The following is a 114,877-nucleotide window of genomic DNA, read 5'->3' as shown; positions in this document are numbered from 1 at the left end:
CCTTGTCGCGGATCAGCGCATCGAGGTCGGCCCGATTGTGTCGCGCTTCGACTTCGGCGTCAAGGCTTTTCGGTAAGCGGTTTCCCGAATGCTGTCTGAACCGGTTGTCGCCGCTGTCTGGCAGGATGGTTAGGTGACAATTACTGCAGCGGCCGACGGTTCGGCTTTAGGAAATCCCGGCCCGGCCGGTTGGGCCTGGTATGTGAACGACGACTGCTGGCGCGCCGGGGGATGGCCGCACGGCACCAACAACCAGGGCGAGCTGATGGCCGTCCTGGATCTGTTCCGCGCCACGGCCCACGTCCCGGAGGAGGACCTGAGGGTCCTGTGCGACAGCCAGTACGTGATCAACTCCATCACAAAGTGGATGCCGGGCTGGAAACGCAAGGGCTGGCGAAAGGCCGACGGCAAACCCGTCCTGAACGTGGAGCTGCTCAAGGAACTTGACCGGGAAATCGCCGGGCGGAAATACACCTTCGAATGGGTCAAGGGCCACGCAGGCCACGACCTCAATGAGGCAGCCGATGTCCGCGCGCGTGCTGCCGCCACCGCGTACCAGCAGGGTGTGGCAGCGCGTTCAGGCCCAGGGTTCGCGGGAGCCCCGGAAGCGGTTGGCTCAGCGGTTGATAGCCGGGTCGCCGTCAGCTCCGGGGCAGGCACTGTAGTGACCGGCTCCGACGGTCAGGGCTCGTACGGCCAGGACCTCTTCAATCAAGGCCCCTACGACGAGCCGGACCTCTTCAGCGAACTGGAGAGCGACTCATTCATCCCGTCGGAGTCCGCCGGGGCTGAGATGAGCCCCGAAGCGATCGTCGAGGCCCTCGAACGCGAGTTGTCGGGCGCCGACATCCGTGGCGACATCGGCCGTACCGGCGTCCTCCTCCACCCCGATTTTATGGAAATCGGAACGTCGGGCAGAGTCTGGACCCGTGACGCCACGATGATGGCGCTGGAAGAGGAACCGGCCCAGCACACTGACCTGGAGATCCTGGGTGCGGACCGCATCGGCACCAGCGCGATCCTGCTGACGTGCCGAAGCTACTCGCGCTTAGGCACGGTTCTCCATAGCTCATTGTGGGTCTTGGACGGCACCAGGTGGCGGCTCCGGTTCCGCCAGGGAACGCCGGAGGCCTAGAGGGCATTTCGGCCACGGACTCAGCTGAAACGCTGGGTGTTGCCCTGTTCGGCCTGGGCATAGGTGGACGCTGCCGATGCCAGCGCCATGTTGATGGATGCCAGCGACGCCTCCACCTTGCCCTGCGTGAGTGTCCACTCGGTCACCAGGGCCTGGAAGTTGTTGGCAGCCGAGCCTCGCCAGGTGGACTGCAGTTCGTCCAGGCCGCGCTTCATGGTCTGGACGTCCGAGCTGATCCGGTCCACGGTTGCTTTGACGTTGGCCGACTTGAGCTGAAGGAGTTCGGTGTCGACGGAAATGATGCTCATGGCTTGCTGCCTCTCGAAGTAGTGGGACAGCATCTGCTGCCCGCCCGGCTGCTCCGGGCCACTACAGCGAGCCTACGGACGGGCACTGCCCCCTTGCCACGCTCCATGGCTATATGTGGATAACCTTGCCATCTCCGTGGCCTCCGTCCAGAGGATCGCCATCCTGCCCGGCCGATCGGCCCGAAGGCGCTTCCGCTAGGTGCTCATCGCCGGAGGGAGCCTCGTTGGTGGCGTCGTCCCTGAGAGGCAGGCTGACCACCAAGGTAGCCCCGCCGCCGTCGGTCGTTTCCACCCTGACGGACCCGCCGTGTGATCCCACGATGGCAGCCACAATCGCGAGCCCCAGGCCGCTGCCGCCGGTCTCACGCGTCCGGGACGTGTCCGCCCGGTAGAAACGCTCGAACACCTTGGACGCATCCTCTTCCGAGATGCCAGGGCCATGGTCCCGGACCTCGATCACGGCGAGCGGCTGCCCGCCGTCGGAGGTCCGGACCCCGACGCCGAGTTCGATCGGGCTGCCCTCCGGGGTGTAGCGCAGGGCGTTCCCCACGAGGTTCCCCACCACCTGTCGCAGTTTGGCCTCGTCACCGAGCACCGGGGCGGGTGCGGCCCGGTCGTCACCAAGGCCGGTCAGGGATACGGGACGGGAGCGGTCGCTTGCCTGCGTGTCCACCACTGCATCGTGGGCGATCAGCTGCAGGTCAACGGGCTTTTGCTGGAGCGGGCGCTGTTCGTCCAGGCGCGCCAGCAGGAGGAGGTCCTCCACCATTGAACCCATCCGTTTGGCTTCACTTTCGATCCGCCCCATGGCCGTGGCCACGTCCTCGTTGGTGGCCAGCGCGCCATGGCGGTAGAGCTCGGAGAAACCCCTGATGGTCACGAGGGGGGTACGCAGTTCGTGGGAGGCGTCGGCTGCGAACCGGCGCATTCTGCCTTCGGAGGCTGTCCTGGCGGCGAAGGCCGTCTCGATGTGCGCCAGCATGGCGTTCAGCGAGCTGCCGAGCCGCCCCACTTCGGTGCCGGGATTCTCGACGTCCACCCGCCGGGACAGGTCGCCGGCGGCGATCGCCGCCGCGGTCTTTTCCACCTTGGCCAGTGGCCGGAACGACCGCGACACGGTCCAACTGGCGATCAGGGAGGCCAGCAGCAGGGTGAGCAGGCCGACGCCGGTGACCACCAGGGTGGCGTGCTTGAGGACATCGTCCACGCTTTGCAGCGGCAATCCAATGACAACCACGGCGGGACGGCCGATATAGAGCACGGTCACCGCGACCACCCGCCAGTTCTGGCCGTCGGTGCCCCTGACCTGGTACGGGCGGGTGCCCCGGTCCTGGGCGTCCTCAACGGAGATGGTTGAGATGTCGGGGTGGTCGTCCGGATCGCCGCCCAACAGCTGGGGGTCCTCACCAGGGGTGTAAAGGATCAGCGAATAGTCAGTGGGGACCATCGGGTTGGGTGCCTGCAGCTGGGTGAACGAGCGCTGCTTGCTGGCGAGGTCGACGGCGGCGTACAGCTTGTCATCCACCTGCCCCTGGAGGTAGCTGTGCAGCAGCGTGAGGGTGCCGGCGCCGGTTGAGGTCAGCGCAACAATCAGCAGTGCCATGATCATGGCCACCAGCTGGGACCTCAACGAGGCCGATTTCCACCGCTGGAGCAAGGTCAGCGCTTCTCTGCCGTCCGGAGCACGTAGCCGACTCCGCGTTTGGTCTGGATCAGGGCCGGTGCGTCCGGATCAATGTCCACCTTGCGCCGGAGGTAGGAGATGTAGGACTCCACGATCGAGGCGTCGCCGTTGAAGTTGTACTCCCAGACGTGGTCCAGGATCTGGGATTTCGACAGCACCCGGTTGGGGTTCAGCATGAGGTACCGGAGGAGCTTGAATTCCGTGGGGGACAGTTCGATCACGGTGCCGCCGCGGCGCACTTCGTGGGCGTCGTCGTCGAGCTCCAGGTCGTCCACCCGGATCACGGCGTCGTCGTCGAGCAGGGGCTGGGTGCGGCGCAGGACGGCACGGATGCGGGCTACTACCTCGTCCAGGCTGAACGGCTTGGTGACGTAGTCATCCCCGCCTACTGTGAGGCCGGTGACCTTGTCCTCGGTGTCGTCCTTCGCCGTGAGGAACAGGACCGGGAAGTGCTTGCCCGACGCCCGCAGCTTGCGGGTGACGGTGAAGCCATCCATGTCCGGCAGCATCACGTCCAGCACCGCCAAATCGGGCGCGTGGAGCTCGGCGGCGGCCAGCGCGTCACGGCCGTTGGCGGCAGAGACCACCTCGAAGCCTGCGAAGCGGAGCGAGGTGGACAGCAGCTCGCGGATGTTGGGTTCGTCATCAACAACTAGCAGCTTGGCTTCTGGGCCGGTCTTCTTCATGTTCCCATCATGCTCCCAGAATCTGTGAGTTTTCTGGATGTTCACTGTGCTTTGCGGGGGAGGCTGGAGGCCTTATCACCAGCCGAGCGTACCCGGGCCGCCTTTGAATGGGCCCACCACCTTGCCGGTGATCCAGCCTCCGTAAAAGCCGCCTTCCTGCGGGCGCACCCTTTCGCCGTCAATCTCACACCGGTCCATCCGGCCGGGGTAAAGAGCGACGCGGCCAGCAAGAATCTCAAACCCCGAGGCCGGCGTGGGGTAGTACCAGCCCGCTTCTTCCGCCACTGTCCCGCCGGAGCGGACGGTGAGGTACTTAGCCGTGCCCTTGAACTCGCAGAAACTGTTTCCGGGCGCCGGCTCCAGCATGCCCGGGCTGAACGCGGAACGGAGCAGGTAGTAGACCGGCGGGTGGCTTGTCTCCAACACCCGGACCGAGTCCGTCGTGTCCAGGATCAGTAGACCGCCCAGGAAGATCCCGACCCTTTCCTGACTTCGTTCAACGCCGGGCGGGCGTGGGTAGTCCCATACCGATTCCTGGCCGGGGAGGGGAACAACCCGCTTGATGTTTTTCTTCACTCTTCCAGTGTGGCAGGCGCCGTCGGGAACGTATTTGCAGTCCGGAACGTTCACGGCCTTTGGGTTCCCAGGTGGGGGGGCGCGGGAATATAGTGGGGCTATTGGCCCCGCCAGGGCCTACTTCCCGCTTCAAATCAGTGCCTCACAGCTTCACTGCCGCTTAAGGGGAACAACCACCATGACTGACTTCGACACGTCCGACAGCACCGCAACCACCGACCGCAGCATTCGGGACTGGGCCGACCTGGCGGAGGAGATGTGGTCTTATCTCACGGGCAAGGGCGCTGCCATCAATTACCAGTTCGTCGATATGACCGTAGAAGTTCCCCGGGACATCGGCCCCGATGCTCCGCGCGCGACTTGGAAGCTCAACGGCAGTCTGCGCGTGACCACCAGCGACAAGGATGCCCCAGGTTCCGACCAGAACGGCGCATGACTCCCATGTCCGGTTATCTGTTGGACATGAATCTGGACTTCTCCTACCAGGACGAATCCGGTTCCGTCACCCGCGGCAGTGCGAAGGCCGCGGGCACGGCGGTCAGCATCACCGTCGATGGCCTGGATGCGTTCCGCACCGGAGCAGTGCCTTCCCTGGACGAGATCCGGCCCCTGGCCAAAATGCTTGCCGACAAGGGACTGAGCGTGACCGTCAACGGGCCGGACGGTAGCATCGTCAGCCTGGGCGCGGTCAGCAGCCCGGCAGCCCAGCGGCTGGTCACCCGGTCCCCGCATATCAAACTGGGAAGGCTCGGCGCCCTTGTCCCCCTGATGCGGCGGGGCAAACGCCCGTCCCAGGTGTTCTCGCTGCTGCCTCCCGAGACCCCGCTGCCTCTGATGCCTATGGTCAGACGGAAGATCACGCGCCGCATAACAACCACGCATCACACCCGTGGCAGTGGGCGGCCCAGACTGATCTTCGTGCAGGACGCAGCCCATTGGACGGGCCAGATCCCACGGGAGGTGACCCTGGACCAGGAGACCTTCAGCATCGGCACCGATCCTGCCTCGGACTTGCAGCTCACCGGCCTGGATCCGTTGCACGCAGAGATCCGGCATGACCAGAATGACGAGTACATTCTGGTACCGCGCGGTCCCGTAAGCGGCAGTGTCAGCACATCCGGTCCCTCCGTGCTCCGCACCGGCGCCAGGATTCAGCTGGGCCAGTGGTGCGTTGCCTTCTTCCGGGAGGAGTTTGCCGATCACGGCAGGCCGTTCGGGGGCCGCAGCGGCGGCGAGCTGGCCTACCAGCGGCCCCAGTTTGATCCGCGTACCGGCACGACCGAACGTGACGGCTCACAGGGCATCACCTGAGCGGTCCTAGCCGGGCTGATCTACATCCTTGGCGTCCATGATCCGGTAGGCGTACCCCTGCTCTGCCAGGAAGCGCTGCCGCTTCGCCGCGAAATCCTGGTCCAGGGTGTCCCGGGCCACCAGCGAGTAGAAGCGGGCCGCCCGGCCGTCCTTCTTGGGGCGGAGCAGCCGGCCCAGCCGCTGGGCTTCCTCCTGCCGTGACCCAAAGGATCCCGAGACCTGGATGGCCACCGAGGCCTCCGGCAGGTCGATGGAGAAGTTGGCCACCTTGGAAACCACCAGCGTGTTCACGTCGCCGGCCCGGAATGCGTCGAAGAGCTTCTGCCGTTCCTTGACGGACGTATCGCCCTTGATGACGGGAGCCTGCAGGCGCTCGCCGATCTCGTCCAGCTGGTCAATGTATTGCCCGATCACCAGCAGCTGCTCGCCCTGGTGCCGGGCCACCAGCTGTTCCACGATCAGGGTTTTGGACTCGGACGTGGCGCACAGCCGGTACTTGTCGGCGTCCTCGGCCATGGCATAGGCCACGCGTTCGTCCCGGGGCAGGTCAATGCGGACCTCCACACAGTCCGCGGGGGCGATGTAGCCCTGGGCTTCGATGTCCTTCCACGGCGCGTCGTACCGTTTGGGCCCGATGAGGCTGAAGACCTCGCCTTCGCGGCCGTCCTCGCGGACCAGGGTGGCGGTGAGGCCCAGCCGGCGGCGGGCCTGCAGGTCCGCGGTCATCCGGAAGATCGGCGCCGGCAGGAGATGCACTTCGTCATAGATGATCAGGCCCCAGTCGTGGCCGTCCACCAGCTCCAGGTGCGGGTACAGGCCGCCGCGTTTGGTGGTGAGGACCTGGTACGTGGCGATGGTGACCGGCCGGATCTCCTTGACCGCGCCCGAGTACTCGCCGATTTCGTCCTCCGTCAGGGACGTCCGCTTGAGCAGCTCGTCCTTCCACTGCCGGGCTGCCACTGTGTTGGTCACCAGGATGAGGGTTGTGGTGGAGCTCGTGGCCATGGCCGCGGCACCTACCAGCGTCTTCCCGGCCCCGCAGGGCAGCACCACCACGCCGCTGCCGCCGGCCCAGAAATTCTCGGTGGCGAGCTGCTGGTAAGGGCGGAGCTTCCAGCCGTTCTCGTTCAGGGCGATCAGGTGGGGTGTACCGTCCACGTAGCCGGCCAGATCCTCCGCCGGCCACCCGATTTTCAGGAGCAGCTGCTTGAGCTGGCCCCGCTGTGAGGAGTGGACCACAATGGTTTCGCCGTCGATCCGCGGCCCCAACAAGGGCTGGATTTTTTTGGCCCGGATGACCTCCTCCAGTACGGGGTAGTCGTCCGTGCGCATCACCAGGCCGTGCTGGGGGTCCTTCTCCAGCCGCAGCCGCCCGTACCGGGACATGGTCTCTTCGACGTCGATCAGCAGCGAATGCGGCACCGGGAACCGCGAGTATTTGAGCAGGGTGTCGAGGACTTTTTCCGCGTCCAGGCCGGCGGCGCGTGCGTTCCACAGGCCCAGCGGCGTCAGGCGGTAGCTGTGCATGTGCTCCGGGGCGCGTTCCAGTTCGGCGAAGGGTGCGATGGCATGGCGCGCCTCGGTGGCCAGTTCGTGGTCCACTTCGAGCAGGATGGTCTTGTCACTTTGGACGATCAGCGGGCCGTCGTTCACGCGGGGGAGTCCTTCACTGGCGCAGTTCTTCTGCGGCCTCAATATCGATAATGCGGTGGATGGAGAGCACCCGCTCGGTTTCCTTGGCAGGATCGAAGACCCTGACGCGTCCGCCGTTTACGGAAAGGGGAACAACTGTCTCCAGGCAGGAATTCCCCTGGCTGTCCACCACGTTCATGCTCACGCGCTGCTTGAGCCGGATAGCCCGCTGCAGGGTCTCCAGCCCAAGCTGGGTCGCAGCTTCGCCGGAGCCAGGCACGGCGCCTGCATGGTTTCCGGCGGCTTCGGCCCGCCTGTTCCGCAGGACGGCCAGCTGCGCGGCGACGTCGTCCTCGGCGGGTGCGGTCCGCGGCGCCGTGTAGACGGGGCGGGCGCTTCCCGGAACACTGTTAGTACGGCGGAGCCGGACCACTCCGGGCTCGGCCTGGTCCACCGACGGCGAGAGGCCCAGTCCGCGCAGGACCTGGGCTGTTTCCCGCGGCGGAGCGGTGGAGATCAGTACAGTCGGCGCAATCCGGGCCAGCCCCAGGCCAGCCGCTTTGGACTCCGCCGCCAGCTCCAGCACCGTTGCCTCATCATCGCTTTGGATAAAGCTGGCGGCCGTTCCCACCCGGAGCCGGCCGTGCCGGGACGCGGTGTCCTCCACCAGGTATTCCAAGGGCTGGGGCACGGCCGTGGCCGAATGCTCACGCAGGAACTCCAGCAGGCTCGACGCGTCATGCCCGGCGTCCAGCGCCCGCCGGACCGAACTGGCGGAGAACCGGTAGATAGTGGCGGGCCCCTGCCCCTCGGCGTCGGCCATCACCAGGAGCTTTTCGGCCAGCTCGGGAGCCAGGTAGCCCGGGGCAACTGCGGTCAGGTCCGCCTGGAGCAGGACGTGGTTCAGTGCCGCAGGCAGATGCTCGCCCAGGATGCCCAATGCTTCGTCCGGGTTGTCTTCGGCAATGGCGCTACCCAGCTGGCTCAACGCACCGGACCCAGTCAGTCCCAGCAGCTCCGCCTCCGCCAGCACACCCCTGATCAGGGAACTGAACCGGCGGGCCATCCGCGGCTGCGTCCATTCAGCCCGCTGGAGCACAGCCGCGGCATCCAGGACCGGTGCCGTGCCGTCCGCAGCGGCAGCCTCCTGGGTGAGCTCCTCCAGAATTTCCAGGATCCGCTTCCTGACCACCGGGGCGTCCGGCCGCTGCGCCTCGGCTGAAAGGGCATTGACGGTGTTCCCGGCCAGGGCGCGGTGCGCGGCGGGGACACCGCCGGGGCCGTTAACGGGCTGGCCCACCAGTGAAGGCACACGCTCGCTCGCGAGCCAGGCGTTGACCAGCCACAGCCACTGCTCCTGGCGGGGGAGGGCCAGCCACTCGAGCTGCGGGGGCTGCACCCACGAGGACGAGTCCACATCAAGGCGCAACAGGCCGGAGAGGGCGCTGAGCTCCAGCAGCAGGCCCGCCCGGTGCTGGTCGATGCGCAGCGTCTCGGCCAGACGCTTCATTTCCCGGACACCTACGCCGCCGCTGCGCAGCGTGGCCAGCGGCTGCTCGCGGACGGCATGGAGGAGATCACCCACCAGCCGGAGGGTTTCAGCGATGGCGCCCAGCGCCGCGTTCCGGCGAAGCGCAGCGGTGGTGCTGCCCAGCTCCGGAACCGGCGGGGACAGGGAGAAGTCATTGATGATGGCGCCGCCACGCAGCGACAGCCCCACGCTGTGTGGCAGTTCCACGTGCGCGGCGTCCAAGGGGACCAGCAGGCCCCGGGCGAGGAGCCAGTCCACGGGCCCGACGTCGGCGCCCTGGTTCGAGACCGACGCTTTCCGTTGCGCCTGGGGGACGGCACCCATGGCCCAGTTGCGGAATTTGGCGAGCAGCGCCGTCGTGCGTTCCGGGGCGTCGGCCAAAGCCTCGCTGAGTGCCTCAGGCGAGGATGTCCAATGCTGCAGCGCGAGGGCTGCCTCCATGGGGGTGGTGGCGTTCTGGATAGAGACGCCGCTGCGGTGCAGCTCGGCGACGAGCTGGACTACCCGCTGGGCAAACGCGGGCTGAAGCCTGACCAGCTCGGTGTAGCTGCGCCCCAGCCCCGCAGGATAGATTCCCACCACGTCCTTGAGGCTTCCCACCGGCAGGTAGTACCGCTGTCGCTGGCCCGAAACCGCCATTCCATGCGGCGGCTCTGCCCGGTGCACCAAAGCCAGTTCCTGGAGCGAGGCCAGGATGCGTTCCAGCGCCGCCACCGTGGACCCTGCAATGAGTTTCCGGACGCCTGCCGCCGAGGCGCTGTGTTCGGTGTCCGTGTTCGTGCACAGGTGCAGGGTTTCCAGGACTTGCATCTGCGGCCTGTTAAGCCGTTCGAGAGCGCGCTGGACGCTGACCCGCGCGCTTGCCCGGGCGGCCAGGGCGGAAAAGTCAGGAACCGCGGGGGACATAAGGTCCGGCCGCGCTGCAAAGAGCGCCCGCAACGAGTCATCGCTGCGTGCTTCCAGTTCTTTGCTGAGAGCGCGGATAAGGGACATCAGTCCAACGTTACCGCCCGCTGGACTTTCCTGCCCGGCGCCGGCCCGCCACGCTGTCCAGGACCAGGAAGAGCATCAGCAGGAACGCCACAGGCAACCCGTACAGGGCAGTGGCAGTGACCCAGGCCGGAGCAGCGGAGCCTGCGAAGGCCAGCGCCATGACGGCTCCCACCGCCACGAGGGAAAGCATGGCAACAACCGCTGCGCAGATCATCAGTGGGCGCCGGTATCGCGAGGGTGTCATGCAGGTAACGCTAACAGCCGGGCGGCCGGCGGCGGCGCCACGGGCGGGCCTGAGCGGCGGGCGCACAGCCGCGGCAGGCGGCAGGACGAAGGGTGCGTGAAAGCAGGATTCCGGGCCCCGGCAGGATAACCTTGAGGAACAGACCAACACGGTCCGTCGCTGTCATACCCTGAACCCGCACATCAGTGCGGATGCGGTGACTGCCGGCCGTGTCAGAAGACGTCAGAACGAAGAAGGTTGATTACGTGCCTACCGGCAAGGTCAAGTGGTATGACAAGGAAAAAGGTTTCGGATTCCTCGCAGGCGAGGACGGCCAGGAAGTCTTCCTGCCCAAATCATCGCTGCCCGAAGGCATCACGGAGCTGAAGGCCGGCACCCGGGTTGAGTTCGGCGTTGCCGACGGCCGCAAGGGTGCACAGGCCCTGGGCCTGCGCGTCCTGGACAAGACGCCGTCCATCGCCAAGGCCAAGCGGCCCAGCGCCCGGGACCTCGCGCCGCTGGTCCAGGACCTGGTCAGCGTGCTGGACAACCTCTCCGGAACCCTGTCCGCGGGCAAGTACCCGGAAGGCAACAAGGGCAAGGCCATCGCGGCTGCCCTGCGTAAGGTTGCCGACGAGCTGGACGTTTAGGTCTTGGCCATGAACGCGGAAGCTGAACAGCCGGACACCACAACAGCGGGGAAAGCGGGCGCCAAGGCCGAGGCCAAGCGCCGCGCCGGCGTGCCCGTGTGGCGTACCGGAAAGCCGGATGCCTTCCTCGCTGCTGCCGTTGGCGAGGCGCGAACCGCCATCGAAGGCATCGCGGCGGCGTCGGACATTGGTGCGCACCTGGCTGCCAAAAGTGAGGGCGACCGCCTGGTCACCCACCTCTTCGAATCAAGAATGGCCGGCTACCACGGCTGGCAGTGGTACGCGGTCCTGACCAGGAACTCCCGCTCCAAGGTGGTCACGGTCAGCGAGCTTGGCCTCCTGCCGTCGGAGGACTCCATCCTCTCCCCGGAGTGGGTGCCCTGGGCCGAGCGCGTCCGCCCCGAGGACGCACAGGCGGCAGAGGAAGAGGAGTCACCCGCTGCGGAGGCTTTCGCTTCGGGGCCGGACACTTCGCAGGCCGAGGCTGACACTCCCGGGTCCGAAGACCGGGACGAAGAATCCGAAGAGGACGACCCCGCCGGCGAGGCTGACTAGGCAGTTGCGAATACGCAGGGTTGAGAACCAAGAAGGCCGGCACTGATGTCCACCTTCAAATCCCTGCACATCCCCAACTACCGGATCTGGTTCCTCGGCGCGCTGGTTTCCAACATCGGAACCTGGATGCAGCGGACTGCCCAGGACTGGCTGGTCTTTGACCACCTCACTGATCACGACGCCGGAGCCATGGGCATCACCATGGCACTGCAGCTGGGGCCGCAGCTGTTCCTGGCGCCCGTCGCCGGCCTCGTGGCGGACCGCTTCAGCCGCCGGCAGCTGCTGGTCATCACGCAGTCGCTGATGGCACTACTGAGCACCGGCCTGGGCATCCTGGTGGTGCTCGGCGCCGGCCAGCTGTGGCACGTCTACGGCTTCGCCCTGCTGCTGGGCATGGTCTCCGCCCTCGATGCCCCGGTGCGGCAGACCTTCGTTTCTGAACTCGTGCGGGACGACTACCTGCCCAATGCCGTGGCCCTGAACAGCGCCTCCTTCAACGTCGCCCGGATGATCGGGCCTGCCGTGGCTGGCGTACTCACCGTGGCGGTAGGTCCCGGCTGGGTGTTCCTGATCAACACCTGCACCTTCCTGGCCATGCTCCTGAGCCTGTGGAAGATCCCCGCCGCGTCACTGCGCCAGCTTCCCCGGGCGGCTCCGGGCAAGGGCCGGATCCGGGAGGGGCTGCGCTATGTGCGGTTCCGGCCGGACATTGTGGTGGTCCTGGTGGCCGTGTTCATCGTGGGAACACTCGGCCTTAACTTCGTACTGTTCATCGCCGCGATGGTGGGCACGGAATTCGGGTTGGATGCCAGCGCCTTCGGGCTCATGAATTCCATCATGGCCATCGGTTCCGTGGCAGGCGCGCTGCTCTCCGCCGGCCGCGGCAAGCCCCGCTTGCGGATGATCTTCGGCGCTGCGGCTGCCTTTGGGGTGACGTCGGGACTGGCCGCGCTTGCCCCGGACTACTTCTGGTTCGGCGTCGCGCTGGTGCCGGTGGGCCTGTTCGCGATCACCATGATGACCAGCGCCAACGGCTACGTCCAGACCACCACCGATCCCGTCATGCGGGGCAGGGTCATGGCCCTGTACATGGCCATCTTTATGGGCGGCACCCCCATCGGCGCCCCACTCGTGGGATGGGTGGCCAACGTCGCCGGCCCCCGGTGGTCGCTTGCCGTGGCGGCCGCCTCCGGGATCATCGCCGCCGTGATCGGAATGATCTGGATCATCCGCGCCCAGCAGCTCCGGCTCACCTTCAACCGGCGGGCCCGCGGCCTGCGGTACTTCGGCGTCGTCTCCCATCTGGGCGTCCAACAACCGGGGGACAACGCAAACGGCGCCGCCCGGGACGAAAACCCGGACGACGCCGTCGGACACTGACAACTGGCGTCACCACAAAACAGTGCGAACGGACACTTGGGGTCCCGGTATCTGGGCCCCAAGTGTCCGTTCGCGCGGGTGCGCTACTTGCGCAGCTCGCCCACCACGTAGTCGATGCTTGCCAGCAGCGCGGAGACGTCGGCCGGCTCGATGGCCACAAATGTGGCGATCCGGAGCTGGTTGCGGCCCAGCTTGCGGTACGGCTCGGTGTCCACGATGCCGTTGGCGCGCAGGACCTTGGCGATCGCGGCGGCGTCGATCGAGTCGTCGAAGTCGATGGTGGCGATGACGTTGGAACGGTCCTCCGCTTTGGCCACAAACGGGGTCGCGTACTCGGAGGCCTCGGCCCAGGAGTAGATCCGGCCGGCGGAGTCAGCCGTGCGGGCGGACGCGAAGTCCAGGCCGCCGTTGGCGTTCAGCCACTGCACCTGCGCGTCGAGGGTCACCAGCGTGGAGAGCGACGGCGTGTTGTAGGTCTGGTTCAGCCTGGAGTTGTCGATGGCGGTCTGGAGGTCCAGGAAGTCCGGGATCCAGCGGCCGCTGGCCTTGATTTGGGCGGCGCGTTCCAGCGCGGCGGGGGAGAAGAGGCCCAGCCACAGGCCGCCGTCGGACGCGAAGTTCTTCTGCGGGGCGAAGTAATAGACGTCGGCCTCGGAGACGTCCACGTCCAGGCCGCCGGCTGCGGAGGTGGCGTCCACCAGGACCAGGGAACCGGCGTCGGCGCCCGCCACGCGCTTGACCGGAGCCGCGACACCGGTGGAGGTTTCGTTCTGCGGCCAGGCGTAGACATCCACGCCTGCCTCGGCGGCCGATACCGGGCGGGCGCCGGGCTCGGACTTGATGATGGAGGAGGCGTCCAGGAACGGGGCCTTGTTGGTGGCTGAGGCGAACTTGGAGCCGAACTCGCCGAAGGACAGGTGCTGGGCCTTCTTTTCCACCAGGCCGAAGCTGGCGACGTCCCAGAAAGCGGTGGAGCCGCCGACGCCGAGGACCACTTCGTAGCCTTCGGGGGCGCGGAAGAACTGGCTGAGGCCTTCACGGACGGAGCCCACGAGGTTCTTGACCGGAGCCTGGCGGTGGGAGGTGCCCAGGATGGTCTTGGACGCCGCTGAGAGCGCTTCGAGCTGCTCCGGCCTGACCTTGGAGGGTCCTGCGCCGAACCGTCCATCTTTTGGCAGGAGGTCGGCAGGAATAGTGATGCTGGTTTCGCTCACGGGGGCTCCAATTTCGGCATGGACGTGCCTCACGTCCGGGCGGTGGGTTGGCCGGTAGTCGGCGGTGACTGCATAAGGACCTCCTATATTCTGCCTGAACCCCTTGATTGGGCGGGAACCGGCGCCGTCATAGTCCGGCCAATGAGACCGTTCGTCCCCGCCCGGGGATTATCCAGACAAATTCAAAATAGGCTAAGCTTTTTACCGGACCTCGCCGCTGCTGGACGCGATACGGTGGGACAACGCAAGGTACTGCGCTCGAGGAGCTGAGCTGGATGACGGATCTGATCGATACTACGGAGATGTATCTTCGGACCATTTTGGAGCTTGAAGAAGAGAACATCGTTGCTCTTCGTGCACGCATCGCCGAACGGCTGCGGCATTCCGGACCCACGGTGTCCCAAACCATCGGCCGGATGGAACGCGACGGACTGGTCGTGGTCTCCGGAGACCGTCACCTGGAGCTCACGGAAGCCGGGCGGAAACGCGCTACGGAAGTGATGCGCAAGCACAGGCTCGCGGAACGGCTCCTGGCGGATGTGATTGGCCTGGACTGGGCCTATGTCCACGATGAAGCATGCCGCTGGGAGCACGTGATGAGCGAACGCGTAGAGCAGCGCATCTACGAATTGCTCAACCACCCGACCGAGTCTCCGTACGGCAACCCCATCCCAGGGCTGGCCGCCCTGGGCGGGCCGGCACCCGCGCTCCCTGACGCCGATGTGATTAATCTCCTTGATGCGATGCAAGGCTACGGGCCGGCGTCGAACGTGACAGTCAGCCGGCTGGCTGAGCCCATCCAGGTGGAACCTGAGCTGTTGGTCCAGCTGGATGAAGGCGGGATCAGGCCCGGTGCCTCGGTGTCCCTAGAGCGCGTGGGGGAGTACATTTCCGTGCGGGTTCCGGGAATCGAAGGGGCGCTCGAGCTGCCCCCGGAAGTGGCATCCCACGTCTTCGTTTCCGTCCGTTGACGGGAAGGCGGTCCGCCTGTGGGGCCGCCCCATAGCGCAGTGACCCCCGGTTCCGCAAAGATAACGGAATTGTTACTGTCCAGGTTAATCACTTATAGTTGGAACTCAGCGTCGATACAAAAGCGTTACCTGATCCGGAGCCGAGCTCTGCCAGCGGATCAGGTGCATCAGTCACCAACTGGCAGAGGCGGGGGAACCACAACCGGCAGTCGTAAGACTGCCTTGGGGTGAAGTCCGTCAGCAGCAAGCCTCTTCCAGCGAAGGATCCTCACGGGATATCTCTGCGCCAAGTGCTTGTCACGGCGGACCGGGTCTTTGAACTCTCTGACCCGAATCCGACAGCTAACTTCGCAGGCTATCCAGAGAGGAACATTCTTGACCACGCAATACTCCAGGGGCCGCCGCCGTGCGGTGGGTCCCGCCTCGGCGCCCAGAGTGGCCGAGGATTTCACCGCGGAGAGGCCCCGCGACCCACAGCGGGAAGCGCGCCGCCGCCGGGGTCCCTTCCGGCAGATGACGGATTTCGCCGCTGCCAGTGGCCTCGGCCAGAAGGCCGGCATCGCCTTGGCAGCAACAGGCCTGGCTCTCACCGTGACGGTTCCCGTAACCGGCCCCGTGATGGCCACTCCGGCACCCGGCCAGGCCGCGTCGGCCGTTTCCGCTGCTCCGCAGCCCGAAGTTACCGCCGAAGCCGCCGCCCAAATTGATTTCAGCCGCTCGTCCGTGGTGACCCAGGGTGATCCCGACGGCAAGCTGAAGCAGCTGCTGAGCGCACAGTCCGCGGGATCCATTACCCGCGCGGCCTCTGCCGGAAGCCTCGGCTCGCCGCTGGCCCAGCTGGCTACAGTCTCTCCGTTCGGATTCCGGGTCAGCCCCATTACCGGCGGCGCCGGAGACTTCCACCGTGGCCAGGACTTCGTGGCACAGTGCGGAACCTCCGTCCTGGCTGCTGCCAGCGGCACCGTGACGTTCGTCGGCTGGCACCAGTACGGCGGCGGCAACCGCGTGGTGGTGGATCACGGCAACGGCCTTGAAACCACGTACAACCACCTCTCCTCCGCCAGCGTCAAGGTAGGCCAGACGGTCAGCCGCGGCGACGTGGTTGCCCTCAGTGGCACCACGGGCGCGTCCACGGGCTGCCACCTCCACTTCGAGGTCCAGGTCAACGGCGAAGTCGTTGACCCCACCGGCTGGCTCTGACCCAAGTGATGGCGAACTCTCGAATCGCGGCGACGTGCCGTGACCTGAATGTGACATTGGCTCGGAACTCCTGTAACGTCTAAAGCGCGTCAACTTTTCCGAAGTTGACGTTCTTGAGTGGATTGCCTAGCTCTGCCACCGCTCAAGGTCCGTTCGCATGACATCGTCTGGCAGGGGCGGGGGAACCAATTTTGGTCTTCGATTCTGAAGGCCTTGGGGTTAAGTCGCAAAGCTTCCACTGTGAAGCAGCGCGGCCGGGTGACTCCCATCCGAATCCGACAGCTCACCTCGCAGGCATTGGGAGAGGCTACCTTCGTGTCTTCACGCCATACTTCTGCGCGTCACCGCGCACAACCGGTTCGCACCAACCCCTTGGGCTCCGTGTCCAAGGCCGTCAGTGCCAATGCCGGGACCGTAGGTCGCCAGGCTGCTGTTATCGCAGCTGCATCAGGTCTGATCCTGAGCATGGGGCTTCCGGCCAACGCCGCGGACACCACCGCCGGCGTTTCCGCCTCTACCGAGTCCGGTTCCGCGCAGACGGCACTTGCCGTAACTGCCGCGCCCACGGCTACCGTTTCCTTCGAACGCCCCGTCATCAAGACGACGCCGGCGCCGAAGGTTGAGACGGTCCGTGCGCAGTCCACGGCCTCCGAAACCGGGACTCAGGGTGGTGCCGCAACCGAGGCTGCGGCCTCCAAGCTCGCTGACACTGTCTCCTCCGCCGCCGCTTCGGGTCTGGCAGCACTTGCCTACACCGGTATCGGCAACCCCTACCTCTGGGGCGGCACCACTCCCAATGGCTGGGACTGCTCAGGCTTCACGCAGTGGGTCTACGCCCAGGCAGGCATCAGCATTCCCCGCACCAATGCCTGGACAGCCATGCGGCCCACGGCCACACCGGCCTCCGGTGACCTGGTCATGCAGAATGGCGGCGCCCACGTTGGCATTTACGTCGGCAACGGCATGATGATCAGCGCACTGAATCCGTCACAGGGCACGCTGCTCCACTCGGTGGCATCCACGGGCTCCTCCGCGTTCTTCACGATGGCCCCGTAGTTCCTGCAGTCCAGTAGTTCCTGCAGCCCTGTGCTGCCGGAACCGTTTCTTCACGAGAAACTCTTCGCTAAATCCCCGTTCGGGGCGTGCCGGCGTACCCCCAAGATGCCGGCGCGTCCAAAGCCCTTGGGCTGCCCACGCGGTCCTGAGGAAAACGAAAGAGAGAAAATTAATGACTACACGTGCAACTGTTGCACGGCACCGCGCCGAGGTCGCCAAGACCAACTCGCTGGCTGTCATTGCCAAGGCTGTCGGCGACAACGCCGGCGGCATGGGCCGTCAGGCTGCGGTTATCGCTGCTGCTTCCGGCCTTGTCCTGACCAGTGGTATCGCTGCGAACGCGGCTGACACCGGCATCCAGCGTGAAGCTGCATCCGCTTCGAACCTTGAAGCTGAGGTTTCCGCCCCGGCCATCATTTCGGCTGCTTCCACCATTGCCATCTCCTACGAGAAGCCCGCAGTGACCACCACGCCGGCTCCGGTTGAGGCTCCCGCACCTGTTGTTGAAGCTCCGGCTCCGGCCAAGGCCGCGGCCACCATCAAGGTAGCGTCGGCAACACCGGCCGCTCCGAAGGCGCCGGTCTCCGCAAGCGGCAAGGGTGCTGCCATCCTCTCCGCTGCCTACGCACAACTCGGTGTCAGCCAGGACTGCACCATGCTGGTCACCAACTCGCTGGCTGCCGTGGGGATCAACTTCCGCGACTGGCCCGCAGGCTACCTGTCCCTCGGTCAAACCGTGAGCGCCGCCGAGGCCCAGCCCGGCGATCTGTTGTACTACGCCGACGGCGGCGCGGGCGTTGCCCACATTGCCGTCTACGCTGGCAACGGCCAGGCCGTGCACGGGGGCTACAACGGCAACCAGACCGTTGTGTTCAGCGCCAATGTCGGCTCCGGCCCCGTTTACATCCGCGTGTCCTAGCACCAAAGTCAGCCTTCAAGGGACCCCTGCCTCACGGCTGGGGTCCTTTGCTGTTTCAGGGCTGCTGGCCTGATCCGGTGAGGTGCACGAATTCGACACGTGACGGCGGCCGCTTCTGCGATTAGCTGATCCCGGGATTCTTTGTTTACTCTTGTGGTGTCGATCCATAGCCCGGATATGCCGGGGGCAGCCGGCCCTCGTGCCCCTGACGGGTGCGGCCACAAAGAGGTACGTGCATGCGCACTCTCGTTCTGAATGCTGGATATGAACCGCTGGCGGTAGTCACCTTCCGCCGGGCGCTGGTGCTTGTGCTCACGGGCAAGGCCAGTGTTATTGCCGAGGGCGATGACCCTGTAGTGGGACCGCAGGAGATCCTGGGCCGCCCGTCCGTGATTCTTCTGAACCGCTACATCCGCCCCAGATACAACCAGGGCACCGCGGTCAGCCGCCGCGGAGTCCTGCGGCGGGACGGTCACCGGTGCGCGTATTGCGGCAAAGGTGCCCACACCATCGACCATGTGCAGCCCAAATCACGTGGCGGCGCCGACTCCTGGGAGAACCTGGTGGCCGCGTGCCTCCGGTGCAACAACACCAAGGGCGACCATACGCCGGCTGAAATGGGTTGGAAGCTCAGGTTTGTTCCGGAACCGCCGCATGGCACCATCTGGCAGATCAAAGAACTTGAGAAGCCCACTCCGGCCTGGGATCCGTTCCTGCTGCCTGAACGGGCCGCCTGAACGGGCCGCCTTGTTCCAGCCCCGCGGGGTATTCCAGCCCGCACGGTTAAGCTGGGAGGGTGGACGCTGACCCCCTCGACTTCGATGCCGTCATCCTCGCCGGCGGCCGTTCGTCGCGGCTCGGTGGTGTGCCCAAGCAGAGTCTGACGTACGACGGCGACTCCCTGTTGCGCCGCTCCGCCGCCGCTGCCGGGGGAGCCCGGGCCGCCGTTGTGGTTGGTCCGGACGCTGGCGAAGTGCCGGCCGGGGAAATCCCTGCCGGATTTCTCCGCTGCCGCGAAGAACCGCCGTTTAGCGGACCCGCGGCCGCTATTGCGGCCGGGCTCGCGGCCCTGGCTGCTGCGGGCGGCAGCCGCCCCGGGCTGACGCTGGTGCTGGCCTGCGACATGCCCAACGTGGAGCAGGCGGTGGTGGCGCTGAAGGCTGCGCTGCGTGCCCGGGCACGGGGCGCCGGAGGACCCGCCGCCGGAGGACCTGCCGCCGGAGAACCCGCCGCCGGGGGACACTCCGCAGGGCAGCCGGCAGGCTTGGGACCGGACGGCGTGGTGGCGGTCTCGGAGGATGGCCGCCGCCAGCCTTTGGTCGGTTTTTATAGCACAGTCGCGCTACAACGTTCCGTGGCGGAACTGGAAAGAACGGGACGCTTAATCAACGGGTCGGTGAGGGCACTCCTTGCTAGTCTGGACGTGCAGCTTGTCGCCGTTCCGGCCGGCTCCACGGCAGACGTGGACACCTGGGACGATGCCGCCGCACTTGGAGTGGCCGGTCCGGATCCCATAACCGGGCTCCGGGGCAACACTGCCGCAGACGATTTGGGAGGCAGAGCGTGAAAAGCCAGGAAGAGACGCTGGAAGAGTGGTGCAGGTCCTTGCTCCAGGCGTATGAACTGGAGGACGTCCAGATCGACGTCAACACCATCCTGTCGCTGGCCGGCGTTGCAGCCCACTCAGTGGTCCGCCCGGCCGCCCCGCTCACCACCTTTATTGCCGGTTTCGCCGCCGGCCTGGCTGCGGGAGCAGGGCAGGCCACGAACGCCGCCGCCATGACCGCTGCCATGGACCGTGCCCGCACCCTGGCTGCTGACTATGACGCCGAATCCGCCGGGACCCCCGTCGAATGACTCCCGTTCAGTGACCACCGCCCCCGGCGACGAATCCGATATCCCCGAGCAGCAGACAGCCCCGGCAAAGCACCTTGCCCACACCTGGGATGAGGCGCGCAAAGCCGCTTTTGATATCGCCACGCCGATTCCGCCGGGCCGGGTTCCCCTGGGCCAGGCCCTGGGCAGGGTCCTGGCCGGCGACATCACCGCGCTGCACGACATGCCCCACTACGCCTCGTCTGCGATGGATGGATGGGCCGTCAACGGCGGTGGCCCGTGGATCGTGGCGGAGGCCGGCCAGCGGCTGGCACCCCACCAGGCCAGCCCCATTGTCACCGGCGGACTGATCCCGCCCGGCGCCAAAGCGGTGCTACGCAGCGAAAGTGCCATGCTTGGAACGGACGACGACGGCCTGCCGCTGCTGATGACCGGCGGCACCGCCCGCCCCGGCGAACCCGGGAACGGCCAGCATATCCGCAGGGCCGGCGAGGAAGCAGCGGCGGGAGAGGTGCTGGTCAAGGCCGGTGTCACACTGAACCCGGCCCATCTGGCGGTCGCGGCGCTTGCTGGGCACGATGACCTGCTCGTCCAGGGCAAGCCCGTGGTCAAACTCCTGCTGACCGGCTCCGAAGTTGTGGCGCACGGGTTGCCGGTCCCCGGACAGGTCCGGGACACCTTCGGCCCGCAGCTCGCGGCCGTCGTGGAAATGCTTGGCGGTATCAACGGCGGCCAGGAACGGATCGGCGACTCCTATGCCGAGTGGCTGGACGGCCTGGCGGACCTCCCGCTCGAGGTGCCGGACCCCTCCGCGCTGCCGGCCGACGTCGTCATCACCACCGGCGGTACGGGCCGCTCGGACACCGACCACCTCCGCCGGGCCGTGGCGGAACTGGGCGGGCGGCTGGTCATCGACGGCATCGCCATGCGCCCCGGCCATCCGGCTGTCCTGGCAGAGCTCCCCGACGGGCGCTTTGTCCTGGGGCTCCCCGGGAACCCGCTGGCCGCCATGATGGCCCTGTCCACGGTGGGCGAACCGCTGCTGGCGGCGCTGGGCCACGGCACCCTGCCGCCGGTGCAGGAGGTCCCGTGCGGCACCACCATCGAGCCGGAGCCGGGCCGGACCAGGCTGATGCCCTTCCGCCTGCTGTACGGGATGGCCTCACCGGCCAAGCACACGGGGCCGGGGATGATGCGCGGGCTGGCGTCGGCACATGGGGTGATGGTTGTTCCGCCGCATGGCGTGCAGCTTGGCGAACCCGTGCCGGCGTTCGCCTTGCCGTGGGGGCCGCCCGTGCCCGCACCCGAGCAGCCGGGTACCAAGCCCAAGGGCCGGCCCGCCGCCAAGGCAGCCACCCGGGCGGTAGGTAAGGACACGGCGAAGCCCGCCGGCCCGGTGGACTGGAGTGCCCTGCTTGGGTAGGCGCCGGGCTGCTGGACCCAGTACGCCACAGGCTCGCCCGTGGTGCGATGATGGACCTATGAACAGTCCCAGCCGGCAGGTCCGGAACGTCCGCGGGGCCCTTCGAGACAGTCTGGCGGTTCGCTGATGGGGCGGGTGACGCAGCGCCGCAAGGTGCACAAGTACGTTCTGGATGGCTCGCCGAATGCCCTTGAATTCCCGGTCCGCCACCGCGAGGACGTCCTTGCGGTCGAAGAGCCGCTGGAAATACGGATCGGGGCGCTGTCGTTTTCGGTGACCATGCGGACGCCCGGGGACGACTTCGACCTGGTGGCCGGCTTCCTGGTGTCCGAGGGGATCGTCTGGGCTCCCGAGCAGCTGGTGTCGTTGCGGTTCTGCGCCGGCGAGGACGAAAACGGCGTCCAGACGTTCAACGTGGTGGAAGCCCAGCTGCGGCCCGACGTCGAACTCCCGGCGAAGGGACGAAACGTCTTCACCTCGAGTTCCTGCGGTATCTGCGGCACGGACTCGATCAAGGCAGTGCGCAAGTCCTCCCATTTCAGCCCGGCGGCGGATCCGTTGACCGTACCGGCCGACGTTTTGGCTTCCCTGCCCGGCCGGCTCCGAGAAGCCCAGGACGTTTTTGACGTCACCGGCGGAGTGCACGCCGCTGGCCTCTTCCGCATAACGGACGACGGCGGCGTACAGCTCTTGTGCCTCCGCGAGGATGTGGGACGCCACAACGCCGTGGACAAAGTGGTTGGCTGGGCCCTGCGGGAGCGGTTGCTTCCGCTGGCCGGGCTGGTCCTGCAGGTCTCGGGCCGCGCGTCGTTTGAACTCGTCCAGAAAGCCGCGTTGGCCGGCATTCCCGTGCTGGCGGCGGTGAGTGCGCCGTCGAGCCTGGCCGTGGAGCTGGCCGAGGCCAGCGGCATGACCCTGGCAGGATTCAGCCGGGGCACCAGCCTGAATATTTACGCCGGACAGGGCAGGATTACGCTGCCCGCCGCGCAGGTTCCCTCGCCGGTTCCCGCGACGGTTCCGGGCGAGGACCCGGCGGAGGAAAAAGCGAACGTACCGGGATAAAAACGGCGCCAGTACCTTCGGCGAAGATTTCCGGTGACGCTTGGCTATTGAGCTACTAGCCGGTAGATTTTATCCATCGATTGGACGCGTTTGGTCCGGATTCGAGTACTCCAGTTCAAGCACCTAAGAGGGTTTACATTGCATGACGACCGCCGGATCACCGAAGTCCGCCTGGACCGGTTTGTCCGCGAGCGGATCATTCCCGCCGTATACGCCCGCACCGTTCCGCTAAACCTGAGCAGCTGGGATGCGCCCGGCGAACCTGTGTCAGTGATGGAAGCCCTGCGGAATCACTTCGCGCCGCAGGAACAAGGTGCCGCCTGGGGCCAGCCGTGGGGCACCAAGTGGCTGCGCCTGCAGGGCGACGTCCCGGAGGCCTGGGGCACCGGCCCGGACACCGCGGTGGAAATCGTGGTGGACCTTGGCTTCATCAACGAAGCCCCCGGATTCCAGTGCGAGGGAATCGCCTGGCGCCCGGACGGCACCATCATCAAGGCCATTTCGCCCCGCAACCAGTACATTCCCCTGAAGCTCCTGGGCAGCGGTATGTCCGTTGACTTCTATGTTGAAGCGGCCGCCAACCCGGACATGGCGCAGGGCTGGACCTTCGCCGCCACACCCTACGGGGACAAGGCAACGGCAGGCACGGCGCCGCAGTACAGGCTGGGCAGGATCGCCATCGCCGAACTCAACCAGACGGTCTGGGAACTCCAGCAGGACATCTGGACCCTCGCCGGGCTCATGCACGAACTCCCCCCGGAGCAGCCGCGGCGCCATGAAATCCTCCGTGCGCTGGAGCGCATGATGGACCAGATGGATCCCGACGACGTCCCCGGCACCGCCGCAGCCGGGCGGGCAACCCTGGCCGAGGTCCTGGCCAGGCCCGCCTACGCTTCCGCCCACCAATTGGTGGCTACGGGCCACGCGCACATCGATTCGGCCTGGCTCTGGCCGGTGCGCGAAACCATCCGCAAATGTGCCCGGACGTTCTCCAACGTGGTGGCCCTGATGGATGAGGATCCGGGCTTTGTGTTCTCCTGCTCCTCAGCCCAGCAGCTGTCCTGGATGAAGGAGTTCTACCCCGAGCTTTTCGGCCGGATCCGGGAGAAGGCCAAGGCCGGGCAGTTCGTTCCGGTGGGCGGCATGTGGGTGGAGTCGGACACCAACATGCCCGGCGGCGAGGCAATGGCCCGGCAGTTCATTGAGGGCAAGAACTTCTTCCTCGACGAGTTCGGCGTCGAATGCCGCGAAGCCTGGCTCCCGGATTCCTTCGGCTACTCCGCGGCCCTGCCGCAGATCGTCAAGGCGGCGGGCAGCCGCTGGTTCCTCACGCAGAAGATCTCGTGGAACCAGGTCAACCGCATGCCGCACCATACCTTCAACTGGGAGGGCATCGACGGCACCCGGCTGTTCACGCACTTTCCGCCCGTTGACACCTACAACGCCGAGCTCAGCGGACGCGAACTGGCGCACGCCGAACGGAACTTCCGTGACCACGGCCGCGGCAACACCTCGCTCGTCCCGTTCGGCTACGGCGACGGCGGCGGCGGGCCCACGCGGGAAATGCTGGCTGCCGCCAGCCGCACCGCAGACCTTGAAGGTTCGCCCAGAGTCCGTGTGGGTTCTGCCGAGAGTTTCTTCACCCAGGCGGAGGAGGAATATTCCTCCCTGCCCGTCTGGGTGGGGGAGATGTACTTGGAACTCCACCGCGGCACGTACACCAGCCAGGCCCAGACCAAACGCGGCAACCGGCGCAGCGAACACCTGCTCCGCGAGGCCGAACTCTGGTGCGCCACCGCTGCCGTCCGCAGCGCCGGTTCCTTCGAGTACCCGGCGGCCGAGCTGAAGCGGCTCTGGCGGCTGGTGCTCCTGCAGCAGTTCCACGACATCCTGCCCGGCAGCGCCATCGCCTGGGTCCACCAGGACGCGGAACGTAACTACGCCGCCATCAGCGCCAGCCTCGAAACCCTCATTGGGCGGGCGGCGGCCGTGCTCCTCGGCGAGGGATCGCGGACCTTCCTGCTCAACGCCGCACCCCACGCGCGCAACGGCGTTCCGGCCCTGGCTGCCGCAGAACTTTCGCCGGCCGGCCAGCCCGTTCAGGCAATCGCCGTGAATGGCGGATATGTGCTGGACAACGGCATCATCCGGGCCGTCCTGGATGCCGATGGCCTGATTGCCTCCCTCACCGACTACGCCACGGGACGCGAAGCCATCGCTCCCGGCGCCCGCGGCAACCTGCTGGAACTGCACCGGGACACGCCCAACGAGTGGGACGCCTGGGACATCGACGAGTTCTACCGCCGCAACGTCATGGCCATCACGGTGGCGCAGGCCATCCGGGTGGAGCACACCGGAACAAGTGCCGTTGTGGTGGTGGACCGGGTTGCCGGCTCGTCACCGCTCACCCAGCGGATCACGCTGGATGCCGGCAGCGGCTCCCTCACCATCACCACCACCGTTGAATGGCAAGAGAGCGAGAAGCTGCTCAAGCTGGGCTTCCCGCTGGACGTCAGGGCGGACCGCTCCGCCTCGGAGACCCAGTTCGGCCATGTCTTCCGTCCCACCCACGTCAACACCTCGTGGGAGGCTGCGAAGTTCGAGATCTGCGCGCACCGCTGGATCCACGTGGCCGAGCCCGGCTATGGCGTCGCGATTTCCAACGCGGCCACCTACGGACACGATGTCACCAGGAGCGTGCGGGACTCCGACGGCGGGACCACCACCTCGGTGCGTCTCTCCCTGTTGCGCGCACCGAAGTTCCCGGACCCGACGGCGGACCGGGGCCGCCAGGAACTGACCGTGACCATCCGCCCCGGAGCCGGAATCGCCGAAGCTGTGGAGGAGGGGTACCGCACTAACCTTGAACCCCGGCTGGTGAAGGGCGCCCGCGGCGTGGAGTCGCTGTTCTCCGTGGACAACCCGGCCCTGGTCATCGAGGCGGTCAAGCTTGCCGAAGACGGCTCGGGCGATGTTGTGGTCCGTCTTTATGAGTCCCTGGGGCAGCGGTCCGCCGGCGTGCTCACGGCCAGCTTCCCGGTCACGGCCGTCCAGGCCACGGACCTGCTGGAGCGCGCCACCGACGCGCCGGGCGTCAACACTGCCGCAGCAGAGCAGTCGGTGGAGCTTTCGCTGCGCCCGTTCCAGCTGGTCACCCTGAGGTTCGCTCGGTAGCTTCCATAGTTCCACCCGGATCCGCTTACCACTCATCGACTGCTCCGTAGAGGCCGTTTTGAGGGCTCAAAAGGGCCGTTACGGAGCAATCGATGATGGTTGGCGTGACCTGGCCGTTAAATGGCTGAGTGGGGGCGGTCCCCAACGGCCCGCCACCACTCATCCCCCCAAAGAATGCAAAGACCCAACGGGCCCGGCGTCCAGGAATCTATCCCCGTTCGCGAACGCCGGCACCCAACTTCACACATTCATGATTGTGCCATGTCTAATGATTTTGTGAAAGTTTAAAGGCTACTTTGCAGTAGAAGTCTTTTGTCTCGGCTCATTCTGCCCGGACCGCAGCTTGGCTACCCAGATCAGCGCCAGCCCGATGACAAAACATAGGACGGCTGTGTAGTTGATGACAAATTCCACTGAACCCAACGCCGATGGGAGCACAGGGAACAACAGGCTCGCGCCAATGGCAACCGCTCCGAGGGCCAGCAGGAATGCCGCGACCCGGACCAAGAGCGGAAAAGTACTCCGGCAGGCCCGCGCCATGGCAGGCAGCAGGACCAGCGAAACGTACGCAGGGTAGGCGCGGCCTGCGGCACCGTAGTACTCAACCAGCAGTCCGTGCCGGGCGTCCTTGACTGACACCGAGCCCATGCCCGCGGAGGACCCCGCCGTGTCCATCATGAGGAACACAACCACCACCATCAGCGAGGTCAGGCCCAGCACAGCCAGTCCGATCCGTCCGGTCAGCAGCCGGTAGGCGTCGTCGGCCCCAAAGCCCCGGGTGACGCGGATGCCCACGAAGAAAATAGCGGCGAAGATGACAAAGCGGAGCAGGAGGTTGGCCACATTAACACCGCCGAGCGCCTGGTCGATGGCAAGGTACGGTGCCTGGATGCTGAGCAGAATGGCGAGCGTCATCAGCGCAAAGATGTAGAAGAGTATCCGATTCCTCCCCCTCACGGCACTGGGAACCCGCGCGACGGCCACCAGGCCGCAGACAGTCAGCGTGGACCACTGCAGGATTTCGATCATCCCAGGTTCTCCCAGATCTTTTCGGTTTTCTCGTGGTCATGTTCCTGCCGGCGGAGGGCCCTGCCGAGAGTCTGCAGCCGGTCACCGGCCAAGGTGGTCAGCTGTCCGTCGGACAGGCTGTCCAGGGCGGCCTGCCGGGCTCCGGGAGGCCAGCCGGCCTCAGCTTCCGTGACAAGCCCGGTGGCCACCAGGCCGCTGGCAGGGCCGACGCCGGCGGCAAGGGAGGTGGCAACCGCCAGCTCCGGAGCCAGCCGGTTTGCGGTCAGTTGTGCCGAATAGTTCTGAGGAGCGATTCCGGTGGCGGCGGAGACCCGGTGCCTCAGTTCGCCGTCGTCGATTGCCTCCACCCAGTTCTTGACCGAGGTGGCGTGCGGGGCCGGCTCCAACGCAGTCGAACCGGCCGGCGCGGCAGCCGCCGGCACGCCGCCCGGGTCCGCAGCGGAACGGGCCAAAACTGCCCGCAGGAGGTCCGGGGTGGAGATCTGGCTGACCAATTCGGACCTGGTGGGCGGGTGCGGGTCCGCGAGCTGGCTGTAGGCATCGAAGGCCGCCAGCGCCGAGACGGGGTTGACGTTGTACGCCCGGCTGATGCTCACCACTGTTGCCTCTGCCACCTTGCCCCGGACAAGCTGCTGGGCAAGGGTGGTCCGCTTGATGCCGGAGACGCGGCAGATGTCGGACGTGCTCGTGTTGGGGGCGATGCCGTGCAGCCAGCGCTGGAACGCTTTGGCAGGAATTGGCATATCGGCTCTCTGCTGAACGGATGATTGCCTTTTGATATTAGCCTGACCTCTCGGAGGCGGTTTGATGCGGCGTGCTGAGTCGACTATGCTTGATGGTCGAGCCCGTTGGTCCGTACACCCCCCAAGTCCGGACCGGCGGGCTCTTTAGTGCCCCGGCACTTCTCGGGGCGGCACATTGCGGATTCACCGCAGTTTCGGGCCGATTCAGGCGGGCTCCTCCGGCCGGGCGGCGGCGAGAGGATGGACCAACCTATGACTGCAACACTTGTTGCCAAAGATCTTTCCGGCGGCCACGACCACCGGACACTGTTCGACAAACTTTCCCTCACGGTGGCTCCCGGTGACGTGGTGGGTGTGGTGGGCTCCAACGGCGCCGGCAAGTCCACCCTGCTGCGCCTGCTTGCCGGCGTCGACCAGCCCCAGGGCGGCAGCGTCAGCCTCGCCCCCGCCGATGCCTTTGTGGGCTGGCTGCCCCAGGAACACGAGCGCGTCGAAGGCGAGACCGTGGCCGGCTACATCGGCCGCCGGACCGGCTGCGCCCAGGCGACCGTGGAGATGGAGTCCACCGCGGAGGCATTGGGATCCGGCGTACCGGGAGCTGATGACGCCTACTCGCTGGCCTTTGACCGCTGGATGGCTTCAGGTGCGGCAGACCTCGACGAACGCATCCCGCCCGTCCTTGCCGACCTCGGCCTGGACACCGGAGCGGACGCTCCCATGACCGGGCTCTCCGGCGGCCAGGCCGCCCGCGTGGCCCTCGCTGCGCTCCTGCTCAGCCGGTTCGATGTTGTGCTGCTGGACGAGCCAACCAACGACCTTGACCTGGCCGGGCTGGCCAAACTGGAAGCTTTCGTCCAGGGACTGCGCGGCGGTGTGGTGCTGGTGTCCCACGACCGCGAGTTCCTGGCCCGCTGCGTTACCACCATCGTGGAACTGGATCTGGCGCAGAATTCCGTGGCGGTATACGACGGCGGCTATGAGGCCTTCCTGGAGGAGCGCGCCGTGGCGCGGCGCCACGCGAGGGAAAAGTTCGAGGAGTTCGCGTCCACCAAGGCAGACCTGGTCTCCCGTGCCCGGACCCAGCGCGAGTGGAGCTCCCAGGGCGTGCGGAATGCCATGAAGAAGAGCCCCGACAATGACAAGATCCGCCGGGCCGCCAGCACCGAGTCATCGGAAAAGCAGGCCCAGAAGGTCCGGCAGATGGAATCCCGGATTGCCCGGCTGGACGTGGTGGAGGAGCCGCGGAAGGAATGGCAGCTGCAGTTCACCATTGGCCAGGCGCCCCGGTCCAGTGCGGTGGTGGCCACCTTGCGTGACGCCGTCGTGAAACAGGGAAGCTTCACGCTGGGCCCGGTGAACCTGCAGCTCAACGCGGGGGAGCGGATCGGCATCACCGGCCCCAACGGAGCCGGCAAGTCGACGCTGCTGCGCCTGCTCCTGGGCGTGCAGGCGCCCGACGCCGGCAACGCTGCCATGGGCGCCTCGGTGGCCATCGGCGAAATTGACCAGGCCCGCGGACTGCTGGCCGGCCATCTCACCCTTGCCGACGCCGTCGAAGCCGTGCTCACGGACCTGACAGCGGCGGAGGTCCGCACGCTGCTGGCCAAGTTCGGGCTGAAGGCGGACCACACCACCCGCCCCGTGGATTCCCTGTCACCGGGCGAACGCACCCGCGCCGCACTGGCGCTGCTGCAGGCCCGCGGGGTGAACCTGCTGGTCCTGGACGAACCCACCAACCACCTGGACCTGCCCGCCATCGAGCAGCTGGAAGAGGCGCTGGGAAGTTATGAGGGCGCTTTGCTGTTAGTAACCCATGACCGGAGGCTGCTCGAGAACGTGCGGCTGGATGTCCGGTGGAATGTGGACAACGGAACGGTAACTGAACTGATGGCAGACACAACGGAGCAACAGCGATGAGCATGGATGGCGTCGCCTGGCACTCCCTGTACAACATCTCCCGGGCCAAGAATGGCTCCCAGCCCTTCTCCAAGGCCACCCTGAAACGGGTCCTGGGCTTCGCCCGCCCGCACCGGACAAAACTGATCGCGTTTGTGGCGCTGTCCATTGTGATGGCGTTCCTTGCCGTGGCCACGCCTGTTTTGGCCGGCCAGGTGGTTGATGCCATCGTGGCCAAGGCGGGTACAGACGACGTGATCCGGCTGGCGCTGCTGATCGCCGTGGTGGCCGTTGCCGAAGCCGGACTGGGGCTCGTGAGCCGCTGGCTGTCCTCCACCATCGGCGAAGGCGTGATCGTGGACCTGCGCACCAGAGTCTTTGACCATGTGCAGAAGATGCCCATCGCATTCTTCACCCGTACCCGCACCGGCGCACTGGTCAGCCGCCTGAACAACGACGTCATCGGAGCGCAGTCCGCCTTCGCCGGCACGCTGTCCGGCGTGGTCAGCAACGTGGTGGCACTGATCCTGACGCTGATCGTAATGCTCGGGACTTCCTGGCAGGTCACCGTGCTCGCCATGATCCTGCTGCCGATCTTCCTGATCCCTGCCCGCCGGATGGGCTCCAAGCTTGCGGACCTGCGGCGTGAGGCGGCAAACCACAACGCGGCCATGGGCACCCAGATGACCGAGCGCTTCTCCGCTCCGGGCGCCACGCTGGTGAAGCTTTTCGGCCGCCCGGACGAGGAATCCCGCGAGTTCGCTGTCCGGGCCGGCCGGGTCCGTGACATCGGCGTCCGCACGGCCATGCTGCAGTTCACCTTCGTCACCGCGCTGACGCTGGTATCCGCACTCGCCCTGGCCCTGGTCTACGGCCTGGGTGGCTGGCTGGCCATCGGCGGTCAGCTCGCCGCGGGCGACGTCGTGGTGCTGGCCCTGCTGCTGACCCGCCTGTACGCCCCGCTCACCGCCCTGTCCAACGCCCGCGTGGAAATCATGAGCGCGCTGGTCAGCTTCGAGCGGGTTTTCGAGATCCTGGACCTCAAGCCCCTGATCCAGCAGAAGCCCGACGCCGTGGCCATCCCGCCGGGAAACGTTTCGGTGGAGTTTGACGACGTTCGCTTCGCCTACCCCTCGGCGGACAAGGTCTCGCTGGCCTCGCTCGAGGAAGTGTCCACGCTGGACACCCGCGGCGGCGAAGAGGTGCTGCATGGCATCAGTTTCCGGGTGGAACCCGGGCAGACCGTCGCCCTGGTGGGTTCCTCCGGTGCCGGAAAGTCCACTATCGCGCAGCTGCTTTCCCGGCTGTACGACGTCGATTCCGGCGCCGTGCGGCTCGGCGGCACCCTGCCGGGCTCGGGGCTGGACGTCCGGGACGCCACGTTCGATTCCCTGCGGGACACGCTGGGTATGGTCACCCAGGACGGGCACCTGTTCCACGAGTCGATCGCTTCCAACCTCCGGCTCGCCCGGCCGGACGCCACCGAGGAGGACATGTGGGACGCCATCCGGCAGGCCCGCCTGGAAACCATGATCCGCTCCCTGCCTGACGGCCTGGACACCGTGGTCGGGGAGCGCGGCTACCGGCTCTCCGGCGGTGAACGCCAGCGCCTCACCATCGCACGGCTGCTGATCTCCCAGCCCCGGGTGGTCATCCTGGACGAGGCCACCGCCGCGCTGGATTCCACGAACGAAGCCGCCGTGCAGGCGGCTCTGGGCGCCGCGCTCGAGGGGCGCACCGCCGTCGTGATTGCCCACCGGCTGTCCACCATCCGGGCCGCCGACGTCATCCTGGTAGTGGAGGACGGGCAGATCGTGGAGCGCGGGAACCACACTGATCTGCTCGCGGCCGAGGGCCGGTACGCCGAGCTCTACCAGACGCAGTTCGCCGAGGCCACGGCCGTGGCAGCGGAAGCCGTTCCGGAGTACTAGAGCTAAGCCTTCCCCAACTGCTACCTACTTGGGGCCGGGGCGCAGGGTGGCCAGTTCGGGCAGGATGTGGTCTGTCAGGAGCGGGGCGAGGTCTGCGGGCAGCGGCGCGCCCCGGTCCAGCGCCGCCAGGTCCAGCCAGCGGATCTCGGCGATCTCAGCCGAGGGGTGCGCCGTCCAGGTTCCGGGTGCCGTAAACACCGTGGCCTCGATGTCCGTGGCGGCCTCGTTGGCGGCGTCCGCGATCCAGACGCCCATCAGCTCCAGCTCGCGCGGATCCACCACGATTCCCACTTCCTCCTGAAGTTCCCGCGCGGCGGCGTGGACGGCGGTTTCGCCGGCTTCGGGCTTGCCTCCCGGGTGCATAAACATGCTGGTGCCGCGCTTGCGGACGGTCAGGAGCCGGCCGGCGTCATCGAAGACACAGACGGCGGAGACAACAATGCGGGATTTCACGGTTCCGAGCCTAGCGTGCCGCTTCAGACTTGCCGCTTCAGGGCCGACGTCAGCAGCAGGTCCTTGCGCGGGCCGGTCACATCCCAGGTGTAGCTGAACGTGTCCGGGTCCGCATAGGTGTAGGCCACGCGGTAAATATCGGGATCGCACCAGTGCTGGTCCAGGTTGGCTTCCGGCGTGAAGCTCATCCGGTGGAAGGGCCGCCCGTCGGCAAAATACACGTCCAGGGCGTCGGGCCGGTCGGCGGGTTTCAGGACGTATTCGCGGGAGGCGGGGCCGGTAAAGTTGGGCCAGCGCATGGTGCCTTCTTCACGGAAGGCCAGGCCGCCGTCGTCCGCGGGGGAAAAGCGTACGACGCCGGAAAAGGTTCCGCGGGTGCCGGCCGCCCGGTCCACCAGTTGCCGTTCAACGGCCCAGCTTCCCTCAACGGACAAGTTCCCGGCCGGCGAGGGGCCGAGCAGGTAGGCGCGGAGGTCGAACTCCGGTGAAGGAAGATTCAAGTGCCCTCGATTGGAATCGAACCAACGACACCGGCTTTAGGAGAGCCGTGCTCTATCCACTGAGCTACGAGGGCGCATGTCCGCTGTTCCGGCAGGGCCGGTCCGTCCGGACACGGATACAAGCATACAAGGTGGTGGGCCGTACTACGCTCTTGGCATGAGATCAGCCCCGACGTCCGCCCCCGCCGTGGCATTCCTCCCGGACACCGCCTCCACCCGCCAGTACATCGGCGCCTGGTCCGTCCTGAGCGTCCTGCAGTATTTTGTGGCGGAAGCGGCCGTGATCGGCGCCTGGGGCGGGCCGCAGCCCTACGACCGCCGGACCGGATACATCAGCGACCTCGGCGCGCTTCACTGCGGGATCTACGACGGACGGGATGTGTGTTCGCCGCTGCATTGGCTGATGAACGCCTCGTTTGTGGTCCAGGGGCTGGGCATGCTGGTCGGTGCGCTGCTGCTGGGTTCGGGGCTGCTCTGTGTCGCCGCCCGGGCAGGGGCCCGGGTCCAGCCGGGGCGCCGGAAACCCTGGCAGGCGGCGGTCGCCGTGCGGGTCCTGACCGGTACTGCCGGTGCGGGGACCATGATCGTGGGCCTGGTGCCGGAGGACGTCGGCTCCGGCTGGCATTTCGTCGGCGCGTTGATGTACTTCCTTGCCGGCGCGCTGGCGTTGGTGCTGCTCGGGGCGTTATGGCTGCGGCAGACTCCGCTGGGGTGGTTCGTGCTGGTGTGCGGGCTGGTGTCCCTCGCCGCGCTGGTCACAGGCGGGCTGACAGGCCTGGATGTTCCGGAGCCGGGCACCCTGGAGCGGCTGATGGGTTATCCGGTCACCGTGGGCGTGGCAGCGGCGGGCCTGGTGATCGCCCAGCGTATGCACCGGCACCGCAGGGAGGGGCGCGCTACCGTCACCATATCGATTGCTCCGTAAGCGCCGTTTAGGGGCTCAAAAGGGCCGTTACGGAGCAACCGATGAGGTGGAGTGAGTCAGTTGGCCGTTTTTGCGGGCTTTTTGCGCAGGAACACTGCCGCTGCCCCGGCCAGCAGGCTGAGGACGAACAGTACCCACCCCGCAACGGTGAGCGTGGACGCCAAGGCGACCTGGCCGGCGTCGGCCGTTTCCGAAGCCAGTGCGGCATCGATGGCGACATTGCCCCACAGCCGGACCACCACAAACAGCAGCGGCACCGCCCAGAGTGCCCAGCGGAGGGTCTTCTTGGCGACGTTGGTCCCGATCAGCAGCAGCCAGGTGAAGCCGAAAATGAGCGGGAACAGGGTGCCTGCGGTCTTGTGGACGTAGTTGAGCTGGCCGCGGGCGTCGTTGTCCATGGCGGCGTTCAATTGGCCAACGTAGCCGGCGTCAAAACCTCCCACGAGCGAGTCCGGCATGGCCAGGCCGCCGGAGAGCTGGGTGAGCTGCTGGAGCGTGAGCAGGTGGACGTACCAGAACAGGAAAAGGCTGACAACGACGCCCGCGATGAGGATCAGGTTGGTGTTGTTCTGGGCCTTCTGCGGCGAACGGCTGGTGGTGGGGTTGATGACCGGCGGAAGGCTGTGCTGCGGAACAGTCGCCTTCGTGCCGTGCTTTTTGATCCGCTGCGCTGGGGTTTTGGCCATGGCACCATTATCCCGCCACCTAAACTGGGTCCATGACCACTGGCCGGCACAGCGCCCTTGAACTTGACCCCGCCCTGGACGACTATCAGCTGGCATCCGCATTGGTGCGCGAAGCCGGGCAACTGGCGCTCCTGATGCGCATGGCCGGGCTCCAGTCGCAGCAGAAAACCTCCATCTCCGACGTGGTGACCGCCGCGGACCACGCTGCGGAAGCCTACGTGCTGGGTCAGTTGCAGCGCTGCCGGCCGGAGGATGGCATCGTGGGCGAAGAGGGCGCCGCGGTGGCCGGCACCAGCGGCCGCACCTGGGTGATCGACCCCGTGGACGGCACCTACAACTTCCTGCACGGATCTACGTACTGGTGCTCGGCCCTCGCGCTGAAGGACTCGTCCGATGTGCTGCTCGGCGCGATTTTCCAGCCCGAGGAGGACAAACTCTGGCTCGGCGGCACGGCCCACGCGGCCACGCTGAATGGCGAAGTGCTGACCGCCTACCGGGACACGGGCGCTGTTCAGGACGGCGGGACGCGCAACGCAACCGCGCTCGCCGAACTCGGCGCAGCCACCTACATCCACCCCACCTGGCTCATGGATCCGCTCTGCGCCATGCCTTGGCACGCTGCGGCCACCTCCGCCGCGGCGCTGCGGATGTTCGGGTCCGGGTCCTGCGACCTGGGCAGGGTGGCCGATGGCCAGCTGGGATGCTGGTTCCAGCACAGCTGCCCGGAATGGGACTGGCTGCCCGGCAAGGCGATCGTCCGGGCCGCCGGCGGCGCCACGGACACGGCCCGGATCAACGGCCTGGACTGGTTTATGGCGGGAGGCACGACGGCGGTGCGGGAGTTGCGTGCGGCCCTTGAGTCGGGCTCGGTGGCCTGAGTCCGGGCCGGCCTTTGCGTGCTTCCGGGGTTGGGGTGGCGGTGTTATCCACAGGCTGGACCTAACTGTCAGCCCCACCGCCTAGACTTGTAGGCACCATGGATATGTTGTTTGACCCGTACTCTGACGGACCGTTCAAGGCCGCCGCGCCAGCCTCCGCCCGCACCAAGTCGCGCCCGGAAGGCCTTGCCGCGGCCGCCGAATTCGGTGGCGGCGGGCCGGGCGGCGGGTCCGAACACGCAGCAGAACAGGGCGCCCAGCGCACGGGCGGCTGGGCCAACCAGCAGCCCTCGCATGACGGCAACGGCGAGCCGGCCCACCACCGGCCGAATGCCGAGGAACTCCTTCAGGGGCTTAACCCGCAGCAGGAGGAGGCCGTTAAGCATGCCGGCGGCGCCCTGCTGATCGTGGCCGGCGCCGGCTCGGGAAAGACCCGCGTCCTCAGCAACCGGATCGCGTACCTCATTGCCACGCACCGCGCGCATCACGGTGAGATCCTGGCCATCACGTTCACCAACAAGGCGGCCGCCGAGATGCGGGAGCGCATCGCGGCGCTCGTGGGTGGACGGGCCAAGATCATGTGGATCTCCACGTTCCACTCTTCCTGCGTGCGTATCCTGCGCCAGGAGGCCGCCAACGTCGGCCGGAAGTCGAACTTCTCCATCTACGACTCCGCGGACTCGCTGCGGCTGGTCATCCAGGTCTCCAAGAGCCTGGACCTGGACCCCAAGAAGTTCGCGCCCAAGGCCATCCAGCACAAGATCTCCGCGCTCAAGAACGAGCTCATCGACGCCGATTCCTACGCGTCCTCCGCGAACTACAACGATCCCTTCGAGTCCGCCGTGGCTGACGTCTTCAAGGGCTACACCCAGCGGCTGCGCCAGGCCAACGCCATGGACTTCGATGACCTCATCGCCGAGACGGTCTACATGTTCCGTGCCTTCCCGGCGCTGGCCGATTCCTACCGGCGGCGTTTCCGGCACGTCCTCGTGGACGAATACCAGGACACCAACCACGCCCAGTACGCCCTGGTCCGCGAGATTGTGGGTGAAGGCCCCGGTGCGTCCGAACTCACTGTCGTGGGCGACTCCGACCAGTCCATCTACGCCTTCCGCGGTGCCGACATCCGCAACATCGTGGAGTTCGAAAAGGACTACCCGGACGCCCGCACCATCAAACTGGAGCAGAACTACCGTTCCACGCAGAACATCCTCAGCGCGGCCAACTCCGTGATCTCACGCAACCCTAACCGCCCCGACAAGCGGCTGTGGACCGCCGAGGGCGAGGGCCATAAGATCGTCGGCTATGTGGGCGAGAACGAGCACGCCGAGGCCCAGTTCATTGCCAAGGAGATTGACCGGCTCCAGGACGAGGACAACCTCCGCCCCGGTGATGTCGCCATTTTCTACCGCACCAACGCGCAGTCCCGTTCCATTGAGGACGTGCTGGTCCGGGTAGGCCTGCCTTACAAGGTGGTGGGCGGCACCCGCTTCTACGACCGCAAGGAAATCAAGGACGCCCTCGCGTACCTCCGGGTTCTGGTGAACCCGGACGACGACGTCAACCTGCGCCGGGTGCTCAACGAACCCAAGCGCGGCATTGGTGACCGCGCCGAAGGTGCCGTGGCCGCACTGGCCGAGCGCGAACGGATGTCGTTCATGGCCGCCGCCCGGCGGGCTGAAGAAGCTCCCGGCATGGCCACCCGTTCCGTCAACGCCGTCCTCGGGTTTGTGAAACTGCTGGACGACCTCGCAGAGGTTGCCTCCGGTTCAGGCGCCGCCGCCGCGCTGGAGGCCGTCCTGGAACAGACCGGCTACCTCGCCGGGCTGCGTTCCAGCACTGATCCACAGGACGAGTCCCGCGTGGAGAACCTGGCGGAACTCGTCGCCGTCGTACGTGAATACGAACAGGAGAACCCGGAAGGGTCCCTGGGCGCGTTCCTGGAACAGGTGTCCCTGGTGGCTGATGCGGACCAGATCCCGGACGCGCCGGGGGCGGACATCGACGCCGCCGTGGCCGAAGCCAAACGCCTGGGGGTGGTCACGCTCATGACCCTCCACACCGCCAAGGGGCTCGAATTTCCGGTGGTGTTCCTGACCGGTATGGAACACGGGCTGTTCCCGCACCAGCGCTCGGCCACGGACCCCAAGGAACTCGCCGAGGAACGCCGGCTGGCCTACGTGGGCCTGACCCGCGCGCGCAAGCGCCTCTATGTCACCCGGTCCGAAGTCCGCAGCATGTGGGGCCAAAGCCAGTACAACCCGGCCAGCCAGTTCCTCGAGGAAATTCCGGCCGAGCTGCTGGACTGGAAACGCGAAGGCACCAGCCGGCAGTCCGGCGGGTGGGGGAGCAGCAGCGCGTCGATCGGTTCCAGCCGTTACGGCGGATCCTTCTGGGGCGCCGGCACGTCCCGCGGCGCGGCCGCCGATTCGTCGGCGGGCTTCAACGCGGACATTCCCGCAGCCATCGCCAAGAACCGCGTCCAGCCGCAGAAGGAGATTGTGGCCGTCAGTGTGGGCGACAAGGTCAACCACACCAGCTTCGGCAACGGCACGGTGCTGGCGCTGGAAGGCGCGGGGGACAAGACGGTGGCCAAGGTGAAGTTCGACGTCGGCGAGAAGCGTCTCCTGCTCCGGTACGCGCCGCTCACAAAGCTCGACGCCTGACCACGCCTGCCCTTGTCCGGGTACCCCGGCTGGCTTAAAGTTCAGGAACGCGCGGTACCCGGGAAACAGCCGGTAGCCGGGGAACCGGTGAAGCGCAGGCCACTTGAGCACAGCAGATTCGGGGGCGCCACCGTGAAGATCCTGTTCGCCAGCCAGGCCATTGACGGCCATTTCAACCCCATGACGGGCGTGGCGATGCGGCTCAAGGACCGCGGCCACGAGGTGGCTTGGTACACGGGTCCGGTCTATGCGGACAGGCTCGGCGGCATGGGAATCCAGCACTTCCCCTTCCGCAGGGCCATCGAGCACCGCGCGGATAACCTCAATGAGCTCTATCCGGAGCGGGCCAAGCTCAAGGGCCCACGGGCCATCGGCTTCGACGGCGAGAAGATTTTCGCCAGCAACGTCAGCCACTTCTTCGAGGACATCCGCGAGGTCGCGCAGCAGAATCCCTTCGACGTTCTTGTGGCTGACAGTTCCATGTTCATTCACCGGCTCGTCTCCCACTTGATGGGCAAGCCGGTGGTGAATTTTGTTGCGATCCCCAACATGGAAAGCGACCCGCAGGTGCCGCCGCTTTTCTTCGGGTTCCGGCCGCCCCGCAATCCCGTGGAGAAAGCGGTCCAGGGCCTGGCGGGCCTGCTGTCCGACAAGGTCATCCTTCGGCCGGCCAGTCAAAGCTACCGCCGGCAGCATGCCGCCTACGGCCAGGCTGTTCCGCGGGGAGGTCGGCTGGCGGACGAACCTTATCGGTGCTCGGACGCCATTATCCAGACCGGCACGGAATCCCTCGATTTCCCGCGGCGCCGGGTCAACGCCAAAGTGCACTACGTCGGGGCGCTCCTGCCATACCGGGCGGCTGGGCAGGCGCCCGCCGGTCCTGGTGGGGGCGGCGGCTTTCCCCGGTCCTATCCCGCAACACTCGTTGTCACCCAGGGAACTGTGGACAACGTGGACCAGGACAAACTCATCGTTCCGTCGCTTGAGGCGGTCAAGGACATGGATGCGTTGGTCATCGTGGCAACCGGCGGGCACGGCACCGAAGAGTTGAAGGCCCGGTACGCGCAGCCCAACGTGGTGGTCCGGGACTACGTGGACTTCGCGGAGGTCTTTGACTTCACGGATGTCTTAATCACCAACGGCGGATTTGGCGGTGTGCAGCTGAGCCTGTCCAAGGGGGTTCCCTTGGTGGTTTCGGGCATCAACGAGGGCAAAAGTGACGTCAACGCCCGGGTGGAACACGCCGGCGTCGGCATTAACCTCAGGACAGAGTCACCCAAGCCCGCCGACATAGCCGCTGCAGTTCGAAAGGTCCTGGCGGATCCCGGCTGGAAATCCCGCGCCCGGACGATGCAGGAGCAGTTCGACCGTGAGGATCCCGCCGAAGCTGCTGCCGCCGTCGTAGAGGCCGCGGGCAGGCGTACGCCGGGCTGAGGCCGCTACCGGGGCATAATGGGTGCCATGCGACGGACTGTATTGGGGATCCTGGCCGCCTTCTTCCTGCTGGCGGGCACTGCCTGCAGCATCACCACCGAGGACCCGGGCTATGTGGCCCCGCCGCCGCTGCCGGCCATGGAACAACTCGAACAGGCGGCCGTGGCGGACCCCGCCGCGTTCAGGGCCAGCGGGGACGTGCTGTCCTTCATCACGGAGGACCGGAACATTGTGTGTTCCCTGACGTCGGCGCGCGGGGAACACCTTAACCTCCCGTATGAGTCGAACAGCTTCAGCGATGCAGCCAACAACAAGCTCGCCACCGTCCCCGTGGCGCATTGCGAGCTTGCCGGTTATCCCAAGCCTGCTGCGGGCGACGTCAAGGACGACTGTGCCGGCACCGGCCTGGGCTATCTGGGCGGAACGGCGCTGCTCACCCCGGACAAGGCAACGTACGGGGAGTGCCGTTCCGGCGTCACACAAATGGAGGCAGCCTACGGACCCAAAGGAAACAAGAGCGGCCCGCTGACGGAACTGCGGGTCCTCGCCGAGGGCCAGAACCTGGAACGGAACGGGCTGCGCTGTTCGGCCCATAACGGCGGCGTGGCGTGCGGAAACGTCTCGGCCGGCGTCGGATTCTTTGTGGCCCAGGGCCGCTACGAACTTATTTCCAAGGACGCGGCAACAGCCTCCCCGGCACCCGTGGAGGCCTCAAAAACCCCGTAATCTAGGCGTTTTTCTACGCTCCATAGAATAGTGTCGTTACTCACATAAGCGGTAGTGTGGAACGGGCCGGTCCTCTGAGAGGGCTAGAGTTCCGAATGGAGCATTGCGCTGTGGGGCCCGTTTCCGGACGGGTCGCAGGTGCAGGCAATCCGCAGCCCGGTCATCGTCTTCGGCGGTGCCCGACTGTACAGAAACTACTTCGACGTAGAAGGACACTAAACCGTGGACCTGTTTGAATACCAGGCGCGCGATATGTTCGAGGCGCACGGTGTACCCGTGCTTGCCGGCATCGTGGCGTACACCCCAGAAGAAGCAAAGGCAGCTGCCGAGAAAATCGGCGGCGTAACTGTCGTTAAGGCCCAGGTTAAGGCCGGTGGCCGCGGTAAGGCTGGCGGCGTCAAGGTTGCCAAGACCGCCGATGAGGCGTTTGAGCACTCCACCAACATCCTGGGCATGGACATCAAGGGCCACACCGTCAACAAGGTGATGATTGCCCAAGGTGCCGACATTGCCGAGGAGTACTACTTCTCCGTCCTGCTGGACCGGGCCAACCGCAACTACCTGGCCATGTGCTCGGTAGAAGGCGGCATGGAAATCGAACAGCTCGCCGTCGAACGCCCTGAGGCGCTCGCCAAGATCGCCATCGACCCCGCTGTGGGCATCGACCAGGCCAAGGCTGACGAAATCGTCGCAGCTGCAGGCTTCGATGAGGAACTGCGCGGCAAGGTCGCCGCCGTGATCCTCAAGCTCTGGGACGTCTTCAAGAAGGAAGACGCCACCCTCGTTGAGGTCAACCCGCTCGTCAAGACCGGCGCCGGCGACATCGTGGCACTGGACGGCAAGGTCTCCCTCGACGAGAACGCCGACTTCCGCCACGCCAAGCACGCCCTCCTTGAAGACAAGGACGCTGCAGATCCGCTCGAGGCCAAGGCCAAGGCGCAGGACCTGAACTACGTCAAGCTGGACGGCTCCGTGGGCATCATCGGCAACGGTGCAGGCCTGGTCATGTCCACCCTGGACGTTGTTGCCTACGCCGGTGAAAACCACGGCAACGTCAAGCCCGCCAACTTCCTGGACATCGGCGGTGGAGCTTCCGCCGAGATCATGGCTGCCGGCCTCGACGTCATCCTGGGCGACCCGCAGGTCAAGTCCGTGTTCGTGAACGTCTTCGGTGGCATCACCGCGTGTGACGCCGTCGCCAAGGGCATCGTTGGTGCGCTGGCCGAGCTGGGCCACTCCGCGAACAAGCCGCTGGTAGTCCGCCTCGACGGCAACAACGTTGAGGAAGGCCGCCGCATCCTGGCCGAGGCCAACCACCCGCTGGTTACCCTGGCCGCCACCATGGACGAGGGCGCCGACAAGGCCGCCGAGCTCGCCAACGCAGCTAAGTAAAGGGACGCACCATGTCTATCTATCTGAACAAGGACTCCAAGGTCATCGTCCAGGGCATCACCGGCGGCGAAGGCACCAAGCACACCGCCCTGATGCTGAAGGCCGGCACCAACATTGTTGGTGGCGTCAACGCTCGTAAGGCCGGCACCACGGTCCTGCACGGCGACACCGAGATCACCGTTTTTGGCACCGTGAAGGAAGCCATGGCTGAAACCGGCGCCGACGTCTCCATCGTCTTCGTCCCGCCGGCATTCACCAAGAACGCCGTGGTTGAGGCCATCGAGGCAGGCATCGGCCTGGTCGTCGTCATCACCGAAGGCGTGCCGGTCCAGGATTCCGCCGAGTTCTGGGCACTGGCCCAGTCCACGGTTGACGCCGACGGCAAGCAGGTCACCCGCATCATCGGCCCGAACTGCCCCGGCATCATCACGCCGGGCGAAGCGCTGGTTGGCATCACGCCGGCCAACATCACGGGCAAGGGCCCCATCGGCCTGGTTTCCAAGTCCGGAACCCTGACCTACCAGATGATGTACGAACTGCGCGACCTGGGCTTCTCCACCGCCATCGGCATCGGCGGCGACCCCGTCATCGGCACCACGCACATCGACGCCCTGGCCGCGTTCGAAGCTGACCCCGAGACCAAGGCGATCGTGATGATCGGCGAAATCGGTGGCGACGCTGAAGAGCGTGCTGCCGACTACATCAAGGCACACGTCACCAAGCCGGTTGTTGGCTACGTTGCCGGCTTCACCGCTCCCGAAGGCAAGACCATGGGCCATGCCGGCGCCATCGTCTCCGGTTCCGCTGGAACCGCCCAGGCCAAGAAGGAAGCCCTCGAGGCTGCCGGCGTGAAGGTCGGCAAAACGCCGTCCGAGACCGCCAAGCTGCTGCGCGAAGTTTTCGCAACGCTCTAGCACCGTTTGTAGAAATAACAACGGCGGCTGCCCACCTTCTTGAAGCGAAGGTGGGCAGCCGCCGTTGAACTTTAAGCGGAAATCAATCTAGAAGGGAACGCCGCATTCGAGCAGAACGTTGGCGTACGGGGTTGCCTCGCCCGTGCGGATGAACAGTTTGGCAGAGCCGGACAGCTCCTTGAGCTCCTTGTGGCTGACGTAGCTCACCTGCTCAAAGCGGCTGCTGACCCACCCTTCCGCCTCGGTGCCGCGGACCTCCTGGGCCATGATGCTGCCTTCAAAGACGAGATCGTCCAGGAGAGCAGTCAGTACCTGTTCGAAACGGGGCACACCATGGATGAGTGCCAGATCCACCACCGGAACACCGGCGGGCGCCGGCATGCCGCAGTCCGCCAACAGCACCAGATCTCCGTGCCCCAGGCGGCTCACGGCCGCGTTGAGCTCGGCATGCAGAATTCCGCCGCGTTTCACTGCGCCGGCTGCGGAAGGAGATCGGACAGCTTCGGGTACGAAGGCTGGGTTCCGTGGCCCTGCACCGCGAAGGCGCCGACTTTGGCCGCAAAGGCCGAAGCGTCCAGCAGCGACTCTCCGGCAGCTAGGCGGACGCTGAGGGCGCCGACAAAAGCATCGCCTGCGCCGGAGCTGTCCACAGCGCTGACCCGCGGGGCAGGCACGACGAACGTGCCGGCGTCGTCCGAACAAATGGCGCCGCTGGCGCCTCGGGTCAGCACAACTGAAGCTATGCCCTGCGCCCGGAGCGCACTGACCAATGCTTCGTCATCGGCGGGATCTACCGCCTCCGGATCCAGCTGTGAAAGCACCAGCTCGCCCTCGTGTTCATTGACCACCAGGGGATTTGCCGAGCGGATGACGGCAACGTCAATGGACACAACCGGAGCCAGATTCAAGAGCACCCGGCCGGATGCCAACGCGGCCGCTGCAGCGATTCCGTCGGCGGGAATTTCACCCTGCAAAACCACGACGGCGGCTTCCGCTATCTGCGCCGCTGCAGCCTGAACGGCTTGAGCGTCCATCGAGGCGTTGGCGCCGGGGATAACCACGATGGTGTTTTCGCCGCCGTCCGCTACACAGATGAGCGCCAGCCCGGTTGGGCCGTCCACCGTCCTGACACCACCTAGATCCACGCCCGCCTTGCCCAGCAGACTTGTGGCCAGGGCGGCGCTTGCATCGCCTCCCACCGCCCCAACGAGGCTAACAGTGGCCCCCAACTGAGCGGCGGCCACGGCCTGATTGGCGCCTTTGCCGCCGGGCAGCAGCATGATAGAGCTGCCCAGCAGGGTCTCGCCCGGGAGCGGATGGCGCCCTACCCGGACCACCTGATCAATGTTGATGGAACCGACTACGGTGACTTTCCCGGCCTGCTGTTCTGTCACTTGCTGAATTCGCCAACGTTGGCTTTGTTCACGGTGACAACGCTTACCGGTACGGCCGCTTCAACCTTTTCACCTTTGAGGATCTTGGCGATCTGCTCGACTGCCAGCTGCCCCAATTTCGCCGGCTGCTGGGCAATGGTGGCCACGAGGGTGCCCTTCTTGATGGCTGCAAGCCCATCCCTGGTGCCGTCAAAGCCTACGACCTTGACATCGGCACCTGCTTTGGCGCCCAGTGCCTGGACAGCGCCCAAAGCCATTTCGTCATTCTCGGCGAAGACACCGGTGACGCCGGGGTTGGCCTGCAACAGGTTGGTGGTGACATCCAGGGCCGCAGTCCGGTCAAAGTTGGCGGTCTGCTGAGCCACGATCTTGATGTCCGGGAATGCCTTCATGCCCTCAGCGAAACCGGCGCCGCGGTCGCGGCTGGCGGAGGTTCCGGCAACACCCTGGAGGACGATGATGCTGCCCTTGTTGCCCAGTGCGGTGGCGAGTTCAATGGCAGCCTGCTTGCCGCCGGCGACGTTGTCGCTGGCCACGAGCGAGCTCAGGGTCACGCCGTTAACCGTGCGGTCCACGGCCACGACGGGAATGTTTGCTTTGGTCAGGGCCGATACGGATGCCGAAGCGGCGTCTGAATCGACCGGGTTGACGATCACGGCTTTCGCACCGGCCGTCTGGGCGTTGGCCAGCTGATTGGCCTGGGTGGCTGAATCGTTCTGGGCATCAACAACATCCAGCTGGATGTTGGCCGTCTTGGCTGCGGCCAAGGCGCCATCGCGGACCTCAACAAAGAACGGGTTGTTCAAGGTGGAAAGGGCCAGAACTGCTTTGGGATTGCTGCCGGTGGCAGAATCGCCGCCTCGGTTGCAGGCTGTGGTTCCTGTGAGGAGCAATGCGGCAGTGGCTGCAATGGCCACGGTGCGGGGGAGTGAGAGCTTCATTGTTCTTTCCTTTTTCCTGGGAGGTTGTTTGTTGTGAGCAGATGAAAGTCGCGGGAGGTTGCTAACTGGAGCGGGTTTTGCGGCGAAGAACGTCGATGCCGACGGCCAGGGCAATGACCAGGCCGATCACTACTTGCTGCCAGAACGATGTGACGTTCAGCAGGTTCAGGCCATTGCGGATGACCACGAGCACGAGTGCTCCGACGATGGTTCCGGAGATTCTCCCGAGACCACCTGCAAGCGATGCTCCACCAATGACGACGGCGGCAATGGCGTCAAGTTCATAGCCCGCAGCGGCCTGCGGCTGGGCTGAGTCCAAGCGGCCGGCGAGCAGCAGGCCGGCCAAGGCAGCGAACAGCCCGGCCAAGGCGAACACGGTCACGGTGATTTGTTTGACTGGCAGGCCGGAAAGCCGGGCAGCCTCGGCATTGCCGCCAACGGCATACATGGAGCGGCCAATGACCGTTCGGTTCAGGATGAAGGAGGCGACTCCGGCAGCGATGACCATCACAATGATGGGTGTGGGGACAGGGCCAATGCTTCCGCCGAGAAAGGAAACTTCCGGAGCGGTTTTGATCGGCTTTCCGTCCGAGATGACGAGCGTCAGGCCGCGGGCGATGCTGAGCATGGCCAAAGTGGCGATGAACGATGGCAGTTTTCCGTAGGAACTGGCTAGGCCATTGACCATGCCAACCACCAAGCCGGTCAGCAGGCCGATCAGGAGTGCGAGCCCACCAGGGAGTCCCGAGGAAACGAACATGTATCCGGAGACCATGGCGCTGAGGGCTGCCACGGAGCCCACTGAAAGGTCAATCCCGCCGGCCACAATGACGAAGGTCATGCCGAACGCGAGGATGGCAATGGTGGAAACCTGAATGCCAATATTCAGGAGGTTAGGGCCGGTGAGGAAATCCGGGGTGATGATGAACAGTGCGAGGGCCAAGACCAACAGGCCCACCAGAGCGCCATTGTTTGCCAGGAACTTCTTGATCTCGAAGCCCGGCTTAGGCTGGGCCTGGGTGGCTGTTGACATTTTGGGTTTCCTTATCTGGTTTGGCGCGTCTTGTGAGTGCAGTGGGGTTGTTGAGGCCTGGTTCATGGCTTTACATCCGTTTGGGGGTCCATATCCCGCGCGGCGAGTGTCATGACGGCGTCCTGCGTGGCATCGGCGGCTGAGAGTTCGCCGGCAATTTCGCCGTCGCGCATCACAAGAATGCGGTCACTCATTCCGAGTACTTCGGGAAGCTCGCTCGACACCATCACGACGGCGCCGCCGGCAGCCGTGATCTGGTTCATCAGTTCGTAAATTTCCACTTTGGCCCCCACATCGACGCCGCGGGTGGGCTCATCCAGCAGCAGAACCGTGGAGCCGGCCATGATCCAGCGGCCGAAGACAGCTTTCTGTTGGTTGCCGCCGGAGAGGGACCTGATGGGTTGGTCGATGTTGTGCATCCGGATCCGCAGGGTCTTGGCAATCTCCTCGGCCTTGCGTCGCTGTCCGGCAAAGTCCGCCAGGCCCAGCTTCGAGCTGGATTTCAACGTTGCGTAGCCAAGGTTTTCGTTCACGGAGGCGTCCAGTACCAGCCCCTGGACCTTACGGTCTTCGGGAACGTGACCGACGCCGGCAGCAATAGCCGCGCCGACGTCGCCTTTGGGGAGCCTCGTGCCGCGTATGCTCACGGTACCGGCGTCGTGGCGGTCGACGCCGGCGATAGCGCGGATGACCTCCGTTCGCCCTGCTCCGACCAGGCCTGCGATTCCGACGATTTCGCCGGCCTTGACGCTGAAGGAGATATCGCTGAACCGACCCTTCGAGCCCAGTCCTTCGACGCTGAGGACGTTCTGGGCTGCGGCGTCCTCCTCAGCGCGTCGAGGAAACTGCTCGTCGATGCTGCGGCCAACCATCAGCCGGACCAGTTCGGCTTCGGGGGTTGAGCCAGGCACCTCGGCGATGAACTCGCCGTCGCGCAGGACACAGACGGAATCGCCGATCTCGGCAATCTCCTCAAGATGATGGCTGATGAACAGCATGCCCACCTGGTGCGTCCGGAGCTCCTCGACGACCCGGAACAGGTTCTCTGTTTCATGCTTGGTAAGGGCCGCCGTCGGCTCATCCAAAATCAGCACCTGGGCGTCAATACTCAACGCCTTGGCAATTTCCACCAGCTGCTGCTGGGCGATTCCCAATTCACCGACCAAAGTGTCGACGTCAACGTTGAGACCAATCCGGTCCAGGGCAGCCTTGGCTTGGCGGCGCAATTCACGCCGGTCCACCATGCCGTACTTCTTCGGTGTGCGCCCCAGCATGATGTTCTCAGCAATACTCATGCTGGGCACCAGATTCAGTTCCTGGTGGATGGTGGCAATGCCATGAGCTTCTGCCGCACGGGTATTGGGGAGCGTGACAGCCTTGCCGCCAATAAGAATCTGACCGTTATCCGGCTGGTAAACGCCGGCCATGATTTTGATCAGAGTGGATTTTCCTGCGCCGTTTTCACCGAGGAGCACCTGTACTTTGCCTGGATAGACATTGACGGTGACGCCTTTGATGACAGCGACTGGGCCGAAGGACTTGCTGATGTTTTTAAGTGTGACCAGCGGCTGGCCCGGGTTCTGCGCGGCGTTGCGGTTGGCGGATTGATCAGTCATATCAGTTATTCCTCTGGGGGTTCAGCGGAGACGGAAAGCGGTGGGAGGAGGACTCGCGGATGATGAGCTCACTTGGCAGCGAGACGGAAGCAGGTTGGCCGCCGCCGATGACGTTCACCAATAGCTCGACGGCAATCCGGCCCATGTCTTCAACGCTGTGCGAAATGACGCTCAACGGCGGATTGAGCAGAGCAAACCAATCGATATTGTCGAACGCAACGAGGGCAATATCATGGCCGATCCGCAGGCCTATCTCATGCAATTTGGAGACGCAACCGGCAGCCATGGGGCTGTCGGCTGCGAGGATGGCCGTGGGCGGGTAGTTGAGCTGAAGCAGCTGTTCAGTGGCGGCGGCGCCGCTGGCAATCTGGAAGTCTCCGAATACTGTCAGCGCCGGGTCCTCATCCAGTCCAGCCGCACGCAGCGCATCAGCGTATGCGCCATAGCGCTCCCGGCCCGTGGAAATCGATTGCGGTCCGGCGATGTAGCCGATCCGCCGGTGCCCCTGGTCCGCAAGGTGCGCCACAGCCTGCTTTATTCCCTCGCGGCTGTCCGTCGTGACGCTGGGGACATCAACACCCTCCACGCTTCGGTCAATAAAAACCATGGGGATCCCGCGGTTGAGAAGTGAACGGATGGAACTGCTGCCGTCACCTTGAGGTGCCACAATCACACCGTCCACACGCTGATCAATGAGCGTATCGAGGAAGCGGTTCTGCTGGTCTTCGAGTTCGTTGGCGTTGCCGAGCAGGATGACGTACCCCGCTTCAAGAGCTGCCTGCTCAACTGCGTGCGCCAGATCGGCGAAAAAGGGGTTGCGCACGTCCGAGACGAGGAGACCAACAACATTGGTTCTGGTGGATCGGAGGCTGCGGGCCTGGGCGTTGGGGCGGAAGTCCAACTGCTCGATGGCCGCGGTAACCTTTGCTCTGGAATCGCTGGACGTCGAGGGGTGTCCGGACAGCACCCGTGATGCCGTGGCAGGGGAGACTCCGGCCAGGGCAGCGACATCCTTGATGGTGACTGTGGACATCGCAGACACTCCTTCGTGTGGGCCTACCCGGCACTGATTCCTGCCAGGTCGTCCATGGAATCGTTTCCATGGAATGGATTCCATGAGTGTAGATCACGGTCTCAGATAGTGTCAAGCATCACTGAGGCCCATGGGTTTTCCCGGCAACAACGACGGCCGGTTACCTTCTCCGGGAAGGTAGCCGGCCGCCGTCGTACTCGTTTAAGGTCTTTTCTAGACCTTGGCGCCGCTGAGCAGTTCGTCGAGCCGCTCGTAGCCCTCGGTCATGCCGCCTTCCATGCCGGACTGCGCCATGCCGTCGCGGGCCTCCTGCGTGGGGTAGACGGAGTGGCCCCGGACGCGGGATCGGCCTTCGCCGAGATCCTCGAAGGTGAGGAACTCGATGCTGACCACGTCGGGGTAGCCGTCGAATTCGAAGGTCTGGATGGCGAATTCGTTCTCGCGGACGGTGTGATAGACGCCGCTGAATTCGTAGGCGACGCCGTCTGGCCCCGTGTGTACGTAGCTGTAGCTGCCGCCGGTCCGGAAATCGAAGTGGTTGAGTTCCATCTTCATGCCACGCGGGCCGAGCCACTGGACGATGAGGTCCGGGTCCTTGTGAGCGCGGAAGACGTCCGCCACCGGGAAGTCGAACTCCCGCTCGAAGTCGATGAAGGGGAGTCCTTCAGGAATGGTGAGATTCAGCGGATTGCTCATGATGATTCCTTTAGGTGGTTGCCGCCGGTTGCGGCATTGGATCTGAGCACGGCATCCAGGCTGCGGAACTGCTCTTCGCGGACCAGCCGGTACTGGTCGATCCACGCTGTGAGAGCCTCCGGCCGTGCGGGATTCAGGTGGACGGGCCGGCGCTGGGCTTCCCAGCTGCGGGTGACGAGCCCCGCCTGCTCAAGGACCTGGATGTGCTTCGAGACCGTCTGTTTGGTGATCGCGAAGGGTTCCGCCAATTCGTTAACTGTGGCCTGCCCGCGGCTGAGCCGGGCGATGATCCGCCGCCGCGCGGGGTCGGCCAGGGCCATAAAGGCCGAGTCCAGGGTGCCGTCGTCGGGTTCATCGTGCTGCAGGCCTTTCTTGATCGGTTAATAAACGAATTTATTGATCAACTATCTGGTTGTTTAACCACACTCCCGGCCCTGCCTGCGGGGAAGGGGTGTTTTGGGGATTGTCCTTGCAGGCTATCTCGAAAGTTTGTTAGTATGTCAGGACAAACTTCAGGGAGATGAAAAAATGCCGCTGGTACGAATCGATGTTAATCAAGGGCGCACTGCTGAACAGTTGCAGCGCCTGAGTAGGGGAATCCACGATGCCATCCTCGCGGAGTATGCCATCCCGGAGCGCGATTACTTCCACGTGCTCACGGAGCATCCGCAGGGCCAGATTGTCGCCCAGGATGCGGGACTCGGCTTCGAGCGCACCCCCGATGTGGTGATAATCCAGATCTTTACCCAAAGCGGCCGGAGCCAGGCGGCCAAGCAATCGCTGTTTGCGGCGATCGCCGACCGACTGGCGGAACTTGATGTTGCCGGTGAGGACGTGTTTATCGGATATGTGGAGAATGCCGCCGGTGACTGGTCGTTCGGCTTCGGGCGGGCGCAGTACGTCACGGGTGAACTGGCGGTCCCCCGGAAGTGATCCCGAGGGCGTGAATTCAGCGCGTTGTGCAGGTTGTAAATATGTCAGTACAAACCTTTGACAGGACAATGATTCTAGGGCAAGGTAGTGGTTGTGGCCCCGCTCACGGGGGCCCGGCCAGGAACCCGAGCTCTAGCTCTTGCAGTACAGGGGTATGGAGCTCAAACCAGAAAGGTCCGCGATTACCGTGACCCACGAACTGCTCACGATCGGGCGCATCAGCGTTGATATCTACCCGAACGACATCGGGGTGGATCTGGAGGACGTGACGTCCTTCGGAAAGTACCTCGGAGGTTCCCCGTCCAATGTGGCCGTGGCCGCGGCGCGGCATGGCCGCAACGCAGGCGTCATCACGCGCACCGGCGACGACGCCTTCGGAAAATACCTCCACCGTGAACTGCGCAAGTTCAACGTGGACGATACATTCGTTACGCCGGTGAAGGAATGGCCCACCGCGGTGACGTTCTGCGCCATTATGCCGCCGGATGATTTTCCGCTCTACTTTTATGGGCGTTTCCCCACGGCGCCTGACCTGCAGATCAAGGCCGCGGAGCTGGACCTGGTAGCCATCCGCGAGGCCGGGATCTTCTGGTCGACGGTGACTGGTTTGTGCCAGGAGCCCAGCCGCGAGGCCCACCTGGCCGCCCATGCTGCCCGTCCCCGGACCGGTCTCAAGGAAGGCCAGTACACCATCCTGGACCTGGACTACCGGCCCATGTTCTGGGCTTCCGAAGAGGAAGCCCGGGCCGAGGTTGCAAAGATCCTGCCGCACGTCACGGTGGCTATCGGCAACGACAAGGAATGCGCCGTTGCCGTGGGCGAAGGAACCCCTGACGAACAGGCCGACCGGCTGCTGGCCGCCGGCGTCGAGATCGCCGTCGTCAAGCTTGGGCCGGAAGGTGTGATGGCAAAGACCCGCACCGAACGCGTTGTCTCCGCGCCGGTCCCGGTGGAAACCCTCAACGGCCTTGGTGCCGGCGACTCGTTTGGTGGAGCCTTCTGCCACGGACTGCTGTCCGGCTGGCCGCTGGCCCAGGTCCTCGATTACGCCAACGCCGCGGGCGCCATTGTGGCCTCCCGTCTTTCCTGCGCCGACGCCATGCCGACGCCGGAGGAAGTCACCTCGCTGCTGGCCGAACGCGGCCGCCTGGTACCCGCCCTGGCCGGTGCCGCCGCCTCACGCCCGTCCCACACCACAGTTTCCGAAGGAGCAGCGTCTTGAGCGCCAACGATGATCCCCGCCGCTACCAGCACCTGAGCGCCCTCCGGCTCGAAGACCCCGACGCCGTTGCCCGCGCGGCAGCCACCCGCCGGCGCCATCCGGGGCTGAAGTACGGTGTGCAGAACTTCATCGTTGCCGCCGACCACCCCGCCCGCGGAGCCCTCTCCGTGGGGAACGATCCGGTGGCCATGGCGGACCGCCGCGATTTGTTGGACCGCCTGCAGATCGCCCTGGCGAATCCCGCCGTCGACGGTGTCCTCGCGTCCCCGGACATCATGGACGACCTGCTCCTGCTGGGGGCGCTCGAAGGCAAGCTGGTCTTCGGCTCGATGAACCGCGGTGGCCTGGCCGGGCTCGTCAACGAAATCGATGACCGCTTCACCGGCCACACGGCCGCAGCCTTGGAAGCCCTGGGCGCCGACGGCGGCAAGATGCTGACCCGCATCTGCCTCGGCGACCCGGACACCGCCTCCGCCCTGGAAGCCACGGCTCGGGCCGTCGACTCCCTCGCCGCACGCAAGCTGATCGCCATGGTGGAACCGTTCCTCTCGATCTGGCAGAACGGCAAGGTCCGCAACGACCTCAGCCCGGACGGGGTCATCAAGTCCATCGCGATCGCCCAGGGCCTGGGCTCCACGAGCGCCTACACCTGGATGAAGCTGCCCGTAGTGGCCGAGATGGAACGCGTCATGGCGGCCACCACGTTGCCCACCGTGCTCCTCGGCGGGGACCCGGAAGGCACCCAGGACGAGGTCTTCGCCAGCTGGCAGGCCGCCCTGGCCCTGCCCGGCGTCCAGGGCCTCACCGTGGGGCGGACGTTGCTGTACCCGGCCGACGGCGATGTGGCAGGCGCCGTCGCCACCGCCGCCTCGCTGCTCAAGTCGCCGGTGCTGCAGTCATCAGCGAAAGTATCGGAGTAACGTCTCAATGAGTACAGGAACAGCAACACGCAGAATGACAGTCGCCCAGGCCGTCGTCGAGTACCTTTCCCGGCAGTACACGGTCGATTCCATCGGGGGCGCTGAGTACCGGGAACGGCTGATTCCGGGGACGTTCGGCATCTTCGGCCACGGCAACGTTGCCGGCGTCGGCCAGGCGTTGAAGCAGTACCAGCAGCTCGATCCGAGCATCATGCCGTATTACCAGGGCCGCAACGAGCAGGCCCAGGTGCACCAGGCCGTCGGCTACGCACGCCACACCCGGCGCCGCCAGACGTTCGCGATCAGCACCTCCATCGGTCCGGGTTCCTCGAACCTCCTCACCGGCGCCGCGCTGGCCACCACCAACCGCCTGCCGGTGCTGCTGCTGCCGAGTGACACTTTCGCCACCCGCGCCGCGGACCCGGTCCTGCAGCAGCTGGAGCAGCCCTACGCCTACGACATCACGGTCAACGACGCCTTCCGCCCGCTGTCCAAGTTCTTCGACCGGGTCGCCCGCCCGGAACAGCTGTTCTCGGCCTTCCACCACGGCCTGCGCGTCCTGACGGATCCGGCCGAGACCGGTGCCGTGACCATCTCGCTGCCGCAGGACGTCCAGGCCGAGGCCTTCGACGTGCCTGAGGAGTTCCTGGCCGAACGCGAGTGGCGCATCCGCCGCCCCGAGGCCGAAGACGAGGACATCCGCCGCGCCGCTGAGGCCATCCGTGCCGCGAAGCGCCCGCTGATCATCGCCGGCGGCGGCGTCCTCTACGCCTACGCCAACGAGGAGCTGGCGACGTTCGCCGAGCTGACGGGCATCCCGGTGGGCAACACCCAGGCCGGCGTCGGCGTCCTGCCGTGGGACCACAAGTTCTCGCTCGGGGCCATCGGTTCCACCGGCACGACGGCGGCCAACGCCATCGCTGCCGAGGCGGACCTGATCATCGGCATCGGTACGCGCTATGAGGACTTCACCACTGCCTCGCGGACCGCGTTCCAGAACCCCGACGTAAAGTTCATCAACATCAACGTCGCCGCCATCGACGCGTACAAGCATGGCACTTCGCTGCCGATCGTGGCGGACGCCCGCAAGGCACTGGTCAAGCTGAACCAGGCCTTGGGCGGCTACCGTATCGGAGCGGACCTCGAAGCGACGATCGCCGCGGAGAAGAAGCGCTGGGACGCCACGGTGGACGAAGCCTTCGATACCCGCTTCACCCCGCTGCCGGCCCAGAACGAGATCATCGGCGCCACGTCCCGGGCCATGGACGCGGCGGACGTCGTCATCTGCGCCGCAGGCTCCCTGCCCGGTGACCTGCACAAGATGTGGCGCGTCCGGGACCCCTTCGGATACCACGTGGAATACGCGTACTCCTGCATGGGCTACGAAATCCCCGGCGGGCTAGGCGTCAAGCGTGCAGCGCTGGCAGAGGCCGCGCGCGGCGGGGCGCAGCGCGACGTTGTGGTCATGGTGGGGGACGGTTCCTACCTGATGATGCACACCGAACTGGTGACCGCCGTCGCCGAACGGATCAAGCTGATTGTGGTCCTGATCCAGAACCACGGCTACGCCTCCATTGGATCCCTGTCCGAGATGCTGGGTTCGCAGCGGTTCGGCACCCAGTACCGGGCGCTGAACGAGGAGCAGCACAGCTTCGACGAAGGCGAGACCCTGCCGGTGGACCTGGCCCTGAACGCCGAAAGCCTCGGCGTGAAGGTGATCCGGATCGAACCGGGGGAGAAGGTCATTGCCGAACTCGAGCAGGCCATCCGGGACGCCAAGGCCGCGCCTGAACGCAGCGGGCCCATCCTGATCCACGTCGAATCCGATCCGCTGCTGGACGCGCCCAGCTCCGAGTCCTGGTGGGACGTTCCGGTCTCCCAGGTCTCGGACCTCGACTCCACGCAGCAGGCCTTCAAGACCTATACCGACCACAAGAACCGCCAGCGCAAACTGCTCGGTTAGACCCCACAGACCAAAGGAAGTCCAACACCATGTCAACGACGACCGTCACCACCACCATCAACCACTTCATCAACGGGGCAGAGACCGCCGGCGTTGGCACCCGCACCCAGCCGGTCTACAACCCGGCCACGGGCGCCGTCTCCGGCGAGCTGCGGCTGGCCAACCGGGCGGACCTCGATGCCACTGTTGCCGCTGCCCGTGCCGCCGCCGACTCCTGGGGTGACATCTCCCTGGCCAAGCGCACCGCAGTGCTCTTCAAGTTCCGCGAGCTCGTCGCGTCCCATGTTGGCGAGCTCGCCGAGCTGATCACCGCCGAGCACGGCAAGGTCCTCTCCGACGCCAAGGGCGAGATCGGCCGCGGCCTGGAGGTCATCGAGTTCGCCTGCGGCATTCCGCAACTGCTCAAGGGCGACTACTCCGACCAGGTCTCCACCGGGATCGACGTCTTCTCGTTCCGCGAGCCCCTGGGCGTCGTCGCCGGCATCACCCCGTTCAACTTCCCGGTCATGGTGCCGCTGTGGATGGCGCCGATGGCCATCGCCACCGGCAATGCCTTCATCCTCAAGCCCTCCGAGCGGGACCCCTCCGCGTCGATGCTACTGGCCAAGCTGTGGAAGCAGGCAGGCCTGCCCGACGGCGTCTTCCAGGTCCTGCACGGCGACAAGGAAACCGTCGAGGGTCTCCTGACCCACCCTGACGTGGATGGCATCTCCTTCGTGGGTTCCACCCCGATCGCCCAGTACGTCCACGAGACCGCCACCAAGCACGGCAAGCGCGTCCAGGCCCTGGGCGGCGCGAAGAACCACGCCATCATCATGCCCGACGCCGACCTGGACAACGCGGCAGACCACCTCGCCGCCGCAGCGTTCGGCTCCGCCGGGGAGCGCTGCATGGCCATCTCCGTGGCCGTCGCCGTCGGTGACGCCGCAGACCTGATCGTGAAAAAGGTCGAGGAGCGCGCGCTCGCCGTCAAGGTCAACAACGGCACCGCTCCCGACGCCGAAATGGGCCCGGTCATCACCCCGGCCTCCAAGGAACGCATCGTCCGGATCGTCACCGAAGCCGAAGCTGCGGGAGCGGCGATGGTGGTGGACGGCCGCGACCTGGTGGTCCCCGGCCACAAGGAAGGCTTCTGGGTCGGCCCCACCGTCCTGGACCACGTCAAGACCGAAATGACCGCCTACACGGAGGAAATCTTCGGACCGGTCCTCGTCGTGGTCCGGGTGGAGGACCTGGACGCAGGCATCGCCCTGATCAACGCCAACCCCTACGGCAACGGCACCGCCATCTTCACCTCCTCCGGCGCCAACGCCCGCAAATTCCAGCGCTCCGTCACCGTCGGCATGATCGGCATCAACGTGCCCCTGCCCGTACCGGTCGCCTACCACTCCTTCGGCGGCTGGAAAGCCTCACTCTTCGGCGACAAGCACATCTACGGCCCCGAAGGCGTCTCCTTCTACACCCGCGGCAAAGTCATCACGTCACGCTGGCCTGAAGCCAGCCACGCCTCCGGCGCCTCCTACAACTTTCCCTCCCACGCCGACGACAGCCACCAAGTCCGGCACGATGGAATCGCGGAGGGACTCCCTGACGAGCTGGCCGTAGGAGAGGACGCCGTCCCTGGACGGGCCGACGATGCTTCCGAAGGGCGCGGACGGCGGGACTGACCCACGCCCGACCCTACCGGCCCGACAACACAGAAAAGACAACGCTGTCATGACAGACAAAGAGAACAAACTCATCATCGGCACCGCGCCGGACTCCTGGGGCGTCTGGTTCGCCGACGACCCCAAGCAGACCCCGTGGGAACGGTTCCTCGACGAAGTGGCCGAATCCGGCTACAAGTGGATCGAACTGGGCCCCTACGGCTACCTGCCGAACGATCCCACGCGGCTGGCCGAGGAGCTCAAGGCCCGCGATCTGAAGGTCACCGCAGGGACGGTCTTCACGGCATTCCACCGCGGCGCCAAGCAATATTACGAAGCCTGGGAGCCGGCCCGCAAGGTGGCCGAACTGACGGCAGCCATGGGCGGCGAGCACATTGTGGTCATTCCCGCCATGTGGCGCGACGATGTCACCGGTGAGGCAGTGGAGAACGGCGAGCTCTCACAGGAACAGTGGGCTGACCTCTTCGCCGGCCACAACCGCATGGGCAAAGTCCTGCTGGAGGACTTCGGCCTGAAGCAGCAGTTCCACTCACACGCCGATTCGCACGTTGGCGCGCAGCAGGACATCGAGACCCTGCTGGCCTCAACGGACCCCGAATACCTGAATCTGTGCCTGGACACCGGCCACGCCGAGTACTGCGGAGCGTCCAGCCTTGAGCTGATCAAGAACTACCCGGACCGCATCGGCTACCTGCACCTGAAGCAGATCAACCCGGACATCCTCAAGAAGGTCAATGCGGAAAACATGACGTGGGCCGCTGCCAACCTGGCCGGCGTCATGACCGAACCGCCCAACGGTCTTCCGGACCTGCGTGCGGTCATCGAGGCGGTCGAAGGACTCAACCGTCCGATCTTCGGCATCGTGGAACAGGACATGTACCCAGTGGCCTTCGACGTCCCGATGCCCATTGCCAAGCGCACCCGCAACTACCTGCTCTCGTGCGGCTCCCGCACCAGGGTCAGCTAGTACCCCCTGATACCTAAAGGACAGAACAATGACTGATACTCTCCGCGTTGCCGTTATCGGCGCGGGCCGCATGGGCGCCGACCACATCAAGCGGCTCAGCACCCGCATCCACGGCGCCGAAGTGGCCGCCGTCGTCGACGTCGACCTCTCCCGGGCGCAGGCCGCCATCGAAGGGATCGACGGCGCCGTGGCCCTGGCCAGCGCCGACGAGGCACTGAACAACGGCGACGTCAACGCCGTGCTGATCGCCACGCCGGGCTTCCTCCACGAGGAAATCTTGTACAAGGCACTGGAGAAGGGCTTCCCGATCCTGTGCGAAAAGCCGCTCACCCCTGACGCCGAAAGTGCGTGGAAAGTTGTCCAGGCCGAAACGGCGCTGGGACACAAGCGCATCCAGGTGGGCTTCATGCGCCGCTTCGACGCCGAATACGCCGCCCTGGGCTCCGTCATCCGCGACGGCGAACTGGGCGAGCTGCTGATGCTCCACCACCAGCACCGCAACCCCACCACGCCTGCCGGCTTCACCAACGAGATGCTGATCAACGACTCCGTGGTCCACGAGTTCGACGCCATCCGCTTCTTCACCGGCGAGGAAATCACCTCCGTGCAGGTCCGCCTGGGCAAGGCCACCCGCAACGCCCCGAGCGGCCAGCACGATCCGCAGCACGTACTGCTCGAAACCGAATCCGGCGTCCTGGCCGACGTCGAGATCTACGTCAACGCCAAGTTCGGCTACGAAGTGGCCACCCAGGCCTCGTTCGAGGACGGCATCGTTAGCATCGGCGGGGACAAAGGACCCTACACCCGCAGCGCCGGCCGCTGGGGCGGGAACGTCACCCCCGGCTTCGAGGAGCGCTTCGGCGCAGCGTACGACGTCGAGGTCCAGGCCTGGGCGGACGCTGCCCGCCGCGGCGAAATCGGCGGCCCCACCGCCTGGGACGGCTACGCCACCGCAGCCTGCTGCGAGGCCGGCGTCGAGGCCCAGAAGTCGGGCGAAAAGGTCAAGGTCCAGCTGAACGCTAAGCCGGACCTTTACAGCTAAAGCCCCGCCCGCTCCCGTAGTTTTTGTCCAGATAATGCGACTTTGAGGCCCTTTCGGCGCATTATCTGGACAAAAACTCAGTTAGATCACTGACTCATTCACAAAGGAGTGACCATGAAAATCGCCCTGGACCCCACCCCGTTCCACCACAGCCACAGCCTGCTGGAATTTCCGCGCGTGGCCGCCGATCTCGGTTACAAGTACCTGCAGCTGACTCCGCACGCGGACATGATCCCGTTTTACAACCACCCCAAAGCCGACGATGAGCTTGTGGCCCAGATGAACAAGGCCTGCAAGGATGCCGGCGTCGAAATCGCGTCGGTGCTTCCCGTGCTGCGCTGGTCGGGTCCGGACGAGGATGCCCGCGAGGCAGCGGTCCGCTACTGGAAGCGCGCCATCCAAATTGCCGTGGACCTTGGCGTCAGCACCATGAACACCGAATTCAGCGGCCGCCCCGAAAAGGCCGAAGAATCCGAGCGCGCATTCTACCGCTCCATGGAAGAGCTGCTGCCGATCATCGAGCGGGAGGGCCTGGATGTCCTGATCGACCCGCACCCGGACGACTTCGTCGAAGACGGCCTGGCCGCCATCCGCGTCATCCGTGGCATCAACTCGCCCAACATCGGCATGGTCTATGTTGCCTCGCACTCGTTCCACATGGGCAACAAGCCCCTTGAAATCATGCGGGCAGCGGGGGACAGGCTGCGCCTGGTCCACGTCTCGGACACCATGGACCATCACGCCTCCCACGGCCTGCGCTACATCACGAATCCGCCCGGAAACGCCGTGCGGGTGCACCAGCACCTGAAGATCGGCGACGGCGACGTGAACTGGGACGAGTTCTTCGGCGGGCTCAAGGAAATCGGCTTCCTGGACAAGGACAACACCGTCATGGTGTCCAGTGTCTTCGCCGAAGACGACAACGCCGAGGACGTGTCCCGCTACCAGCTGGAGACAATGCGCAACTACGTCGCTCAGGCCAAGTAGTGGTGGGGAAGACGGACCAAAGCAACGGAACCATGACGAATCCCGGCACAGTCCAATCCGACGCGCCCGGCACCACCAAGCCGAACAACCCGGCCAAACCGGCAAATCCGAAGAAGTTCATGCGGAAGGTGGCGCTCTTCTCCACGTTCGGCGGGCTCCTGTTCGGCTACGACACCGGCGTCATCAACGGCGCCTTGCCGTTTATGCAGCGGGACCTCGGACTGACGCCGCTCACCGAAGGGCTGGTCACGTCCACGCTCCTGTTCGGCGCGGCCTTCGGCGCCATCAGCGCAGGCCGGCTCTCGGACCGCTTCGGCCGGCGTAAGACCATCATGGGACTGGCCCTTATCTTCGTCATGGCCACCATCGCCTGCACCATCTCGCCGAACACGGAGCTGCTCATCGCGGCCCGGACATTCCTGGGCCTGGCCGTGGGCGGCGCCTCCGTGATTGTCCCCGTGTACCTCGCGGAAATGTCCCCGGCGGCCCAACGCGGCCGCATCGTCACCCAAAACGAGCTGATGATCGTCACGGGCCAGTTCCTGGCCTTCACCTTCAATGCAGTACTCGGCAACGCTTTCCCCGAAGAAACGCACGTGTGGCGCTGGATGCTGGTTATCGCCACGCTCCCGGCCGTGGTCCTGTGGTTCGGCATGCTGGTCCTGCCGGAGAGCCCGCGCTGGCTGGCGTCGGCCGGCCGCTTCGGGGCCGTCCTTGAGGTGCTGCGCTCCACCCGCGCCGCCGGCGACGTCTCCGCGGAGTTCGACGAGGTGCGGCAGGCAGCCCGGGAGGATTACCAGGCCAGGATGGGCACGTTCAAGGATCTCACCGTTCCGTGGATCCGCAGGATCTTCGTGGTGGGCCTGGGCATGGCGATCATCAACCAGATCAGCGGCGTCAACGCCATCATGTACTACGGGACGTCCATCCTGTCCTCGTCCGGATTCGGCGACCAAGGCGCCCTGATTGCCAACGTCCTCAACGGCGTCACGTCGGTGGCGGCCGTCGTCGTTGGCATGTATCTGATGACGCGGGTGCCCCGCAAGCCCATGCTGATCGTGGGACTGTGCGGCACGGCGTCGTCCCTGACGGCCATCGCGCTCGTCTCCATGCTCCTGCCGGAGAGCACGTTGCGCGGCTACCTAGTGCTGCTGTTCATGGTGACATTCCTGGCTTCCATGCAGGGCTGCATCGGCACTGTCACCTGGCTCACCATGTCCGAGATATTCCCCATGCACGTCCGCGGCATCGCGATGGGCATCTGCGTCTTTGTGCTTTGGATGATCAACTTCCTGATCGGGTTCTTCTTCCCGCAGATGGTCTCGTGGATCGGGGTTTCGGCGACGTTCTTCATCTTCGTGGCACTGCAGCTGAGTGCCATTGTCTGGGTCAAGCGCGTCGTTCCGGAGACCAAGGATAAGTCCCTGGAGGAGCTCGAGCACCTGTTCAAGCAGCGCTCAGGCGTGTCTGTCTAAGGTGACGCCGCACCCCAAGGTGACGCAAAAACGCCCGACGCCGGCCGGCGTCGGGCGTTTTTACGTCCAGCGGGTGCGGGGCCATGGACGCTCTCTCACTTCCTGCAGGAAAATCCGGATCCCTCTCTCACCAGGTGAGAGAGGGATCCGGGAAAACGCGCAGGAAGTGAGAGAGGGTGCTAGAGCGCGACCACCGCGTTCTCCAGCGCACTGCGGCGGGCCGCATCCAGCACTTCCAGGGTGCGGATTCCTTCGGTTGCCGGTACGGGCTCGGGTCCGTCGCCGCGGACTGCGCGGGCGAACTCTGTATAAAAGCCGGCATAGTTCCCCTGTGCCGAGGCAATGGCCTCGCGGCCGTCCCTCGTGGACAGCATGCCCCAGTTTTCGGCCGAGTCGATGCCCCACGTTGCCGGTTCCTCGATCGGACGGCGTCCCGACATCAGGGCGTCCGCCTGAACGTCGGCGCCGGAGGCGACGTAGCTGCCCCTGCTGCCGTAGGCCCGCAGCTCCCGCGTGGTGGAATGGTTGAGTTTGCTGGCGGACACCGTGGAGACGGTTCCCGACGCATGCGTCATGGTGACAACAAAGCCGCAGTCCGTCCGTTCGCCGAAACGATCGGTCCAGTCCAGGGTCGCGTGCACGTGGCTCGCTGGCCCCAGCAGCCACAGCATCTGGTCAACCAGGTGGCTGCCCAGGTCCCGCAGGAGACCGCCGCTGGCACCAAGTTCAAGGCTGTCAGCGTTGTCCTGGTCCATGGTCGAATGCACCCGCCACGTCTCACCGAGTTCCCCTGAGGCCAGCACGTTTGCGAGTGTGAGGATATCCGCGTCGCGGCGCCGGTTGTGGTAGACGTTCAGGACAACGCCGGCCCGCGTGGCGGCCTCGGCGAGTTCACGCGCAGCCTCCGCATTCGGGGCGAAGGGTTTGTCGGCCACAACGTGCACGCCCGCTGTGATGGCTTCCATAACCAGGTCACGGCGGGTGTGGGGCGGCGTGGTGATGGTCACCGCGTCCACGCCGGCGTCGAGCAACTCGGCCAGACTCCCATAAACAGGCAGGCCCGGGAAGTCCGCTTCCGCCTGCGCCCGTTTCGCTTCCGAACGGGCCACAATGCCCACCAGCTCGACTCCCTCGGCCGCTTCAATGAACGGGGCATGGAAGTACCTGCCGCCTGCTCCCTATCCGACAATGCCAATACGCATGTTCGTTTCCTTCTCTTTTAGGGATGGCCTGCCTCCGGTCACAGCAAGGGGGCGACGCATATGCGCCGCCCCCTTGCTGTTCACAGGCCTTTGCCTGACGAATTGGTTGGCTAAGCCGTCAGGTTCAGCGAAGACCTGAGCGCGGCGTCAGCATCCCGCAGCACCTTGGCCGCCACCTGCAGGCCCTCGATCCGGCCCAGTGAGACGTCCTCGTGCTCGATGTTGACCAGCATCTCCGGGTCTACCTCGTGCAGGGCCCGGAGGAACTCTGTCCAATAGGCGGTGTTATGCCCGCGGCCCAGAGCCACGAAGTCCCAGGCAGAGTTCTTGGGCCACTCGTTGGCCCACTCGTCGCCGCCGAGGTTGGTGCGGTTTTCCTCCGGCGCGAGCCGGCGGAAGCTGTTGTCCAGCACGCCGTACAGCGCAGCGTTTTCGGTGTTAACACGGACATCTTTCGCCGCCGCCTGAAAGACGAGCGGTCCGAGTTCGCGCACGACGGCAACCGGGTCCATCTGCTGCCAGAACAGGTGGGAGGCATCCAGTTCGACGCCGACATGCGTTGCGTTGGTCAGCTCGATCAGCTTGTGGACGTCGGCGGTGTTGAAGACGAGGTTCTGCGGGTGCAGTTCGAGAGCCACCTTGACGCCGTGGTCAGCGGCCAGGCGGTCGGTTTCCTTCCAAAACGCTGCGGCCACGCCCCACTGGTAGTCCAAGACGTCCAATGCTGCCGAGTTCCAGGCGTTGACCACCCAGTTGACGGTGGTGGCTCCGGGCTCTCCGCCGGGCAGGCCGGACATCGTAACTACCCGGTCCTGGCCGAGGCGGCTGGCCAGACGGATGGAGCGACGAATATCTTCGGCGTGCTTCTCGCCGATCTCACGGTTGGGGTGCAGCGGGTTGCCGTTGCAGTTGAGTCCTGCGATGGAAACTCCGGTGCCCTCGAAAAGGGCCAGGTAGTCGTCGCGGGCGGCGTCGCTTTCCAGGATCTGGTCCATGGTGGGGACGTGCACGGCGGGGAGAAAGCCGCCAGTGTTGATCTCGATACCGGTGAGGCCAAGCTCGGCAATGACCTTCAGTGCTTCGGGAAGTGGCCGGTCATGCAGGACTGCGTTGTAGATGCCGAGCCTCATAGCGTGATCTTCTTTCCGTTGTTGAGGGCGGATTCGGCCACTGCGCCGAGCAGTTCCATGTTGCGCACGCCTTCGTCGAACGTGGCGCAGCGGGGGAGGGACTCTTCTTCGCTGAGACCGGCGACCTCTTCGAGGAACGCGCGGGCCTGGTAGCCGAAGGCGTCGTTCTGGCCGAAGCCGACTTCGGGGGCGTCCATGGCAAGACCCCCGGCGATGTAGGGGTGCCCCGGGCCGAGGATGACCTGGCGGTAACCGTTCTCGTTGCCGGAACCGTCGTTGAGGAACAGCTGGATCTCGGCCGGGCGGCGCTGGTCAAATTTGGCGGCACCGTTCTCGCAGAACACCTCGAACTGCAGGCTGTTGGCGTGCCCGGCCGCAACCCGGGAGACCTCAAAACTGCCGGCGCCGGTTCCGAACTCCGCGTTGAAGGCTGCGTAGTCGTCGTTCTCGACGGCTTCGAAGGTGTCGCTGACGGCAGCATGGTCGTGGCCCATAACGGCCGCGAGCGGCAGGGGCCGCTTGTCGATCACGGTGCTGAGGCTGCCGCCGGTGATCGACTTGATGTCGCCACAGAGGAACTCGGAAATGTACGTCAGGTGGCTTCCAACATCGGCGAGCGCACCGGAGCCGGGGCCGCCCTTGTAGCGCCAGCTCATGGGAGCGGAGGGGCTGAAGCCGTAATCGGTCCAGTAGCGGCCGCTGAAGTGCAGGACATTACCGAGGACGCCGTTGCGGATCAGGTCCCGGATGTAGGCGATGCCGGGGGTGCGGCGGAACGTGAAGCCAATACGGGCGATCGTTCCGCCGGCCTCGGCCGCGCGGGCTGCCTCGGCCATGGCGCGGGCGTCTGCCAGGGAGTCGCTCAGCGGCTTTTCGCACAGCACGTGCTTGCCGGCCGCGAGCAGGCCCTCCACCACTTCGCGGTGGAGCGAGTTGGCGATGACCACGCTGACGACGTCGATGTCATCGGCTTCGGCGATTGCCTGCCATGACGTGTCGTTGCGTTCGTATCCGAAACGGCGGGCGGCCAACGAGCCGAATTCGGCGTTGACGTCGCCGATCGAGACCAGGCGCACCGGGGGAAGTACCGGGCTGTAGAGGGCAGACGCGGTGCGGTATGCAGCAGCGTGGGCTTTGCCGGCCATGCCTGCACCGATGACGGCGACGCCTAGGCTTTCAGCCATTGATTTCTCCTTTGAAATTCAGCCGCGGCGGGAAGTTCCAACGGCATTTTGTAGCGCTACAATTTAGTGCACTGGATCTGAGCGTATCCATGTATGTATGTCCTGTCAATCAACTGGCGGATATCCTCAAGGGCAGACACGAAAGGCACCTCCGATGACGTTGCACAGCCCCAAGGCACGACGCCCGACGATCTATGACGTGGCGAAGCAGGCGGGCGTCTCGCCGTCGCTGGTTTCACTCGTACTGCAGAATCCCGCGAGGGTGAGCGACAAGCGCCGCGAAGCCGTCCAGGCGGCCATCTCGGACCTCGGGTACCGCCCCAGCCGCGCCGCCACTACGCTTGCCAGCAGTCGCACGAAGAGCATTGGGCTGGTGATTGACGACTACCGGAACCTGTGGTTCGTCGATCTGCTGCGGGGGATGGAGTCTGCGCTGACGGAACATGGCTACCAGGTCATGCTGGCTGATTCCCGCCCCGGGGAGAACCGCATCCAGGAAGCTGCCGACGGTTTGCTTGCCATGCACGTTGACGGGCTGGTGATAGCGGCGGAGCCAAGCGCGTCAATGTTGGCTGGGGTGGGGGTTCCGACGGTCGTGGCTGGGTGGCGCGATGGTGTGCCGGCCGGCGCTGATCTGATTACCAACGACGACGACGGTGGCGGCGGCATGGCGGCCAGCCACCTTCTGGGGCTCGGCCACATCCGGATAGGCCACCTTTCCGGATCCGGCGGTGCCGCTGCGCACCGGCGCGCGGGCTTCCTCAGCCGGCTCCGGGAGTCCGGCGCCGAACTTCGGATTGCGGGGGAGTCGGGCGGCACGTCCGAGGAGGATGGCTACGCCTCGACGTGCTGGCTGCTGGACCACTATCCGGACACCACTGCCATCTTCGCCGCCAATGACACCATGGCCTTGGGTGCCTTTGGTGCCATCAAGGCGCGCGGGCTTGCGGTCCCGGCGGACATCTCTGTGATCGGATACGACAATTCAACCCTGGCAAAGTCGCGGTATCTGGAGCTGACCTCAGTAGACAACCGAAGCGATCTGGTGGGCGTGGATGTGGCCAAGGCGCTGCTTGCACGCATTCGCGACGCCGCGGTTGGCCCGCAACGCAAGCTGATTGAGCCGGCCCTGGTTGTTCGCGGGACCACGGCGCGGCCGGCATTTTAGGGCGGCCGCAGTAGGCTCCTAACGTAAAAACATCCTAATGTCAGGACAAACTATTGACATTCGTGAGTTGAATCACCATGATCGAGGGAGACAGTGCTCCGGCAGTTGCAGAGTGGCAGCCCGGACCCTGAGATCAAAGGAGATTAACGTGGCTAATTTTTCTTGGCGCAAGGCGGCTCTCGTGGCGGCAGTTGTTCCCATGATGGCACTCAGCGCCTGCTCCAGCACGGGCGGGAAGCCGGTTGAGGGCGGCGGCGCCGCCGGCGGCGGTCAGGTGGCCACCACAGACCGCATGAAGGTGGCTCTCATCACCCACGCCGCGGCAGGCGACACCTTCTGGGACATAGTCCGCAAGGGTGCCGAGGAGGCCTCAGCGAAAGACAACGTGGAACTGCTCTACACCAGTGACCCGGAGGCCGGACGCCAGGCCCAGCTCGTCCAGCAGGCCATCGATCAGAAAGTCGACGGCATCGCCGTTACCCTCGCAACCCCGGAGGCCCTGAAGGACGTCCTGAAGAAGGCCACCGATGCCGGCATTCCGGTGGTCAGCCTCAATGCCGGCGAGTCCGTGTCGGCGCAGCTCGGCGCATTTACGCACTTCGGCTCGAATGAGCAGCTTGCCGGCCAGGCGGTGGGCACCAAGCTCGCCGAACAGGGCTTCAAGCACCCGGTCTGCGTCATTCAGCAGCAGGGCCACGTTGGCCTTGAAGCACGGTGCGCAGGCGTCAAGGCCAAGGTTCCGGGTGCGGAGATTCTCTACGTCGACGGCAAGGACATGACCGGCGTCCAGTCCACCGCCACCGCGAAGCTCCAGGCAGCCAAGGATGCAGACGTCATCATTGGCCTCGGCGCACCGATCACCCTCACGCTGCTCAAGTCCGTCGCGGACGCCGGCAGCTCTGCGAAGGTTGCCAGCTTCGACCTGAACGCAGAGCTCGCCCAGAAGATCGTGGATGGTGACGTGATCTTCACCGTGGACCAGCAGCCGTGGGCCCAGGGCTACATGTCGGTCGACTCGCTGTGGCAGGCCAAACGTGGCGGCTTCAAGCTTGGCGGCGGCCAGCCGGTCTTGACCGGTCCCACCATCGTTGACCAGTCCAACGCTTCCGACGTTCTCAAATTCGCCCAGCAGGGCGTCCGCTAGATCCGGGACTCAGGCCGTGCGGCGGGCAACCGCCGCACGGCCTGACCAACAAGGAGTTCTTCCTATGGCAAAAACAGCAACCCTGCCCCCGGCACCGGCTTCAGCAGCCGGGCCACGTGGCGATGAGAGAATTGGGCGGCGGAACCCGCTCCAGACGCTCCTGGGCCGTCCCGAAGTCGGCGCGCTCGTAGGAGCGGTGGTCCTGTTCGTCTTCTTCGCGTTGGTTTCCCCGACGTTTACCCAGCCCAATGCCTTGGCGACCATTCTGTACGGCAGTTCCACGATCGGCATCATGGCGGTGGGGGTTTCCTTGCTGATGATCGGCGGGGAGTTCGATCTTTCCACCGGTGTCGCGGTGATCTCATCGGCACTGACGGCGTCGATGTTCAGCTGGTACTTCAGCACGAATATCTGGGTCGGGGTTCTCCTGGCCCTGGTGGTCTCCGTGGGCATCGGTTATATCAATGGCTGGATTTTGATGAAGACCAAGCTGCCCAGCTTTATCGTCACCCTGGCCACGTTCCTTATGCTGACCGGCCTGAACCTGGGCCTGACCCGGCTGATCGGCGGCTCCGTGTCGTCGCCGTCGATCTCCAGCATGGACGGCTTCGCCTCCGCCCGCGCGGTGTTCGCGTCCTCGGTCTCCATTGGCGGCATCGATGTCAAGATCACGGTGTTCATCTGGATCGCGCTGGTCGCCGTGGCCACCTGGGTGCTGATGCGGACCCGGGTGGGGAACTGGATCTTCGCCGTCGGCGGGGACGAGAATGCGGCCCGCGCCGTGGGTGTGCCGGTCAAGGCCACGAAGATCGGATTGTTCATGGGCGTGGGCTTCTGCGGCTGGATCCTGGGCATGCACAACCTCTTCGCTTTCGATACGGTGCAGTCCGGTGAGGGTGTGGGCAACGAGTTCCTGTACATCATCGCCGCGGTGATCGGCGGGTGCCTCCTGACCGGCGGCTATGGTTCGGCGGTGGGCGGCGCGATCGGCGCGTTCATCTTCGGCATGGCCAACAAGGGCATCGTCTATGCCCAGTGGAACCCCGACTGGTTCAAGTTCTTCCTGGGCCTGATGCTGCTGCTGGCCACCATCATCAACCTCATCGTCAAGCGCCGCGCGGAACTCAAGTAAAGGGGCCGGAGAAATGAACGCCAAAGAGATCGACCAACAGACCCTGCTCAAGGATGAAAAAGATCCCCTCACCCACACCCCCGTCCACTTGCTCTCCCTCGACGGAATAGGCAAGCACTACGGCAACATCATCGCCCTCTCCGATGTGACCATGGCCGTGGACAACGGCCGTGTCACCTGCGTACTGGGCGATAACGGTGCGGGCAAGTCCACCCTGATCAAGATCATCGCCGGACTGCACCAGCACGACGCCGGGGTGCTGAACATCATGGGCGAGGAACGGAAGTTTGGTTCGCCCCGTGACGCCCTTGACGTGGGCATCGCCACCGTCTACCAGGACCTCGCGGTGGTGCCCCTGATGCCCATCTGGCGGAACTTCTTCCTCGGTTCGGAGCTGACCAGCGGTTTCGGCCCGTTCAAAAGCATGGACGTCGAGAAGATGAAGGCCATCACGCTCAAGGAACTTGCCGAGATGGGCATCGACCTCCGCGACGTGGAACAGCCCATCGGCCAGCTGTCCGGCGGTGAGCGCCAGTGTGTCGCGATCGCCCGCGCCGTGTACTTCGGCGCAAAGGTCCTGATCCTGGACGAACCGACGGCGGCGCTGGGCGTCAAGCAGTCCGGCGTCGTGCTCCGCTACATCCTGCAGGCTCGCGACCGGGGACTCGGCGTCATCTTCATCACGCACAACCCGCACCACGCCTTCCCTGTCGGGGACCGGTTCCTCCTGCTCAAGCGCGGCAAGTCGATCGGCTACTACGACAAGAAGGACATCACCCTGGACGAGCTCACCGCCCAGATGGCCGGCGGTGCGGAACTGGCGGAACTCGCCCACGAGCTCGAGCAGCTCGGCGGACACGGCGACGTGGTCAAGGAAGTGCAGGCAGAGGTCGCTGACGTTACTCACAACCGAAAGACGTCAACGGAAAGCAGCCCCCGGCACGTGTAACAGGACCGAGGCGGGGCCCGCCGGAAAACCGGACGGGCCCCGCCCGCCGTGCCACGGCGCGAAGGTCACGGCAAAGATAGCGAAAAGTAGACGGGAAGACAGTATGCCGATCCGGGTAGGCGTCATCGGCGCCGGAATCATGGGTGCCGACCACATCAGGAACCTCTCCGGTACCATCGGCGGCGCCGAGGTGACCTTCGTGGCAGACCTCGACGCCGGACGTGCCGCAGCAGCTGCGCCGCCGGCCGCCCGCATCACCACGGAACCGTCGGAGCTGATCAACTCCAGCGAAGTGGACGCCGTCGTTATTGCTTCGCAAGACTCCACGCACGCCGGACTTGTGCTGGAGTGCTTCGAGGCGATGACGCCCGTGCTGTGTGAAAAGCCGCTGGCTCCCACCCTGCTGGAAAGCCGGGAGGTTGTGGCGGCCGACGCCGACATCGTCGCCGCCACCGGGGCGTCCCTGCTGTCGCTAGGCTTCATGCGGCGCTTCGACCCTGGCTACGTGGCGCTGCGCCAGTCTGTGCAGGGCCGCGCCCAGGGGGAACCGCTGATGGTCCACTGCACCAGCCGCAATGCTGCCGCCGGCCCGGGTACCACTGCCGAATCGGCCATCACCAACTCGGCCATCCACGAGCTGGACATCATTCCCTGGCTGCTGGGCTCTCCCATCACGGAAGTCTCATGGCAGGCGGGGCAGAGTTCCCGCAACGCTGAAGGCGGCCTGCAGGATCCAGCCTTCATGCTGCTCCGCACCGCAGACGGGACCCTGACCACCCTGGAGCTGTTCCTGAACGCCCAATACGGTTACACGACGCGCTGCGAAGTCGTCTCCGAACGCGGTGTCACCGGGCTGATGGACGCGGCTCTGCTGGGTGTCAAAGAGGATGGCATCCGGCGGACCGCCGTGCCCGCGGACTGGCGGCCGCGGTTTGCCGATGCGTACAGGCTGCAGCTGCAGGCGTGGATCACGGCGCTCGGCCAGGGTGGTCAGCCGCCGCTGGCCGGGGCAATGGATGGCCTCCACGCCTCGCTCGTGGCGCACGCAATGATCCGCTCCATGCACGGCGACGGCGCCTACACCAAGGTCAGCTACGCGTGAGCGTCCGGAACCTGCCGGCGTCCGCCGTGCCCGCCTCCCGGGATGCCCCGGTGCTGCGCTGGGGAATCATGGGGCCCGGTTGGATTGCCGAACGGTTCACCGAGTCGGTCCAGGCGCACACGGACCAGGTGATCGCCGCCGTCGCGTCCCGCTCGCTCAGCCGCGCCAAGGCCTTCGCCGAATCCTTCGGCATTCCGACGGCCTACGGCAGCTACGAGGAGTTGACGGCCGATCCGGGCATCGACATCGTCTACGTGTGTACTCCGCACACCGGACACCACCAGGCGGCGGTCCTGGCACTCGACGCTGGCAAGCACGTGCTGATCGAGAAGCCCATCGCACTCAACGCCGTACAGGCACGGGACATCGCCGCTCGTGCCGAAGAGGCGGGCGTTTTTGCCGCCGAGGCCATGTGGAGCTTTTTCCTGCCAAAGTTCGATGTGATCCGGCAGGTCCTGGACGCCGGGACCCTGGGCGCCATCACCACGGTAGTCGCGGAATACGGTGAATACTTCGAGCCCACCCACCGCATCTTCGACCGGGAACTGGCGGGCGGCCCCCTGCTGGACCTCGGCACGTACCCGCTGGCCCTGGTCACCGAGGTCCTGGGCCGGCCCGAACGGCTGTACGCCATCGGACAGCCGCACCCGTCCGGGGTCAACGCCCAGCTCTCTGCCGTGATGCAGTTCGCCAGCGGCGCCCAGGCCGTAGTCAACACCCATGTCCACAACTTCACACCCACCGGCGCCACGATCGTAGGATCCGACGCCACGCTGACCATCGACGGACCCTTCAACATGCCGGGCGGCTTCGACATCCGCTACCCGGACGGGACCCGGGTGCGGTACGAGGAAGCGGACGGTGCGCACTTTGAGGGCCTGCACTATGAGGCCGCCGCGGTGGCGCGCGCCGTGGCCGCCGGCCGCACCCAGGCCAGCCAACGGACCCTGGCGGCCTCCATCCGCACCCTGGAGGTTGCCGATGAGATCCGCCGGCAGCTAGGCGTGGTTTTCCCCGGAGAAGCTGCCCTGCCGGGCGAAGCCGCTGCCCGACCCTGATTCATCCATCTGCATACAACTACCGAAAGGACCGGCTCATGGCCTACCTTACTCAAAACCCCGCTGGTGTTCCTGCGCCCGTCCGGATCGGGCTCATCGGCTCCGGCTGGATGGGGGCGTTCCATGCCGAAAGCATTGCCCGCCGCGTCCCCGGCGCTATCCTGGCGGCCATCGCCGACCCCAATGTGGAATCCGCGCAGGCCCTTGCCCAATCGCTGGGCACCGGAAAGGTCACGGCCGACGCCGCAGACATCCTGGCCGATCCGGAGATCGACGCCGTGGTGATCGCGAGCCCGGCCCGCTTCCATTCCGCCCTGATCACCCAGGCTGCCGTCGCGGGCAAGCACGTCTTCTGCGAGAAGCCCGCGGGCCAAGGCCTGGACGAACTCGACGCCGCGCTGGCCGCCGTTGAAAAAGCGGGGGTGCATTTCCAGATCGGCTTCAACCGACGCTACGCGGATGACTTCCAGGCCGCCAAGAAAGACCTAGCGGCCGGCATCGCCGGCCAGCCCCAGCTCCTGCGCTCACTGACCCGCGATCCGGGCAACGGAAGCATCCCGAACGCGGCCAGAGTCCCCGCGTGGACTGTCTTTCTGGAGACCCTGATCCACGACTTCGACACCCTCAACTGGTTCAACGAAGGTGCCGAGCCCGTAGAGGTCTACGCCGTGGCGGACGCCCTCGTGGAACCGGAGCTGCGCGATCAGGGCTTCCTGGACACAGCGGTGGTGACCATCCGCTACAGCAACGGCGCCATCGCCGTGGCGGAAGCAAACTTCAGCGCCCTCTATGGCTACGACATCCGCGGAGAGGTTTTCGGTTCCAAGGGCATGGTCCAGGCCGGCCGTGCCACCGAGACGGCGGCCCGGCGTTACACGGCGGAGGGACTGTCCGCGGACACCCCTCGCCTCAACGTGGAACTCTTCCGGCAGGCCTACACGGACGAACTCGCCGATTTCGCCGCCACGGTTCGTGCGCAGCGGGACGGCACACCGCCGCCGTCGGGCGCTTTCACCCTCACCCCCGGCGCCGCAGACGCCCGCCGCGCGCTGGCCATGGCGCTGGCGTGCATCGAATCGGTCAAACAGGGCGGTCCGGTGGCTGTGGCTGCTGCCCCTGTACCGGCGCTCCGTGACCACACCCGGACCGGCGTCTGATGCGGCTGGCCGTCTGCGCGGAAATGGTCTTCACGGACCTGCCGTTTGTGGAACGGGTGCAGCGGATCCACGACGCCGGATTCGACGTCGAGATGTGGGACTCCAGGGGCAAGGACCTGGCCGCGCTCAAGGCCACCGGCGCGGTGTTCTCCTCCATGACCGGGTACACCTCCGGAAGCCTCGTGGACCCCGACACGGCCGACGACGTGGTGCGGACGGCCGAGTCTCTGATTCCCACAGCCCTGGAGCTCGGCGTCAGCCGCATGGTGGTGCACTCCGCGGAGCTCATCGATGGCCAGGCGGCCCGCCCCCTCTACCGGTCCACCGGCCGCATGTGGAGCACCGGGGCGCGGACCCTGGAACGGCTGGGCAGGCTGGGCGGGAAATACGGCGTGACGTTCTGCCTGGAGAACCTCAACACGATCCTGGACCACCCCGGCATCCCGCTCGCCCGTGCCAAGGACACCCTGGCGCTCGTGGAAGCAGCCGGGCACCCCAACGTGAAGCTCATGCTGGACCTGTACCACGCACAGCTGGGGGAGGGGAACCTCATCGAGCTTGTGCGGACCGCCCTACCGCACATCGGCGAAGTCCAGGTGGCCGACGTCCCGGGGCGGTGCGAACCCGGAACCGGGGAGATCAACTACCGGGCCGTGGCCAGGGCGCTCGCCGACGCAGGCTACGAGGGGACGGTGGGTATGGAAGCCTGGGCCAGCGGTGACCACGAGGAAGCCCTGGCGGCCTTCCGGGCGGCGTTCACGGTGCAGGACGCCAGCGTCCAGATCGCCTCGGCATAGGCGTGCCGTTCAGGCGTGAGGGGCGGCGGTGCTGCCCCTCACTTCCAGCGTCGGCACCAACAGTTCGTCTGGGGGCAGCGTGCTACCGGGCTCCAGCCGTGCGATCAGGAGTTCGGCCGCCCGCTGCCCTGCGGCAAAACTGGCCGTGTCCACGGAAGTCAGGCTGATCCGGCGCAACCGCGCCAGCGGGGTGTTGTCGTAGCCGGCCACCGAAAGATCGGCAGGAACGGCGAGCCTGCATTCCTCGGCAGCCGAGAGAACCCCAAGTGCCGCCATGTCGTTGACAGCGAACACCGCTGTGGGCCGGTCGCCACCTGACAGCAGCTCGAGGGCGGCACGGTGGCCGCCCTCTTCGCTCAGGTCTCCCGGCACCGTCCGGATGAACTCCGCCAGGCCGGCGGCCCTCATCTCAGCCTCATAGCCCCGACGGCGGGCAATCCCGACTGCGGTGGCCGGTGCCCCCACATGGGCGATGCGGCGGTGCCCCAGCGCAATCAGGTGAGCCACCGCGAGGCGCGCCCCGGCGTCGTCGTCGTTGGTCACGACGGTGACGTTGGCACCCGGGCCGGTGGGCGCTCCCAGCGCGATGGTTGGCACCTGCAAGGCTGCTGCCGTCAGGCCGGGGCTCTCCGGCATGGTCCCCACCAGCACCAGGGCCTCGATGTTCATCTCCAGAAGTTTCTTCAGCAGGGATTCGCCGCTGCGGCTGTCCAGGCGGAAGTCGCCCATCAGCATCTGCAGGCCGCGCTCGTTGAGGGTGCTGTTGAGCCCTTCCACCGCGCTGACGAACCAGGGGTTCCGCATGTCGTTGAGTACCACGCCCACGGTGCGGCTCCGCGATTCGCCGAGGGCCCGGGCGGCCGCGTTCGGCCGGTAGCCGAGTTCCAGGACAGCATGCTCGACGGCGGTGCGCTTGGCCGCGCTGACGTAGCCCGTACCACGCAGCACGAGGGACACCACCGATTTGGACACACCCGCGGCGGCGGCCACGTCCAGGATGGTGGCCGCGCGTTTGCGTTCAGGGGCAGTCACAGCGTCCTCCAGTTTGTTAATACAAAGTCTTGACTCCGAATGCGGATTCACCTACTCTAGCAAGACAATGATGGAACGTTCCAACATTGTTTGTCTGCCCGGATTCCGGGGCCGCTACTGCATGCGAGGGAACTATGAAGGACGTCATTCTCGGTCTGGTCGGAGTGGGGCGCATCGGCGTGATGCACGCGAACAACATCGCCGCGCTCAACGGAGTTCTCAACCCGGAGGGCATCAACGTCAGGCTTCTGCTCACCGACGTCGCCGAGGACCACGCCAAGGGCATTGCGGCCGGCCTCGGTGCCGGCTTCCTGCCCTCGGTGGAGGACCTCATCGCCGCCGGCGTGGACGGACTCGTCATCGCCACGGGGACCGCAACCCACCCCGAACTGATCAAGGCGGGCGTGGACGCCGGAATCCCGGTCTTCTGCGAAAAACCGGTGGCCATGAACGTGGCGGACGCCCTGCCGGTGCTGGACTATATCCGCGACAACAACGGCGTGGTGCAGATCGGCCACCAGCGCCGCTTTGACCACGGCTACCTTGAGGCCAAGCGTGCCTACCAAGCGGGCGAGCTGGGCTGGATCCACTCCCTGCGCGCCGTCACCTGCGACATGGCGCCGCCGCCCGTGGAGTTCCTCGCCAGTTCCGGCGGCCTGTTCCGCGACTGCTCCGTCCACGACTTCGACATCCTCCGCTGGCTGACCGGCCGCGAGATCGTGGAGGTCTACGCCAAGGGCTCCAACAACGGAGACCCGGCCATCGGCGCAGTGGGAGACGTGGACACGGCGCTGGCACTGATCACGTTCGACGACGGCACGGTCGGTACCGTCTCAGCCACCCGCTACAACGGCGCCGGCCACGACGTCCGCCTGGAAATCCAAGGCTCCAGCCGTTCGCTGATGGTTGGGCTCGATGAGCACACGGCCATGGCGTCGGCCGAAGCCGTGATTGATTTCCCCGCCGGAGAACCCCACAGGACCTTCGCCGAACGCTTCGACCAGGCGTACCGATCCGAAATGGCCGCGTTTGTGGAGCTGATCCTGGGCCGCCGGGAGAATCCGTGCACCCCGGAGGACGCCGTGGCCGCCTCCCGCGTGGCGGACGCCGCCCAGGAATCACTGGCCACAGGCGTCCCCGTCAGGGTGGCCATCAGCCTAGCCAGGTGAGCACACCGCTGCCATGAAAAATGCCCCTCCGGAATCCGTTCCGGAGGGGCATTTTCTTGATCTCTAGCGCTTGCTCTCTAAGCGCCGAACGGCAGCCGGGGATCAATGTCCTGGCCGTCCCAGCTTTGGCGGACCCAGCCGTGGTGCGGGTCGTCGCTGATGAGCCATTCACGGACCGGGCCGGGTCCGGCCATCACGTTCAGGTAGTACAGGTCGTAGCCCGGGGCCGCCATGGCGGGGCCATGCCACCCGTAGGGGACCAGCACAACGTCGCCCGTGCGGACCTCGGCGGCAACGTCGATGGGACGCTCATCCGAGGCGTAGACGCGCTGGTAGCCGATGGCGTCGGCGTCGGCGGGTGCCCCGGATCCCGCAGCCACCTGCGTCTCGAAGTAATAGATCTCCTCGAGGTTCGTTTCGCCGTCCTTTTCCTCATCGTGCTTGTGCGGCGGGTAGGAGGACCAGTTTCCGGCGGGCGTGAGGACTTCACACACGATGAAACGGTCAGCCTCAAGGGCCGCCGGCGTGCCGAAGTTATGGACCTGGCGGGAGCAATTGCCGGCCCCGCGCAGTTCCACAGGTGTCTCCGCCGCCGTGACCAGGCGCGTGGGATAGGAGGCCTTGGCCGGAGCTGTGGCAACGGCAAACCTGCCGCCGTCCGCAGAGCTGATGGTGACGGACTTGCCGGTGCCCGAATACAGGACATCGCTGGGGCCGTGGAACACGGACGCCCGCCCCTTCAGGACATAGTCTTCACCGTCCACGGATACGGTGAAGGAGCCGTTGAGCGGGACCACTATCCGCTCCTCTTCCGCTGCCGGGAGGACGACGGCGGCACCTGCAGTTAAGGTAGCCACCTTCAGGCCCGTATGGGCCCAGCCGTCCACGGCCAGGGTTGAATCGGAGGTTCCGAGCGAGATATCCCAGTCGCCGTCGTTGGCGGTTCCCTGTGGGTAGACCCAGTTAGTCATTGATGTATTCCTTGCGCTATCGCTGTACGAGTGTCATTTCAAAGCTGTACGAATCCGCCCGGTACACGTGGTGTCCGGTTTCCACCCGTCGGCCGGCGTCGTCTGTTGCGGTGCGCTCCATGGTGACCAGGGCGGAACTGACCTCGGCCTCCAGCAGGCGCGCCTGGTAGTCGTTGGCGATCATCGCGCCGATTCTTTGCGAGGCCAGGCGGAAGTTGACGCCGCCGCGGCGGAGAATGGCGTAGAGGCCCTCAGCGGCGAGCATGGCTTCGTCCATGCTCGCGATGTCGTCCCGGACCCAGTTCTCCATCAGGGCAAGGGGCTTGCCACCCACTTTCCGCAGGCGGGTGAAGTGGTAGACCTTGGAGCCGGCAGGCAATTCGAGGGTGGCGAGCGTCGCTGCGTCGGCCTCCACGTGGGAGAAGGTCAACACCTGGGTGGTGGGCTTCTTGCCGTTATTGGAGAGGTCATCGAACAGGCTGGAGAGCTCCAGGGGGCGGCGGACCTGGCTGGAGACCACCTGGGTGCCCACGCCGCGCTTGCGGACCAGCAGCCCCGAGCGGACCAGTTCATCCATGGCTTTGCGCATGGTGGGCCGGGACAGGTTCAGCTGGGCCGCGAGATCGATTTCGTTTTCCAGCCGGCTGCCGGGTTCCAGGATTCCGCTGTGAATGGCAGCCTCGATACCCTGTACCACCTGGTGGTACAGGGGCACCGGCGAGGAGCGGTCGATGATGAGACCAAGTTGATTCGCCACTAGATATTCCTCGTTCCGTGCCGGAAGCTGGTACCCGCCCGAGGCCCGGGAGGGAATCCATGTCCTACTATGTTCGCTTGATAGGACATACTGCCTTTGTTGATAATATCAGCCGATCTTTGGGGGTCAAGGCTACGGCCATGCTGTGGCGCCACGCGTCCCGTGCGGAACCGGACCGCCGCGGCCGCACCGGCCGGCTCGCTCCCAATGGTGCCCGTGGTCCTAGGCTGGGGGGATGAACAACCGATACCTCGTGTCCCGCGAACGCTTCATCCCTGCCCCGCCCGAAGTGATCTTTGAAGTCCTGGCCACTCCGGCGCTGCACAGTGCGATAGACGGTTCCGGCACCGTGAAGGGCGCCCAGCCGCGCGGCCCGGAGCGGCTGAGCCTCGGAGCCCGCTTTGGCATGGAAATGAATATGGCCGTGGACTACAAAATCCTGAACACGGTCTCCGAATTCGAGGAAGGCAGGCGCATTGCCTGGCGCCATTTCTATGGCCACATCTGGCGCTACATCCTGGAGCCGGCCACCGGCGCCGACGGTACTGCCGGTACGCGCGTGACCGAACAATGGGACGCTAGGGCGGTCCGTGGGAAGTTTTTCCTTCGGCTGGCAGGTTACTTGCGCCGCCACCCCGCCAGCATCGAAAAGACCTTGGCCAATCTTGAGGCCTACGTTGCGGCCTCCGGTCGGCGCGAGGCCGGCAACACAGGCATTTCCTGAGACGCCGCTTCTTTCCTGAGACGCCGCTTCAACGGGCGGTGAGGATGGCGGGGGTCCCGGTCCGTACGGCGGCTTCTGTAATGTGGATGGCACCCGGAGTACGGGGTAAGACTAAAGGTGGGAAGCGCGATGGGCCGCAGGACACTTGTTGACGACCTTGTCGACGGCCTGCTCGAAGATATCCTGGACGGCAAACTGCAGCCCCACGTAGCCTTACCGCCCGAAGCCGACATCGCCAAAGCCTACGACGTCAGCCGCCTCACGGTGCGCGAGGCACTCAAGGCCCTGCGGGCACAGAACATCCTCTACGTTAAAGCCGGCCGCGGGACCTTCGTCAACCCGACCGACAACTGGACCGGTCTGGATGCGATCTTCAAGGCCGCTTCGCACGACAATGGGGCGGAGCAGGTCGCAGTGGGGTTGATCGAGATGCGGCGCATGGTGGAAACCGGGGCCGCTGCGCTCGCGGCCAAACGCCATACACCCGAGCATGCGCAGCAGATGCGCGAGTGCATTGCGGACATGAAGCGCTTCCATGATTCCGGCGACCTCGATGCCTTCGTGGCGGCAGACATCGCCTTCCACGACGCAGTGTTGAAGGCTTCCGGCAATCCATTTGTCCGGGCGCTGTTCGCGCAGCTAGGTCAGCTCCTTTACGTAAAACGGCGTGAAACGTCCGCCGTCGAAGAGATCCAACTGCACGCCATTGAGTACCACCAAAAGGTCATGGAAAGCATCCTCAGCGGCGAGGCCGAGCTGGCCCGCCGCACCATGGACGAGCATATGGACCAGACATACCGGGACTACGAACGCTACGTGCACCACGCAGCATCCTGACGTTGCAGCCCGCACCAAACAGGTCTTGACGTAATCCGCATCACTAATCTATGCTTTTTTTCAGTTGTTCGGTCAGATGTCTGACATCTGACTCAATCGCATTGATCCCGTTCCCATTTGGACTGGGCCTCCCAAGATATCCGCACGGATTCCGCCACCACCGCCGGTGCCGGACTCCGTTAGACAGAAGGTCGAAGATGACTTCACTCTCCTTAAAATCCGCAGGGCTCGGCGAGCTTGGCGAGCGTACGCTCCGCAAGGTCCGCCGCCGGGTTATGCCACTGATTGTCCTGCTCTATTTCGTTGCCTACCTTGACCGCAACAACGTGGGCTTCGCCAAGCTCACCATGAGCGAGGACATCGGCCTGAATGCCGCAGCTTACGGGCTCGGCGCCGGCATCTTCTTCCTCGGCTATGCGCTCCTCGAGGTGCCCAGCAACGCAGGCATGTACCGGTTCGGCGCACGCAAGTGGCTGGCCCGGATCCTTATTACGTGGGGCATCTTCGCCACGGCCATGTGCCTGGTGAACGGTGAAACCACCTACTACATCATCCGTTTCCTGTTGGGGGCGGCAGAGGCTGGATTCTTCCCGGCCATCCTCTTCTACCTGACCCTGTGGTTCCCCGCCGCTCAGCGCGTCACGGTACTGGGCATCTTCATCCTCGCCCAGCCCATCTCCAACGCCCTCGGCGCCCCGGTCTCCGGACTGCTGCTCCAGATGGACGGCGTCATGGGCCTGCAGGGCTGGCAGTGGCTGTACATCATCGAAGGTATCCCGGCCATCATCCTTGGCCTGCTCACCCCCATCCTCATGACCGACCGCCCGCGGGATGCCAAGTGGCTCAACCCGGACGAGCGCGAATGGCTTGCCACCACCATGGACAAAGAGTTGGCCGTCAAGTCCAGTTCCGGCAGCCACAACTTCCTATCCGGCCTCAAGGACAAGCGCACCCTGACCTACTCGGCCCTGTACTTCGGCCTGGTCTGCGGCATCTACGGACTGGGTCTCTGGATGCCCACCATCGTCGCCGCCTTGGGCAAGTTCTCCACCGCCCAGGTCGGGTTCATCGTCCTCATTCCCTACTCCGTGGCTGCAGTCTTTGTGTACTTCTGGAGCAGGCGTGCGGACAAGACCGGAAAGCGGGCCTGGCACAGTGCGGTCAGCATGGTCCTTGCCGGCATGGGCCTCCTTGCCGCAGGCTACATGCTCCCGGTCAACCCCATACTGGCCCTCATTGCCCTGACCGCCGCGGCCATGGGTATCTACGGCGCCATCGCGCCGTTCCTGTCCATGCCGTCCGCGGCGCTCACCGGGGCAGCTGCTGCTTCCGGCCTCGCCCTGATCAACTCACTGGGTAACCTCGGCGGTTTTGTGGCCCCCTACGCTGTCGGCCTGCTGAACGACGCCACGGGCAACAACCAGAGCGGCCTGCTGTTCCTGTCCTTCTGCCTCTGCGTCACGGCGGTCGCCACCTACCTTTACGCACGCAAGCGCCCCGAAGGCGATGCCGCGCTGGATCCCGCAGTTGCCGCGACTGCCGCTGTGACCCCTGATTCCACGCAGCCCGCCAAAATCTCCTGATCTCGAAATCACTGAAGGAAAACCCCATGACTACCAGCAACTTCCCCTCCGAACGCACAGTTGTCCTGACCGGCGCCGCGTCGGCCCGCGGCATCGGCCGCGCCGCCGCTGACCGGATGGCCAGCGAGGGATGGTCAATCGCCATCCTCGACATCAACGCGGAGGACGCCAAGGCCGCCGCCGCGGAGATCGGCTCCAACCGTGCCGTCAAGGCCATTGGCGTCGGAGCCGACGTGTCCGACGAGGCGTCCGTGGACCGGGCCATCACCGAGATCGAAGACGCGCTTCCCCCGATTGTTGCGCTCGCCAACCTCGCCGGGATCAGCTCCCCGACGACGTTCATGGAAACCACCGTGGCGGAGTGGGACAACGTCTTCGCCATCAACATGCGCGGTACCTTCATCGTTTCCCAGCGGGTCCTCAAGGGCATGATCGAGCGAAAGCTCGGGCGCATCGTGAGCATCTCGTCCATCTCCGCCCAGCGCGGCGGCGGAACGTTCTCGAAGGTTGCCTACAGCGCCACCAAAGCCGGAATCCTCGGGTTTACCCGCGCCCTGGCCCGCGAAGTCGGCGAGTTCGGCATCACGGTCAATGCGATTGCCCCCGGCCCGATCGACACCGACATCATGGGTGGAACCCTCACCGATGAGCGCAAAGCGCAGCTGTCCGAGGGCATCATGATGGGCCGCGTGGGCACCCGCGAGGAAGTGGCAGCCTTGATCGCCTTCCTGTTGGGCCAGGACTCGGGCTACATCACCGCCGCCACCTACGACATCAACGGCGGCCTCCAGGTTTCCTGACCGGGAACCAGACCCAGGCACGGGCACCCCTCCGGTTTTCCGGCGGGGGTGCCCTCGTGCCGTGCAGTGCCGTGCCGTGCAGTGCCGGAGCCTCGGCCGAAGTCTAGGCTGGCACTATGAACCCCTCCGGCGGCCTGGTCCCCAGCCCTCGGACCCTTGAGGTTGAGAGCCTGGACGCCTTCGACCGACTGGTCGCCGCCGGCGCGGTGGCCATGCACGGCTGGCACGCCCAGTCACTGGACCTGCGCGGCCGCAAGGCAGCGCTTGAGACGCTGGACGTGGAGGGTGCCATTTTCCTGGGCTGCACCTTCGACCAGGGCGTTGAAGACGGGCTTCGTCGCCGCGGCGCACTGATCTTCCCCAGGCTGCAGGGTGTGCCGTTCGATCCCTACCGGGCCCGGCTCTATACACCGCAGGAACTGTACGCCGGCCTGGAAAACTCACCCTATGAGGAGCTGCCTGACGCCCTGGTGTACCAGTGGAGCATCCGCCCGGGGCAACGCAACCGGCTGGACGCCACACTGGCCTCGGCGCTGCATGACCACGCCATCGGCGACGCCCTGGACGAGTTCACACACTCGGACCCCTACGCCGGCCGCACCGCCGTGGGCGTGATGGGCGGGCATGCCGCCCTGCGGGGAACCCCGGACTTCGCTCAGGCAGCCGAGCTGGGCAGGCTCCTGGCGCAGAGCGGGCGGATCGTGGCAACCGGCGGCGGCCCGGGTGCCATGGAAGCGGCAAACCTCGGCGCGTATCTGAGCCGCGTTCCGCACGCCGAGTTCACGGCGGCGCTCGCCGGCCTTGGAGCCGTCCCCGGCTTCCGCCCCTCGGTGTCCGCGTGGGCACGCGAGGCGGCCGCCGTCGTCGAACGCCATCCGGGCGGAGCGCCGTCGCTGGGCATCCCCACGTGGTTCTACGGGCATGAGCCGCCGAACTACTTTGCCACCCACATCGCCAAGTACTTCGCCAACGCCATCCGGGAGGCGATCCTGCTGGAACTGTGCGACGGCGGCATCATCTTCCTGCCGGGAGCGGCCGGTACCGTGCAGGAAATTTTCCAGGACGCCTGCGAGAACTACTACAGCGCCCGCGAAGCCGTGACGCCGATGGTGCTGGTGGGCCGGCAGCACTGGGAGCACGAGTATCCCGCGTGGCCCATGCTCCGGCGGCTGGCTGCCGGACGGGCCATGGAGGACCGGATCTTCCTGGTGGACAGTGTGGACGAGGCGCTCGCGGTGCTGGGCGGCTGACTATTCCGGCGTCCGGCCGTTGCTAACCCACCACGGTGCCGAAGGCCAGGCCCAGCACATAGGTTACGGCGGCGGCGCCCAGGCCGATGCCCAGCTGGCGCAGCCCGCGCGTCAGCGGCGACGTCCCGGACAGCAGGCCCACGATTCCGCCGGTCGCCAACAGCGCCAGCCCCACCAGCACCGCTGCCACCACCAGGGCGGTCACCCCGGTCAGGCCGAACAGGAACGGCAGGATGGGGACCACGGCGCCGGACGCGAAAAAGCAGAAGCTGGACAGCGCCGCCCCCCACGCGGTGCCCACGGCCTCGTGCTGGTCCTCTGCCTCCGGCAGCTCGGGCTGGAGCGACAGGCTGGGATCGCAGTCGCAGCTCAGCAGCCCCATGCGTTCGGCCACACGGTGTGCGGCCGCTTCGTGGGACATCCCGCGCGCCAGGTAGACGAGCATCAGTTCGTTGTGTTCGATGTCCAGTTTCGGGGCGGCCGCGAGGGTGATCTGGGTGGGACGCGTGGCTGCCAGGAGCTCGCGCTGGGACCGCACGGAGACAAACTCGCCCGCGGCCATGGACATGGCACCGGCGAGAAGCCCTGCCACACCGCTGAGCAGCACCACACCGCTTGCCACTCCGGAAGCGGCCATGCCCACCACGAGTGAGAGGTTGCTTACCAGGCCATCGTTGGCGCCAAAAACAGCGGCACGGAACGTCCCGGCGAGCCGGTTGCGGCCACGGGTTGCCAGGCCTCGGACCACTTCCTCATGGATCTGTTCATCCGCCGCCATGGCGTCCGTGGCGTTGGGTTCCAAGGCGTAGGGGGAGCGGCCTTCAGCGCGCTGGGCGAGGGCCAGGACGAAAACGGAGCCGAAGTGGCGGGCCAGGAAGCCCAGGAACTGGCTGCGGAGGGACGCCGGCCGGGACTTTTGGGCGTGGTCGCCGAGGAGGCGCAGCCAGTGGGCCTCGTGCCGCCCCTCGGCTTCGGCGAGGGCCAGCAGGATGGCACGTTCTTCGCCGTCGCGGTTCTGGGCGAGATCGCGGTAGACGGCGGCCTCTGCCCGTTCGTCCGCCAAGTACTGGCGCCACCGGCGGATGTCGGCCTGTGTGGGCTGCGGCGCGGATGGATTGGGTTCCGCGGGCCGGGCTTGGCTGGGATTGGGGTGCTGAGACACGCAAGGCTCCTGTGCTGGATGGGCATGGTTCGGCCCCATTGCACCGCCCAGCCTACCGCGGAATTCCGCGGATTTTCGGCTGGCTGCCCTCACTGCGGAGTTTAGGTTTCCCTCAAAATTCGGCGGTCTGCCGCGTGTGCCCGGACGGGTTGCGCCGGCTCTTGACCGGGCCCAACGGCGGTGCTGTGATGAAGGAGTGGGGTCCGCCCGCGCCCACCGCCGGCGCCCATGGACAATGCACGTCAGGCGAACAAACGGAGGTCGAATCATGAGCACCACCGGACAGCACCCGGACATGCCGCACCTGGAATCTGTTGAATCGGATCCCGCCTACGACTACGCCGAGGACGTCCCCATCAACGTGGACGACTGGGACGCCGAAGACGAATTCCTGGACGCCGAAAAGGTGGTGGTTCCCACGCCACCGGTGGCAGTCGACGCCGAGGAGCGCGTGGTTCCACTCGATGAGGACGAGTTCCGCGGAACCGAATAGAACGAACGACGGCGGCACTCCGGTTCGCGGGGAAGCGAAGGGGAGTGCCGCCGTCGTACTCTCTGGTGACCGAGCCTGTTATCTTCGGTGATCGGGCCTGTCGAGATTAGCGGCTCGGGTGGCTGGCGACCGGGTGGGCCTCCATGGGCAGCTCTTCGGTGACCGCTCCTGCGACCCGCTTTTCCCAGGCCTCGCGGACCTCGGGGTCCGTGGGAGGCGTGAGCAGCGAGATCACGATGTACGAAGCCAGCGAGGCGCCGAGGCCCCAGTAGATGGGTTCGTTGGCGTAGACGCCGTCAACGCTGGGGATGACTCCGACGGCGTACATGATCAGCAGGGCCAGGGTCAGGACCGAGCCAACGGCCATGGACCAGGCGGCTGCGATGCCGGTGCCGCGCTTCCAGACCAGGCCGCCGAGGATGGCCACCAGCAGGCCGCCCACCAGGATGTCGTAGGCGATGGTCAGTGCCACGACGACGTCCTGTGCCGCCATGGAGATCAGCACGGCCACGATGCCCAGGCCAAGGACCCAGTAACGGTTGGCCTTGACGTCGTGCTCGGGGTTTTCGGTGTCGTCGGTGTTGATCGTCTTGCCGAACCAGCTGGCCACGAACGGCACCACGTCGGCGCGGGCCACCGTGGCGGCTGCGATGAGGGCGCCGGAGGCGGTGGACATCATGGCGGCGACTGCGGCGGCCATGACCAGGCCGCCGATGCCGATCGGCAGGATCTGGGTGGCGACTTCGGCGTAGACAACGTCCTTGCCGAGGTTGGCGACGTCGATGTCGGGCAGGGCCACGCGGGCGGCCAGGCCGATCAGGGCACCGGCGACGCCGTACAGGATGCAGTAGACGCCGGCCGTTGCGCCGCCCCAGCGGGCCACGGTGGGGGTCTTGGCGGTAAAGACGCGCTGCCAGATGTCCTGGCCGATGAGCAGGCCGAGGGTGTAGACCACGAAGTACGTGATGATGGTCTGCATCCCGATGCCATCAAGCTGGAAGAAGCTGGCGTCAACGCGGCTGCGGATGCCGTCGAAGCCGCCGGCGGCGTTGAGCGTGAACGGCAGCATCAGGGCGAAGATGCCCACGGTCTTGATGATGAACTGCACCTGGTCGGCCAGGGTGATGGACCACATGCCGCCGATGGTGGAGTAGACCAGGACGATGGCGCCGCCGACTGCGATGGCGAGCCAGCGCTCCCAGTCGAACAGGACCACGAAGATAGTGGCGTAGGCGCCGGTGGAGGTGGCGCAGAGCATCAGGGTGTAGGCCAGCATCACGATGCCGGAGGTCTGGGTGGCGCGCTGGCCGTAGCGCAGGCTGAGCATCTGGGAGACCGTGTAGATCTTCAGCCGCTGGATGGTGCCGGCGAAGAGCAGGCTCAGGAGGAGCACACCCGCGCCGATGGCGACCACCAACCACATGCCGGAGATGCCGAACTTGTAGCCCAAGCCGACGCCGCCGACGGTGGAGGCACCGCCCAGGACGACGGCGGCCATGGTGCCGGTGTAGAGCAGCGGGCCGAGGCGGCGGCCGGCAACCAGGAAGTCGCTGTTGTTCTTGGTGCGGGACTTGCCCCACCAGCCGAAGGCCAGCATGGCGATGAGGTACACCACCACGATGGCGATGTTGACGAAGTTAGCGTCCATTTGGGGCTCCTTGGAGCTGATCTGCAGTGTGTCTGGAATCCCGGCGGCGCTGCTGGGAAGCCGGTATTCCGCTGCTCTTGTGGAAAGGGGAGGAAGAGTTCCTCAAATATTGCCTCACAGGCAACACTTGTTGCCGGGAAGCGTATGCTGTGACTGACGCAACAGTCAAGGTCGGCCGTCCTATCTGTTGTTCGCCGCGGCGCCCGCCACGTCACGCGGGTCGGCTGGCCATTAGGATTGCTCCAGAGATGGGGCCGCACCGCCGGCCACGAAAGGTCTGCACATGAAGGCACTGCCAGTTGAGCCGAGCAATGTTCCCGTTGCCATCGGTTCCCGAATCCGTGCCGCCCGGCAGTCGCAGCGGCTCACCATCGAGCAGGTTGCCGACGCCACCGGCCTGACTAAGGGCTTCCTCAGCCGCGTGGAACGTGACCTTACGTCGCCGTCGGTGGCGTCCCTGGTGACGCTGTGCCAGGTCCTGTCCATCTCGATCGGCGACTTGTTTGTGGCCCCGGAAACCCACCTGACCAAGCGGGACGAAGGCCCACGGATCTCCCTGGGCGGCGAAGGCATCGTGGAGCGGCTGTTGACTGCCCGTTCCGAACGGCGCATCCAGATCATCCAGGCCGTCATCGAGCCGCATGGCCGCGGCGAGGCTGAGCTTTACGCCGTGGACTGCGACGTGGACGTGCTCCATGTGATCAAGGGGCGCATCCGGCTGATCCTGACCAACGAGGAATACGAGCTCAGTACCGGCGACACCGTGACATTCCCGGGCCGCGAACCGCATACGTGGGTCAATCCCACCGACGAGGCCGTCGAAGTTCTCTGGGTCCTGGTCCCCGCCGCCAGCCGGTAGGTCTTCCTTCCGCCGCTCTCTGCCGCGGGCGGTCCTGCCCTCCGTCGCGCGCTCCGTGCGTTCCTGCCCAGTTTGTGGCCCGTTTTCTTCTGGCTTCGCACGGGCAACCCCAGTGTGACCCGGAAATCAGGAGTTCGTCTCAGGTGCCCGCCAAGGCAACTGGGCGGGAGCGATCACCGAGACCCCGGCCAGGAGAGTTTTGTAAACAACTGATGCGCATAAGAAAACTTCAGGCTATGATGGCTGTCACACCCGCCGATCAATCCTCGAAGGAGAGGCTCATCTTGAAAGAGCTGCGCATCGAAGCCAACGGCAACCTTGGCCCCATCGATTCATCCCGTATCCCGCGCTATGCCGGCGCTGCAACCTACGCCCGCCTGCCGCGCCTGGACCAGGTGGCCAAGGCTGACGTGACGGTGGTGGGCGTGCCCTTTGACTCGGGTGTTTCGTACCGCCCCGGCGCACGGTTCGGATCCAACCACATCCGGGAAGCGAGCCGCCTGCTCCGGCCCTACAACCCGGCCTGGGACGTCAGCCCGTTCGAAAACATCCAGGTGGCCGACGCCGGCGACATGGCGGTCAACCCGTTCAACATCAACGAAGCCATCGAAACCATCCAGCAGAACGCCCTGGACCTCACCGCGGCCGGCAGCAAGCTGGTGACGCTCGGCGGGGACCACACCATCGCCCTGCCATTGCTCCGCGCGGCTGCCGAGCGGGCCGGCGGACCCATTGCCATGCTGCACTTCGATGCCCACCTGGACACGTGGGACACCTACTTCGGCGCCGAATACACGCACGGCACCCCGTTCCGCCGGGCTGTTGAAGAAGGCATCCTGGACACGGAAGCCATCAGCCACATCGGCACCCGCGGCCCGCTGTACGGCAAAAAGGATCTCGACGACGACCACCGCTTCGGGTTCGGCATCGTCACCTCCGCTGACGTCTACTACCAGGGCGTCCTGGAGACCGTAGCCAAGGTCCGTGACCGGATCGGCAACCGCCCGCTCTACATTTCCGTGGACATCGACGTCCTGGACCCCGCACATGCGCCCGGTACCGGAACCCCGGAGGCCGGCGGCATCACCAGCCGCGAGCTCCTGGAGATCATCCGGGGCTTCCGCGGCATGAACCTGGTGGGCGCCGACGTCGTCGAGGTTGCCCCCGCCTACGACCACGCCGAAATCACCGGCGTGGCAGCCAGCCATGTGGCCTATGAACTGATGACCCTGATGGCGGACAATGCTGTTGAAGGCGACCGGTTCGGGGCCGCCAACGGCTACGCCGCGCAAGCTCTCGGCCAGGAAGCCCGCCAACCTGCCGGTTTCGCCGCCGGAACCAAGGAGTAGCCACGATGATTGATTTCGATCCGGGCACGGCAACTGCGCCCGCAGGGGACAGCAGACGGACCAGCCAGCGCAACGGTGGGGACCTCGTCGTCGAAACCCTTGAAGCGCTCGGCGCCAAGACCGTCTTCGGCATCCCGGGCCAGCACGCACTCGGCCTGTTTGACGCCATGGGCCGCGGCAACCTGCACTTCGTGTCCTCGCGTGTGGAGAACAACAGCGCCTTCGCTGCGGACGGGTATTCCCGCGCCACCGGGGAAGTGGGCGTGCTGTTCCTGTCCACCGGACCCGGTGCGCTGACGTCCCTCGCCGGCTTGCAGGAGGCCTACGCCACGGGTGTGCCCATGGTGGTAGTGGCCAGCCAGATCCCGCTCGAGGGACTGGGCGCCCGCCGCAAGGGCATGCTCCACCAGCTCGATGACCAGAAGGCCTCGGCCGCGAACGTCACCAAGAGCCAGCGCCTGATCCAGCACGCGTCCGGTATCCCGTCGGCCATCCAGGATGCCTGGACTGAAGCCATCTCGTCGCCGCAGGGCCCGGTCTGGCTGGAAATCCCGCAGAACGTGCTGCTGGATCCCATCATGGTGCCCCCGGTGGAGGACGCGCTCGCCGAGGCAGCGGACAACCCGCCGCGCGTGGAGTTGGTCCGGGAAGCGGTGAAATGGCTGTCGACGGCGGAACGTCCCGCCATCATCGCCGGTGGCGGTACCCGGCGGGGCCGGGCCGAAAAATCGCTGCTCTCGATTGCCGAAAAGCTGCGGGCACCGGTTATCTGCACGCCTGGCGGCAACGGCGCCTTCCCGTGGACCCATGAGCTCTCGCTGCAGTCCTGGATCGAGGACCGCCACATGACGGACCTCCTGGAGGATGCTGACGTCCTGATTGTCATCGGCTCGTCCCTCGGTGAAGTCACCTCCAACTACTTCACGTTCGCGCCCCGCGGCCGCATCATCCAGATCGACGCCGAACCGCGCGTCCTCGAATCGAACAGTCCTGGCCTGGGCATCCGCGCCGACGCCGGCCAGGCCCTCGCCGCCCTCGACGAGGCCCTGGTGGCGCCCGTCGACACCGCCCGCAGCTGGCATGGGACGACCCCGGAGGACCTGGTGAAGGACTCGCTCGCCAAGGTCAAGGCAAGGCTCGAATCCCAGGACCTGGGCAAAGAGCTGAAGTTCATGTCCGACATCCGCGAAGCCGTCCCCGCGGACATGCAGACCTTCTGGGACATGACCATCTCCGCGTACTGGGGCTGGAGCTGCTGGGATGCCCGGCAGGGCCAGTTCCACTCCGCCCAGGGCGCCGGCGGCCTGGGCTATGGCTTCCCCGCAGCCATCGGCGGTGCCGTCGGCCTGGAAACAGTCGGCAAGCCCGGCCGGGTCCTCGCCGTGTCCGGTGACGGTTCATCCATGTACTCCATCTCCGAGCTCGCCACCGCAAAGCAGCACAACATCCCGGTCACCTGGCTGATCGTGGACGACGGCGGCTACGGCATCCTGCGCGAATACATGGTGGGCGCGTTCGGCAAGGCCACGGCCACCGAGCTCGCGCGCCCCGACTTCGTAAAGCTCGCCGAAGCTTTCGGTGTGCCGGCCACGCGGGTGGCCCCCGAGGATGTCGGGGACGCGCTCAAGGCGGGCTTCGCGGCGGACGGACCCAACGTCGTCGTCGTCGAAACCCTGCTCAAGATGTTCGGCCCCACCCACCTGGACGGCTGAACACCCAGCACCAAAGCACCCGCTCCACCACAGCCCCCGCTCCACCACAGCGCGAGAGGACACTTGAGGCCCCATTCCAAAGGGCCCCAAGTGTCCTCTCGCGCTTTAAGAGCTGGGTTACGTGATCCGGCGGCAGGATCCCGACGACGGCCGCGCCCAGTTGGTTGCCCTGTCGCCGGCCGGCGCTGACAAGCTCCGGAAGATCGAAGAGCGCCGCACGGCCACGCTGCAGGAGTACCTCAGCGATTGGAGCCAGGAGGATGCCGAGGACACGGCACGGATCCTGACGAAACTCTCCGAGTCCCTCAAGCATTCAACCCGGGCACATGCTGTCCCGGCACTTCCAACCGCGATAACAGCCGCCGCAACCCAGAACCTGCAGGAGCACTGATATGTCGAGCCAGCCCGCCGCACCGCCCTTGGCGATGACCCACCGCCAGATCATGGAAGCCCTGACCGGGCTCCTCGCGGCGTTCTTCACCGCCATCCTCAGCAGCACCATTGTGGCCAACGCGTTGCCCACCATCATGTCCGATCTGCACGGCACCCAAACCGACTTCGCCTGGGTGATCACGGCTGCCCTGCTGGCCAACGCCGTCACCACCCCCATCTGGGGCAAGCTGTCCGACCTCTTCAACAAGAAGCTGCTGGTCCAGCTGAGCATTGTCATCTTCGTGGCCGGCTCCGTGATGGCCGGACTCTCCGAAACCATTCCGCTGCTGCTCACCGCACGCGTGATCCAGGGAGCGGCCATGGGCGGACTCACCGCGTTGGCGCAGGCCATCATCGGCACCATGATCCCGCCGCGGGACCGCGGCAAATACTCCGGCTACATGGGCGCCGTGATGGCGGTGGGCACTGCCGGCGGCCCGCTGCTGGGCGGTTTCATCGTGGACAGCCCGCTGGGCTGGCGCTGGACCTTCTTCGTCTGCGTGCCGCTCGCCGTCGTCGCGCTCATCCTGCTCCAGATCACCCTGAAAATCGAGCACGTCAAGCGCCCGGCCAAGATCGACTGGCTTGGCTCCATCCTGCTGACCTCCGGCGTCAGCCTGCTCCTGATCTGGGTTTCCTTCGCCGGAAACCCTGCCTACTACGACTGGGTTTCCTGGGAGTCGGCCGCCATGGTTGGCGGCGGCGTGGTGCTGCTGGCCCTGCTGGTGCTGGTGGAGTCCAAGGTGGAGCAGCCCATCATTCCGCTGAAGATCATCTCCGAACGCACCACCGCTCTGGCCATCATCGCTTCGGTGGCCGTGGGCATCGCGATGTTCGGTTCAACCACCTTCCTGGGCCAGTACTTCCAGGTGGCCCGCGGCGCTACGCCTACTGAAGCCGGACTCCTGACGCTGCCGATGATCGCCGGCAACCTGACCGGTTCGGTCGTTTCCGGTCTGCTCATCAGCCGCACCGGCAAGTGGAAGGGCTACCTGATCGGCGGGTCCATCCTGCTGATCGGCGGCCTCGGCCTGGCCGGCACCATGGACCACACCACCGAACTGTGGCAGGCCGGGATCTTCACGGCAATCCTGGGCGTGGGCCTCGGCATGCTCATGCAGAACCTGGTCCTGGCGGTGCAGAACACGGTCCGGGCGTCCGATATCGGTTCGGCCAGCGCATCCGTGGCATTCTTCCGTTCGGTGGGCGGCGCGATCGGTGTGTCCGTGCTCGGCGCCGTCCTCAGCAGCCGGGTCAGCGAACTCGCCACGCAGGGCCTGGCTGCGGCCGGCATCCCCGTGGCGGGCGGGTCGGCCGGAGCCAGCATGGACCTCGTTGACATGCCCGCACCGGTGCGCGAGATCATGCGCGCTGCCTACGGCGACGCCACCGCAGAGGTCTTCCTGATCTCCGCCGGCGTTGCGGTGATAGCCCTGATCTCGGTCCTGTTCATCAAGGAGCGCCCGCTGCGGCGCACCGTTGACATCCAGCCGGAGGCCGAACCAGGGGCAGGGGCCGAGGCAAACGCCAACGCTGAAAGCACGACGCCGGAACTCGCCTCCGCGAGTCGCTAACCTGAGCGCGAACGGCTGATCGCCGCGCGAACGGACACTTGAGGCCCCACGGATCCGGGGCCGCAAGTGTCCTTTCGCGCAGGTGAGTGGTGGAGGAACGTGTGGGGGAGTACGCCGATCGGATGATATTCGCCGTAGATGTTTCGCCCGGGCAACGGATTTCGTAGAGTGGGTAGGCTGAGAAATGTCAGCCCCGTCTGTTACTACTTATCCTCATCATTTCGCGCTCTCTTCCTAAGGATTCACGGGCATGCTCCGCACCCTCATACGGCGCTACTCCAAGCCGTATATGCCGTATATCATCGCCGTCGTAGTGTTCCAGCTCGCGTCCACCATCGCGGCGCTGTACCTTCCCAGCCTTAATGCCCAGATCATCGACGAAGGCGTTTCCCGCGGGGATACGGATTTCATTTGGCGGACCGGGTCCGTGATGCTGCTGGTGGCCATTGTCCAGGTGGGCACTGCCATCGCCGGCGTCTACTACGGCTCAAAAACGGCCATGGCCGTGGGCCGCGATCTGCGCCGCGGGGTGTTCCGCAAGGTCACCAGTTTCTCCGCCAAGGACGTGAACACGTTCGGCGCCCCCACCCTCATCACCCGCGGCACCAACGACGTCCAGCAGGTCCAGATGCTGGTGCTGATGGGACTGAACTTCATGGTGGCCACCCCCATCATGTGCATCGGCGGCATCATCATGGCGCTGCGCGAGGACATCAGCCTGTCGTGGCTGGTCTGGGTCTCCGTGCCCGTGCTGATCGTGGTAGTGGGCTACCTGGTGGTCAGGCTCATGCCCCTGTTCCGTTCCATGCAGAAGAAGATCGACCGCATCAACGCCGTCCTTCGCGAGCAGATCATCGGCATCCGCGTGGTCCGCGCCTTTGTCCGCGAACCCTATGAAACCGAGCGTTTCGGCGTCGCCAACAAGGACCTGACCGACGTCTCCCTGAAAATCGGGGCCCTGTTTGTCCTGATGTTCCCGGCCATCGGCATGATCCTGCACCTGTCCACGGCCGCCGTGCTGTGGTTCGGCGGCCAGCGCGTGGATTCAGGCGAGATGCAGGTGGGCGCCCTGACCGCGTTCCTGCAGTACCTGCTCCAGATCCTCATCGCCGTCATGATGGGCACGTTTATGGCCATGATGATCCCGCGCGCCTCCGTCTGCGCGGACCGCATCGGTGAAGTGCTCGACGTCGAACCCTCCATCCACGATCCCGAACGTCCCGAAACTCCCGCCACCCTGGCCGGGGTAGTGGAGTACCGGAACGTCACCTTTGCCTACCCCGGTGCCGAGACGCCGGTGCTGAGCAACATCAGCTTCACCGCCAAGCCAGGTGAGACCGTTGCCATCATCGGTTCCACCGGTGCAGGCAAGACCTCGCTGCTGGCCCTGCTGCCGCGCCTGTACGACATCGCCGAGGGCGAAGTCCTCCTGGACGGCGTCTCCGTCAGCAACCTGGACCGTGCCGAGATCACCAAGCGCGTGGCCCTGGTCCCACAGAGGCCGTACCTCTTCTCCGGCACCATCGAGCACAACCTGCGCTTCGGCAAGACCGAAGCCACCGACCAGGAACTCTGGGACGCGCTGCAGATCGCCCAGGGCGGGGACTTTGTCCGCGAGAAGAAGAATGGACTGAACGCCCGCATCGCGCAGGGCGGCATCAACGTCTCCGGCGGCCAGCGGCAGCGGCTCTGCATCGCCCGCGCCTTGATCACCAAACCCAAGGTCTACCTCTTTGACGATTCGTTCTCGGCGCTGGACGTGGCAACCGACGCCAGGCTCCGCGCCGCGCTGAAACAGACCACCGCCGACGCCACCGTGATCATCGTGGCCCAGCGGATCTCCACCATCACCGACGCGGACCAGATCCTGGTCCTGGACAACGGCCGGATCGTGGACCGCGGAACGCATGAGGAACTCCTGGAAACCTCACCCACCTACCAGGAAATTGTTGAATCCCAGCTGAGCGTGGAGGAAATGGCATGAGCGCCGCCAAGAAGGACTCGGCAGGCTCGACCACCGAAGCGATAAGCTCGACCACCGAAACGAACCCGGAATCCGTAACTCCCGAAGACCTTCTGGAGGACGACGATTTCTTCGAGGAGGAATACAAGCCCTCCGAAGCCGACGGCGACATGTTCGGCGGTATGCCCGCTAAGAAGGCCGAGCACTTCTGGCCCTCGGCGAAGCGCCTGCTGGGGCTCCTGAAGCCTGAGGCTGTGGGCATTTACGCCGTGGTGGCCCTGGTGGTGGTCTCGGTGGTCCTGAATGTCATCGCCCCCAAGATCCTGGGCCAGGCCATGGACGTCATCTTCGGCGGCGTGGTTGGCAAGCAACTGCCCGCGGGCGCCAGCAAGGACGAGTTCGTGGAAGGCCTGCGTCAGCAGGGGCAGGATAACTTCGCGGACATGGTGTCGCGGATGGAGTTGGTTCCCGGCACCGGGATCAACTTCCAGAAACTCTCAGTCCTGATCGCCATGGTGCTGCTGATGTACTTTGTGGCCAACATTTTCCTCTGGCTGCAGGGCTACGTGCTGAACCGCATCGTCATGAAGGTGATCCGCAGGCTCCGGGACGACACCGAAAAGAAGCTGAACCGGCTCCCGCTGAACTACTTCGACACCCGCCAGCGCGGCGACGTCCTCTCCCGGGTGACGAACGACGTCGACAACGTCCAGCAGGCGCTGCAGCAGGCGTTCGCGCAGCTGATCAGCTCGCTGCTGACGGTGATCGGCATCGTCATCATGATGTTCATCGTCTCCTGGCAGCTTGCTCTCATTGCCCTTGTGGCGCTGCCGCTGTCCGGTGTGGCTGCCGGCCTGATCGGCTCGCGCAGCCAGAAGCTCTTCGCCGCCCAGTGGAAGAACACGGGCGAGCTGAACGGCCAGATCGAGGAGTCCTTCTCCGGGCACGATCTTGTGCGGGTCTTCGGCCGTGACGCTGACATGTTGGAACGCTTCGAAGAGCGGAACGAGGCCCTCTACAAGGCCAGCTTCGGAGCCCAGTTCGTCTCCGGCATGATCTTCCCGGTTATGCAGTGCGTTTCCTACCTCAGCTATGTGGGCATCGCCGTCGTGGGTGGCCTCCGGGTAGCCTCGGGCTCGATGTCCCTGGGCGACGCCACTGCGTTCATCCAGTACTCGCGCGAGTTCACCCAGCCGCTGGGCCAGATGGCCGGCATGGCCAACATGCTGCAGTCGGGTGTCGCATCCTCGGAGCGGGTCTTTGAATTCCTCGACGCCGACGAGCAGGACTCCGAGACTGCCACCGAGCACCTGCCAGCCAAGACCGACGGCCATGTCGAGTTCAAGGACGTCACGTTCAGCTACACCGAGGACAAGCCGCTGATCGAAAACCTGTCCTTCACGGCAGAACCGGGGCACACTGTGGCAATTGTTGGTCCCACCGGGGCCGGCAAAACCACCCTGGTAAACCTCGTGATGCGCTTCTACGAGCTCAACTCAGGTTCCATCACCCTGGATGGCGTGGATGTCACGCACCTGAGCCGGTCCGAGCTGCGGTCCAAGGTGGGCATGGTGCTACAGGATGCGTGGCTGTTTGGCGGGTCCATTTACGACAACATCCGGTATGGCAACCTGGACGCCACCGAGGAGCAGGTCATGGCAGCCGCCAAGGCCACCTTCGTGGACCGCTTTGTGCGCGCGCTCCCGGATGGCTACGACACCGTGATCGATGAAGAAGGCAACAACGTCAGCGCCGGTGAAAAGCAACTGATCACCATCGCCCGCGCATTTGTGGCCAACCCGTCGCTGCTCATCCTGGACGAGGCCACCAGCTCCGTGGATACACGCACCGAGCTGCTGGTCCAGAAGGCCATGGCGGCGCTGCGGACGGACCGCACCAGCTTTGTGATCGCGCACCGGCTCTCCACCATCCGCGACGCCGACACCATCCTGGTGATGGAGAACGGCAAGATCGTGGAGCAGGGCAACCACAAGACGCTGCTGGCGGCTGAGGGTGCCTATTACCGGCTGTATATGTCCCAGTTCGCCGGTTCCGACGTTGAAGAAACCGTTGTGGACGATTCGACGGCGGTCCACAGCTGAGCGCGCCGGGCACCGGATCACCCCGGCGCATCGAGGTCCTGGTCCCGATGCGCTGGGGTGACATGGACGCCTACGGGCACATCAACAACGTCCAGATTGTCAGGATGCTCGAGGAGGCCCGGATCGCAGCGTTCGGGCCTCCCCGGGGTGCCGGCCTGCCCGGCATCGAACCGGAAGTGTCGCTCTTCAACGACGTTCCGGAGGGAACCCTGGCGCTGGTAGTGGACCACAGGATCCGCTACGTCAGGACGTTGGAATACCGCAACGTCCCGGCTGTGGTCCAGGTGTGGATCGGCGCGGTGAAGGGCGCCAGCTTCGACATCCACTACGTAGTTCAGGACCCGGTCACCCGGGAGGAGTGCGTCCGGGCCAGCAGCCATCTGGCGTTTGTGGACGAGGCTTCCGGCCGCGTCCTTCGCCTGACGCCGGAGCAGAAGGAGCGGCTGGCGCCGTTCACCGTTTGAGCCGTTCGCGTTTTGAACCGTACGGCGCCGTGCCCGCACACCCGTTGCGCAGGCACGGCGCACACCGGAAACTGGAAATACCCACTAAGGAGCGTTGACCATGGCCAAGAAAAACAAAAAGACCTGGAAAGAGATGTCACCGGCGGCACGGGCGGGATTCGTGGTCATCGGGATAGGGCAGGTGGCGCTGATGCTGGCCGCCCAGCGTGACATCTCCAAGCGTCCGGCGGCGCAAATCAATGGGCCAAAGGCAGCCTGGCGGGTGGCCGCCCTGATCAATTTCATCGGGCCGATGGGCTACTTCATTCTAGGGCGCAAACGGCCCGGAGCCGGACTCGGAGCAGTTAAGTAGCAGGCCTCGGATCTGCACGCCGTCAGGGTCTTCGGAGCAGGCATCCAGCTTGAGCCTGTAAATTTGAACCCATGACCCCAAATCCCAAGACTGCCATGCACCGCGCCCTCGGTGTCTCAAAGGAGATCGAGGACGCGGCCTGGTTTGTGCTGGGACCGGGCTTGCAGGGCAAGCCGTCGGCCCTGGACGGGAACACCCTGACGTGGACTGCGGAGGCTGCGGCGGAGCTGCTGGAGCGCCTGGACCGGGGAGCCGCTGATGCCAAGGCGCCCATGATGACCAATCTCCGGCAGAACCTCGAGGACGCCTCCCGCGAGGCAAAGCAACTGGCCGTGGAGCTGCTCTTCCTGCAGTCACTGCCCCTGGCGCACGAGGTCAAGTCGCTCAAGGTCAAGCGCGCCCGGGTGGCGGAGGCTGCGTCCTGGCTGGAGCCGCCGCTGGAGCTGCCCGAGGAACTTTACAAGGGCATGACGGACCACGGCGTGATCCGGGACCGCACCGCCGAATTCAACTGGACCATCTGGGACCACCTCAAGTGGCTCTGCCGGTTTGTGCAGCATGTGGACCAGCAGGTTCCTGCGGCCATCGCCAAGGCGCTGAAGGACCCGCTGAAGTTCCATGAGCTCGCCGCGGGCACCCCGGCGGACCAGCCCGCCATCCGCCGCAGCATCGAATACCTGGCCTGGCCCAGCTACTTCGAGCCGGTAGTGGCGGACGTGGAGCGGCAGGAAATCCGGGACGCCTTCGCCTCGCTGGTAGGCGGGGCCAAGGGCGATTCCGACGAGGAAATCACCGCGGACATAAACCGCATCCGCCTGCACCTGGATGAACAGGCGGGCCAGCGCATCGACTGGTACGCCCGCCAGCTGGTCAGCCAGTGGCGCAAAGTCGGGGACCCCGGCCGACGCGCGTGGCTGCTGCGTACCCACAGCGACAACGCTGAACTCCTCACCGCGTGGCAGGACGAGGAGAAGGTGACGCTCGACGTCGAACATCTCCGCCACCTGGACCCCGGCGTGACCGCGGGGCTGGTGCAGCACGCCGTGGACGAGGACTACAAGCATCTCGGCTACGTCGAGCGGGAGGACACCAAAACGGCGGTGTTTGCCTTCCTCACGGTCATGAAGCCGGGCGACCTGGTTCTGTTCCAGCACGCCGGCACCGTGCGGCTGGGCGTGGTGCTGGGCGAGCCCGAGCACAACGACGATAACCGCCGGCTGCGGCGCAAGGTGCGCTGGCTGGACGACGACGGCCACGCCACCGCAGACCTGCCGCGCCACGTCCAGCGGCAGCTGGCCACCTCGGGGATCGTTGTTGACGTGACCAGGGTGGTGCAGGCGCTCCAGGCGCTCGTGCCGGCCGAGGCGGAACCGGATGACGACGACGCCGACGCACCGGCCGCCGTCGTCCCCCCTGTGCAGGAGGGCTTCCGCCCGCTGAGCCGCGACTTCGCGGACTCGCTGCACATGGACCTGGAGCCGCTGCAGGAGATCGCGGAACTGCTGGAGGAGAACCGCCAGCTGGTCCTGTACGGGCCGCCCGGAACGGGCAAGACGTACCTGGCCAAGCACCTCGCGGCGGAACTGGCCCAGGACAGCACGGACGAGCGGGTGAAGCTGGTGCAGTTCCACCCGTCGTACGCGTATGAGGACTTTTTTGAGGGCTACCGGCCGGACAAGACGGACGAGGGCCAGGTGGCCTTCAAGCTCGTGGCGGGGCCGCTGCGCCGGCTGGCCGAGGAAGCCGCCAAGCCCGGGAACGAAAAGAAGCCCTATTTCCTGATCATTGACGAGATGAACCGCGCCAACCTGGCCAAGGTGTTCGGCGAGCTCTATTTCCTGCTGGAGTACCGCGATGACCGGATCTACCTGCAGTACAGCCCGAACGAGCCGTTTACGCTGCCGGACAACCTGTACATCATCGGCACCATGAACACCGCGGACCGGTCCATCGCCATGATGGATGCCGCCATCCGACGCCGGTTCGCGTTCATCGAGCTGCATCCGCAGACGGAGCCCGTGAAGGGGTCGCTGCTGCGGTTCCTGCAGGCGCGGGACCTGGACACCACGCCGGCGCTGCTGCTTGACGCGCTCAACGCCGCCATCGACGAGTGGGACCGGGACCTGATGATCGGCCCGTCGTACTTCATGAAAACAGCCGCCCAGACGCCGGCAGGTCTGCGCCGGATCTGGAAGTACGAGCTGATGCCGCTGCTGGAAGAGCACTACCACGGCCAGCTGACCCGGGCGCAGCTGGAGGAGCGGTTCGGGCTGGAGCAGCTGCTGGGACGCCTTGTTACCAGCTAAGCCAACCCACACTCCCGCGCACGGCGGCGCGGTGCACGGCGGTGCAGCGCAGCGCGGGCGGGCGCCGGCAGCGCGCCATCTGGTCCTCGACGAGCTGTCCAAGGGCATCGTGGAACGCCTGGATGCCGCCAGCGCGGCCTTCGTGAACGCCAGCGGGCTCGCCAAGGCCTCCCCGATGGGCATGGGTTTGTACCGGATCGAGCCCGCGGGCAAGGTGGGTTCGGTCCGCACGGCCACCGTGCAGCTGGATGTGCGCCCCAAGGACCGGCTGGGCCTGAGCCGGCTGCTCTTCCTCCTCAGCTACGCCGGCAACCAGGGCTTCCGGCCCGATTCCGTGGCGGCAGCGGAGGACCGCGAACTCTGGAGCGCGCTGGCGGAATCCCTCGCCCAACTGGCAGAGCGTGCCTTGGGACGAGGCGTGTTGCAGGGCTACCTGACCGTTGATGAATCGCTCCGCACGGTCAAGGGCCGCATCCGGATTTCCGACCAGATCTCGCGGCGCCCCGGCATGCTGGTGCCGCTGGAAGTGTCCTACGACGAGTTCACCGAGGACATCGCCGAGAACCGGATCCTGCGGGCCGCGCTGGAGCGCATGGGCAAGGTGCCGGGGGTCCGCCCCGAAGTGCTGAGCCGCCTGCGGCAGCTGAAGGGAAAACTCGACGCCGTCACCCGCCTTCCTTCCGGTGCGCCCCTGCCGCCGTGGACGCCGAGCAGGATGAATATCCGCTACCAGTCAGTGCTGCGCCTCGCTGAGCTGATCCTGAAGAATGCCTCGGCGGAGGCGGGGGAGGGGAAGCAACAGACGGCATCGTTTGTGGTGGACATGGCCCAGGTGTTCGAGGATTTTGTGGGCACGGCGCTCCGCGAGGCCATGGCAGCGTATCCGGGCGAGATGCGGCTGCAGTACAACGTGCTCCTCAGCGAAGCTGTCCATGATGCCGACCGGCTCTCCGTTCGCCCGGACGCCGTGCACCTCTTGGGCGGCCGGCCGATTGTGGTCTACAACGCAAAGTACAAGACCGCCACGGACCTGGGCGCTTCCCTGACCGCCGACCACTACCAGATGCTTGCCCACTCCACTGCCCTGGGTGTGCCCACCGCGTGGCTGATCTATGCGGGGGCGGGTGAGATGAAGCTGCGGCGGATCCTGAACACTGACATCGACATTGTGGAGTTTCCGCTGGATCTGTCGCTGCCGCCGTCGGGCATTTTGGCAGCTGTGGCGGACCTGGCGCGGCAGTCCTGGGGCGAAGTGGTCCCCACCCGCCCCCTAACCTCGCAAGCTCGGCCAGGGAACCCGGCGGGCGTGGGCCCAGCCTAGGCCGGGAGGCTAAACCGGCACCCGGAACGTGAAGGTGGTGCCCTGGCCCAGTTTGCTTTCCACCTGGATGGTTCCGCCGTGGGCCTCCACGATTGCCTTGCTGATGGGCAGGCCCAGGCCCACGCCGGGAATGGCTGTCCGGCGGACGTTGCTGGTCCGGAAGAACTTGGCGAACACGTGGGCCTGGTCGTCGGCGCTCATGCCCATGCCGGTATCGCTGACGCGGCAGGCGACGTGGCCGTCGTCGTGCTCCAACGACACCACTACGTGGCCGCCGTCGGGCGAGTATTTGATCGCGTTGGAGACCAGATTGTCCAGCACCTGGGAGATGCGGGGGCCGTCCACGTGGGCCTCCAGCTTGGCTGGTGTTTCGGCGATCAACGCCACGCGGGAGGCGTCAGCCCGGGGCATCGCGGCGGACACGCTGGCGCGCACCAGTTCAGCGACGTCCACGGCGTGCGGGGTCACGATCAGCTGCCCGTTCCTGGTGGCGAGGAGATCGGACACCAAGGTGAGAAGCCGTTCTGAATTGCGCTTGATAATGTTCAGTGGTTCCAGTTGGTCGTGGCCGGGATCGTCCTCCAGGAGAAGTTCCACGTAGCCCAGGATGGAGGTCAGGGGTGTCCTGAATTCGTGGGAGACACTGGCGACGAAATCATCTTTGGCGGCCAGGGCGTCCACCAGGTCTGTCACATCACTGAACACGATCACCGAGCCGGCGAACGTTCCGTCCGGGTCCTTCATGGCCCGGGCGCTGGTGGTGATGGCCCGCTGCTTCTTGCCTTCGCCCAGCCAGACCATGTAGTCCGTGAACGTCTCGCCGAGGATGGCCCTGCGCACGGGGCGCTCCGCCATCGGGACAAGGGTGGTACGGTCTGCGGCGAAGACCAGCAGTTGGGACTCGTTCGGATCGTCGATGTCCTTCGGGCGGGCAAGTTCGTGGTTGGCGCGCTGCTTCCGGTTCATCAGGATGTCGTTTCCGTCGGCATCGACGGCGAGGACGCCCAGATGCACGGTATCAAGAACGGAGTTGAGCAAGGCCTCCTGCCGCTTTGTGCTGAGCAGGCCGGCTTGGAGTTGCTTGTCCTTCTCTTCGAGAATCCGCTGCTGCCGTCTCAGGCTCAGCGTCAGCATGGTGACAGATACTCCGATCCCCAGCATCATTACAGGAAGCAGCAGCGAACGGGCCAGGTTCGGTCCGGAGACGTCCCCGCGCATAAAAAGGGGCGTCCAGATGATCGCCAACGGCATGATGAAGGACAGCCACAGTGACACGCGGAGGTAGTATCCGGAGGCGCAGAGCCAGATCACGGGGAAGACCGCGAGCAGGCTGATTCCTGTGAGGCTTTCCTGGCTTCCTTCGCGGCCCACCGCAATGGAGATGAAGTCCAGCAGCGGGATCACCAGGAACGCGGTGTGCGGCAGGCGGTCCCATGGAACCACGTAGCACAGCACCATAATGGCAAGTTGGGAAAAGAGGAACACCACGAACAGCGGGTTATCCATGCTTCCGGGAAAAAACGCCGAAACGAGGACCACGGCCAGCAGTGTGGTTATGAAAAGGGGCATCTGGCTCAGGGCCACCCTGTCCGTCAGCCGGTATTCGTGGAAGGGCCGCCGGAAAAACCTGAGGCGACCCGTGGCCCACGCTACGGGTTCATTCATGAACGGCGGCCTGAAGTGGGAGTATAGGGGAATGCATACCAGCAGGATATCGGCAGCAGGCTATACTTCTCACGTTATCAAGCTGGCGGAGGGGGCTGGTATGAGCGAAGCGCGAGTGGGTCTGGTCATCGAGGACGATCAGGATATCCGCGAGCTGGTACGCGCGGTGCTGACCCAAGCGGGGTTTGATGTCACCGTCGCGGGCAGCGGATCCGAAGGGGTTAAGGCTGCGAGAATCTTGAATCCTGACGTCATAACGCTTGATTTGGGGCTGCCGGACATCGACGGGTTCGAGGTCTCCCGCCAGATCCGCGAGTTTTCGGATGCTTACATCGTGATGCTCACGGCACGGGCTGAAGAACTGGATACTTTGATCGGTCTCGAGTCCGGTGCAGACGACTACCTCACCAAACCCTTCCGCCCCCGCGAACTCCGCGCGCGGATAGCGGCGATGATGCGCCGGCCCCGGTCGCTTCCGGACGCGGGGGAGAGCGCTCCCGTTTCTGATCGCCCGGCGGACGCCGTTGGTGGCAGCGGAAACGGACATTACAGCCACAACGGACTGGATCTGAGTTACGCCTCACGGTCGGTCAGCGTGGACGGCCAGGAGCTCAACCTGACCCGGACCGAGTTCGAACTCCTGTTTACCCTGCTCGAGGCGGGACGGACTGTCCGGACCAAATCGGATTTGGTGCGCCGGCTCCGGGACGAGGATTACGACGTCGGAAGTTACATCAGCGAGGCGGACGAACGTTCCGTGGAGGTGCACATGGGCAACCTCCGGAAAAAGCTTGGTGATTCACCGCAGCAACCGCGCTGGCTGCAGACGGTCCGCGGCGTGGGCTACCGGTTGGCGCCTGGCGAGCGGTGAGCCTGGAGCCTGTGCAGGGTCTGGCGGCTGCACTGGTTGATCGGCCGGAGGTAGTTGACGGCAAGCTGCGGCAGTGCAAGGGAAGGTTCCGCACTCGGTGACTCTTCCCGGATGGAACGTTCAAGGTCCATGGCCAGGCCCGCCAGCCGTTCCGCGCCCACCATCTGGCTCGATGTCTTGAGGCTAAGGATCGCGTCCACGGCCCCGTCCAGGTCTCCGGTGGTCAAGGCCAGGCGCAGCTTGCCGATCCGGAACGGCAGGCAGTCGATGAAGTTCCCTACGAAGACGCCGCAATACCCCTCGTCCTCGTCTAGTTCGACTCGCAGCCGGTCAAGTACGGAGGGATCTACCAAGGGGCGCCCTGCGTCATCGGATGGTGCCATCTCCGTCCCTTCCGCTCGCGCCTGCCGCCCCGATGGGGGGCTGTGACTTGGTTTTGTGTCCACTTTCAGAGTAAATCTGTTCCCTGGGGATGCAGCCGTTCGGGACAAGGACTGCGGGATTCCTGAGGAGAATGCGGGTTTTTCATAGGAGTTCATCTTTGCGGGCGCCGATCAATTCGGGAGGCGGCAAAGGCTCAAGTTTGACTCAAATTCCCGCTGGCGTTTCTTGCCTGCCGTGGATTCGCCTGCCGCCTGTTTGCCGGGCGCCTATCCGCCGGCCGCCGAGGAACTCCACCAGGTGGGCTTCGAGGGCGGAGCCGTCCTTCAACTCGCACTCCCACACGGTGAGCACCTCCCAGCCGGCGGCCATCAACTGTTGGCGCTGGTCGGCGTCGCGGTTTTTGGTGCGGGTGCGCTTGGCCTCCCAGAAGGCGGCATTCGCCTTGGGCGCGTGCTGGCCTACCCGGCAGTCGTGGAAGTGCCAGAAGCAGCCGTTGATGAAGATGACCTTGTGCCGGCCTGCGAATACCAGGTCCGGGCGGCCGGGCAGGCGGCTTTGGCCGGCCCTGCCGTGCAAGCGGTAGCGGTAACCCTTGGCATGAAGGAGGCGGCGCACCAGCAGTTCCGGCTTGGTATTCTTGCCCCTGATGCGGGACATGTTCCAGCTGCGTTGCTCGGGAGTGAGCCTATCCGCCATGATTCCAGCCTAGGGGCTCCTAAATTTCGCGCTCCGGCTGGTCACCCAGCTCGAAATGGCGGCCGCTGACGGACGTAGGCACGACCTCCACGTAGAAATCCTTCAGCGTCGGCACCCAGGATTTCAGGCCGAGCTCTTCGACGGCGGCGAGCTCCGTTGACTTGGTCAGGACACGCGCCGTGCCCCGGAGGACCACCGACCAGGCTTCGTCCGAGAGGATACCGTCCGTTTCAAGCAGCACCCGGGAGTTGATGGTGAGCTGCGCCAGCTTGTTGCCTGGCGCGGTGCGGAGGTAGATCTTCCGGTCCGAGCTCAGGTAGTTGACGGGAAAAATGTCGGGTTCACCGGCCACAGAGACCACCAGCCGGCCGTGCTTTGTTGCTTCCAGGAGTTTCCAGGACTGCTCGTCGTCGAGCTCAAGAACGGGGTTGCCATCTGCGTGGGTAAACATCATGCAGCCCATTCTTCTACGTTCGGTAGAAGAATTCTAGGGGTTGTGCGTGGGAATCCGGTGCGCAAGGGGCTGGGAGGACGATTATCCGTGTGACTTTTTATTGGTTCTTCGCGGTGGTAGAACCGATGGCGGGTGGCTGTGGATAACTTTTATCGCTCAAATGTCTCCTGGGCTACCCTTAAGGTCATTGTTCGGAGCGAGGCGTCTTGAAACTATCGGGGGATTAGCTGCCCATGACATCGCACATCACTTCCACGTCCAGGCGTTTGCGCATGCACCTTGTTGCTGCTGTTGCCGCGTCTGCATTGCTCTTGACCGGTTGCAACTCGGGTAGCGATCCTGGGGGCACCTCGTCCGCGTCTCCGACTTCGACGGCAAGCCCAAGCGCAACCCCAACCCCGACGGCGACTCCCGCCTACGTGCCCGCTTCGGCTAGCGGCCGTGCTCAGAACGTGCCGGTGCCGGTGTTGCCGGAGGTGGCGAAGACGGAGACGAAGGAGGGGCTCGAGGCGTTCGTCGCATACTGGTACTCGACCTTGAGTTACGCCTACGAGACTGGCGATACCAAGCCGCTGGAGTCGGCCTCAGGGCCGTCCTGCGGTAGCTGTGCGAAAGTTAGGACCGAAGTCACGGAGTGGCATTCGGATGGACGCTGGATGGCTGGCGGCAAAATGCACGTGGAGGGGGTTCATTCAGACTTTATCGAGACCGGCCCCGCTGAGTATCAAGCCGTAGTCCAAGTTTATCAAGATGCGACTGATTACTACCTAGCGGATGCCACGCTCAAAGGGAGTCTGCCCAGACAGCCGGCCGTTGGTGACATCGTCATTGCCGTTTTCGATGGAAGTGGATGGAAAGCCAACACTGTCGAACACCTGGTGAAATAATGGACAGCCATGCTCCAGCACGGCCGAGGCTGCTGGCCCTGATGGCTTGCATGGTCCTGATGCTGTTTTCGGGGCCGACAGCCATTTCAGACTCCGCCGATTCACCGGCGATTGGGACTGGCTGGGCTGGCAATGGCGCTACCGCCGTTGGCTGGTTTCAAGATCCTCAGAGCAATTCATGGACTTCGGTGCCGGTCGGGCTTCCGGATGACCCCTTCAAGTACAGATCCAAACACGTATGCAGAGCGGACCCCAAACTCGACGGGTCGAACTGTGCAGGGCCCGATATCGAATGCACCGATGGGGATAACGGCCGCGTGGTTAACTGGTATAGGTCTCTGAAGGCGCTGAACGTCTACACATTTTTCGCGGGACCGACCTGCATTTATGACGAAAAGCCTGTCGATGTCCTGGAGCAAATTGCCGCCCAGATCCAGCAGCAGCTCGAGAGCCTGCCCGTCAGCGCGGGAGCAGTGGTCGCGCAGCCCAGCCCCAACACGCTCCGGGGTGCTGAGACCAACTTCTACGCCGACGCGTCCGAGCAACAGTTCGACGTCACGATGCTCGGACAGAAGGTTCACGTAGTCGCCACGCCGGTTCAGTACACCTGGAATTACGGCGACGGAACCGTCTTCGGTCCGCAGCCTTCCATGGGTGGGCCGCTGCCACAGGACCGCTGGGGTGAGAAGACCCGAACAAGCCACGTCTACGCGGACACTGGCGACTTCCAAGTTGTCCTCACGACGTCCTTCCAAGGCACGTATTCCGTGAACAACGGACCACCGCTGCCTATACCGGGCCAAGGCCAGTTCAGCGCACCGCCGCAGACCATCAGCGTCTGGCGGTCCATCACAAGGAACTACGCCGACGACTGCAACCAAAACCCGCAGGGTCAAGGATGTCCGGGCGTCGCATCGCCCCGATAGGAAGCATCAGGCGACGCGTCTTAGGCGGCAGGCGGCCGGGACCTAGCAACTCAAAAACCAGCCACGCCACCCCTGCAGAGAGTGATCCCCGCCTCCATCGGAATACTTGCACGCGCCGCGCAGTTGCGCACAGCAGTACCAATTCACCTCGAAAGGAACTGCGCATGCTGTTTTCCCCCTTGACTCTAGGCGAGCTTGAGCTGCCCAACCGCCTGGTAATGGCACCCCTGACCCGTCTCCGCTCAGGCGAGGACGGTGTTCCGGGTCCCTTGGTCGTGGAGCACTACCGGCAGCGCGCATCCTTGGGACTCATCGTCAGCGAAGGCATCTACCCGAGCCCCGCCGGACGCTCCTACCCGGGTCAGCCCGGTCTCGTCACCGCGGAGCAGATTGCCGCCTGGAAGAAGGTCACCGACGCGGTGCACGCTGAAGGCGGCCGGATCTTCGCCCAGATCATGCACGGCGGACGGGTTTCCCATGCGGACATCACCGGCGGCCATACCATCGTGGGTCCGAGCGCCATCGCCATCGAGGGCGAGGTCCGCACCCCGTCCGGCAAGCAGCCGTATCCTGTCCCGCACGCGCTGACCATCGGTGAGCTGCCCGTCGTGATGCAGGAAATCGTCACCGGCTCGACCAATGCCATTGAAGCGGGATTCGACGGCGTGGAGCTGCACTCGGCCAACGGCTACCTTCTCCACGAATTCCTTGCCCCGAACTCCAATGTCCGCGACGACAGCTACGGCGGCTCGCCGGAGAACCGGGCCCGCTTTGTGATCGAAACGGTCAACGCCGCGGTGGCCGCGGTGGGTTCGAGCCGCGTGGGCATCCGCATCTCGCCGGAGCACAGCGTCCAGGGCATCGCCGAAACGGATGCGGCCGATGTCCGCGACACCTACGAGGTGCTGGTGGACAGCATTGCCCCGCTCAACCTCGCCTACGTCAGCATCCTGCACCACGAGCCCACGAGTGAGCTGGTCCAGGATCTCCGGGCGCGTTTCAACGGCACGTTCCTGGTGAACTCCGGCTTCGGCACCATCACCACGCTGGAGGAAGCAACCGCATTGGTGGCCGACGGTCATGCAGACGCTGTGGTGGTGGGACGCCCCGCCATTGCCAACCCGGACCTCGCGCGGCGCTGGAAGGAAAGTCTCCCCCTGAACGAACCGGACGCGTCCACGTTCTACGCAGAAGGCTCCGTAGGCTACACGGATTACCCCGCGTATTCGGCTTAGCGGTCAATGCTCGCCTTGGCCAGAGATTAACGACGACGGCGGCACCCGGCTTGGGTGCCGCCGTCGTTGGCTGCTCGGTGTGCTGTCCCGGCAGCGCGCGCCAATTAGCCATCCGACGGCCTTTTTGGCTCATTTTCAAGATTGGCCCGCCCAGGTTCACAAGAACTGAGCGGTATCGCCAGAATACTCCAGTGAATGGATTATTGCTAGAGAAATAACTACAGGTATGCCTCCCGGCCCGTCCCTTCGCGCATCACCAGCTTGTCGTCCTGAATGGAGACGAGCAGGCTTTTGGGCTTTCCGCTGACTTTGGTAATGGCTTTCAGGCCCCGGTTGGTGACTTCCACGCCCACCTGCGCCCCTTTCGCCGGCAGCTCCACGGACGCTTCGTAGGCTTCTCCCAGCAGCGGGTTGGTGGACACCCCCATATCGCGGCGGACCTCCTTGCCGTTGACCATAACGGTAATGTTGGCCTCGTCGAATCCTTCCTGAAAGACGATGAGCAGTTCCCGCATGGTGGCCTCTTCCTCGAAGTGATTACCTGTGACGGCATATCAACTACAGCACTTCGCGGCCCGGAGCGGAATACCCCGGCCGGCTGCCCGGCAGTGCGTCGCTGGAGACCATCAGGCCCGTAGGGCAAAATGTTCAGGTGACCCAACTCCCGCACGTCCCGTCTGCCCCCACGTCTGCCTCAACTCCGGACAGCGCCATCCACGCCCAGATCGCCGCCGAGCTTGGCGTGAAGACCTGGCAGGTCAAGGCTGCAGTGGACCTGCTCGACGGCGGGTCCACCGTTCCGTTCATCGCCCGGTACCGCAAGGAAGCCACCGGGACGCTGGATGACACGCAGCTGCGCGAGCTCGACGAGCGACTGCGCTACCTCCGCGAACTCGAGGACCGCCGTCGTGCTGTCCTCGAAGCGATTGCCGCGCAGGGGCAGCTGACCCCCGAGCTGCAGGCAGCGATCTTGGCCGCGGATACCAAGTCCCGGTTGGAGGACATCTACCTTCCCTTCAAATCCAAGCGCCGCACTAAGGCCCAGATCGCCCGTGAAGCTGGGCTGGAACCGCTCGCCGACTCGCTGCTGAAGCGGCCCGACCTGGATCCGGAACGCGAGGCCGCCAAGTACCTGAACGCCGAACACTCTATTGATGACGCGGCCGCCGCGCTCGCCGGCGCCCGTTCCATCCTGGTCGAGCGGGTTTCGCAGGATCCGGACCTCGCCGCAACCCTGCGTGAGCGGCTGTGGACGCAGGGGCGGATGGTGTCGCGGGTCAAGAAGGGCAAGGAGGCCGACGGGCAGAAGTTCGCCGATTACTTTGAGTTCGCCCAGGCGCCCACCGGAATGCCCTCGCACCGCGTGCTTGCGCTGTTGCGCGGTGACAAGGACGGCGTCCTGGAGCTGGATCTCGCCGAGGCGGATCCGAACGACGACGACGCCCTGGCCGCCGCGCGTTCCCGTTACGAATCCGCCGTGGCCAGGTGCCTCGGGGTTGCCGACCGTGGCCGGCCTGCCGACGGGTGGTTGATCCAGACCGCGCAGCTTGCCTGGCGCTCGCGCGTGCTGGCGCGGCTGACTGCAGACCTCCGGGGGCGGCTGTTCACCGACGCCGAGGACGAGGCTGTCCGGGTGTTCGCCGCCAACCTCCGCGACGTGCTCCTGGCCGCACCCGCCGGAAACCGCGCCACTCTTGGGCTGGACCCGGGGCTGCGGACCGGCGTGAAAGTGGCCGTCGTGGACGGTACGGGCAAAGTGGTGGCCACAGACACTGTGTACCCGCACGCCCCTGCGCGGAAGTGGGACGAGGCCCTGGCCACCTTGGTCCGGCTCGCCCGGAAGCACAACGTGGAGCTGGTGGCCATCGGCAACGGCACAGCGTCTCGCGAGACGGACAAGCTTGCCGCGGAACTGATCAAGCTGCTGCCGGCCGCGGATGCGAAACCGCAAAAACTGGTGGTTTCAGAGGCCGGAGCGTCGGTGTACTCCGCTTCGGCGCTGGCCTCGGCGGAGCTGCCGGGCATGGATGTATCCCTGCGCGGTGCCGTATCCATTGCGCGGCGGCTTCAGGATCCGCTGGCCGAACTCGTGAAGATCGATCCCAAGTCCATCGGCGTGGGGCAGTACCAGCACGACGTCACGGCGTCGAAGCTGGACCGCAGCCTGGATGCGGTGGTCGAGGACTGCGTGAACGCGGTGGGCGTTGACGTGAACACTGCTTCGCCCGCGCTGCTGAGTCGCGTGGCCGGCGTCGGACCCTTGCTGAGCGAAAACATTGTGGCGTACCGAAACGAACACGGGCCGTTTGCCAAGCGCAGCGAACTGAAGAAGGTGCCCCGACTGGGTGCGAAGGCGTTTGAGCAATGCGCAGGCTTCCTGCGGATCACCGGGGGAGCAGAGCCGCTGGACGCGTCGAGCGTGCACCCCGAGGCGTATCCGATTGCCCGGAAAATCCTGGTGGCCGCGGGCTCGGCGCCGGCGTCGTCCCTTGATCCCCGCGCTTTCGTCGACGGCACGTTTGGCTTGCCCACGGTCCAGGACATCCTGGCGGAGTTGGACAAACCAGGCCGCGATCCACGACCCGCTTTTGCCGCGGCGACCTTCTCCGAAGGCATCGAGAAGATCTCCGACCTCAAGCCCGGCATGGTGCTCGAGGGGACAGTCACCAATGTGGCCGCGTTCGGCGCATTTGTGGACGTGGGAGTGCACCAGGACGGCTTGGTTCATGTGTCGGCGCTGGCCAACCGCTTTGTCTCCGATCCCCGTGAGGTGGTGAAGTCCGGGCAGGTTGTCCGCGTGAAGGTTCTGGAAGCCGACCCGGAGCGGAAACGGATTTCGCTCACGCTAAGGCTCGACGACGAACCGTCGCCTTCGGGTGGGCGGGCGCAGGGCGGGCGTTCGGAAGGGGGTCGGCCTGAAAGTGGTCGGCCAGCTGGGGGACGCCCTGCCGGGGGGCGTCCGGGAGATGCACGCCGAGACTCCGGTGGGCGCGACTCGGGTGGGCAGCGCGGACGCGGGGCCTCGAGCCCGGGCGACAACGCATCGACTTCGAAGCTCGATCCGAAGTCGCCCGGCGGCCGGCCGCAGGCACCGAATCCGGTGCCTGTAAACACCGCCATGGCAGAGGCGCTCCGTAAGGCTGGCCTCGGCAAATAGACACGTGCTGACTTGATATTCGGCAATGGGACGCCACGGGCCAGCTTACGGTGGACTCTGTGCGGGGATCGCTGGGTCAGGATGTTCGGCCATATTGTTGGCCATATGTTCGGCCATTGCCTGAAGGTGGTCTGGCCAGTGTGGTGGTTCCCAGTCGGGGTTTTCGCTGGCGTAGTGGCGTCCGGTGGGTGATATCCAGCCGGGTGGTTCATTCTTGGTGGCTGCTTTGGGTGTCCAGCCGCTGGTGTGCTTCAGCCTGTGGTGTTTCGGGCATGGCTGCCCGAGATTCGATATGCCGGTGGTGCCGCCGTGCGCCCAAGCGAGGAGGTGGTCCGCATCGTTGTCCAAAGACTGGTTGCTGCAGCCGGGGAAGGGGCACTTCCCGTCCCGCAGCCGTAGCCATTGGCGTTGGGCTTTCGTGACGCGGTAGCTGGTTCTACCGATTTCCAGCGGAGCGCCGTCGCGTTGGTTGGTCAGTACCCGGTGGAAGGACTCGGCGCCGTCGGCGATCAGGTGCCGGGCCATGGACGGCGGGATCGGGCCGTACCCGTCCAACATGGCGGGCTCCTCAGTGAGGCCCAGGAGGGACAGTACCGGGACCGTGACCAGCACCTGCGCCCGCGGCGAGGGAACACCACCAGCAAGACCGCTGCTCATTTCCCCGCCTGAATCACCGGTGCCGTCAAGGAGCCAGGTGGCTGCGATGTCTGCGCGGATTTGGCTGATGGTCCGGTCCTCATGAGGTCCTTGGAGCGCTCTTGCGGCGGTGGTGGTGCGTTCCCAGATCCCGGCGGCCTGGTCGGCGGGGAGGTAGGCGGAGAGCCAGGCCATGACCTCTGTGGTCCTGCGGCGACTCGGCAGGACCCGCCAGGGCCTCGGCGGCGTCGGCATACACGGCTGCCGCATAGACCTTCAGCGCCGCCATCTTCGCTTCCCCGCGGGCGACTCCAGCCAGAGTTTCCAGGGCAATATCAGCTCTACGGCGAAGCGGATCCGGACCACAGGATCCCGAGGAATCGGCAGTACCACCGATCACCACAGCCAGCTCAGCGAAGGACCCCGAAAGGGCCTCCGCCGTCTCCACAGCTGGTCTGCTATCCATACTCAAATCATCCCCGGAGGGTCTGACAAAAACGGCGTGGATGAGTGGCTATGTGCATAACTCTGCGATTAGGAGAACGCTCAAAGCTTCGATCCGTGCCTCCAGCCGCGTCGCTGCAGTTCAGGGCCTCAGGTGTCCCTTCGCGCGCAGGGGGCTTAAGTGTCCGTTCGCGCGGGATCGTCGGTGGGAAAGGCCGCAACCGTTCGCGCCGGGAGGCTACGGGTGGCGGACTGCGGTGCGCGCCAGAACTGCCCGGTAACCTTCCCGGAACGTCGGGTAGGTGAACTCGAGCCCGGTCCCGCGGAGCAGCGTATTGCTGCAGCGTTTGTTGCCACCACGGGCCTCGCCGGCCGGTCTGACGGGCGGTTCCGGATAGCCCATCTCGGCGGCCAGGAACCGCAGTACATCCCCAAGTTCAGCGGGAGAGTTGTCCACGCCGACATATACGGGCGCAGGCATAGCTTCCATCGTGGCCAACTGGACGATCGCCGCAGCGGCGTCGTCCCGGTGGATCCGGTTGGTAAAGCGTGGTTCGTCGGGAACCACGGCATTCCCACTGCGGACCTGGTCAATCAACCGCGTCCGGCCCGGACCGTAGATCCCGCCCAGCCGCAGCACAACGGGAGAAGTACCAGTGCCGCGCAGCCGCGAAACCAGGAGTTCCTCCGCCTCAAGAAGGATACGTCCGGAGAAGCCGCCAGGTGCTGCCGTCGTACTCTCATCAACCCAGCCACCGGCGGCGTCCCCATATACAGCGGTGGAGGACACAAAAAGCACGCGGCGCGGCGTCACGCGGTCGCGCTCCAGGGCGTCCAGGACATGCGCCAGCCCGTCCACATAGGCGGCGCGGTAGGCCGGTTCCGTGGGTGAGTCGGCGGCCACGGCCACGACGACGGCGGTGGTGTCCGTCGGGACCGCAGGCAGGTCCGTGGAACCCAGGTCCGCCGCCACACCTACGATCGCAGAGGGCAGTTTTTCGGGCGAACGGCGCCAGCCCACCACCCGATGCCCTGCCGCGGCGAAGCGCAAGCCTGCTTCAGTGCCAAGATCGCCGCAGCCGGCCAGGAGGATGGTCACGGACTCAGGGAGCGGGAACCGGGAAGAACACCCGGGGGTCCTGCAGGAGCGCGGGGTAATCGAACGCGGACCGGTCGATCACTTCGGTGACGCTGAAGGTGCGGCCGAACCGGCCGTCGTCGAGCGTGATGGGACGGCCCAGCACTTGCCCGACGGCGAACTTGTTGCCGTCCTCAAACGAAACCGCGACGGTGGTCTTGCCGGGGAGGGTGGCGAATGCTTCCTCCTGCGCCTGGCGCTTCCGGGTGGGCTTCTTCACGAGCTGCTTGCGCGGTAGCTTGCGGGGCTGCTTGGACGGGCGGCGGGAGCCGTCGTCGACGTAAACGGGGGAGTAGCCGTCCTCGGGAGCGCCGGCTGCAACAGCACCGCCGCGGCGGATCGGCGGCAGGGCCACGGTATCCAGCGTCTGCGGATCGATTTCGGCGTGCGGGTCGCGGAGGATCCAGAGGATGTCGCCCTCGGATTCTGCCGGATAGAACTCGTGCTTGGGCTCAGGCCAAATGAAGTCCAGGTCCAAGTCGGCGTCCGGGAACACCGTCTTGTAGAACTTCGGTTCCTTGCGGAGCAGCTTCGCGCGGTGGCTCAGGTGGAAATCAGGGTTGCCGAGCCACTCCGGCAGCGGGATCTTGGCCGCGTAGTCCGGGTGTGCAGCCTGGGGCGCGAACTCGGTGATGTTGGCGCGCGTGTTGTCTGCATGGCCGCGGGTGGTCCATTCGTCCACCATCGCCAGGCCGTACATGGTGAGCGCCGGGACATGGCCCATCCACATGCGGACGGCGGGGTGGTCCAGCCAGCCGTACTCGGGAATCACCAGAGCCCGGAGGGTTTGCAGCGCCTCGACACGCTGCTTGCCAAGCCTGGCGGTGTCCAGTGCTGCGGCGCTCTGCCGGAAATCGGGATACGGAAGGAAGGTTTGCATCCCTTCAGTCTGACGGCATGCGGCGGATGTGCCAATTGCAGTGCCCGGCGCCACACGCGCGGGACCCCTGGCAGCGCCCCCCAACCGCGACAGGGCCATGGAATAGTTCACATAGTGGACCGATACATACAGCGGGTGCCGCTAACCACTAAGATCACCGAAACGCCCCACCGTCCCGGAAGCCCCCTCATGACAATTTCACCTGAAGTGACCGCCGGTTCAACGCAGCTGTTTGTGCCCAAGTTTGGGCAGATGCTTGATCCGGAGGCCAAGGGCATCCTGGTCCTTGATGAATTTACCCTTGACCCGGCCGCGGCGCGGACCGAGCAGCACGGCTTTCGTGCGGCCATGGCCTCCGTGGCCCTGACCCTTCGCCGGATCGTGGCGCTGCGGATCGTGATCGCACTCGTGGCCATCGGCAACCTGCCCCTGTTCCTGATGTCCAGCGGCTGGTGGATCTACGCCGTTTCCCTCGCCCTGGTGGTTGGTGTGCACCTCGCCGTCTCCTGGCTCAACAAGCACGAGCCCAAAGTGCGCCATCGCCAGATGCTGGAACTTCACCTGCACCGTGAGAAGAGCGCCAACTACCGCAAGGTCCGCGATGCCGTGAAGTACATGATCGACACCCCCAGCCGCATGAACGAGCACCTCTACCTCGAACTCCTTGCGGCCAAGCGTGTGGCACTGAACCTCGCCCACGGCACGGTGGCCCTGCTGGACACCACCGACGACGCCGCGTGGAAGGTTCGCATCATCCGCGAGATTCCGGCCGCCAAGGCAGCAGCCTAAGCGAGCAAAACCGCGGGCGGGCAGGAAGATCAGGCGCCTGCCAGCCATTCAGAACACAACGGACGACGCCGGAGTTCCCCAGTGAGGGGCGCTCCGGCGTCGTTGTTTCCCGGGGTTGTTGCTGCCGGGTTTTTGTTGTTTTCGCGGGCCGTCGTTCTTGGGGAAAGGGGCGGTTCCCGCGGAAAGTGCTGAGGCTTAGGCGGGAAGCTGGAGGACCTGCCCGGAGAACACGAGGTCCGGGTTGGCAATCGTGTCCAGGTTGGCGTCCGCCAGGCCCTGCCAGCCGCCCTCAATGCCAAGCTGGTCGGCGACGGTGCTCAGGGTGTCGCCGGGCTCAAGCGTGTAGGTCTCGCCACTCAGCTTCACGGGCGCGGCGTGCTGCGGAGCCGTCACGGCATCCGTCGGGACCGGCACGGCAGGAGCCTGCTCCACCGGCGCCTGGACCGGCGCACTCTCCACAGGCACGCTCTGGACCGGAGCACTCTGGGGAGTCACCGCCGTCGTGCCCCCTCCGCCGCTCAGGCCAAGCTCCGCGGCGCAGGACGGCCACGCTCCCCAGCCCTGCGACGCCTGGACCTGTTCGGCCACGGCGATCTGCTGCTCGCGGCTGGCGTCGGCCGCGGAACCGGTGCCGCCGTAAGCAGCCCACGTGCTGGCGCTGAACTGTAGGCCGCCCGAGTAGCCATTGCCCGTATTTGTGGCCCAGTTTCCGCCGCTTTCACACTGCGCCAGTGAATCCCAGGTTGCGCCGTCGGTGGCCGCGTTTGCTGCGGTGACGGAGAGTGCAAGGCCAGCTGCGGAAATGGCGGCGACGGCCACTCCACGGCGTGCGGCAGTACGAATGGTGTTGTTGTTCATGGTGTGATGCTCCTGAAGGCCACCAGCGCTCGGTCCGTCCCCGGAGGTTATTGCGCCACTGCCCGCCCCTGACGATATAGAGGTCAATTTTCGGTGTCTGCCGGCCGGGCAGTTCTGGTGGAGGCAGCACCGGGCATTCATGTCGCCCGAAGAACGGGCTTGCATTTCACGCTAGGACATCGCCGGCCCGTTATCAAACCGAGATGATTTCTGGTGGTCAGCTGGTGACCAGCTGGGGAAGCGCAGCCGCCAGGTAGGGCGCGGTGCGGCTGGCAGTGGAACTCGCGACGTCGGCGGCAGTTCCGGCGGCGATGATGCGGCCGCCTTCGTCCCCACCCGAGGGGCCAAGGTCAATGACCCAGTCGGCTGCGGCCACGACGGCCATCTCGTGCTCTACCACCACCACGGTGTTGCCGCTGTCCACCAGGCCGTGGAGCTGGGCCATCAGCAGTTCGACGTCGGCGGGATGGAGCCCCGTGGTGGGCTCGTCCAGGAGGTAGAGGGTATGTCCCCGCTGGGCACGCTGGAGCTCGGTGGCCAGCTTGATGCGCTGGGCCTCGCCGCCGGAAAGCTCCGTTGCGGGCTGGCCCAGCCGGAGGTAGCCGAGACCCACGTCCCGGAGGCTCTTCAGGCTGCGGGCCGCGGCCGGAATGTCGGCCAGGAACCCTGCAGCGGCGTCCACCGTCAGGCGCAGCACTTCCGCCACGTTCTTGCCCCGGTACGTCACCTCCAAGGTCTCGGGGTTGTAGCGGGAACCGTCGCAGTCCGGGCACGGCCCGTAGCTGCCCGGGAGGAAGAGCAGTTCAACCGCCACAAAGCCTTCGCCTTGGCAGGTTTCGCAGCGGCCTCCGGCCACGTTGAAGGAGAACCGCCCGGCGCCGAACCCGCGTGCCCTGGCTGGCTCTGTGGCCGCGAATTCCTTGCGCACCGCGTCGAACAGGCCGGTGTAGGTGGCGAGGTTGGAGCGAGGGGTTCGCCCGATGGGTTTCTGGTCCACCGTGACCAGCCTGTCGATCCGTTCCGCGCCGCTGACCGGTCCCACAGACAACGCCGTGGCCGGGCCCGCATCATCAGGTTCTGCCAGCTGCGGAGCCTGGTGATTCTTCAGGCCGGATCCCACAACTTCGCCGAGGACATGCGTTACCAGGGTGGACTTGCCGGAGCCGGACACCCCTGTAACTGCCGTCAGAACGCCCAGCGGGAACCGCGCATCCAGGTCCTTGAGGTTGTGCCGGCTAATCCCCGCGAGCTCCAGCCAGCCGTCGGGCTCCCGGGCCTGGCCTGCGCGAGGTGCCGTGCCGCCGTCGGAATTCTCTACGTCGGAAGTCCTGCCGCCGGGCCCGCGGGACCCTCCGCCGCCGCGCGCCCCGCCGCCGCGCGCCCCGCCGCCGCG

At 65.5% G+C, this 114,877-nt stretch carries 104 protein-coding genes, 1 tRNA gene, 4 pseudogenes and 2 riboswitches (1 of these 111 cut by a window edge); of the genes and pseudogenes, 66 read left to right on the top strand and 43 right to left on the bottom strand.

Annotation, left to right across the window (positions count from 1 at the left end; genetic code table 11):
- Positions 1-67 (bottom strand): annotated as a pseudogene (locus NG701_RS02065) (transposase) (its annotated part extends 404 nt beyond the left edge of the window); the annotation flags it as partial.
- 66 nt (positions 68-133) lie between these two features.
- Here NG701_RS02065 and NG701_RS02060 point away from each other — a divergent pair.
- Complete coding sequence (locus NG701_RS02060) at positions 134-1,135, top strand: RNase H family protein (RefSeq protein WP_252564064.1); 1,002 nt, start codon at positions 134-136, stop codon at positions 1,133-1,135.
- A gap of 20 nt (positions 1,136-1,155) precedes the next feature.
- Here the strand turns inward: NG701_RS02060 and NG701_RS02055 are convergent, their stop codons facing one another.
- The 4 genes from NG701_RS02055 to NG701_RS02040 all read right to left on the bottom strand — a co-directional run bounded on the left by NG701_RS02055 (position 1,156) and on the right by NG701_RS02040 (position 4,389).
- Complete coding sequence (locus NG701_RS02055; protein ID WP_058932786.1) at positions 1,156-1,443, bottom strand: WXG100 family type VII secretion target; 288 nt, start codon at positions 1,441-1,443, stop codon at positions 1,156-1,158.
- A 109-nt stretch (positions 1,444-1,552) separates the two neighbouring features.
- Positions 1,553-3,100 carry a sensor histidine kinase gene (locus NG701_RS02050; protein ID WP_252564061.1) on the bottom strand — a complete coding sequence of 516 codons (1,548 nt, stop codon included), beginning with the start codon at positions 3,098-3,100 and terminating at the stop codon, positions 1,553-1,555.
- 2 nt (positions 3,101-3,102) lie between these two features.
- Positions 3,103-3,813, bottom strand: coding sequence for a response regulator transcription factor (locus tag NG701_RS02045; RefSeq protein WP_058929981.1), 711 nt, complete (start codon positions 3,811-3,813; stop codon positions 3,103-3,105).
- Positions 3,814-3,888: 75 nt separating this feature from the next.
- The gene (locus tag NG701_RS02040) at positions 3,889-4,389 is read right to left on the bottom strand and encodes a DUF427 domain-containing protein (protein ID WP_252564058.1); all 501 of its coding nucleotides are present in this window, start codon (positions 4,387-4,389) and stop codon (positions 3,889-3,891) included.
- A gap of 178 nt (positions 4,390-4,567) precedes the next feature.
- On the opposite strand from NG701_RS02040, the gene NG701_RS02035 reads away from it, so the two are divergent.
- Positions 4,568-4,825: a hypothetical protein gene (locus NG701_RS02035; RefSeq protein ID WP_252564055.1), complete on the top strand. Its 258-nt coding sequence runs from the start codon at positions 4,568-4,570 to the stop codon at positions 4,823-4,825.
- A complete protein-coding gene (locus tag NG701_RS02030; protein WP_308291953.1) occupies positions 4,822-5,700 on the top strand; it encodes an FHA domain-containing protein in 879 nt (292 codons plus the stop codon). The genes NG701_RS02035 and NG701_RS02030 overlap by 4 nt, the downstream gene beginning before the upstream one ends.
- A 6-nt stretch (positions 5,701-5,706) precedes the next feature.
- On the opposite strand, the gene NG701_RS02025 is transcribed toward NG701_RS02030, so the two are convergent.
- The 3 genes from NG701_RS02025 to NG701_RS02015 are packed head-to-tail and all read right to left on the bottom strand — an operon-like array spanning position 5,707 to position 10,100.
- On the bottom strand, positions 5,707-7,353 hold the full coding sequence (locus NG701_RS02025) for a DNA repair helicase XPB (RefSeq protein ID WP_252564052.1): 1,647 nt from the start codon (positions 7,351-7,353) through the stop codon (positions 5,707-5,709).
- Between the two features lie 13 nt (positions 7,354-7,366).
- Positions 7,367-9,856, bottom strand: a complete 2,490-nt coding sequence (locus NG701_RS02020; protein ID WP_252564050.1) for a helicase-associated domain-containing protein — start codon at positions 9,854-9,856, stop codon at positions 7,367-7,369.
- 10 nt (positions 9,857-9,866) lie between these two features.
- On the bottom strand, positions 9,867-10,100 hold the full coding sequence (locus NG701_RS02015; RefSeq protein WP_252564047.1) for a hypothetical protein: 234 nt from the start codon (positions 10,098-10,100) through the stop codon (positions 9,867-9,869).
- 245 nt (positions 10,101-10,345) lie between these two features.
- Here NG701_RS02015 and NG701_RS02010 point away from each other — a divergent pair, with 245 nt between their 5' ends.
- From NG701_RS02010 to NG701_RS02000, 3 genes are read left to right on the top strand one after another with little or no spacing between them, the layout of a single operon-like run.
- Positions 10,346-10,729 (top strand): cold-shock protein, encoded by a 384-nt coding sequence (locus tag NG701_RS02010; protein WP_056347308.1) that lies wholly within the window; start codon positions 10,346-10,348, stop codon positions 10,727-10,729.
- Between the two features lie 9 nt (positions 10,730-10,738).
- Entirely contained in the window at positions 10,739-11,284 is a 546-nt protein-coding gene (locus tag NG701_RS02005) for a DUF3027 domain-containing protein (protein ID WP_252564045.1), read from the top strand.
- A 45-nt stretch (positions 11,285-11,329) separates the two neighbouring features.
- Positions 11,330-12,664: an MFS transporter gene (locus NG701_RS02000; RefSeq protein WP_252564043.1), complete on the top strand. Its 1,335-nt coding sequence runs from the start codon at positions 11,330-11,332 to the stop codon at positions 12,662-12,664.
- An 83-nt stretch (positions 12,665-12,747) separates the two neighbouring features.
- On the opposite strand, the gene serC is transcribed toward NG701_RS02000, so the two are convergent.
- Complete coding sequence (gene serC, locus NG701_RS01995; protein ID WP_252564040.1) at positions 12,748-13,878, bottom strand: phosphoserine transaminase; 1,131 nt, start codon at positions 13,876-13,878, stop codon at positions 12,748-12,750.
- Positions 13,879-14,153: 275 nt separating this feature from the next.
- On the opposite strand from serC, the gene NG701_RS01990 reads away from it, so the two are divergent.
- From NG701_RS01990 to NG701_RS01945, 10 genes are all read left to right on the top strand, one after another.
- On the top strand, positions 14,154-14,849 hold the full coding sequence (locus tag NG701_RS01990) for an iron-dependent transcriptional repressor DtxR (protein ID WP_252564037.1): 696 nt from the start codon (positions 14,154-14,156) through the stop codon (positions 14,847-14,849).
- A gap of 153 nt (positions 14,850-15,002) precedes the next feature.
- A riboswitch (cyclic di-AMP (ydaO/yuaA leader) is annotated at positions 15,003-15,221 on the top strand.
- A gap of 3 nt (positions 15,222-15,224) precedes the next feature.
- Entirely contained in the window at positions 15,225-16,049 is an 825-nt protein-coding gene (locus tag NG701_RS01985; RefSeq protein WP_252564034.1) for a M23 family metallopeptidase, read from the top strand.
- A gap of 148 nt (positions 16,050-16,197) precedes the next feature.
- Positions 16,198-16,360: riboswitch (cyclic di-AMP (ydaO/yuaA leader) on the top strand.
- 70 nt (positions 16,361-16,430) lie between these two features.
- Positions 16,431-17,105, top strand: a complete 675-nt coding sequence (locus NG701_RS01980) for a C40 family peptidase (RefSeq protein WP_252564115.1) — start codon at positions 16,431-16,433, stop codon at positions 17,103-17,105.
- 172 nt (positions 17,106-17,277) lie between these two features.
- On the top strand, positions 17,278-18,024 hold the full coding sequence (locus tag NG701_RS01975) for a C40 family peptidase (RefSeq protein WP_252564031.1): 747 nt from the start codon (positions 17,278-17,280) through the stop codon (positions 18,022-18,024).
- Positions 18,025-18,260: 236 nt separating this feature from the next.
- The gene (locus NG701_RS01970; RefSeq protein ID WP_104062827.1) at positions 18,261-18,761 is read left to right on the top strand and encodes an HNH endonuclease; all 501 of its coding nucleotides are present in this window, start codon (positions 18,261-18,263) and stop codon (positions 18,759-18,761) included.
- Positions 18,762-18,820: 59 nt separating this feature from the next.
- On the top strand, positions 18,821-19,591 hold the full coding sequence (mobA, locus tag NG701_RS01965) for a molybdenum cofactor guanylyltransferase (RefSeq protein ID WP_252564028.1): 771 nt from the start codon (positions 18,821-18,823) through the stop codon (positions 19,589-19,591).
- On the top strand, positions 19,588-19,881 hold the full coding sequence (locus NG701_RS01960; RefSeq protein ID WP_056346664.1) for a DUF6457 domain-containing protein: 294 nt from the start codon (positions 19,588-19,590) through the stop codon (positions 19,879-19,881). The genes mobA and NG701_RS01960 overlap by 4 nt, the downstream gene beginning before the upstream one ends.
- Entirely contained in the window at positions 19,847-21,283 is a 1,437-nt protein-coding gene (locus NG701_RS01955; RefSeq protein ID WP_252564026.1) for a molybdopterin molybdotransferase MoeA, read from the top strand. The genes NG701_RS01960 and NG701_RS01955 overlap by 35 nt, the downstream gene beginning before the upstream one ends.
- A 126-nt stretch (positions 21,284-21,409) precedes the next feature.
- The gene (gene fdhD / locus NG701_RS01950; protein ID WP_252564023.1) at positions 21,410-22,345 is read left to right on the top strand and encodes a formate dehydrogenase accessory sulfurtransferase FdhD; all 936 of its coding nucleotides are present in this window, start codon (positions 21,410-21,412) and stop codon (positions 22,343-22,345) included.
- Between the two features lie 138 nt (positions 22,346-22,483).
- A complete protein-coding gene (locus NG701_RS01945) occupies positions 22,484-25,519 on the top strand; it encodes an alpha-mannosidase (RefSeq protein ID WP_252564019.1) in 3,036 nt (1,011 codons plus the stop codon).
- A 291-nt stretch (positions 25,520-25,810) separates the two neighbouring features.
- Here NG701_RS01945 and NG701_RS01940 read toward each other — a convergent pair whose 3' ends face one another.
- The gene (locus tag NG701_RS01940) at positions 25,811-26,548 is read right to left on the bottom strand and encodes a hypothetical protein (protein ID WP_252564017.1); all 738 of its coding nucleotides are present in this window, start codon (positions 26,546-26,548) and stop codon (positions 25,811-25,813) included.
- On the bottom strand, positions 26,545-27,291 hold the full coding sequence (locus NG701_RS01935; protein WP_252564014.1) for a hypothetical protein: 747 nt from the start codon (positions 27,289-27,291) through the stop codon (positions 26,545-26,547). The genes NG701_RS01940 and NG701_RS01935 overlap by 4 nt, the downstream gene beginning before the upstream one ends.
- Before the next feature lie 252 nt (positions 27,292-27,543).
- Between NG701_RS01935 and NG701_RS01930 the strand changes: the two genes are divergently transcribed.
- Positions 27,544-29,208, top strand: coding sequence for an ABC-F family ATP-binding cassette domain-containing protein (locus tag NG701_RS01930; protein ID WP_252564012.1), 1,665 nt, complete (start codon positions 27,544-27,546; stop codon positions 29,206-29,208).
- The gene (locus NG701_RS01925) at positions 29,205-31,118 is read left to right on the top strand and encodes an ABC transporter ATP-binding protein (protein ID WP_252564010.1); all 1,914 of its coding nucleotides are present in this window, start codon (positions 29,205-29,207) and stop codon (positions 31,116-31,118) included. The genes NG701_RS01930 and NG701_RS01925 overlap by 4 nt, the downstream gene beginning before the upstream one ends.
- Before the next feature lie 24 nt (positions 31,119-31,142).
- Here NG701_RS01925 and NG701_RS01920 read toward each other — a convergent pair whose 3' ends face one another.
- From NG701_RS01920 to NG701_RS01910, 3 genes are all read right to left on the bottom strand, one after another.
- Entirely contained in the window at positions 31,143-31,571 is a 429-nt protein-coding gene (locus tag NG701_RS01920; protein WP_252564007.1) for an NUDIX hydrolase, read from the bottom strand.
- Between the two features lie 23 nt (positions 31,572-31,594).
- Positions 31,595-32,071 (bottom strand): DUF6314 family protein, encoded by a 477-nt coding sequence (locus NG701_RS01915; RefSeq protein ID WP_252564004.1) that lies wholly within the window; start codon positions 32,069-32,071, stop codon positions 31,595-31,597.
- 1 nt (position 32,072) lies between these two features.
- Positions 32,073-32,145, bottom strand: a tRNA-Arg gene (locus tag NG701_RS01910).
- A gap of 83 nt (positions 32,146-32,228) precedes the next feature.
- On the opposite strand from NG701_RS01910, the gene NG701_RS01905 reads away from it, so the two are divergent.
- The gene (locus NG701_RS01905) at positions 32,229-32,996 is read left to right on the top strand and encodes a DUF998 domain-containing protein (protein ID WP_252564001.1); all 768 of its coding nucleotides are present in this window, start codon (positions 32,229-32,231) and stop codon (positions 32,994-32,996) included.
- A 56-nt stretch (positions 32,997-33,052) separates the two neighbouring features.
- Here the strand turns inward: NG701_RS01905 and NG701_RS01900 are convergent, their stop codons facing one another.
- On the bottom strand, positions 33,053-33,682 hold the full coding sequence (locus NG701_RS01900; protein WP_252563999.1) for a hypothetical protein: 630 nt from the start codon (positions 33,680-33,682) through the stop codon (positions 33,053-33,055).
- A gap of 32 nt (positions 33,683-33,714) precedes the next feature.
- On the opposite strand from NG701_RS01900, the gene NG701_RS01895 reads away from it, so the two are divergent.
- The 6 genes from NG701_RS01895 (at position 33,715) to sucD (ending at position 41,692) form a co-directional block, all read left to right on the top strand.
- Positions 33,715-34,560, top strand: a complete 846-nt coding sequence (locus NG701_RS01895) for an inositol monophosphatase family protein (protein WP_252563996.1) — start codon at positions 33,715-33,717, stop codon at positions 34,558-34,560.
- Positions 34,561-34,658: 98 nt separating this feature from the next.
- A complete protein-coding gene (gene pcrA / locus NG701_RS01890; RefSeq protein ID WP_252563994.1) occupies positions 34,659-37,226 on the top strand; it encodes a DNA helicase PcrA in 2,568 nt (855 codons plus the stop codon).
- 132 nt (positions 37,227-37,358) lie between these two features.
- Positions 37,359-38,660: a glycosyltransferase gene (locus NG701_RS01885; RefSeq protein ID WP_252563991.1), complete on the top strand. Its 1,302-nt coding sequence runs from the start codon at positions 37,359-37,361 to the stop codon at positions 38,658-38,660.
- An 18-nt stretch (positions 38,661-38,678) separates the two neighbouring features.
- Positions 38,679-39,386: a hypothetical protein gene (locus tag NG701_RS01880; RefSeq protein ID WP_252563988.1), complete on the top strand. Its 708-nt coding sequence runs from the start codon at positions 38,679-38,681 to the stop codon at positions 39,384-39,386.
- Between the two features lie 222 nt (positions 39,387-39,608).
- Positions 39,609-40,778: an ADP-forming succinate--CoA ligase subunit beta gene (sucC, locus tag NG701_RS01875; RefSeq protein ID WP_252563985.1), complete on the top strand. Its 1,170-nt coding sequence runs from the start codon at positions 39,609-39,611 to the stop codon at positions 40,776-40,778.
- 11 nt (positions 40,779-40,789) lie between these two features.
- Complete coding sequence (gene sucD / locus NG701_RS01870; RefSeq protein WP_058929951.1) at positions 40,790-41,692, top strand: succinate--CoA ligase subunit alpha; 903 nt, start codon at positions 40,790-40,792, stop codon at positions 41,690-41,692.
- Between the two features lie 87 nt (positions 41,693-41,779).
- Here the strand turns inward: sucD and rbsD are convergent, their stop codons facing one another.
- From rbsD to NG701_RS01830, 8 genes are all read right to left on the bottom strand, one after another.
- Positions 41,780-42,163, bottom strand: a complete 384-nt coding sequence (gene rbsD / locus NG701_RS01865) for a D-ribose pyranase (protein WP_252563982.1) — start codon at positions 42,161-42,163, stop codon at positions 41,780-41,782.
- On the bottom strand, positions 42,160-43,086 hold the full coding sequence (locus NG701_RS01860; RefSeq protein ID WP_252563979.1) for a ribokinase: 927 nt from the start codon (positions 43,084-43,086) through the stop codon (positions 42,160-42,162). The genes rbsD and NG701_RS01860 overlap by 4 nt, the downstream gene beginning before the upstream one ends.
- On the bottom strand, positions 43,083-44,027 hold the full coding sequence (locus tag NG701_RS01855) for a substrate-binding domain-containing protein (protein WP_252563976.1): 945 nt from the start codon (positions 44,025-44,027) through the stop codon (positions 43,083-43,085). The genes NG701_RS01860 and NG701_RS01855 overlap by 4 nt, the downstream gene beginning before the upstream one ends.
- Positions 44,028-44,088: 61 nt before the next feature.
- A complete protein-coding gene (locus NG701_RS01850) occupies positions 44,089-45,060 on the bottom strand; it encodes an ABC transporter permease (protein ID WP_252563974.1) in 972 nt (323 codons plus the stop codon).
- 62 nt (positions 45,061-45,122) lie between these two features.
- A complete protein-coding gene (locus NG701_RS01845; RefSeq protein ID WP_252563972.1) occupies positions 45,123-46,676 on the bottom strand; it encodes a sugar ABC transporter ATP-binding protein in 1,554 nt (517 codons plus the stop codon).
- A gap of 1 nt (position 46,677) precedes the next feature.
- Positions 46,678-47,709 (bottom strand): LacI family DNA-binding transcriptional regulator, encoded by a 1,032-nt coding sequence (locus tag NG701_RS01840; RefSeq protein ID WP_252563969.1) that lies wholly within the window; start codon positions 47,707-47,709, stop codon positions 46,678-46,680.
- Positions 47,710-47,922: 213 nt separating this feature from the next.
- Entirely contained in the window at positions 47,923-48,405 is a 483-nt protein-coding gene (locus tag NG701_RS01835; protein ID WP_252563966.1) for an SRPBCC family protein, read from the bottom strand.
- A complete protein-coding gene (locus NG701_RS01830; RefSeq protein WP_252563964.1) occupies positions 48,402-48,725 on the bottom strand; it encodes an ArsR/SmtB family transcription factor in 324 nt (107 codons plus the stop codon). The genes NG701_RS01835 and NG701_RS01830 overlap by 4 nt, the downstream gene beginning before the upstream one ends.
- Positions 48,726-48,933: 208 nt before the next feature.
- On the opposite strand from NG701_RS01830, the gene NG701_RS01825 reads away from it, so the two are divergent.
- From NG701_RS01825 to NG701_RS01785, 9 genes and pseudogenes are all read left to right on the top strand, one after another.
- Complete coding sequence (locus NG701_RS01825) at positions 48,934-49,338, top strand: tautomerase family protein (RefSeq protein WP_252564112.1); 405 nt, start codon at positions 48,934-48,936, stop codon at positions 49,336-49,338.
- A gap of 187 nt (positions 49,339-49,525) precedes the next feature.
- A complete protein-coding gene (gene iolC / locus NG701_RS01820; protein ID WP_058932781.1) occupies positions 49,526-50,560 on the top strand; it encodes a 5-dehydro-2-deoxygluconokinase in 1,035 nt (344 codons plus the stop codon).
- Entirely contained in the window at positions 50,557-51,480 is a 924-nt protein-coding gene (locus NG701_RS01815; protein WP_252563961.1) for a Cgl0159 family (beta/alpha)8-fold protein, read from the top strand. Before iolC ends, NG701_RS01815 begins: the two co-directional genes overlap by 4 nt.
- Positions 51,481-51,514: 34 nt before the next feature.
- Positions 51,515-53,443, top strand: coding sequence for a 3D-(3,5/4)-trihydroxycyclohexane-1,2-dione acylhydrolase (decyclizing) (gene iolD, locus NG701_RS01810; RefSeq protein ID WP_252563958.1), 1,929 nt, complete (start codon positions 51,515-51,517; stop codon positions 53,441-53,443).
- Between the two features lie 29 nt (positions 53,444-53,472).
- A pseudogene (locus NG701_RS01805) lies at positions 53,473-54,981 on the top strand (CoA-acylating methylmalonate-semialdehyde dehydrogenase); the annotation flags it as partial.
- A gap of 178 nt (positions 54,982-55,159) precedes the next feature.
- A complete protein-coding gene (locus NG701_RS01800) occupies positions 55,160-56,077 on the top strand; it encodes a sugar phosphate isomerase/epimerase family protein (protein ID WP_252563954.1) in 918 nt (305 codons plus the stop codon).
- Positions 56,078-56,105: 28 nt separating this feature from the next.
- Complete coding sequence (locus NG701_RS01795) at positions 56,106-57,119, top strand: Gfo/Idh/MocA family protein (RefSeq protein WP_252563952.1); 1,014 nt, start codon at positions 56,106-56,108, stop codon at positions 57,117-57,119.
- A 114-nt stretch (positions 57,120-57,233) separates the two neighbouring features.
- Positions 57,234-58,106: a sugar phosphate isomerase/epimerase family protein gene (locus NG701_RS01790; RefSeq protein WP_056346707.1), complete on the top strand. Its 873-nt coding sequence runs from the start codon at positions 57,234-57,236 to the stop codon at positions 58,104-58,106.
- Positions 58,107-58,138: 32 nt separating this feature from the next.
- On the top strand, positions 58,139-59,581 hold the full coding sequence (locus NG701_RS01785; RefSeq protein WP_252563950.1) for a sugar porter family MFS transporter: 1,443 nt from the start codon (positions 58,139-58,141) through the stop codon (positions 59,579-59,581).
- A 179-nt stretch (positions 59,582-59,760) separates the two neighbouring features.
- Here the strand turns inward: NG701_RS01785 and NG701_RS01780 are convergent, their stop codons facing one another.
- The 4 genes and pseudogenes from NG701_RS01780 to NG701_RS01770 all read right to left on the bottom strand — a co-directional run bounded on the left by NG701_RS01780 (position 59,761) and on the right by NG701_RS01770 (position 63,097).
- The gene (locus tag NG701_RS01780; RefSeq protein WP_374208643.1) at positions 59,761-60,438 is read right to left on the bottom strand and encodes a Gfo/Idh/MocA family oxidoreductase; all 678 of its coding nucleotides are present in this window, start codon (positions 60,436-60,438) and stop codon (positions 59,761-59,763) included.
- Positions 60,436-60,747, bottom strand: a pseudogene (locus tag NG701_RS21290) (Gfo/Idh/MocA family protein); the annotation flags it as partial. The pseudogene NG701_RS21290 and the gene NG701_RS01780, both read right to left, overlap by 3 nt.
- Positions 60,748-60,893: 146 nt before the next feature.
- Entirely contained in the window at positions 60,894-61,913 is a 1,020-nt protein-coding gene (locus NG701_RS01775) for a sugar phosphate isomerase/epimerase family protein (protein ID WP_252563947.1), read from the bottom strand.
- The gene (locus NG701_RS01770; protein WP_252563944.1) at positions 61,910-63,097 is read right to left on the bottom strand and encodes a Gfo/Idh/MocA family protein; all 1,188 of its coding nucleotides are present in this window, start codon (positions 63,095-63,097) and stop codon (positions 61,910-61,912) included. Before NG701_RS01770 ends, NG701_RS01775 begins: the two co-directional genes overlap by 4 nt.
- Positions 63,098-63,251: 154 nt before the next feature.
- On the opposite strand from NG701_RS01770, the gene NG701_RS01765 reads away from it, so the two are divergent.
- The 8 genes from NG701_RS01765 (at position 63,252) to NG701_RS01730 (ending at position 71,604) form a co-directional block, all read left to right on the top strand.
- Positions 63,252-64,265: a LacI family DNA-binding transcriptional regulator gene (locus NG701_RS01765; RefSeq protein WP_252563941.1), complete on the top strand. Its 1,014-nt coding sequence runs from the start codon at positions 63,252-63,254 to the stop codon at positions 64,263-64,265.
- A gap of 148 nt (positions 64,266-64,413) precedes the next feature.
- Positions 64,414-65,409 (top strand): substrate-binding domain-containing protein, encoded by a 996-nt coding sequence (locus tag NG701_RS01760; protein ID WP_205630641.1) that lies wholly within the window; start codon positions 64,414-64,416, stop codon positions 65,407-65,409.
- 64 nt (positions 65,410-65,473) lie between these two features.
- A complete protein-coding gene (locus tag NG701_RS01755) occupies positions 65,474-66,541 on the top strand; it encodes an ABC transporter permease (protein WP_058929934.1) in 1,068 nt (355 codons plus the stop codon).
- A 13-nt stretch (positions 66,542-66,554) separates the two neighbouring features.
- Positions 66,555-67,490 carry an ATP-binding cassette domain-containing protein gene (locus tag NG701_RS01750; protein WP_252563938.1) on the top strand — a complete coding sequence of 312 codons (936 nt, stop codon included), beginning with the start codon at positions 66,555-66,557 and terminating at the stop codon, positions 67,488-67,490.
- 103 nt (positions 67,491-67,593) lie between these two features.
- Positions 67,594-68,592, top strand: coding sequence for a Gfo/Idh/MocA family oxidoreductase (locus NG701_RS01745; RefSeq protein ID WP_252563935.1), 999 nt, complete (start codon positions 67,594-67,596; stop codon positions 68,590-68,592).
- The gene (locus NG701_RS01740) at positions 68,589-69,650 is read left to right on the top strand and encodes a Gfo/Idh/MocA family protein (RefSeq protein WP_252563932.1); all 1,062 of its coding nucleotides are present in this window, start codon (positions 68,589-68,591) and stop codon (positions 69,648-69,650) included. The genes NG701_RS01745 and NG701_RS01740 overlap by 4 nt, the downstream gene beginning before the upstream one ends.
- 38 nt (positions 69,651-69,688) lie before the next feature.
- Entirely contained in the window at positions 69,689-70,807 is a 1,119-nt protein-coding gene (locus NG701_RS01735; protein WP_252563929.1) for a Gfo/Idh/MocA family oxidoreductase, read from the top strand.
- The gene (locus tag NG701_RS01730; protein ID WP_252563926.1) at positions 70,807-71,604 is read left to right on the top strand and encodes a TIM barrel protein; all 798 of its coding nucleotides are present in this window, start codon (positions 70,807-70,809) and stop codon (positions 71,602-71,604) included. The genes NG701_RS01735 and NG701_RS01730 overlap by 1 nt, the downstream gene beginning before the upstream one ends.
- A 9-nt stretch (positions 71,605-71,613) precedes the next feature.
- Here NG701_RS01730 and NG701_RS01725 read toward each other — a convergent pair whose 3' ends face one another.
- Positions 71,614-72,636, bottom strand: a complete 1,023-nt coding sequence (locus NG701_RS01725; protein WP_252563923.1) for a LacI family DNA-binding transcriptional regulator — start codon at positions 72,634-72,636, stop codon at positions 71,614-71,616.
- A gap of 134 nt (positions 72,637-72,770) precedes the next feature.
- Between NG701_RS01725 and NG701_RS01720 the strand changes: the two genes are divergently transcribed.
- Entirely contained in the window at positions 72,771-73,805 is a 1,035-nt protein-coding gene (locus tag NG701_RS01720; protein ID WP_252563921.1) for a Gfo/Idh/MocA family protein, read from the top strand.
- A 77-nt stretch (positions 73,806-73,882) separates the two neighbouring features.
- Here the strand turns inward: NG701_RS01720 and iolB are convergent, their stop codons facing one another.
- Together iolB and NG701_RS01710 are read right to left on the bottom strand one after the other, a co-directional pair.
- Positions 73,883-74,776 (bottom strand): 5-deoxy-glucuronate isomerase, encoded by an 894-nt coding sequence (gene iolB, locus NG701_RS01715; RefSeq protein ID WP_252563918.1) that lies wholly within the window; start codon positions 74,774-74,776, stop codon positions 73,883-73,885.
- A 16-nt stretch (positions 74,777-74,792) separates the two neighbouring features.
- Positions 74,793-75,533, bottom strand: a complete 741-nt coding sequence (locus NG701_RS01710) for a GntR family transcriptional regulator (protein WP_252563916.1) — start codon at positions 75,531-75,533, stop codon at positions 74,793-74,795.
- A gap of 235 nt (positions 75,534-75,768) precedes the next feature.
- On the opposite strand from NG701_RS01710, the gene NG701_RS01705 reads away from it, so the two are divergent.
- The 5 genes from NG701_RS01705 (at position 75,769) to NG701_RS01685 (ending at position 80,727) form a co-directional block, all read left to right on the top strand.
- A complete protein-coding gene (locus NG701_RS01705) occupies positions 75,769-76,257 on the top strand; it encodes an SRPBCC family protein (RefSeq protein WP_252563914.1) in 489 nt (162 codons plus the stop codon).
- A gap of 129 nt (positions 76,258-76,386) precedes the next feature.
- Positions 76,387-77,094 (top strand): FadR/GntR family transcriptional regulator, encoded by a 708-nt coding sequence (locus NG701_RS01700; RefSeq protein WP_104062788.1) that lies wholly within the window; start codon positions 76,387-76,389, stop codon positions 77,092-77,094.
- Between the two features lie 197 nt (positions 77,095-77,291).
- Entirely contained in the window at positions 77,292-78,677 is a 1,386-nt protein-coding gene (locus NG701_RS01695; RefSeq protein WP_252563911.1) for an MFS transporter, read from the top strand.
- 26 nt (positions 78,678-78,703) lie between these two features.
- Positions 78,704-79,477 carry an SDR family NAD(P)-dependent oxidoreductase gene (locus tag NG701_RS01690; RefSeq protein ID WP_058929921.1) on the top strand — a complete coding sequence of 258 codons (774 nt, stop codon included), beginning with the start codon at positions 78,704-78,706 and terminating at the stop codon, positions 79,475-79,477.
- A gap of 116 nt (positions 79,478-79,593) precedes the next feature.
- Positions 79,594-80,727: an LOG family protein gene (locus tag NG701_RS01685; RefSeq protein WP_252563908.1), complete on the top strand. Its 1,134-nt coding sequence runs from the start codon at positions 79,594-79,596 to the stop codon at positions 80,725-80,727.
- Between the two features lie 22 nt (positions 80,728-80,749).
- Here NG701_RS01685 and NG701_RS01680 read toward each other — a convergent pair whose 3' ends face one another.
- A complete protein-coding gene (locus NG701_RS01680) occupies positions 80,750-81,889 on the bottom strand; it encodes a VIT1/CCC1 transporter family protein (protein ID WP_252563905.1) in 1,140 nt (379 codons plus the stop codon).
- Positions 81,890-82,157: 268 nt separating this feature from the next.
- Between NG701_RS01680 and NG701_RS01675 the strand changes: the two genes are divergently transcribed.
- A complete protein-coding gene (locus NG701_RS01675; protein WP_252563902.1) occupies positions 82,158-82,382 on the top strand; it encodes a hypothetical protein in 225 nt (74 codons plus the stop codon).
- 106 nt (positions 82,383-82,488) lie between these two features.
- Here NG701_RS01675 and NG701_RS01670 read toward each other — a convergent pair whose 3' ends face one another.
- Positions 82,489-84,030: a sodium:solute symporter family protein gene (locus tag NG701_RS01670; protein WP_252563899.1), complete on the bottom strand. Its 1,542-nt coding sequence runs from the start codon at positions 84,028-84,030 to the stop codon at positions 82,489-82,491.
- A gap of 283 nt (positions 84,031-84,313) precedes the next feature.
- Between NG701_RS01670 and NG701_RS01665 the strand changes: the two genes are divergently transcribed.
- From NG701_RS01665 to NG701_RS01615, 11 genes are all read left to right on the top strand, one after another.
- On the top strand, positions 84,314-84,889 hold the full coding sequence (locus NG701_RS01665) for a helix-turn-helix domain-containing protein (protein WP_058929916.1): 576 nt from the start codon (positions 84,314-84,316) through the stop codon (positions 84,887-84,889).
- 284 nt (positions 84,890-85,173) lie between these two features.
- A complete protein-coding gene (speB, locus tag NG701_RS01660) occupies positions 85,174-86,238 on the top strand; it encodes an agmatinase (protein WP_252563896.1) in 1,065 nt (354 codons plus the stop codon).
- Between the two features lie 5 nt (positions 86,239-86,243).
- Positions 86,244-87,950: a thiamine pyrophosphate-binding protein gene (locus NG701_RS01655; protein WP_252563893.1), complete on the top strand. Its 1,707-nt coding sequence runs from the start codon at positions 86,244-86,246 to the stop codon at positions 87,948-87,950.
- Positions 87,951-88,071: 121 nt separating this feature from the next.
- On the top strand, positions 88,072-88,341 hold the full coding sequence (locus tag NG701_RS01650; protein ID WP_252563891.1) for a MarR family winged helix-turn-helix transcriptional regulator: 270 nt from the start codon (positions 88,072-88,074) through the stop codon (positions 88,339-88,341).
- A gap of 1 nt (position 88,342) precedes the next feature.
- Positions 88,343-89,956 (top strand): MFS transporter, encoded by a 1,614-nt coding sequence (locus tag NG701_RS01645; protein WP_252563888.1) that lies wholly within the window; start codon positions 88,343-88,345, stop codon positions 89,954-89,956.
- Between the two features lie 250 nt (positions 89,957-90,206).
- Positions 90,207-91,940, top strand: a complete 1,734-nt coding sequence (locus NG701_RS01640; RefSeq protein WP_252563886.1) for an ABC transporter ATP-binding protein — start codon at positions 90,207-90,209, stop codon at positions 91,938-91,940.
- A 149-nt stretch (positions 91,941-92,089) separates the two neighbouring features.
- On the top strand, positions 92,090-94,021 hold the full coding sequence (locus NG701_RS01635) for an ABC transporter ATP-binding protein (protein ID WP_252564107.1): 1,932 nt from the start codon (positions 92,090-92,092) through the stop codon (positions 94,019-94,021).
- Between the two features lie 47 nt (positions 94,022-94,068).
- On the top strand, positions 94,069-94,485 hold the full coding sequence (locus NG701_RS01630; protein WP_252563883.1) for an acyl-CoA thioesterase: 417 nt from the start codon (positions 94,069-94,071) through the stop codon (positions 94,483-94,485).
- 100 nt (positions 94,486-94,585) lie between these two features.
- Positions 94,586-94,837, top strand: a complete 252-nt coding sequence (locus tag NG701_RS01625) for a PLDc N-terminal domain-containing protein (RefSeq protein ID WP_141139620.1) — start codon at positions 94,586-94,588, stop codon at positions 94,835-94,837.
- 71 nt (positions 94,838-94,908) lie between these two features.
- Positions 94,909-97,143 carry an McrB family protein gene (locus tag NG701_RS01620; protein WP_252563881.1) on the top strand — a complete coding sequence of 745 codons (2,235 nt, stop codon included), beginning with the start codon at positions 94,909-94,911 and terminating at the stop codon, positions 97,141-97,143.
- Positions 97,144-97,174: 31 nt separating this feature from the next.
- On the top strand, positions 97,175-98,464 hold the full coding sequence (locus NG701_RS01615) for a 5-methylcytosine restriction system specificity protein McrC (protein ID WP_252564104.1): 1,290 nt from the start codon (positions 97,175-97,177) through the stop codon (positions 98,462-98,464).
- Between the two features lie 9 nt (positions 98,465-98,473).
- On the opposite strand, the gene NG701_RS01610 is transcribed toward NG701_RS01615, so the two are convergent.
- Positions 98,474-100,129: a sensor histidine kinase gene (locus NG701_RS01610; protein ID WP_252563879.1), complete on the bottom strand. Its 1,656-nt coding sequence runs from the start codon at positions 100,127-100,129 to the stop codon at positions 98,474-98,476.
- Positions 100,130-100,229: 100 nt separating this feature from the next.
- Here NG701_RS01610 and NG701_RS01605 point away from each other — a divergent pair, with 100 nt between their 5' ends.
- Complete coding sequence (locus NG701_RS01605; protein WP_252563876.1) at positions 100,230-101,000, top strand: response regulator transcription factor; 771 nt, start codon at positions 100,230-100,232, stop codon at positions 100,998-101,000.
- On the opposite strand, the gene NG701_RS01600 is transcribed toward NG701_RS01605, so the two are convergent.
- The 3 genes from NG701_RS01600 to NG701_RS01590 all read right to left on the bottom strand — a co-directional run bounded on the left by NG701_RS01600 (position 100,973) and on the right by NG701_RS01590 (position 102,534).
- The gene (locus tag NG701_RS01600) at positions 100,973-101,383 is read right to left on the bottom strand and encodes an Hpt domain-containing protein (RefSeq protein WP_252563873.1); all 411 of its coding nucleotides are present in this window, start codon (positions 101,381-101,383) and stop codon (positions 100,973-100,975) included. The two genes, NG701_RS01605 and NG701_RS01600, sit on opposite strands and share 28 nt — an antisense overlap.
- A gap of 205 nt (positions 101,384-101,588) precedes the next feature.
- Positions 101,589-102,080, bottom strand: a complete 492-nt coding sequence (locus NG701_RS01595) for a very short patch repair endonuclease (protein ID WP_252563869.1) — start codon at positions 102,078-102,080, stop codon at positions 101,589-101,591.
- 19 nt (positions 102,081-102,099) lie between these two features.
- A complete protein-coding gene (locus tag NG701_RS01590; RefSeq protein WP_252563866.1) occupies positions 102,100-102,534 on the bottom strand; it encodes a pyridoxamine 5'-phosphate oxidase family protein in 435 nt (144 codons plus the stop codon).
- Positions 102,535-102,767: 233 nt separating this feature from the next.
- Here NG701_RS01590 and NG701_RS01585 point away from each other — a divergent pair, with 233 nt between their 5' ends.
- From NG701_RS01585 to NG701_RS01575, 3 genes are all read left to right on the top strand, one after another.
- Positions 102,768-103,421 (top strand): DUF6318 family protein, encoded by a 654-nt coding sequence (locus NG701_RS01585; protein ID WP_308292579.1) that lies wholly within the window; start codon positions 102,768-102,770, stop codon positions 103,419-103,421.
- A gap of 317 nt (positions 103,422-103,738) precedes the next feature.
- Entirely contained in the window at positions 103,739-104,347 is a 609-nt protein-coding gene (locus NG701_RS01580; RefSeq protein WP_252563861.1) for a PKD domain-containing protein, read from the top strand.
- Positions 104,348-104,511: 164 nt separating this feature from the next.
- Positions 104,512-105,582 (top strand): alkene reductase, encoded by a 1,071-nt coding sequence (locus tag NG701_RS01575; protein ID WP_252563858.1) that lies wholly within the window; start codon positions 104,512-104,514, stop codon positions 105,580-105,582.
- Between the two features lie 218 nt (positions 105,583-105,800).
- On the opposite strand, the gene NG701_RS01570 is transcribed toward NG701_RS01575, so the two are convergent.
- The gene (locus NG701_RS01570) at positions 105,801-106,097 is read right to left on the bottom strand and encodes a hypothetical protein (RefSeq protein ID WP_104062760.1); all 297 of its coding nucleotides are present in this window, start codon (positions 106,095-106,097) and stop codon (positions 105,801-105,803) included.
- 137 nt (positions 106,098-106,234) lie between these two features.
- Between NG701_RS01570 and NG701_RS01565 the strand changes: the two genes are divergently transcribed.
- A complete protein-coding gene (locus tag NG701_RS01565) occupies positions 106,235-108,739 on the top strand; it encodes a Tex family protein (RefSeq protein ID WP_252563855.1) in 2,505 nt (834 codons plus the stop codon).
- Positions 108,740-108,784: 45 nt separating this feature from the next.
- On the opposite strand, the pseudogene NG701_RS21285 reads toward NG701_RS01565, so the two are convergent.
- The 4 genes and pseudogenes from NG701_RS21285 to NG701_RS01550 form a co-directional block, all read right to left on the bottom strand.
- Positions 108,785-109,570 (bottom strand): annotated as a pseudogene (locus NG701_RS21285) (HNH endonuclease signature motif containing protein); the annotation flags it as partial.
- Positions 109,476-109,841: a hypothetical protein gene (locus NG701_RS21280; RefSeq protein WP_374208641.1), complete on the bottom strand. Its 366-nt coding sequence runs from the start codon at positions 109,839-109,841 to the stop codon at positions 109,476-109,478. The gene NG701_RS21280 and the pseudogene NG701_RS21285, both read right to left, overlap by 95 nt.
- A 216-nt stretch (positions 109,842-110,057) precedes the next feature.
- Positions 110,058-110,918 (bottom strand): SDR family oxidoreductase, encoded by an 861-nt coding sequence (locus tag NG701_RS01555; RefSeq protein WP_252563852.1) that lies wholly within the window; start codon positions 110,916-110,918, stop codon positions 110,058-110,060.
- Positions 110,919-110,922: 4 nt separating this feature from the next.
- Positions 110,923-111,837 (bottom strand): MSMEG_6728 family protein, encoded by a 915-nt coding sequence (locus tag NG701_RS01550; RefSeq protein ID WP_252563849.1) that lies wholly within the window; start codon positions 111,835-111,837, stop codon positions 110,923-110,925.
- Between the two features lie 189 nt (positions 111,838-112,026).
- On the opposite strand from NG701_RS01550, the gene NG701_RS01545 reads away from it, so the two are divergent.
- The gene (locus NG701_RS01545; protein WP_252563846.1) at positions 112,027-112,626 is read left to right on the top strand and encodes a hypothetical protein; all 600 of its coding nucleotides are present in this window, start codon (positions 112,027-112,029) and stop codon (positions 112,624-112,626) included.
- A 195-nt stretch (positions 112,627-112,821) separates the two neighbouring features.
- Here NG701_RS01545 and NG701_RS01540 read toward each other — a convergent pair whose 3' ends face one another.
- Positions 112,822-113,484: a transglycosylase family protein gene (locus NG701_RS01540; RefSeq protein ID WP_252563844.1), complete on the bottom strand. Its 663-nt coding sequence runs from the start codon at positions 113,482-113,484 to the stop codon at positions 112,822-112,824.
- 217 nt (positions 113,485-113,701) lie between these two features.
- Positions 113,702-114,877 (bottom strand): excinuclease ABC subunit UvrA (locus NG701_RS01535; RefSeq protein WP_509908563.1); only part of this gene is annotated, 1,176 nt, incomplete at its 5' end.

This window comes from Pseudarthrobacter cellobiosi (genome assembly GCF_023913815.1).
GTDB lineage: Bacteria > Actinomycetota > Actinomycetes > Actinomycetales > Micrococcaceae > Arthrobacter > Arthrobacter cellobiosi.
Note: the sequence above shows the minus strand (reverse complement) of the source record. Positions and strands in the feature narration are given on the sequence as shown.

Excerpts from the sequence above, each read along its gene's own strand:
- NG701_RS02055 (WP_058932786.1), bottom strand. The coding sequence starts at position 1,443 with ATGAGCATCATTTCCGTCGACACCGAACTCCTTCAGCTCAAGTCGGCC.
- NG701_RS02045 (WP_058929981.1), bottom strand. The coding sequence starts at position 3,813 with ATGAAGAAGACCGGCCCAGAAGCCAAGCTGCTAGTTGTTGATGACGAA.
- NG701_RS02035 (WP_252564055.1), top strand. The coding sequence starts at position 4,568 with ATGACTGACTTCGACACGTCCGACAGCACCGCAACCACCGACCGCAGC.
- NG701_RS02030 (WP_308291953.1), top strand. The coding sequence starts at position 4,822 with ATGACTCCCATGTCCGGTTATCTGTTGGACATGAATCTGGACTTCTCC.
- NG701_RS02020 (WP_252564050.1), bottom strand. The coding sequence starts at position 9,856 with ATGTCCCTTATCCGCGCTCTCAGCAAAGAACTGGAAGCACGCAGCGAT.
- NG701_RS02015 (WP_252564047.1), bottom strand. The coding sequence starts at position 10,100 with ATGACACCCTCGCGATACCGGCGCCCACTGATGATCTGCGCAGCGGTT.
- NG701_RS02005 (WP_252564045.1), top strand. The coding sequence starts at position 10,739 with ATGAACGCGGAAGCTGAACAGCCGGACACCACAACAGCGGGGAAAGCG.
- NG701_RS02000 (WP_252564043.1), top strand. The coding sequence starts at position 11,330 with ATGTCCACCTTCAAATCCCTGCACATCCCCAACTACCGGATCTGGTTC.
- NG701_RS01990 (WP_252564037.1), top strand. The coding sequence starts at position 14,154 with ATGACGGATCTGATCGATACTACGGAGATGTATCTTCGGACCATTTTG.
- NG701_RS01975 (WP_252564031.1), top strand. The coding sequence starts at position 17,278 with ATGACTACACGTGCAACTGTTGCACGGCACCGCGCCGAGGTCGCCAAG.
- NG701_RS01970 (WP_104062827.1), top strand. The coding sequence starts at position 18,261 with ATGCGCACTCTCGTTCTGAATGCTGGATATGAACCGCTGGCGGTAGTC.
- NG701_RS01955 (WP_252564026.1), top strand. The coding sequence starts at position 19,847 with ATGACGCCGAATCCGCCGGGACCCCCGTCGAATGACTCCCGTTCAGTG.
- fdhD (WP_252564023.1), top strand. The coding sequence starts at position 21,410 with ATGGGGCGGGTGACGCAGCGCCGCAAGGTGCACAAGTACGTTCTGGAT.
- NG701_RS01940 (WP_252564017.1), bottom strand. The coding sequence starts at position 26,548 with ATGATCGAAATCCTGCAGTGGTCCACGCTGACTGTCTGCGGCCTGGTG.
- NG701_RS01935 (WP_252564014.1), bottom strand. The coding sequence starts at position 27,291 with ATGCCAATTCCTGCCAAAGCGTTCCAGCGCTGGCTGCACGGCATCGCC.
- NG701_RS01930 (WP_252564012.1), top strand. The coding sequence starts at position 27,544 with ATGACTGCAACACTTGTTGCCAAAGATCTTTCCGGCGGCCACGACCAC.
- NG701_RS01925 (WP_252564010.1), top strand. The coding sequence starts at position 29,205 with ATGAGCATGGATGGCGTCGCCTGGCACTCCCTGTACAACATCTCCCGG.
- NG701_RS01905 (WP_252564001.1), top strand. The coding sequence starts at position 32,229 with ATGAGATCAGCCCCGACGTCCGCCCCCGCCGTGGCATTCCTCCCGGAC.
- NG701_RS01900 (WP_252563999.1), bottom strand. The coding sequence starts at position 33,682 with ATGGCCAAAACCCCAGCGCAGCGGATCAAAAAGCACGGCACGAAGGCG.
- NG701_RS01895 (WP_252563996.1), top strand. The coding sequence starts at position 33,715 with ATGACCACTGGCCGGCACAGCGCCCTTGAACTTGACCCCGCCCTGGAC.
- pcrA (WP_252563994.1), top strand. The coding sequence starts at position 34,659 with ATGGATATGTTGTTTGACCCGTACTCTGACGGACCGTTCAAGGCCGCC.
- NG701_RS01880 (WP_252563988.1), top strand. The coding sequence starts at position 38,679 with ATGGGTGCCATGCGACGGACTGTATTGGGGATCCTGGCCGCCTTCTTC.
- sucD (WP_058929951.1), top strand. The coding sequence starts at position 40,790 with ATGTCTATCTATCTGAACAAGGACTCCAAGGTCATCGTCCAGGGCATC.
- NG701_RS01855 (WP_252563976.1), bottom strand. The coding sequence starts at position 44,027 with ATGAAGCTCTCACTCCCCCGCACCGTGGCCATTGCAGCCACTGCCGCA.
- NG701_RS01850 (WP_252563974.1), bottom strand. The coding sequence starts at position 45,060 with ATGTCAACAGCCACCCAGGCCCAGCCTAAGCCGGGCTTCGAGATCAAG.
- NG701_RS01845 (WP_252563972.1), bottom strand. The coding sequence starts at position 46,676 with ATGACTGATCAATCCGCCAACCGCAACGCCGCGCAGAACCCGGGCCAG.
- NG701_RS01840 (WP_252563969.1), bottom strand. The coding sequence starts at position 47,709 with ATGTCCACAGTCACCATCAAGGATGTCGCTGCCCTGGCCGGAGTCTCC.
- NG701_RS01835 (WP_252563966.1), bottom strand. The coding sequence starts at position 48,405 with ATGAGCAATCCGCTGAATCTCACCATTCCTGAAGGACTCCCCTTCATC.
- NG701_RS01830 (WP_252563964.1), bottom strand. The coding sequence starts at position 48,725 with ATGGCCCTGGCCGACCCCGCGCGGCGGCGGATCATCGCCCGGCTCAGC.
- NG701_RS01825 (WP_252564112.1), top strand. The coding sequence starts at position 48,934 with ATGCCGCTGGTACGAATCGATGTTAATCAAGGGCGCACTGCTGAACAG.
- iolD (WP_252563958.1), top strand. The coding sequence starts at position 51,515 with ATGACAGTCGCCCAGGCCGTCGTCGAGTACCTTTCCCGGCAGTACACG.
- NG701_RS01800 (WP_252563954.1), top strand. The coding sequence starts at position 55,160 with ATGACAGACAAAGAGAACAAACTCATCATCGGCACCGCGCCGGACTCC.
- NG701_RS01795 (WP_252563952.1), top strand. The coding sequence starts at position 56,106 with ATGACTGATACTCTCCGCGTTGCCGTTATCGGCGCGGGCCGCATGGGC.
- NG701_RS01790 (WP_056346707.1), top strand. The coding sequence starts at position 57,234 with ATGAAAATCGCCCTGGACCCCACCCCGTTCCACCACAGCCACAGCCTG.
- NG701_RS01785 (WP_252563950.1), top strand. The coding sequence starts at position 58,139 with ATGACGAATCCCGGCACAGTCCAATCCGACGCGCCCGGCACCACCAAG.
- NG701_RS01775 (WP_252563947.1), bottom strand. The coding sequence starts at position 61,913 with ATGAGGCTCGGCATCTACAACGCAGTCCTGCATGACCGGCCACTTCCC.
- NG701_RS01770 (WP_252563944.1), bottom strand. The coding sequence starts at position 63,097 with ATGGCTGAAAGCCTAGGCGTCGCCGTCATCGGTGCAGGCATGGCCGGC.
- NG701_RS01765 (WP_252563941.1), top strand. The coding sequence starts at position 63,252 with ATGACGTTGCACAGCCCCAAGGCACGACGCCCGACGATCTATGACGTG.
- NG701_RS01755 (WP_058929934.1), top strand. The coding sequence starts at position 65,474 with ATGGCAAAAACAGCAACCCTGCCCCCGGCACCGGCTTCAGCAGCCGGG.
- NG701_RS01750 (WP_252563938.1), top strand. The coding sequence starts at position 66,555 with ATGAACGCCAAAGAGATCGACCAACAGACCCTGCTCAAGGATGAAAAA.
- NG701_RS01745 (WP_252563935.1), top strand. The coding sequence starts at position 67,594 with ATGCCGATCCGGGTAGGCGTCATCGGCGCCGGAATCATGGGTGCCGAC.
- NG701_RS01735 (WP_252563929.1), top strand. The coding sequence starts at position 69,689 with ATGGCCTACCTTACTCAAAACCCCGCTGGTGTTCCTGCGCCCGTCCGG.
- NG701_RS01730 (WP_252563926.1), top strand. The coding sequence starts at position 70,807 with ATGCGGCTGGCCGTCTGCGCGGAAATGGTCTTCACGGACCTGCCGTTT.
- NG701_RS01720 (WP_252563921.1), top strand. The coding sequence starts at position 72,771 with ATGAAGGACGTCATTCTCGGTCTGGTCGGAGTGGGGCGCATCGGCGTG.
- iolB (WP_252563918.1), bottom strand. The coding sequence starts at position 74,776 with ATGACTAACTGGGTCTACCCACAGGGAACCGCCAACGACGGCGACTGG.
- NG701_RS01705 (WP_252563914.1), top strand. The coding sequence starts at position 75,769 with ATGAACAACCGATACCTCGTGTCCCGCGAACGCTTCATCCCTGCCCCG.
- NG701_RS01700 (WP_104062788.1), top strand. The coding sequence starts at position 76,387 with ATGGGCCGCAGGACACTTGTTGACGACCTTGTCGACGGCCTGCTCGAA.
- NG701_RS01695 (WP_252563911.1), top strand. The coding sequence starts at position 77,292 with ATGACTTCACTCTCCTTAAAATCCGCAGGGCTCGGCGAGCTTGGCGAG.
- NG701_RS01690 (WP_058929921.1), top strand. The coding sequence starts at position 78,704 with ATGACTACCAGCAACTTCCCCTCCGAACGCACAGTTGTCCTGACCGGC.
- NG701_RS01685 (WP_252563908.1), top strand. The coding sequence starts at position 79,594 with ATGAACCCCTCCGGCGGCCTGGTCCCCAGCCCTCGGACCCTTGAGGTT.
- NG701_RS01675 (WP_252563902.1), top strand. The coding sequence starts at position 82,158 with ATGAGCACCACCGGACAGCACCCGGACATGCCGCACCTGGAATCTGTT.
- NG701_RS01670 (WP_252563899.1), bottom strand. The coding sequence starts at position 84,030 with ATGGACGCTAACTTCGTCAACATCGCCATCGTGGTGGTGTACCTCATC.
- NG701_RS01665 (WP_058929916.1), top strand. The coding sequence starts at position 84,314 with ATGAAGGCACTGCCAGTTGAGCCGAGCAATGTTCCCGTTGCCATCGGT.
- NG701_RS01655 (WP_252563893.1), top strand. The coding sequence starts at position 86,244 with ATGATTGATTTCGATCCGGGCACGGCAACTGCGCCCGCAGGGGACAGC.
- NG701_RS01645 (WP_252563888.1), top strand. The coding sequence starts at position 88,343 with ATGTCGAGCCAGCCCGCCGCACCGCCCTTGGCGATGACCCACCGCCAG.
- NG701_RS01640 (WP_252563886.1), top strand. The coding sequence starts at position 90,207 with ATGCTCCGCACCCTCATACGGCGCTACTCCAAGCCGTATATGCCGTAT.
- NG701_RS01635 (WP_252564107.1), top strand. The coding sequence starts at position 92,090 with ATGTTCGGCGGTATGCCCGCTAAGAAGGCCGAGCACTTCTGGCCCTCG.
- NG701_RS01630 (WP_252563883.1), top strand. The coding sequence starts at position 94,069 with ATGCGCTGGGGTGACATGGACGCCTACGGGCACATCAACAACGTCCAG.
- NG701_RS01625 (WP_141139620.1), top strand. The coding sequence starts at position 94,586 with ATGGCCAAGAAAAACAAAAAGACCTGGAAAGAGATGTCACCGGCGGCA.
- NG701_RS01620 (WP_252563881.1), top strand. The coding sequence starts at position 94,909 with ATGACCCCAAATCCCAAGACTGCCATGCACCGCGCCCTCGGTGTCTCA.
- NG701_RS01610 (WP_252563879.1), bottom strand. The coding sequence starts at position 100,129 with ATGAATGAACCCGTAGCGTGGGCCACGGGTCGCCTCAGGTTTTTCCGG.
- NG701_RS01605 (WP_252563876.1), top strand. The coding sequence starts at position 100,230 with ATGAGCGAAGCGCGAGTGGGTCTGGTCATCGAGGACGATCAGGATATC.
- NG701_RS01600 (WP_252563873.1), bottom strand. The coding sequence starts at position 101,383 with ATGGCACCATCCGATGACGCAGGGCGCCCCTTGGTAGATCCCTCCGTA.
- NG701_RS01595 (WP_252563869.1), bottom strand. The coding sequence starts at position 102,080 with ATGGCGGATAGGCTCACTCCCGAGCAACGCAGCTGGAACATGTCCCGC.
- NG701_RS01590 (WP_252563866.1), bottom strand. The coding sequence starts at position 102,534 with ATGATGTTTACCCACGCAGATGGCAACCCCGTTCTTGAGCTCGACGAC.
- NG701_RS01585 (WP_308292579.1), top strand. The coding sequence starts at position 102,768 with ATGACATCGCACATCACTTCCACGTCCAGGCGTTTGCGCATGCACCTT.
- NG701_RS01575 (WP_252563858.1), top strand. The coding sequence starts at position 104,512 with ATGCTGTTTTCCCCCTTGACTCTAGGCGAGCTTGAGCTGCCCAACCGC.
- NG701_RS01570 (WP_104062760.1), bottom strand. The coding sequence starts at position 106,097 with ATGCGGGAACTGCTCATCGTCTTTCAGGAAGGATTCGACGAGGCCAAC.
- NG701_RS21280 (WP_374208641.1), bottom strand. The coding sequence starts at position 109,841 with ATGGATAGCAGACCAGCTGTGGAGACGGCGGAGGCCCTTTCGGGGTCC.
- NG701_RS01550 (WP_252563849.1), bottom strand. The coding sequence starts at position 111,837 with ATGCAAACCTTCCTTCCGTATCCCGATTTCCGGCAGAGCGCCGCAGCA.
- NG701_RS01545 (WP_252563846.1), top strand. The coding sequence starts at position 112,027 with ATGACAATTTCACCTGAAGTGACCGCCGGTTCAACGCAGCTGTTTGTG.
- NG701_RS01540 (WP_252563844.1), bottom strand. The coding sequence starts at position 113,484 with ATGAACAACAACACCATTCGTACTGCCGCACGCCGTGGAGTGGCCGTC.